Genomic DNA, 113746 nt, shown 5'->3' on the forward strand with positions numbered 1-113746 from the left:
GTCTCGAGACCCCGCACCAGACGCGAAAAATACCTGAATTCGACCACCGTGGCATCCGATGCTGGTTTGTCGTCTCGACTCGGGCGCAAAACCTATTTGTTCAGCGCTTCCCTAGGAGGGGACGAGTTCGTAATAGTATTGGAAGACCTCGCTGATGACCTAGATACGGCGGCGAGACGGGCCGACCGAATCGCTCGTACTGTGCTCGATTCGGTTAATGGATCATTCAACCTTGGAGGATACGAACGGCACATCTCACTTAGCATAGGTATTACATTGTTCGGAGGCGGGAGCGACAGCATTACCGAGATTTTGAAACGGGCCGACATGGCGATGTACCAGGCAAAGGCAGTCGGGCGCAATACTATCCGCTTTTTCGATCCAAAGATCCAAGCCGTGGCGCTGGCCCGTGCCGCGCTAGAGACGGAAATGCGCCACGGAGTCCAGCAAAACCAATTTTTGCTCCATTATCAGCCCCAGGTCAACGCCGATGGCAGGGTCTTCGGGATGGAGGCGCTAGTGCGTTGGCAGCATCCGGTCCGCGGCATGGTATCGCCCGCCGAATTTATCCCGATTGCCGAGGAAACCGGCCTGATCCTCCCTCTCGGGCGGTGGGTGCTGGAAACGGCCTGCGCGAAGTTGGCCCTACTAGGCGCCCAACCAGCGACGGCTCCGATCTTAATGGCGGTCAACGTAAGCGCACTGCAATTTCGCCAGCCAGATTTCGTTGCCGAGGTTCTGGCTGCGCTTGAGAAGACAGGAGCACGTCCAGATAGGCTGAAAATCGAGCTAACCGAGTCGCTCCTGTTGGATGGTATCGATGAGGCGATTGAAAAAATCGGTCACCTCAAGGCGCACGGGGTGAGGCTTTCGCTCGATGATTTCGGCACCGGTTATTCCTCGCTCTCGTACCTGAAACGCTTGCCGCTCGACCAGTTGAAGATCGACCAGGCATTCGTGCGTAACGTTGTGCATGACCCGCGCGATGCGGCCATTGTCAGCACGATCATTACGCTTGGCGAGACGATGGGGATTTCCGTCATCGCAGAAGGCGTCGAGACGGCAGCGCAGCGAGATTTCTTGGCCGAACGCGGATGCTTGTCTTACCAGGGCTATTTCTTCAGCCGTCCGTTGCCTTGGGAGCAGATGAACGCTTTTCTTTCGGGTGAGACAGGGGCGGCAGATAGATAATGCCAAAAGTTACTTGTTGGCGTCGACATAGAAGCGTAAGTGGTCAGTTGACCCTGCTTAATTCGTTACCCTGACAGGCACATTGACTGGCCAAGTTGATGCGGGCGTGCGCGTCGGGGACTGCATGACCAATGACATGGTCCCACGAGTCTAGACAATTGCTTGCTAGTAGTCGCGGCGTGATGACGACTTTCGGCAGCCCGAGCAGCGAGGTGCTGAGCGAAGGCATCCACTTCCGCATACCGCTGGCGCAGAAGCTCAACCTGGTCAATGTCTCGATCCAGAAGGGCGAAGGCGATGGCGACGCCGCCTCGCGCGACCTGCAGACCGTGCACACCCGCGTGGCACTGAACTACCACGTCAGGCCGGAGGCGGCGGTGACGGTATTCCGCGACCTGGGCAACGAACCGGGCACGCGCATCATCATCCCGTCCGTGCAGGAAGCCGTGAAGGCCGTCACCGCACGCTTCACCGCCGAGGAGCTGATCGCCAAGCGCACCGACGTGCGCGACCAGATCGTCGCCCAGTTGCGCGAACGCCTGGCGCGCCACGGCATCGTGGTCGACGAGTTCTCGATCGTGAACTTCAATTTCTCGCGCTCGTCCAATGACGCGATCGAAGCCAAGACCACGGCCGAGCAGCTGAAGCTAAAGGCGGAACGCGACCTGCAGCGTATCGAGGTCGAAGCCAGGCGGCGCGATCCCGTTCATCAGCGTGAACAACGCAAAATAACTCACCAACGCAGGAGACCAGCATGATCAAGGGATTACGCACCGTGAAATACCCCGTCGCCGACCTGGGCCAGGCCAAGGCATGGTTCGGCGAGGTGTTCGGCAGCGCGCCGTATTTCGACCAGCCGTTCTACGTCGGCTTCGCCATCGGTGGCTTCGAGCTCGGCCTGGTGCCGGACGGGACGCCGGGCACGGCGGGCTCGGTGGTGTACTGGGGGGTGGACGATATCGAGGCCGAATTCGCGCGCATCGTCGGGCTCGGCGCGACCGCGCACGAGGCGATCCAGGACGTGGGGGAGGGGATCAGGGTGGCGGAGCTGAAGGACCCGTTCGGGAATGTGCTGGGGCTGATCGAGAATCCGCTGTTCGATGTGGCTGCGGTGCGCTAACAGGAGGGTGGGGCATTGAGGCCGGGGCCTCAATGCGGTGCCCACGCGGGTCCCTGATTACGTCCGCTCGCGCTCGACCCGGTTCACGCCCGCCACGCGCCGCAGGTTGCGGATCAGGTGGGCCAGGTGCACGCGGTCCTTCACCTGGATCGTGAAGCGCAGCTGGGTCATCATGTGTTCGTCGTCCTCGTCCATGCCGACGTAGGTAATGTTGGCGTCGGACTCGCCGATCTCGGCGGCGACCCGGGCGAGGATGCCCTTTTCGTTGTTGATCAGCAGGCGGATGCGGCAGTCGAAGCGGCGGTTCAGCTCGCTGCCCCACTGGACCGCGATCCAGCGGTCCGGCTCCTTGTTGCGCAGGCGCATGGCTTGCGAGCAGTCGCGGGTGTGCACCACCAGGCCCTGGTCGCGGCGCAGCTGGCCGATGATCTGGTCGCCCGGGATCGGCAGGCAGCAGGGCGCCAGCTGCACCGACACGCCTTCGCTGCCGTAGATCTTCACCGGATCCAGCTCGCTCGAGCTGCTCGGCTGGGTCGGCACGGCGTCGACCGGATTGTCCATCAGGCCGAAGATGTGGCGCGCCACCAGCGCCGGCATGCGCTTGCCGATGCCGATGTCGGCGTACAGCTCGTCCATCGACCTCGCCGAGGATTCGGCCAGCAGCTTCTCGATGGTGCCTTGCGCCAGCTCGTTGTGGATGCCCAGTTGACCGAGCGCCTGCGACAGCAACTCCTGGCCCAGTTCCACCGATTCGTTCAGGTTGATCGTGCGCAGGTAGTGGCGGATCGCCGAGCGCGCCTTGCCGGTGCGGACGAAAGACAGCCAGGTCGGGCTGGGCCTGGAGTTCGGGTCGGTCTCGATTTCCACGATGTCGCCGTTGTGCAGCTCGGTGCGCAACTGGGCCGGCTCGTGGTTGATCTTGACGGACACGGTATGGTCGCCGATGCCGGTGTGGATCGAGTAGGCGAAGTCGAGCGGGGTGGCGCCGCGCGGCAGGGCGATGATCTTCGACTTCGGCGTGAACACGTACACCGAATCCGGGAACAGGTCGACCTTGACGTGCTCGAGGAATTCGGCCGAGTCGCCGGTCTGCTGCTGGATGTCGAGCAGCGACTGCAGCCAGGCGTGGGTACGCTGCTGCAAATCCGACATGTTCTGGTCGCCGGTCTTGTACAGCCAGTGCGCCGCCACGCCGCTTTCCGCGGTGCGGTGCATGTCCTGGGTGCGGATCTGGAATTCGACCGGGGTCCCGTAGGGGCCGATCAGGGTCGTATGCAGCGACTGGTAGCCGTTGATCTTGCGGATCGCGATGTAGTCCTTGAACTTGCCGGGCATCGGCTTGTACAGGGCGTGCAGGGTGCCGAGGGCCACGTAACAGTTCGGCACGGTGTCGACCACGACGCGGAAGCCGTAGACGTCCAGCACCTGCGAGAACGACAGGTGTTTATTCCGCATCTTCTTGTAGATGCCGAACAGGGTCTTCTCGCGGCCGTAGACTTCGGCCTGGATGCCGGCCGCGCCCAGCGTGTTCTTGACGGCGTCGAGGATCTTGCGGACCACTTCGCGACGGTTGCCGCGCGCGGCCTTGATCGCCTTCGCCAGCGTGCGGTAGCGCAGCGGGTACAAGTGCGAGAACGACAGGTCCTGCAGCTCGCGGTAGATGTCGTTCAGGCCGAGCCGATGCGCGATCGGCACATAGACTTCCATGGTCTCGCCGGCGATGCGGCGCTTCTTGGCGGGCGCCATCACGCCCAGCGTGCGCATGTTGTGCAGGCGGTCGGCCAGCTTGATCAGGATGACGCGCACATCGGACGCCATCGCCAGCAGCATCTTGCGGAAGTTCTCGGCCTGGGCCTCGACCACGCTCTGGAATTCGATCTTCTCCAGCTTGGACAGGCCGTCGACCAGGTTCGCGACCTGGGAACCGAAGCGCTCGATCAGCTCTTCCTTCTTGACGTCCTGGTCCTCGATCACGTCGTGCAGCAGCGCGGCCATGATGGCCTGGGCGTCGAGCTTCCAGTCGGCGCAGATCTCGGCGACGGCGATCGGGTGGGAGATATAGGGTTCGCCCGACTTGCGCACCTGGCCGAGGTGCATCTCGTCGGAGAAGCGGTAGGCTTCCTTGACCTTCTTGAGTTCGGCGGGCGTGAGGTATTCGGCCAGCTTGCCGGCGAGGTGGGAAATCGACGCAACGCTAGGCGCGGGCGGCGGTTCGGCTTCCTGCGGCTTGTTGGCAGGCCGGTTGGGCCTGCCCTTGGTGGTGCCTGATTGGATGGAATCCGGTGGAGACAAGGTCATACTCGAAGAGGATCAGCCGCTGTGTGGAGACAGCATATCAGAATACGTCGGGGTCAGAGCCCGGTTCATGCGGTTGGGCTCTGACCCCGACTTGTTCTGACCCCGACTTATTCCTGCCTCACTGATTCCGGCCCCAAAGTAATCAGTTGGGGTCAGGGCCCGATCGCGAAAACCGGGATCTGACCCCAAAATCAGTTGGGGTCAGAGCCCAATCGCGAAAACCGGGATCTGACCCCAAAGAATTACATTGGGACCTTTTTCAGCATTTCGATGCCGACCTTACCGGCAGCGATTTCGCGCAGGGCGACGACGGTCGGCTTGTCCTTGGCTTCGACCTTCGGGGTGTGGCCCTGCAGCAGCTGGCGCGCGCGGTAGGTGGCGGCCAGGGTCAGCTGGAAACGGTTCGGGATGTTTTTCAGGCAATCTTCGATGGTGATGCGGGCCATGGTTTACTCCTAGAGATATTTAAGGCCGGCTTCGGTCCGGCCAACTAAATGTGTGCTGTTGCCTTGATCGGTCGGGGTCAGAACCCACCCTTGATCAGTCGGGGTCAGAGCCCATCCGTGAAAACCGGGTTTGCCCCCCTTGATCAGTCGGGGTCAGAGCCCACCCGTGAAAACCGGGCTCTGACCCCCTTGATCAGTCGGGGTCAGAGCCCACCCGTGAAAACCGGGCTCTGACCCCGATGATGAAGAGTAGGGGTCAGGATTGCGGTTGCTGCGCGTGGATTCCCAACTGGGCAAAGAGCGAGGCGTTGCGGGCTGCCTGTTGGGCGAAGCGCGAACGTGTCGCTTTGACAATCGCCTGCAGCTCGGACAGGGCGACGTTGAACTCTTCGTTGATGATAACATACTCGAAGTCGGGAGCGTGAGCGATCTCGCCGCCCGCAGCCAGCAAACGTCGCGTAATGATGTGCGGTTCGTCGGTGCCGCGCTTGTGCAGGCGTTCCTCCAGCGCCGCGATCGACGGCGGCAGGATGAAGATGCCGGCCGCGGCCGGGAACTGCTTCTTGACCTGGCGCGCACCCTGCCAGTCGATCTCCAGCAGGATGTCGACGCCGGTCTTCATCTCCTGTTCCACGCTCAGGCGGCTGGTGCCGTAGTAATTGCCGTGCACCTCAGCCCATTCCAGGAACTCGCCACGGTCGGCGCGGGCGACGAAATCCTCGGCGGTGGTGAAGTGGTATTCGCGGCCGTCCTGTTCGCCCGGGCGCGGCGGACGCGTCGTGGTCGAGATCGACAGCTTGATGCCCGGCTCCTGCGCCAGCAGCGCATTGACCAGGGTCGACTTGCCGGCGCCGGACGGGGCGGCGACGACGAACAGGCTGCCGGAAAAGGCGTTGGTGTGCATGGTTGTTCCTTTGCTACGTTTGCGATGTTCTTAAATCCGCGTGGGCACCCCGTGCCCACGCGTGCCGAGAATCAGTCGGGTCATAATCGGTCGGGGTCAGAGCCCATCCGCGAAAACCGGGCTTTGACCCGCGATTAGTCAGTCGGGGTCAGAGCCCATCCGCGAAAACCGGGCTTTGACCCGCGATTGTTTTGATACTCGATTATTCGAGGTTCTGCACCTGCTCGCGCATCTGCTCGATGAGCAGCTTGAGCTCCATCGAGGCGTCCGCTAGTTCCTTGACCGAAGCCTTGGCGCCCAGCGTGTTCGCTTCGCGGTTCAGTTCCTGCATCATGAAGTCGAGGCGCTTGCCGACCTGGCCGCCCTTCTTCAGGATATGCCGCGTCTCATTCAGATGCGCAGTCAGGCGCGACAGCTCTTCGGAGACGTCGATGCGGATGCCATACAAAGTGACTTCCTGGCGAATCCGCTCGAAGACTTCCTGTCGCGTCAGCACCTGCGGGTTGCCATGGCCGGCCAGGCCCAGCGCATCCTGCATGCGTTCGACCGCTTTCTGCTGGAACTGCGCGATCACCTGGGGGATCAGCGGCGTGATGCGCTTGACGATGGCTTCCATCGACTCGATGCGCGCCAGCAGCATCGCTTCCAGTGCCGCGCCTTCGCGCTTGCGGCTGTCCACGAAAGCGGCCACCACCTGCGAGGTGAGGGCGGCGACATCGGCCTGCAGCGATTCCTGGCCCACCTGCGCCTCCTCGATCACGCCCGGCCAGCGCAGCAGCTCGGCCACCGTCATCAAGGGCGCCGACACGAAGTGGCGCGTGACCTCGGCCTGCAGCCGCGCCAGGTCGCCCAGCAGCGCGTGGTTCAGCACCTGGGAGCCGCTCGCCGCCTTGCGGCCGAAGGAGAGGCGGACTTCTACCTTGCCGCGCGTGATCGCAGCCATGATCGCCGAGCGCAGGTCCGGTTCGAGCGCACGCAGCTCGTCGTTGATGCGGAACTGCAGGTCGAGGAAGCGCGAATTGACGCTCTTGATCTCGATCGTGAGGGTACCCGCAGCGCCTTCGCTGGTGGCGACCGCATAACCTGTCATGCTAGAAATGCTCAATTGAGTCCCCGGATAATCGCGGGGCATGAATAGCCCCCTTTATTCTTTACAAAGCGCTGATTTATCCACACAATCGCCGTGTTACGCAAGGAATACTTTCCCAAATGGCTGCACAAAATAACGCTCCCCTGCCCGAAGGGCTGGAAATTGGCGGATATCGCATTGTAAAGAAAATTGCGTCCGGCGGGTTCAGTATTGTTTATCTTGCATATGACGGCGACGGCAATGCGGTCGCGATCAAGGAATACCTGCCCAGCGCCCTGGCGCTGCGCCAGCCCGGCGAGCTGGTGCCGGTCATCTCGAAGGCCAACCTGCCGGTATTCCGCATCGGCCTGAAGTGCTTCTTCGAAGAGGGCAGGGCGCTGGCGAGGATCGTCCACCCGAACGTGGTGCGGGTCCTGAACTTCTTCCGCGCCAACGAGACGGTCTACATGGTGATGGCCTACGAGTCGGGCCACTCGCTGCAGGAACAGATCTCGCGTTTGCTGGCCAAGGGACAGCGCGCCGGCGAGGGCTTCATCCGCCAGGGCTTCAACGGGGTCTGCGGCGGCCTGCGCGAGGTCCACGCCAACAAGCTGCTGCACCTCGACCTGAAGCCGGCCAACATCTACCTGCGCCTCGACGGCACCCCGCTGCTGCTGGACTTCGGTGCCGCGCGCCAGACCATCAACACCGATTCGCCGACCCTGGCGCCGATGTACACGCCGGGCTTCGCCGCTCCCGAGCTGTATGCGAAAGGCGCCACGCTCGGACCCTGGACCGACATCTACAGCATTGGCGCCGCGATCTACGCCTGCATGGCCGGGGCGCCGCCGCAGCCGGCCGACCAGCGCAAGAACCGGGACGAGATGGCGGCCCGCTTCACCAGCATCGACGGGGTATATTCGCCGGAGCTGGTCGCCATGGTGAAGTCCTGCCTGGCGCTCGATCCGCTGGCGCGCCCGCAGAGCGTGTTCGCGGTGCAGAAGGTGCTGCAGGCGGGGTGGTCCGGCACGCCGCTTGCCGCGGCTCCGGCCGCTGCGCCGGCGGCGGAAGCGGAAGCGCCGCTGTCCGGCTGGCGCAGCCTGGTGAATCGCATCAGCCCATTCGGCCCGCCCCGGCGCAGCGGCGGCGGCCAGTCTTAAAAGGAATTCCATGCAGTTCAGCGTCTACCAGCAAAGCCACATCGGCGGCCGCAAGGTCAACCAGGACCGGATGGGCTACAGCTACACGCGGGAGGCCCTGCTGCTGGTGCTGGCCGACGGCATGGGCGGCCACCAGCGCGGCGAGGTCGCCGCCTCGATCGCCCTGCAGACCATGTCGGCCCTGTTCCGCAGCCAGGCCGTCCCGTACGTGAAGAAGCCGGAGCGCTTCCTCGAAGAGGCCTTCCTGCAGGCCCACCACGAGATCCAGCGCTACGCCGGCGAGCACGGCTTGCCCGATAACCCGCGCACCACCATCGTCGCCTGCCTGGTCCAGCATAACTGCGCCGTGTGGGCGCACTGCGGCGACTCGCGCCTGTACTGGCTGCGGCGCGGCCAGATCCTGGCGCGCACGCGCGACCATTCGCACATCGAGCACCTGATCACCAAGGGCCTGGCCGACCCCAGCGAGCGCAACTCGCACCCGGACCGCAACAAGCTGTACAGCTGCCTGGGCGCCTCGACTCCGCCGAAGGTCGAGCTGTCGCGCCAGGCCAGCCTGGAGCCCGGCGACGTGCTGCTGCTTTGCTCGGACGGCCTGTGGGGCATCCTGCCCGACACCGAAATCGTGCACCAGCTCTCGACCCACACCATCGTGCAGGCGGTGCCGGACATGATCGGCATGGCCACCGCGATCGCCGGCAGCCGCGGCGACAACACCACGGCCCTCGCGATCCAGTGGCAGGGCGCCGGCGACGCCGCGGCTCCCGGCGACGACAGCATGGTCTCGACCATGCTGCTGCCGGAAGGCGAGGTCACGACCCGCCTGGCCGAGGAGCCTGCCGCCGCACCGCATGGCGCCGATCCTGCGGCCGACGACTTCGGCGACGAGGACATCGAAAAGGCGATCGCCGAGATCCGCGACGCGATCGAGAAATCTTCCCAGCTACTCAAATAACAAGGACCTCCAATGACCATGAACGAGCAAATGCGCGCCCGCCCCAGCAACCGCGCCGTCGACCAGCTGCGCGCCATCCGCCTGACGCGCCAGTACACCAAGCACGCCGAGGGGTCGGTGCTGATCGAATGCGGCGACACCAAGGTGATCTGCACCGCCAGCATCGAAGAGAAGGTGCCGGGCTTCCTGAAGGGGAAAGGGCAGGGCTGGCTGACCGCCGAATACGGCATGCTGCCGCGCTCGACGCACACGCGCATGGACCGCGAGGCGGCGCGCGGCAAGCAGTCCGGCCGCACCCAGGAGATCCAACGCCTGATCGGCCGCTCGCTGCGCGCCGCGTTCGACCTGGAAGCCTTCGGCGAGCGTACCCTGCACCTCGACTGCGACGTGATCCAGGCCGACGGCGGCACCCGCACGGCGTCCATCACGGGCGCGATGGTGGCGGCCTACGACGCCTTCAACGTCCTGGTCGGCCGCGGCCTGATCGCCTCGGTGCCGGTCAAGCAGTTCGTGGCCGCGGTCTCGGTCGGCGTCTACCAGGGCATGCCGGTGCTCGACCTCGACTACATCGAAGACTCGAACTGCGACACCGACATGAACGTGGTGATGACCGACCTCGGCCACTTCGTCGAAGTGCAGGGCACGGCCGAAGGCGCGGCCTTCTCGCGCGCGGGCATGAACCGCCTGCTGGACCTGGCCGAGCACGGGATCCGCGAGCTGGTGACGGTGCAGAAGCGGGCGCTGGGGCTGGTGGGCTGATCACGCACCTTCAAGAGTGAGTACTGGATCTATCGATCTAGTCCGACGACCTCTTAAAGCCGGACCGGTCGCCCTCGTTCATGGCCGAACAGGGCAGCTTCGCGCCCAGTTGCCACTCATCTGGGAGCATTACCTCAAGCAGACTTTCCTTGAGCACAAGGGTAAGTATTCAAGAGTAATGAGCAACGCGGCATCAGCGTGATCGTTGGCGACCGCGAAGAGGATCATTCAAGACGCGCTCGGGCGTCCACTGATGAGCTTCCGCAGCGCGCTGGTGACCTGACATCGAGCTTGGTATGCCGGGTCACCAGCGACAGCGGAGAGCCGTTATGGCTTTGGCTGTGGATATACCGTCAACACGACGTTCTTCTGTTGCCCGTCCCTGCTAATCACAGTAATCATTGCCGTGCCAGTAAGTTCGCCAGTAACTGCGCTGCCGGTCGACAGTGCGGTGGCGATGAACGAGTTGCCAGGAAGATCTCCTGTGGGGGTGCTGATGTACGCTTGAGAAGTGTTGAACGGCAAAAAGTTTTTCGATTCAACTTTATAAGGCGGCGTACCACCCGTGATCTGGAAGCTGATCTGTTCCGTCTCCTTGGCGACAGTCGAACCAGCCACCACTTCCAGAATAGGGTTGCTGGGGCAGGTTCTTACTGAAGAACCTGGGACCAATACCTCTACCGTCGCCGTCTTTGACTGGCTGTCGACGACCGTCAGGGTAGTTCTGAACGGATCCGGAACCAAAGCGCTGAACGGCAAGACCCGGACGCTGGCCGTAAAGTACCAATTAGTGCCAAACGGCAGAGCGGCACTTACAGGGACATGCGAATTGTCGCCGCTGTAGACGGTAAATGGAGGTGTGCCTCCAAAAAACACGAACGGTATATTCGTCGTGCAGTCACTAACTGTGATCGAGGCAGGAAGTATTGCAGGGATCGATCCGCTTTGCCCTCTACCAAGGACGGTCACATTCGTTTGTACACGACGTCCTTTTGCATCGACGACCGTGACGGTAGCCGGAGTCGATGGGGAAGACTGCTGCCACTGCGGGGTGACATTCAGGCTCGTACCGCTTACGCTCGCCGTCACAACCGTGGGACTGCTGCTGCTTGCCGTATAAGGTGGTACCCCGCCGGCAATAAGATATGAGGCCGCTCCAGCGTACGGCAAGGTAATGTCAGTAGGGGCGGTAATAAAGAGGGGATCATCGAAAGCGACAATAATTGGTACGAATTTTCCAGCAGAGTCCGTCACTGTAATAGTGGCTGTCCCGGCCTTGATACTGTCAATTGTCATGGACGTCCCGCTTATCTTTACTTTGGCCACATTAGTGTCGCTACTCGTTGCCGAGTAGGGGACGCTGCCGCCACCAATCGCGTACACAGCACTGGTACCAGGAGTGATCGAGACTTGTGTCGGTGCGGTCGTGAACAAGGCTTCACTACTGCTGGTTTTTACTGTGATCGGCACTTGATGTCCGGCTGTATCGGTAACGATGATCGTCGCCGCCCCGGCCGCAATGGCCTGGACCGTCAGGGACGTGCCACTCACGCTTGCTGTGGCCACGCTGGTATTGCTGCTCGTCGCCGAATAGGGACCGTTGCCGCCACCGATCGCATACACGGTACTGTTGCCCGGAACGATCGAGACCTGACCCGCTGCAGTCGTGAACAAAGCCTGGCTATTCATCGTGGTCACCGCGATCGTGACCTTCCCGCCGGCAGCGTCAGTGATAGTGACATTGGCTGTTCCGGGTGCGATGCCAACCACTGTCAACGAGTTACCGTTTACGCTCGCCGTAACTACATTCGTGTTACTGCTGGCCGCTGTGTAGGTCCCGCTGCCACCACCAATTGCATACACGGAACTGGTGCCTGGAGTAATCGAGACTTGTGCTGGCGCGGTCGAGAACAAAGCTTGGCTATTGGTGGTGGTCACCGCAATCGTAACCTTACCGCCTACGGCGTCAGTGATAGCGACATTGGCGGTCCCCGGCGCGACGCCAACCACTGTCAACGAATTACCGCTGACGCTTGTGGTGATCACGTTCGGATTACTGCTGATGGCTGTGTAGGCCCCGCTGCCACCACCGATCGTATAGACGGAACTGGTGCCTGGAGTGATCGAGACTTGTGCTGGCGCGGTCGAGAACAAAGCTTGGCTATTGGTGGTGGTCACCGCAATCGTAACCTTAGCGCCCGCGGCGTCAGTGATAGCGACATTGGCCGTCCCGGGTGCGACGCCAACCACTGTCAACGAATTACCGCTGACGCTTGTGGTGATCACGTTCGGATTACTGCTGATGGCTGTGTAGGCCCCGCTACCGCCACCGATCGTATAGACGGAACTGGTGCCTGGAGTGATCGAGACTTGTGCTGGCGCGGTCGAGAACAAAGCTTGGCTATTGGTGGTGGTCATTGCAACTGTGACCTTGGCGCCTGCCGAGTCAGTGATCGCGACATTGACTGTCCCCGGTGCGATGCCAACCACTGTCAACTTGTTGCCGCTGACGCTTGCTGTGATCACGTTTGTATCGCTGCTGGTAGCCGTGTAGGTACCACTGCCGCCGCCGATCGTATAGGCGGCACTGGTGCCCGGGGTGACGGAGACTTGTGCCGGTGCGGTCGTGTACAGACTAGCGCTCGTCGTAGTTCCCGCGCCTCCGCTGCTAACGCCTAGCGAACTGCACAGGCCAGGAATACCGCTGACGCAGCTGTCAGCACCATTTCCGCTACTTCCGCCACCGCATGCACTTAGAAACACACTCGCGCCTATCAGACACACCCCGGATCTCATCTTCATCTTTGCCCCTTTTAGCGTTCTATTAATGCTCGCTCATCAAGGGTAGACGCTTTCTCATTCTCTTCACAATCAGACAATTGTTCTAATTATTGTAGACATTTGTACTTGTTAAAATAATAATCTCAATTACCTGAGTTGCGTCTGTAAGATCTTAGTTATTAGGTTTAGGTCGGAGTTGAAACGAGCGCTTGCCGCACAATTATGCGTTTGATGTGAACAGCGCCTTGTTTTTGGCTTTCGTGATGCTGCGTCGCACCCGCCAGCCAATACCCGGCGGGTGCGATGACTCCACTCAATGATGCAACTGCGTCCCCGCCGACGCCTGGGCCGCCTGTTCAGGCTGGAAAGCCCGCAGCGCCGCCGCCGTGTCGCTGTGCGCTTCGAAGCGGGCGAACTTGCCGTCGCGTAGGGTGAACACGTGGACCCATGGCGAGTCGAGCTCGCGCCCGGTCGATTTCACATGCCAGGTGGCATGTCCGAGTACCACGACCTTGTCGCCTTCCGCAATGAATTCGCGGGGCTCGAAGCGGATGGCCTGGGTGCTGGTGTCGAGCTTGGAGAAGAACTCGGCAACGCCCTGCTTGCCGTGGAAACTGCCGGCGAAGGGAACATACTCCGATTCCGGACTGGTCCATTCGGCGTCATCGGTGCAGCGGTCGAGGATGCCGCGGATGTCTCCGCTCTGGAACATCCTGTAGCCTTCCTGTACCAATTGCTTGTTTTGCTGTGCGTTCATGGCGTCTCCTTCAGTGTGGCGGCCGGTATGGCCGCTGAACCAGCCTAGTACCGCCCATGGAGAAGTCAAGGATTCCCGGACGAGGACGCCGCAGCTTCGCGCCCGTACTCAGCATTAAGGCGTATAATCCGCAATTGTTAAATTTTGTAAGAGAAAATAGACGATGTCGCTTGTAAAAAATCGCAACAACGTTCATGTCTCTGGCAAAGGTGCGGCGACCATGGTATTCGCTCACGGGTTCGGGTGCGACCACACCATGTGGCGCTTTCTTGCTCCAGCCTACGAGAAACGTTTCCGTACGATCGCATTCGATCTGGTCGGCAGCGGCCGCTCGGACGTGTCGGCGTACAGCCGCGAAAAATATGGCACCCTGCACGGCTACGCCGACGACCTGCTGGAAGTCATCGACGAGTTCGCAACCGGTCCGGTGATCTTCGTCGGCCACTCGGTCAGCACGATGATCGGCATGCTGGCCACGGTCAAGGCGCCGCAGAAGTTCCGCGCCCAGGTCATGGTTGGTCCATCGCCGTGCTACATCAACGACGGCGACTATGTCGGCGGTTTCAGTCGTGAAGATATCGACGAGCTGCTGGAAACGATGGAAGCGAACTACCTCGGCTGGTCGAGCAGCCTGGCGCCGGCAATCATGGGCGTGCCCGATCGCCCCGAACTGCGCGAGGAACTGACGAATAGCTTCTGCCGTAACGACCCCGACATCGCCAAGCATTTTGCCCGCGTTACTTTCTTGTCCGACCATCGTGCCGACGTGGCAAGGTCGACCGTGCCTGCGCTGATCCTGCAGTGCAGCGAGGACATCGTGGCGCCGCGCTCGGTCGGCGCATTCCTGCACCAGAACCTGCCGGTCAGCACCCTGCACATCATCGACAACGTCGGCCACTGCCCGCACATGAGCGCACCCACCGCGAGCTCGCATGCGATCGATGACTTTCTTGCGCATACCTTGCGCTGACATATCGTGATAGAGGAATCGCCTGCCGGTGAGATCTTGTTCGATCACGCAGCATGTGCCTTGCTGGTCACCGCAAGCGATGGGCTGATACTCAGGGCAAACAGTACGGCCTGTAACTGGCTCGGCTACGACGAGGACGACCTGGTCGGGAAAATCCGCGTGCAGGAATTGCTGCCGATCGGCGCGCGCCTGTTTTTCAATACGCATTGCCAGCCGATCCTTCAGGTACAAGGCTCGGTGGGCGAGCTCCAGGTCGAGCTGCGCAATCGCCGCCAGGAACGTTTGCCCATGCTGATCAATATCATGCGGCGCCAGGACGGCGGCCGCAGCGTCGATCATTGGGCACTATTCAAGGCTTCCGACCGGCGCGCCTACGAGCGCGAATTGTTAGCCGCACGTAAAGCCGCGGAAGCAGCCGAAGCCGAACTGAAGAAGCTGAACGCGCAGCTGTCGGCCACGGATCGCCGCAAGGACGAATTCCTGGCGACGCTCTCGCATGAGCTGCGCAATCCGCTGGCGCCCATGCGCAGCGCACTCGACGTGTTCAAGCTCAGGTTCGGCCAGTCGAGCGAAGACCGCCTGTTGCAGGTCTTCGACCGGCAGCTGCGCCATCTCACGCGGCTTGTCGACGACCTGATGGAAGTCTCGCGCATCACGCAAGGGCGCATGCAGCTGCGCCGTGCGCCGGTCGAGCTGTCCGCAATCGTGCGCAGCGCGGCGCAAGACCTGGCCGAGACGATGAAGACGGCCCGGCATACCCTGCGCCTGTCTATCTGCGAGGCGCCGGTGATGGTCGATGGCGACGCGACCAGGCTCGCCCAGGTGGTGATCAATTTGCTGACCAATGCCGCCAAATACACGCCGGACGGCGGCCGGATCGAGTTGCACCTGAGCTGCGAACCGGAGTGGGCGGAGATACGGGTCTGCGACAGCGGCATCGGCATTCCCGCGCCGGCGCTCGCCACCGTCTTCGACATGTTCTCGCAGCTCGAGCCGGCACTGGAACGGTCCAAGGGCGGCCTCGGCATCGGCCTTGCCCTGGTGCGCGGGATCGTCGAACTGCACGGGGGCAGTATCGAGGCAGGGAGCGAAGGGCAAGGCAAAGGCAGTACGTTTACCGTTCGCCTGCCGCTTGCGGTGGGCGCTTCATGCCCGGCCGAGGCAGCGCCTGCCGTTGCCGCCACTGCCCGGGCCCGTATTATGGTGGTCGACGATAACCAGGATGCGGCCGAGACGCTGGCAATGGTGCTGGAGCTGTCCGGCTGCAAGGTCGTGGTCGCGCATTCCGGGGCGCAAGCGCTGGAGGCGATCGCCATGGCCGACCCCGAGGTCGTCCTGCTCGATATCGGCCTGCCCGACATGAATGGCTACGAACTGGCACGCCGCCTGCGCCAATTGCCCGGCGGGCCTGCCAGGACAATGATCGCCACCACCGGCTGGGGGCAGCAAAAAGACCGTGAGCGTGCTTTCGATGCCGGTTTCGATCATCACCTGACAAAGCCGATCGACTTCGAGTTGCTCAAGCCTTTACTGCGCGGGGACGCCGGCGCCGCACGGCGTTAAAATAGCGCCTTCCCCGCGCTTCCCCAAAACACCATGACCCAACGCCTCATCCTTGCCTCCAATAATGCGGGCAAGCTCAAGGAATTTGCCCAGCTGCTGGCGCCGATCGGCTTCGAACTGCATCCGCAGGGCGAGTTCAACGTTCCCGAAGCCGAGGAACCGTTCGGCACCTTCGTCGAGAACGCGCTGCAGAAGGCGCGCCACGCGTCGCGCCTGACCGGCTTGCCGGCGCTGGCCGACGATTCCGGCGTGTGCGTGAACGCGCTCGGCGGCGCGCCTGGCGTGGTCTCGGCGCGCTTTGCCGGCGAGCCGAAATCGGACGCCCGCAACAACGAGAAGCTGGTGCGCGAGCTGGCGGCGCATGCCGACAAATCGGCCTATTACTATTGCGTGCTGGTCTACGTGCGCCACGCCGACGACCCGCAGCCGGTCATCGCCGACGGCATCTGGCGCGGCGTGATCGTGGAGTCTCCGCGCGGCGCCAACGGCTTCGGCTACGACCCGTATTTCCTGATCCCGGAACTGGGCAAGACCACCGCCGAACTGGAACCGTCCGAAAAGAATGCCATCTCCCACCGTGGCCAGGCGATCCGCGCGCTGGTCGAGAAGCTGACACTCAAATGATCCCGATTAAACCCGTCGGCAATGGCATCGCAGCGAACACGGAACCGCGTTCGCCGGCCACCGCCGCCCTGCAATACCTGCAGCCCGGTTCGCTGAACCTGGCGGCGCTGCCGCCGCTGTCGCTGTATATCCACTGGCCCTGGTGCGTGCGCAAGTGCCCGTACTGCGACTTCAACTCGCACGAGTCGACCGGGCCGATCCCGGAACAGGCCTACCTGGACGCGCTGCGCGCCGACCTCGAACAGTCGCTGCCGCTGATCTGGGGCCGCAAGATCCACACCGTCTTCATCGGCGGCGGCACGCCCAGCCTGATGTCGGCCGCCGGCCTCGACCGCCTGCTGTCCGACCTGCGCACGCTCCTCCCGCTGGAGATCAATGCCGAGATCACGATGGAGGCCAATCCCGGCACCTTCGAGGCCGAGAAGTTCAAGGCCTACCGCGCCAGCGGCATCAACCGCCTGTCGATCGGCATCCAGAGCTTCAACGGCAGGCACCTGCAGGCGCTGGGCCGCATCCACGACGAGAACGAGGCGCGAAAAGCCATCGAGATCGCGCAGGCCAACTTCGACAACTTCAACCTCGACCTGATGTACGCGCTGCCCGGGCAGACGCTCGAGGAGGCACAGCGCGACATCGACACCGCGCTGTCGTATGCGCCGCCGCACCTGTCGCTGTACCACCTGACGATGGAGCCGAACACGGTGTTCGCGAAGTATCCGCCGCAGCTGCCCAGCGACGACGAGAGCGCCGACATCCAGGACATGATCCTCGAGAAGATGGCGGGGGCAGGGTACGAGCACTACGAGGTGTCGGCGTATGCGAAGCCGGGCCGCCGGGCGCGCCACAATCTGAATTACTGGCAGTTCGGCGACTACCTCGGCATCGGCGCAGGCGCCCATTCCAAGCTGTCGTTCCCGCACCGCGTGCTGCGCCAGGCGCGCTACAAGCAGCCGGCGTCCTTCATCGAGGCCGCACGGAAGGGCAACGCGGTGCATGAAGAGCACGAGATCGCGCGCGGCGAGATGGGCTTCGAGTTCATGCTCAACCTGCTGCGCCTGACCGAAGGTTTCGACCCGAACCTGTTCGGCGAGCGCACCGGCCTGTCCATTACCATGATCGAGAAGGCGCTGAACGAGGCCGAAGCCAAGGGCCTGATCTACCGCGACTTCAAGCTGATCAAGCCGACCGAGCTGGGGCAACGCTTCCTGAACGACTTGCAGGAGATGTTCCTGGCGGAGTAGGGCCCGTCCCCGGACATCAGTAATGGATGTGCAGGCGCAGCGAGCCGACGTCGACCGGCCCGCGCGCCCGGTTGTAGCCGGGATTGGCGATGTGCTGGAAGTCCAGCGTCAGCTCGGCGCCCGCGGCGAGGGGAATGCGGTAATAGGCCTCGGCGATCGACTCCGGCCGGTAGTCCAGGCGGCCGTCGCCGATGAAGGCGCCGACGCCGCCGGCGGCCAGGTAGTCACGGTGCGCGCCCGACAGGCCGTTGCGTACCAGGGCCAGGCCCAGCGTATCGCCGGCACGCCCCCAGGCGGCGCCCTTCAGCGTGACGCCGGCCGACAGCGAGCGCTCGATCTCGGCGAAGGCGTAGGTTTCCGATTTCCCGTCGTTCCAGCTGGCGCGCGCGAACAGGCCGGCGTCCTCGCCGAGCGCCTGTTCGGCACCGATCCCGACCCCGACCTTGCTGCGTTCGCGGCGCACCTGCGCCACGTCCGGGACGCCGCCGTTCGCCGCGGCCAGCGCGTCGCGAAAGCCCCCCATGCGCGCGCGGTCGCGGAACACCAGCAGGCGCAACTTGCCGGGCTGGCCCAGCAGGGACGTGCTGCGTTCGAGTTCGAGCTGGTCGCCATAGTGGCGGAAGATACGCTTGTCGAGCGCCAGGCCGTTCGATTCGGCCGGCACCAGGAAGCGTCCGCCGCGCACGGCCCAGGGGCCGTCGATGTATTCGAGCGCCGCGCCCCAGCTGTAGCCGCGCGCATCGGCCGCGAAATCCCATGCGCCGTGCGCCAGCAGGGCCCAGTTCAGGAACTGGCTGCGGGCATCGTGGGCGTAGGCGTTGTTGTCGAAGATGTCGCTGACCGCTAGGTTGCCGACCGTGAGCACGACGCGGCGGCTGGCGACCGTGCCGCCCAGCTGGTTCATGTCCGGCTCCACCGCCTCGCGTTCTCCACCCAGGTCCCAGGTCTGGCGCAGGAACAGGCGCGCGCGGTACAGCGTCGGGTTCGGTCCGCTGGTCTTCTGCTGCTCGCCGTTGGTCATGCCGCCCAGGCCGTGCAGGCCGGAAAACGCCTTGCCCTGTACCACCTCCGGATCGAAGTACAGTTCGGTGCCGGCCCACGGGCGCAGGCCGAAGGCGCCGGTGGCACTGAACGAATAGCCGGTCTCGCGCTGCGGCAGCAGGCTGGCCGGCCCGCTGTAGGGCGCCTGAAAGGACGGCTTGGCCTGCCAGACATAGGTGGCCTGGGCGTGGGCATTCCAGGTTTCTTCCGGTGGCAGTTCGCCGGCGCGCACGCCGGCGGTGGAGGCCAGCGTGGCCAGCAGCAGCCACGATGCGGCGCGCTTTGGATCATCAAAAAACATCGGTTTCTCCGTCGAGTGAACGGGATATTGCCATGCAAGCTCGCACGGCGGCGGCGGATTGCGGCACCAGGACCGCGAAGAGGGGAGGGCCGGCGAGCGGGGCGACGGCCGGCGGGCATGATAGTCCGGCCCGGGTAATCACGCCATTACGGTTCGGTAATTGAACCGTCCCTACAACAGTTGGGGCCGAGTATTGCCTCGCTGCTATCGACATTACCGAACCGTAATTTTTTCACCGCCCCGGCGCACCTATACTGCGCTCGATTCGCGCATTCCGGCCACCGGCCGATCCGTGCAGCGGCCGCCGCGCCGCCGCCTCGCCGCGCATCTTCCCATTCCACCTCCAACCAAGACCGCACCACGACCATCATGCACGACCTGAGCGATATTGCCGACTGGCTGCAGAGCCACGCCATCCATCACGAATCGGCGGTGCACGACACGCTGCCGGACCCGGTGTTCCGGGTCAACGGCGAGGCGGCCGTCTCCTTCAGCACCAACAATTATCTGGCGCTGGCCAATCACCCGCGCCTGGTGAGCGCCGCCAAGGCCGGCCTTGATCGCTATGGCGTCGGCAACTGCGAGTCGCGCCTGCTGGGCGGCGACCTGCCGGTGTACCGCGAACTGGAGCGCCGCCTGGGCGCCCTCAAGCACAAGACCGATGCGGTGCTGTTCGTCACCGGCTACATGACGAATATCGGCGTGCTGTCGACGCTGACCAAGGCCGGCATACTGGCGCGCCTGCACGGCTTCCGTCCGAAGAAGCGGCGCAAGTACGCCTACTTCACGGACGAGTACAACCACATCAGCATCCGCGAAGGCATCCTGATGTCGGGCGCCGAGCGCCATACCTACCGCCATGCCGACATGGACCACCTGGAATCGCTGCTCAAGGCCGCCGACGGGATCAGCCCGATCATCGTCAGCGACGGTGTGTTCAGCATGGAGGGGACGATCGCGCCGCTGCCGGAACTGACCCAGCTGGCCGAGCGCTACGGCGCGATCCTGTACATCGACGACGCCCACGCGACCGGCGTGCTGGGTGCGAACGGCGGCGGCACCTCCGAGCACTTCGGCTGCTACAGCCCCACCATCATGCAGATGGGCACGCTGAGCAAGGCACTCGGCGCGATCGGCGGCTTCGTCGCCCTCGACAGCGAAATGGCCGACGTGCTGCGCCTGACCAGTTCGGCCTACGGCTTCACCTGCCCGCCGCCGCCCGACCAGGCCAACGCCCTGCTGGCCGCACTCGACCTCCTGGAAGAAGAGCCGCAGCGCCGTGCGCGCCTGTGGGACAACCAGCGCTACTTCGTCCAGCGCATGCGCCCGCTCGGCTACGAGCTGACCTCGACCGCCACGCCGATCGTACCGGTCCTGATCGGCGACGCCGCGCGCTGCCAGCACTTCGCGCGCGAATTGCGGGCCGAGGGCGTGCACGTCGACGCGATCCAGTTCCCGGCGGTGCCGGTGGGCCAGGCGCGCCTGCGCTTCATGCTGAACGCAGGCCACACCCGGGCCCAGATCGATCACGTGGTCGACGTGATGGCGCGTTTGAGCGCCTGATCTTTCTGCCGGCCGGAGCCCCGGCCGGCAAAATACGGATAGGCCAGCGGCAGCAGCAGCAGGGTGAACAGCGTCGCCGAGACGATGCCGCCGACGATCACGACAGCGAACGGGCGCTGGGTTTCCGAGCCGATCCCGTGCGACAGGGCCGCCGGCAGCAGGCCCAGGCCCGCCATCAGGGCCGTCATCAGGATCGGGCGCAGGCGCCCGACCGCTCCTTCCACCGCGCTCGGCCAGGGCGCCGTTCCCGCGCGCGTCACCTCGACGATCTGCTCGACCAGGATCACGCCGTTCTGCACCGAGATGCCGGCCACGGCGATCAGTCCGACCGCCGCCGAAATCGAGAAATGCAGCCCGGCCAGCGCCAGTCCGGCCACCGCGCCGATCAGCGTGAACGGCACGATCGCCAGCACCAGCAGCGCCTTGGGCACCGAACGGAAGGCGCCGAACAGCAGCGCGAAGATCAGGAAGGCGGTCAGCGGCACGATGATGCGCAGGCGCTGCAGGGCGCGCTGCTGGTTCTCGAACTGGCCGCCCCAGGCGATCCGGTAGCCCGGCGGCAGCTTGAGCTGCTCGGCCACCTTCTGCTGCGCTTCGGCCACGAAGCTGCCCTGGTCGCGTCCGAGCAGGTTGGCCTTGACCGAGGCGTTGCGCTCGCCGCCTTCGCGGCTGATGCGGGCGGCGCCCTGGCGCGTTCCGATGCGGGCGACGTCGGCCAGCCGCACGCTGCCGGCCGCACCGGGCAGGCTGACCTGCAGCGCGCCGATGCCTTCCAGCGAATCGCGGTTCTTCTCGTCCAGGCGCAAGCTCAGGTCGAAGCGGCGGTCGCCTTCATAGAACTGGCCGACCGCGATGCCGCCCAGCGCGGCCTGGATCGCGGCGTTGACGTCCGATACGTTGAGCCCAAGGCGCGCGATGCGCTCGCGGTCGATGACGATATCCAGCTCGCTCTGGCCGCCGATACGCACCGCCTCGACATCGGCGGCGCCGGGAATCGCCCGCAGGATCGCCGCCACCTGTTCCGCCTTGCGGCCCAGTACCGCGAGGTCCGGTCCGTACAGCTTGACCGCGATCTCGCCCTTCACGCCGGACAGGGCTTCTTCGACATTGTCCTCGATGACCTGGGAAAAATTCGTCGGCACGCCAGGCAAGGCGTGGATGCGCCGCGAGATGTCCGCGACCAGCGCTTCCTTGTCGGCGAAGCGCCAGTCCTGGTGCGGCTGCAGGTCGGCCAGGATCTCCATGTTGTTCGGTCCTTTCGGATCGGTGCCGTCGTCGGGCCGGCCGACGTGCGACACGATGTTGCCGACCTCGGGATAGGACTGCAGGATGGCGCGCACCCGGCGTTCGATGTCGCGCGTGGTCTCGAGCGCGCTGGAGGTCGGCAGCTCGATGGTCAGCCACAGGTTGCCTTCGTCCAGCTTGGGCAGGAACTCGCTGCCCAGCAGGGGCGCCAGCGCCAGCGTCAGGCCCAGCAACGCGGCGGAGGCGCCGAACACCGCAAACCGGCGCCGATGGGCGCGCAGCAGGAATGCGCGATAGGCCTCCTGCAGCCGCGGAAGCCAGGCATTCGGCCGCTCGCGCAGCGGGCTGGCGCGGTGGGCCCAGGCCAGCAGCACCGGCAGCAGGGTCATGGTCAGCAGCAGGGCGCCCAGCATCGCAAAGCTCAGCGTGAAGGCGACCGGGGCGAAGATCTTGCCTTCGACACGCTGGAAGGTATAGATCGGGATGAAGGCGACGATGATCACGGCCTTGGCGAACAGGATCGGCTGGCCCAGTCCGGCCACCGTGTCCCGGACCGCCGCGTCGGCGGCTGGCGGGTGCGCTGCGCGCGCCTGCAGGTGCAGCCGCACCAGCAGTGCCTCGACCAGCACCACGGCGCTGTCGATGATGATGCCGAAGTCGACCGCGCCGAGCGAGATCAGGTTGGCCGGGATGCCGCGCGCGTCGAGCACGATAAAGGCGCACAGCAGCGACAGTGGGATCACGGCGGCCACGATCAGCGCGGCGCGCCAGTTGCCGAGGAAGATCACCAGGATCGCGATCACCAGCAGCGCGCCGACCACCAGGTTGTCGGCCACGGTATGCACGGTATGCCCGATCAGGTCGCTGCGATCGTAGATGGTGCGGATGCGCACGCCCGGCGGCAGGCGCGTGCCGAGACGCTCCACCGCCTGCTTGACCTGGGCCACGACCTTGGCGGCGTTCGCGCCTTTGCTCATCTGGACGATGCCTTCGACCACGCTGTCCTGGCGGTTGAAGGCGACGATGCCGGAGCGCGGGCTGTGGCCGATGGAGACCCGGCCCAGGTCCGACACCAGCACCGTGCGGCCATTGCTGGCGCTGACCACGGCGCGACCGATGTCCTCGATCCCTGCGAAGATGCCGATGCCGCGCACCACCAGGGCCTCGTCGCCGCGGCGTACCAGGCCGCCGCCGACGTTGGCGCTGGCGTTGGCCAGGGCTTGGCGTACCTGTTCCAGGGTGAGGCCGTAGCGGTTCAGTGCCAGCGGATCGACCAGCACCTGGTACTCCTTGACCGTGCCGCCGAAGCTCACCACGTCCGCCACGCCGGGCACCGAGCGCAGCGCCGGGCGCAACACCCAGTCCTGCAGCGCCCTGGCGTCGTTCTCGGGCATGTCGGCCGGGACCTGCAGCACATAGCGGAACACTTCGCCGACCGCGGTGCTGAGCGGTGCCAGGGCCGGCTGCACGCCGGCCGGCAAGGTCACGTTCTGCAGCCTTTCCAGCACCTGCTGGCGCGCGAAATAATCGTCGGTGCCGTCGGCGAAGGTGAGCGTAACCACCGACAGGCCGCCGATGCTCACCGAACGCAGCTGGGTCTGGCGCGGCACGCCGCTCAGTTCGCGCTCGATCGGCAGGGTCAGGACCCGCTCCACTTCTTCAGCCGCCTGCCCGGGCAACTGGGTCACCACCTGCACCTGTACGTCCTGGACGTCGGGGAAGGCTTCGATCGGCAGGTCGTCCAGCGCATGCCAGCCGTACGCGGCCAGGCAGGCGGTCAGGAACAGCACCGCCACCCGCTGGCGCAGCACCAGGTCGATGAACTTAGCCAGCATGGTTCGACGCCTCCGCGTTGAGCAGCAGCGCGCCCTCGGTCACGACCAGCTCGTTTGAATGGAGGCCGGCGTCGACATAGCTGCGTGCGGCGCCGCCGAGCGCGACGCGCACGCGCCGCTTCTCGAAGCTGCCGTGCCCGCGCTCCACGAACACGTAGGTGTACAGGCCTTCGGTCACCAGCGCGGTGTTCGGGACCGGCACTGCCTCGGCCTTGCCGTCCGCGGCCACGAAGGCGATGCGGGCGAACATGTCGGGCCTCAGGCGCCCGTCCGGGTTGTCCAGCTCGCAGCGTACCTGCACGCGCCGCGTGACCGGATCGAGCGCGACCCCGATGCGGCCGATGCGGCCGCGGAAAGTCCGTCCCGGGAAGGCCTCGGTTTCCACCAGCACCGGCTGGCCGGGGCGCAGGCCGGCGGCCACGCCCTCGGGCACGTCGGCGATCGCCCACACGTGGCGCAAGTCGCTGATCACCAGCAGCGGATTGGCCTGGTCCGGCCGCACTTCCTGGCCGATGTTGAGCTGCCGGTCGGCCACCACGCCGGCGATCGGCGCGCGCAGCCCGAAGCGGCCGTCGACCTTGCCGTGCGCGTGCAGGTTGCCGATGCGCTGGCGCGCGCGGCGCGCCTCGGCGTCGGCCTGGCGGTAATCGGCCTGTGCGTTCTCGAAGTCCTTGCGGGCCAGGACGTCGGCATCGACCAGCATGCGGGTACGCGCCAGTGCCAGGCGCTTGCGCTCCTCGTCGGCGGCGGCCTTGCGCTCGTCGGCCTGGGCGCCGGCCAGGTCGGGCGAATCGAGTTCGGCCAGCAGCTGCCCGGCGCGCACGCTGTCGCCGACTTCGACCCGCTGGGCCGTCACCCGGCCCTGTACCGGCGAAGCGATACGGCTGGTGAGGTTCTCGTCGTAGGCGATGCGGCCGGCCACCGGCTCGGCCACCGGCAGGGCCTGCGCGCCGACCTGGACGATGCGGAGGAAGGATAGCTGGGTCGAGGCGTCGGGCAGGCTGAACAGCTGGTCCTGGCCGGCGCGCGGCGCCGCCTGGGTCCGTGCCGGCGGCACCGCTTTCGCAGCGGGGCGCATCGCGTACCAGCCGAGGCCGGCGGCGAGCAGGGCGAGCGCCAGCGGCGCGAGGAGTGTCCGGGTCTTCATCATGGGTGCTCTCGTGACAGGGCGGCGTCGAGCGCCGCCAGGGATTTGGCGAAATCGGCATGCGCCGCAAGCGCATCGAGCTGGGCCGCGCGATAGGCGCGGCGCACGTCCAGCACGTCCATCACGCCGGCGGCGCCGTGCGCGAAGGCGAATTCGGCCGCCTCGGCGGCCTTGCGCGCGGCCGGCAGGATCTCGCCGTCGTAGCGCTCGACGCGCCGGGCTCCGGCCTCGGCCTGGGCGCGGGCCTTGCCGATGTCGGCGCGGGCGTTCTGCCGCACCTTGGCCAGGTTCTCGCTAGCGGCATCGAGCGCGGCGGCGGCGCTGCGGATCTCGCCCTGCATGGCGTAGCGCACGAACAGCGGCACCTGGACCGACACGCCGATGCTGTTGCCGCTGCCCTGCGGATTGGCGGCGCTGGCCGGATAGTGGTCGAGCTGGACGCCGACCGTCACGTCGCGCGTGCGTCCCGCCAGCGCCAGCTCGTGCGACGCCTGGGCGGCCCGTACCCGCGCCCGCGCGGCGGCGACATCGGCGCGTGCTTCGAGCGCGGCATCGAGCGCGGCGGCGGCGGACGCCGGCAGGGCGGCGGGCCAGGCATCGGCCGCGCTCAGGCCGCCCGCGTCGTCCAGGCCGAGCAGCAGGGCCAGCGCGCGCCGGGCCTGGTCGAGGTCGGCTGCGGCATCGTCGGCATCGTTGTGCACGCGCAGGGTGTCGGTGCGCAGGCGCGCGGTGTCGCCACCGGCGAGGTCGCCGGCGCGGCGGCGCGTCTCGGCCGCCTGCATCGCGTGGTCGGCCAGGGCCGCGGCCTCGAGGGTGAGCGTGGCCCGCTGCTGCGCCGCCAGCAAGTCGTAATAGGCGCCGGCGACTTCGCGCCGCAGCAGGCGCCGGCTATCCGCCAGGTCGGCCCGTGCCGCATGCTCCAGCTGCTCGGCGGCGGCGGTGCGCAGGCGCCGCTTGCCGCCGCGTTCGATCAGCTGGTCGATGCGCACCGCGCTGTCGACCGTCTTGGCGCGCAGCGGGCCGGAGCCGATGCCGGCTGCCGGGTTGATGTTCATGGTCTGCAGCGTCAGCGTGGGATTGGGCGCGGCGGCGGCGCTGGTCACGGACGCGGCTGCGCTGTCGACCGCGATCGCGGCCGCTTTCAGGTCGTGGTTGCGCTGGCCGGCCAGCGCCAGCGCCTCGTCGAGATGCAGGCTCTGGGCACTGGCGGCGCCGGCCGCCAGGCAGCAGGCCAAGGCCAGCATGATGGTGTGCGGGACGCCTTGCATGGCCGGCCTCATCGGTCCTGTGCCGGCGCGGACAGCCGCCGTTCGACGCGTGCCAGCCGGTGCTCGCCGCAGTTCTCCGGCCACAGCTCGACCTCGTCGCCCGGCTGCAGCGCCAGGCCTTCGGGCAGCGTGGCGACCGTGTTACGGTGCAGGCGAACGACGCGGTAGCGCACGCGGGCATAGGCGTGGCCGGCCTGCCAGTTCCAGCCGGCGGGAGCGCAGTCGCGCGCTTCGGCTTCGGCCGCCTGCGGGCTCAGGACCTCGAGTACCCTGGCGCGGCGCGCGCCGTGGTCCCAGTCGATCTCGCCGTGTCCCAGGGGCTGGGTGCACGATGCCAGGAAACTGCAGGCAAGGATGCCGATGAAGGTGTGGCCGATACGCATGCTATCCTCGATGAAAGAAGGCGCGCGGAAGGATCGCGCTGGAAAGCTGTGCATGATAGGCGGGCGAAAGCGGATGAAAATTACGATCGCGTAATCATTACGAAGGCGTAATTTGGGCGGCCGCGTCCGTTGGGGAGACCCCCACCTTACCGAACCGTAATCCCGGCAGGCCCGGACTCCCTTATACTGCAGTGTGCTGGAGCCTGCCGCCCCGGCATCATCACTTTCCTATTCCCATGCCACATTGCCTCGTTATCGAAGATGACGCCGAAACCCGCGACTACCTGCGCGCCGGTCTCGAGTCCGCCGGCTATGCCGTGCTTGCACTCGACAACGGCAGCGACGGCATCATCCAGTTGCGCGAACGGCGCTGGGACATCGTGATCCTGGACCGGATGCTGCCGGGCCAGGTCGACGGCATCGGCATCCTCGAGCAGATGCGTGCGCGCGGCGACATGACGCCGGTGCTGATCCTGAGTGCCCTGAACAGCGTGGACGAGCGCGTGCGCGGCCTGCGCGCCGGCAGCGACGACTACCTGGCCAAGCCCTTCGTCATGTCCGAACTGCTGGCGCGGGTCGCCAACCTGACGCGCCGGGCGACCTGGTCGCGCGAGGTGAGCCAGCTGCAGGTGGCCGACCTGCAGCTCGACCTGCGCACCAGCCGGGCCACCCGCCGGGGTGTCGCCATCAACCTGCAGCCGCGCGAGTTCCGCCTGCTCGAATACCTGATGCGCCACGAGGGGCAGATCGTGACCCGCACCATGCTGCTCGAAGGCGTCTGGGACTATCATTTCGACCCGCAGACCAACGTGATCGACGTCCAGATCAGCCGCCTGCGCAGCAAGATCGACAAGGATTTCGACCCGCCGCTGATCCACACCGTGCGTGGCGCCGGCTACGTGCTGAGCGCCTCCGGCTATGGTCCGGCTGCGCCTTAGCCTGCGCGGTTCGATCGTCGCCCGGCTGGCGGTCGGTTACGGCTTGCTGGTTGCGCTGTCGGTGGCGGCCCTGTCGACCATTTTCTACGTCGGCACGGTGGGCGTGTTCGAGCACTCGATGGACAACAAGATCCAGGCCATTGCGCAGCGCCTGGCCGGGACCTGGCAGGCGGAAGGCGATGCCGGCCTGGAACGCCAGATCGACCTGCAACTGCATGACCGGATCGACAGCGACACCGAACTCGTCGGCCTGGTCGACGGAGCAGGGCGGATTCTGGCGGGCAACCTGCCGGCATGGCACCAAACGCCGCCGGGCCAGCTGGTTTTCGAAGAGATGCGCCGAAGCAAAGGCGTCGTCTCGGTGCGCCTGCTGGCCGTTCCGCTCGGAGGCGGCAGGCGGCTGGTGGTCGGCCGCGACCTGAGCGAACTGGACGCGATTCGCGAGGTGATCGAGCGTGCGCTCCTGATCAGCTCGACGGTATCCCTGTTGCTGGCTTTTGCGGGTGCCCAGCTGTTCCGGCGCCTGATCGAGGCCCGTATCGGGCGCATCCGGCGCACCGCCGCGCGCATCGCCGCCGGCGAACTGTCGAGCCGGATCGCGGTGCAGGGCAACGATGAGTTTGCGCGCCTCGGCACCGACATCAACCAGATGCTCGATCGCATCGAGTCGCTGATGGAAGGGGTGCGCCATGTGTCGAACTCGATCGCGCACGACTTGCGCACGCCCCTGGGCCGGGTCCGCAGCAGGCTGGAACGGGCGCTCGACGCCGCTGCCGAGCCGCAGGCGCTGGTCGGCGACGCCCGCCTGGCGATCGAGGAGATCGACAGCCTGATCGGCCTGTTCGACAAGCTGCTGCAGATCGCGGCCGCCGAAAGCGGCGTGCGCACCCGTTCGTTCGGGCTGCTGGACATCGCCGCCATCGCACGCGACATGGTCGAGCTGTACGAAGCCGCCGCCGAGGAGCAGGGGATGGTGCTGCGCTACACCGGCGTGGAGGCGCTGAGCGTGCGCGGCGACCGCGACCTGCTGGCGACCGCGCTGGCCAGCCTGATCGACAATGCCATCAAGTACGCACGGTCCGGCACCCATGTCGACATCGCGGTGCACGGCGGCCAGGTCGACACCGTGGTGTCGGTGCGCGACTACGGCCCGGGCGTGCCGGAAGCCGATATCGCCCGGGTATGCGAACGCTTCTACCGGGTCGACCAGAGCCGCCACCTGCCGGGCAACGGCCTTGGACTGTCGATCGTGACCGCCATCGCGCAACTGCACGGCGCCAGCCTGAGGCTGCGCAACGCCGGGCCGGGCCTGGAGGTCAGCGTGGTATTCCCGCCCGCTAGCTGAACCTTTCAAAACCGTAATCCTGTGCCGGTTCGTGCGCGCACGCAAAGCGGGCATACTCTTGCGATGCGAAAAAACCTCGAACGCCACATGCGCGAGTTCTGGATCGCACGCGGGGCGATCCTGGTCACGGCCGCGCTCAACGCGGTGCTGATCAATCATCTGACCATGTTCCCGTGGTGGCTGGCCTCCGTGGTCGAGGTAGCGCTGCTGGCACCGCTGTCGGTCGCCACCGCCTGGAACCATAGCCAAATGCGCCATGCCACCAGCGAGCATCACTGGCTCCGCATCCATCATCACCGGCGAATGATCCGCCGCGCCGCGATCGTGCTGACCGCCATCATCACGCTCATCAACTTCCAGTCGCTGTACGTCGTGCTCCACGCGCTTTTATATGGGGCAAAAGGGACGACCGGGCAAAGCCTGCTGATCGACGCACTGAACATCTGGTTCACCAACGTCGTCGTGTTCGCGCTATGGTTCTGGAACATCGACCGCGGCGGGCCGGCGGTGCGCACCTTCGTGAAACAGCCGGTGGCGGACTTCCTGTTTCCGCAGATGGGTTCAGACTTACCGGGAAGCGAGGAGTGGACGCCCGGATTTTTCGATTATGTGTTCGTGTCGTTCACCAACGCGACCGCATTTTCACCGACCGACACGCTGCCGCTGACGGGCCGCGTCAAGGTCCTTTTCATGGTGGAGGCGAGCGCGTCGCTGCTGACCGTCGGCCTGGTGGCGGCACGCGCCGTGAACATACTGGCATAAACATGGACGACGACTACGACATCCCCACGCCCCACGAACATGCGGTCGAGGAGGCCGCCGAACGGGACAACGACCGCCTGGCGCAGAAAGTCGCGCTGATGACGGCGATCCTGTCGACGGTCGGGGCGCTCATCAATTACCAGAGCGGGAACGCGCAGACCGAAGCGATGTTCCTGAAAAACGAAAGCATCCTGAAGCAGACCCAGGCCAGCGACCAGTGGGCCTACTACCAGGCCAGGTCGACCAAGGCGCACATTGCCGACGCCGCGGCGGCACTGGCCACCGTGCCGGCGGTCAGTGAGCGCTTCATCGCCGAACGCGACAAGGAAAACCGCGAACGGGCCGAGGTGCAGCGCACAGCGGCGAGGCTGGAGGCGGAGTCGCGCAAGCTGGCGGCCGAATCCGACGCCAAGCTGCGGCCGCACGAGCGGCTTGCCCTGGCGCTCAGTTGTGTCCAGATCGCCGTCGCACTGGCGGCCATTACCGTGCTGACGCGCCGCCGCTGGCTGCTATGGGGTGTGGGGCTGGCTGCGCTGGTGGGACTCGGCGCGGCGGTCTCGGCTTTTGTCGTATCTTGATTTTTTAAAGGAGAAGTGTAATGAAGAAAATGTCTCTCGCCGTCATCCTGGGCCTGCTGATGGCTGGTCCCGTGCTGGCGCAAACCACCGTCCCGAATCCGGTCGCGCCGGCGCCGACAGGCACGGCGGCCAAAGCGGGCACAACGGGCACAACGGGCATAACGACCAAGGCCGGCAAAGCGGCCCCTGCCGCGGCCACGCCTGCGCCTGGCGGCGGTGCCGGCAAGGTATGGGTCAACACCTCCAGCAAGGTGTACCACTGCGAGGGCGACAAATACTACGGCAAGACCAAGAAAGGCGAGTACATGCCGGAAGCCGACGCCAAGGCCAAGGGCTTCCATGGCCCGCACGGCAAGTCCTGCGCGGCATGAACTGACAAGCCTCAAAGATGACAGGACTGTAACCCTCGCGTGAATTGTGCGCGGCTAGAATCGCACCGTGTATGTACGGGCGATGTCGACGCCGCGCATGTTTTTTCGCGTCATGGGGACTGGATGGAAATCGAGCAATTAAAGAAGGACCGGCCTGTCGTCGCAGCATCCGATATGCCCGGGGTGCGGCAGGTTCCGCAGGCGCCCGGTTCCAGGCCGGAGAGCGGCCAGCGTTTCGTGCTTGCCGCCAGGACCTGGACCTTCGTCTGCTTCGTCCTCTTGTATGCGCTGCCTGGACTGATCGGCCACGAGCCGTGGAAACAGGACGAAACCTATATCGCGGAGATCGTGCGCAGCATGTCGGCCACGGGCGACTTGGTGGTGCCGACGATGGCGGGCGAAACCTTCATGGAAAAGCCGCCGCTGTATTACTGGGCGGCGGCCGCGATCGCCAAGTGCCTTGCGCCCATCCTTCCGCTGGCCGACGGCGCGCGCCTGGCGAGCGGCCTGTTCGTGCTGCTGGCGTGCGCCGCGGTCGCCCGTTGCGGGCGCCGCTGGCGGGGCCCGGAGTTCGGCCGCACCGCCGTGTTCGTCCTGCTGGCTTGCCTGGGACTCGAAGCCTATGCCCACCTGATGCTGACCGACCTGGCCCTGCTCGCCGGCGTGGCGATCGGCCTTGCGGGCCTGCCGCGCTGGCAGCAGCGGCCGGTGGCGAGCGGATGCGAAATCGGCACCGGGGTCGGCATCGGTTTTCTCGCGAAAGGCTTGTTGGCGCCCGGGATCTTTGCCCTGACCGCGCTCCTGCTGCCGCTCGTTTTCAGCCGCTGGCGCCGGCAGGCCTACCTGCGTACCGTGCTGGCGGCGCTGGCCGCCGCGCTGCCCTGGCTGCTGATCTGGCCCGCGGTCCTGTACGTCCGCTCGCCGGCGCTGTTCGCCGATTGGTTCTGGCTGAACAATATCGGGCGTTTCGTCGGCTTTTCCGTTCCCGAACTGGGCGCCCCCCACGACGACGGCTTCTGGCTGCGGAATCTCTGGTGGATCACCCTGCCGGCGGTGCCGCTGGCCCTGCTGTCCCTCTGGCGCGAACGGCAAGCCCTGCGCACCAAGGAACTGCTGCAGGCATGCGTACTCATGAGCATCGTGGTGCTGGTGGTGCTGGTCTTTTCCGCGTCCGCGCGCGGCGGCTATGCGCTGCCCTTGCTGATACCCCTGTCCCTGCTGGGCGCCGCCAGCGCCGTGTCGCTCGGGCCGCGCGCCGAGCGCGTCTGGCGCTGGTCCGGGCAGCTGGTCTTTGGCAGCATCGCCGCGCTGGTGTGGCTGGCGTGGGGATACATCATGTTTTCGAATAATCCGCTGCACCTGGACGCCGTCTACGCCCAGCTGGCGCCCAGTCCCGACCGGCGCCTCCATGCCGCCGCACTCGCAGGCTGCGCGGTCGCGACCGTGGCGGCACTGGCACTGATGTTCTGGCGCAAACCGCGGCAGGCCGCGCTCCAGACCTGGGCGGTCGGACTCGCACTCTGCTGGCTCCTGCTGGCGGGCCTGTTCGTTCCATGGGGCGACCAGGTCAAGTCGTACAGGCAGGTTTTCGCATCGATGCGCCCGGCCTTGCCATCCTCCGCCGGCTGCATTGCCAGCGAGGGACTGCAGGAAAGCGAACGCGCGATGCTGCGCTACTATGAAGGCGTGACCACGCAAAGGCTGGAGCTGCTGCCGCGCGCCGATTGCCGCCTGCTCCTGGTGGAGGATGCACGCGGCCAGACGCCGCACCGCGTCGACAGCCGCACCTGGGTCGTGATCTGGGAGGGCGCGCGGCCGGCCGACGACCAGGAACGGTTCCGGCTGTACCGGCGCCGTCCCTGAACGTCCGCCTGGCTCAAGCGACGGCGACGGCCGCCGACAGACGCGGCGCGGCGGAAGCTGCCTGGCGGGTGCCGGCCTGCGCCAGACGGAAGCCGCGCATCAGCTGATCGAGGCGTGCCGACTGTTCCTGCATGCTGGTCGCCGCCGCGGCGGCCTCTTCGACCAGCGCCGCGTTCTGCTGGGTCGTCTGGTCCATCTGCGTGATCGCCGCGTTGACCTGGTCGATGCCGGCACTCTGTTCGCGGCTGGCCGCGGTGATCTCGGCCATGATGTCGGTCACGCGCGCCACGCTGGCGACGACTTCCTCGATCGTGGCGCCGGCCTGCTGCACCAGCGCCGTGCCGGTATTCACCTGGGCGACCGAGTCGCCGATCAGGGCCTTGATCTCCCTGGCCGCGGTTGCCGAGCGCTGCGCCAGGTTGCGCACTTCGGAGGCCACGACGGCGAAGCCGCGGCCCTGTTCGCCGGCGCGCGCGGCCTCGACCGCCGCGTTCAGCGCCAGGATATTGGTCTGGAAGGCGATGCCGTCGATGACGCCGATGATGTCGACGATCTTGCGCGAGGCGCCGTCGATGGCACCCATCGTGGCGACCACCTGGCCGACGATCTCGCCGCCGCGCGTGGCGACCTGCGACGCCGCCTGGGCCATCTGGTTGGCCTGGTTGGCATTGTCCGCGTTGTGGCGCACGGTCGAGGTCAGTTCTTCCATCGACGCCGCGGTTTCTTCCAGCGCGCTGGCTTGCTGTTCGGTGCGCGCCGACAGGTCGAGGTTGCCGCTGGCGATTTCGGTGGAGCCGGCGGCGATCGTCCGCGTGCCTTCCTGCACCTCGTGCACCACCTTGGCCAGTCCGTCGTTCATCGACTGCATCGCGCGCAGCAGGTCGCCGATCTCGTCGCCGCGTCCATGGTCGAACGAGCCGGTGAGGTCGCCGGCGGCCACCGTCTCGGCCACCTGCACCGCGCGCGACAGGGGACGGATGATGCTGCGCGTGATCGTCACCGCGGCAAATGCGCCCAGCACGATCATCAGGCCGTTCAGCAGCAGCACGAGCCGCGCCCGTTCGTCATACATGGCACGGCTGGCGTGCGTCATCTGGTCGATGGTGCGGCGCTGGATCGCAAGCAGGTCCTGCAGCGCGGTCGAATAGGCCTGGGCGGCCGGGGCGAAGCCCTCGTCGTAGCGGCGCTCGGCGGTGACGCTGTCGCCGGCCTTCTTCGCATCCATGACTTCGACCTTGGCCGCCTGGTACCTGGCGCGCAGCGCCTGCACCTTCTTGAGCTGGTCTTTTTCTTCCGGCGAGTCGAGCAGGGGTTCGACCCGCTTGATGATCTCGGTGCTGCGGGTGACGCTGTCGGCGATGTCCTTGGCGAACACGGCGCTCAGGGTGTTGTCGGTGCTGCGCGCGATCAGCGAAGTACGGACGATGGCGGAATAGGTATTCACGTTCCAGTCCGATACCAGGCGTTCCTTGGTCAGCGGGACCGCCAGCATCTTTTCGGTCGCCTCGGCGTTGGCACGCGCGGCCAACAGGGCGGAAGCGGTGGCGATCGTGGCGAGCACCAGGATCAGCGTGAACGCGATGGTCAAGCGGCTGCCGATGCGCACCTGGCGTAAGAAGTACTTCATCATCTCCATATTCCTCTTGGTATAAACGAATAATTTTTTTGAATACCCAGGGTAAGTATGGAGTAAGAACTTGCAGTATGGAAAGAAGATTCCGCGCTGCCGATGGGGGGTGTCGTAAATCCGCACCGTTCAGGCGCAGCCGAGGATGTCCGCCAACTCGGCCAGCGATTCCGCCGCCACGTCCCAATCCTCGTCGGCGCGCAGGTCCGTGTCCTGGTCCGGTCCGTACTCATGCGGCCGGAGCACGAACACGGTGTGCATCCCCAGGGCGCGCGCCGCCCGCAGGTCGCCGTTGTGCGCGGCCACCATTGCCGCCTGTCCCGGTGCGAATCCGGCCGCTTCCAGCGATGCGAGGTAGGTCGCGGGCTGCGGCTTGTAGGTGTGCGAGATTTCCGCGCCCAGGATCGCATCCCAGGGCAGGCCGCCGAAGCGCGCCAGTTGCAGCATCCCGGCGATATGGCCGTTCGAGATCGGGGCGATGGCAAAGCGGCGCTTCAGGCGCGCCAGCCCCGCCACGGCGTCGGGCCACGGGTCCAGCCTGTCCCAGGCCCGCGTCAGGTCCGCCAGGTCCTGCTCGGGAATGTCGTCCACCGCCACGCCGTGCGAGGCGAGCAGCCGTTCGAGATTCTCGCGCTGCAGGATGTCGAGCCTGGCCCAGGGCCGCGCGCCCGAACGCACTTGTTCCATCGATGGCTGGTACAGCGCGCGCCAGGCGTTGGCGAAGGCGAAGGGATCGAGTTCGATGTCGTAGCGTTCCAGGAAGGGCGCGGCGGCGCGCGCCACGCCCGAGCGCCAGTCGACGACCGTGCCGAACACGTCGAAGCCGAGGAAGCCCACCTGCTGGAGTTTGCAGCTCATGCGCGCCTCGCCGTGATGGATGCCCCCGGCATCAATCACCCCTGCGCGCCGGCCGCCAGCGCCACGATCGTGCGCGCCAGGCCCTGCACCACGCGCGCCGTGCTGTCGTAGTCGAGCTTGTCCGGCGTGTCTTCCGCAGTGTGATAGTAGGGATAGCGCATGAAGGCAGTGTCCGTGATCATGATGGCGGGATAGCCGAAGCGGTTGTAGGAAGAGTGATCCGACAGTGTCACGCCCTGCACGTAGGCCGGCGCCGCCAGGCCGTGGGCGGGGAAGTCGGAGGCGGCGCGGAAGGCGGACAGGGCGTCCTGCACCAGGCGCGAGGATGCGATCGTGCCGACGAAGGCGATGAAATTGCCGGTATCCGGAAAGCGCTTCTGCATGCCGGGCGGCAACTGCTGGCTGTGGCGCTGCTGCGTGTACCAGCCGATGGTTTCCAGTACCAGCGCGCCCTCGACGTTCTGGCCCTCTTCATGCAATTGGCGGGCGTGCTGCAGGCTGCCCATCTCCTCGCCCTTGAACCAGGGCGGTTCCTCGTTGACGAAGAAGACGAACTTCACTTCGGTGCCCTGGCTGGGGCGCATGTCCTTGAGCAGGCGCGACAGCTCCAGCACGGCGGCGGTGCCGCTGCCGTTGTCGTTTGCGCCGGGCGCGCCCGGCGCGGAGTCGTAATGGGCGCCGACGATGAAGATACGCGCCGGCTTGGTATGCGGCGCGACGTTGGAGACGGATACCTCGATGTTGCGCACCATCTGCCCGCCGGCCCGGTATTCCTGGCGCCGGATCGGGTAGCCTTCCGCCTTCAGGACGTCCTCGATGTAGCGCGCCGCCTGATCGAGTTCGGCCGGCGTGGTAGTGTTGTGCTCGCTGGAAGCGATGGCCGTCACGTGGGCGCGCAGGCGCGCCGCCAGCGGCAGCTCGGGCGCCGCCGCGCCTGGGTCGACGCTCACCATTGCCAGCAGCACCAGAACGACGATGGCGGCAATGGATTTCCAGTGTTCACGTAGAAAGCTGCGCATGAGATGGAGACGGAGCAAAAAGAAACCGGGGCCGTCCTGCGATTCCATCATACCGAAATCACAGCACGGCCCCGGTTCAGGGCCCAATCGTGCGCGTACTTAGCGTGAAGCGGTCGCGCCGGCGTTGCCCGGCTCGCTCCAGCCGCCGCCCAGCACGCGGTACAGCGTTACCTGGTTCTGCAGGCGCGCCAGGTTCGCTTCGATCGCCTGCTGCTGGGCGGTGAACAGCGAACGCTGGGCGTCCAGCAGGTCGAGGTAGCTGGCGGTGCCGTTGCGGTAGCGCAGGTCCGACAGGTTGAAGCGGTCGGCTTCGGCCGCCGCCACCGCCTGCTGGGCGCGCAGCTGCTCGCTGAACGTGGCCTGGCCGGCGAGGGCGTCCGAGACTTCGCGGAACGCGGTCTGGATCGATTTCTCGTAGCGGGCCACCGCGATGTCGCGGCCGGCGCGGGCACTCTCGACGCCGGCGCGGCGGGCGCCGAAGTCGAACAGCGGCAGGATCGCCTGCGGCGCGAAGGTCCAGCCGAAGGAACCGCCCTTGAACAGGCCCGACAGCTGGGGGCTGGCGCTGCCCGCGCTGCCAGTTAGCGAGATGCGCGGGAAGTAGTTCGCGCGCGCCGCGCCAATGTCGGCATTGGCCGCGATCAGCTGCTGCTCGGCGGCGCGGATGTCCGGACGCGAGATCAGCAGGTCGGAGGGCAGGCCGGCCGGCAGGTCGGGCAGGTTCGTGCTTGCCAGGGTCCCGCCTGCCGGCAGGGTGTCCGGGATCGTCTGGCCGACCAGCAGGGTCAGCGCATTCGCATCCTGGGCGCGCAGGCGCTGCTGCTGGGCCAGCACGGTGCGGGCCTGTTCGACCAGCGACACGGCCTGCTGCAGGTCGAGCTTGGAGATCACGCCGTTCTCGAAGCGCAGCTGGCTCAGGCGCAGCGATTCCTCGCGCGTCTTGAGGGTCTGCTGGGTCAGGGCCAGCAGCTCGTCGTCGGCCAGCAGGGACAGGTAGGCGTTGGCCACCGTGGCGATCAGGCTGATCTGCGCCGTCTTGCGCGCTTCCTCGGTCGCCAGGTATTGGGCCAGCGCCGCATCGCTCAGGTTGCGCACGCGGCCAAACAGGTCCAGCTCGAAGGCCGTGACCGACAGGCCGGCCTGGTACACGCTGCTGACCGGGGCGTCGCCGCGGGTGGACTGGCGGCTGCCGGTGACGGCCGCATTCAGCGCCGGGAAGCGTGCCGCCTGCTGGATCTGGAAGGCCGCGCGCGCCTGCTCGATGTTGAGGATCGAGACGCGCAGGTCGCGGTTGTTCTCCAGTGCCAGCTGGATCAGCTGCTGCAGGCGGGCATCCGCGAAGAAGCGCTGCCAGGCGATGTTGGCCGGGGCGTCATTCGCCACCGGGTTGCCGCTGGAGACGGTGCCGGCCACCGTCGGGAAGCTGCCGGCCACCGGCGCGGCCGGGCGCTCGTACTTGGGCGCCAGGTTCACGCAGCCGGCCAGGACCAGGGACAAGCTCAGGGGAAGCAGGGTAGTGAGTCGTTTCATGTCGCTCATCAGATTTTTTCGTTGATGACAGTGGTGTCTTCTTCATGCGCGTACATCTTGCGCGAGCGCTCGCTGCCCTTGAAGAAACTGCGGATCACCACGAAGAACACCGGCACGAACAACACGCCCAGTGCCGTTGCCGTGATCATGCCGCCCATCACGCCGGTACCGATGGCGCGCTGCGAAGCCGCGCCGGCGCCGCTGGCGATCACCAGTGGCAGCACGCCAAGGATGAAGGCCAGCGAGGTCATGACGATCGGGCGGAAGCGCAGGTGGGCCGCCTGCAGCGCCGCCTCGAACGGCGATTTGCCCTGCGCCTGCAGGTCCTTCGCGAATTCCACGATCAGGATCGCGTTCTTCGCCGCCAGGCCGATCACGGTGATCAGGCCGACCTTGAAGTAGACGTCGTTCGGCATGCCGCGCATGGTCGCGGCCAGCAGCGAGCCGAGCACGCCCAGCGGCACCACCAGCAGCACCGAGACCGGGATCGACCAGCTTTCATACAGCGCGGCCAGGGCCAGGAACACGGCCAGCAGCGCGAAGCCGATCAGCACGAACACGGTCGAGCCGGACAGGATTTCCTCGCGCGACTGGCCGGTCCATTCGTAGGCGAAGCCGGCCGGCAGCTTGGCCGCCAGGGTCTGCATCTCCTGCAGCGCGTCGCCCGACGAATAGCCCGGCTTCGGCTCGCCAGTGATGCTCATTGCCGGATAGCCGTTGTAGCGGGTGGTCTGCTGCGGACCGTTGATCCACTTGGTGGACGCAAATGCCGACAGCGGCACCGGCTGGCCCTTGTTGTTCATCGCGTTCAGGCGCAACAGGTCTTCCGGCTGCATGCGGTCCTTGGCGTCGGCCTGCACCACCACGCGCTGGAGGCGGCCGGCGTTCGGGAAGTCGTTCACGTAGCTCGAACCCAGCGAAGTCGAGATCGCGGTGTTGATCGCATCGAAGCTCACGCCCAGGGCCTGCGCCTTGTCGCGGTCGATTTCGAGCTGCAGCTGCGGGGCGTCTTCCAGGCCTTCCGGACGGATGCCGGTCAGGACCGGGGATTTCATCGCCATGCCCAGCATCTGGTTACGCGCCTGCAGCAGGGCCGCATGGCCGAGGCCGCCGCGGTCCTGCAGACGGAACGAGAAGCCGGCGCCGCGGCCCAGTTCCGGGATCGGCGGCGGGCTCACCACGAAGATGAAGGCGTCGCGCAACGCGCCCAGGTGCATCGTGATGCGGCCGGCCAGGCTCTGTGCGTCCGAACCTTTCTCCTTGCGCTCGTCCCAGGACTTCAGCGGGATGAACGCCAGGCCCATGTTCTGGCCCTGGCCCGAGAACGAGAAGCCGGTCACGGACACCATGTCGGCCACTTCCGGCTGCTTCAGCACGTAGTCTTCCATCGCATGCAGCACGGCGTCGGTGCGCTGGGCGGTGGCGCCCGGCGGCAGCTGGATGTTGGCGATGATGTAGCCCTGGTCCTCGTTCGGCAGGAAGGAGTTCGGCATCTTCGAGAAGATCAGGCCGACCAGGCCGATCAGCAGCACGAACACGACCAGCGCGCGGCCGCTGCGGCGCAGGATCTTGCCCACGAAGCCTTCATAGCGCTTGGCGCCAGTGCTGAAGGTGCGGTTGAACCAGCCGAAGAAGCCGCGCTTCTCCATGTGGTGGCCGGCTTCCACCGGTTTCAGCAGGTGCGCGCACAGCGCCGGGGTCAGCGACAGCGCCAGGAAGGCCGAGAACGCGATCGAGGACACCATCACCGCCGAGAACTGGCGGTAGATGTTGCCGACCGAGCCGGCGAAGAAGGCCAGCGGCACGAACACCGAGATCAGCACCACGGTCACGCCGATGATCGCGCCCGAGATCTGGCCCATCGCCTTGCGGGTCGCCAGCAAGGGTGGCAAGCCTTCCTCGGACATGATGCGCTCGACGTTCTCCACCACCACGATGGCGTCGTCGACCACGATACCGATCACCAGCACCATGCCGAACATGGTCAGCACGTTGATCGAGAAGCCCAGCGCGAGCAGGGTGGCGAACGAGCCGAGCAGGGCGATCGGCACCACGATGGTCGGGATCACGGTGTAGCGGATGTTCTGCAGGAACACGTACATCACGATGAACACCAGGATCACTGCCTCGATCAGGGTTTCCACGACCTGCTTGATCGAAATCTGAATGAACTTGGTCGAGTCGTACGGGATCGCGTACTTCATGCCGTGCGGGAAGTACTTCTGCAGCTCGGCCATGCGGGCCTTGATCAGGTTCGCGGTTTCCAGCGCGTTACCGGTCGGCGACAGCTGCACGCCGATACCGCTGGACGGCTTGCCGTTCAGGCGGGCCGAGGTCGTGTAGGCCTGGCCGCCGATCTCGATGCGGGCCACGTCCTTCAGGCGGACGGTGGAGCCGTCCGGGTTCGCGCGCAGCACGATGTTGCCGAACTGCTCGACGTTCGACAGCTGGCCGGTCACCACCACGGTGGCGGTGATCTGCTGGCCGAGGTTCAGCGGCAGGTCGCCGATGGTGCCGGAGGCCACCTGGGCGTTCTGGGTGCGGATCGCGTTGTTGACGTCGGCGGCCGACAGCTTGAAGCCGACCAGCTTGGCCGGATCGATCCAGATGCGCATCGCCTTCTCGGTGCCGAACAGCTGGGCCTGGCCCACGCCCTTGATCCGCTGGATCTCGGGCAGCACGTTACGCGAGGCGTAGTCGCCCAGCGCGATCGGGTCCCAGTTCGGGTCGTCCGACGAGATAATGGTGAACAGCAGGAAGTTCGAGCGGGCCTTGTCGACGCGCACGCCCTGCTGGGTCACGGCCGCCGGCAGGCGCGGGGTCGCGCGTGACAGGCGGTTCTGGACGTCGACCTGGGCCAGGTCGGGATCGGTGCCGGTCTCGAACGAGATCGTGATGGAGCCGGTGCCGTTGGCCTGGCTGGTCGACTCCATGTAGACCATGCCGGGGGAACCGTTCATCTCGCGCTCGATCACGGAGATGACCGAGTCCTCGAGGGTCTGTGCCGAGGCGCCCGGGTAGGCGACGCTGACGACGATCGACGGCGGCGCCACGGTCGGGTATTGCGCGATCGGCAGCTGCTTGATGGCGACGCCGCCAAGCACCATGATGAATAGCGCGATCACCCAGGCGAAAATTGGGCGGTCAATAAAAAAACGAGCCATTGGGAATCCTGTTTCTAACGGTTGCTCTTGCTCGCCTTACTGGCGGGTATTTCCCGTGCCGGCGGCGGCGCCGGCGACCGGCGAACCGGCCTTCGGCGTGTCGGCGGTGCGGCTGGCGGCGGCGGCGTTGGCGCCGGCGGCGTTCGGTTGGGCTGCGGGCGCACCCGCGGCGGCCGGCGCGCTGGCGGCGTTTTGCGGAGTCCAGGCCACCGGCTGCACCGGGGTGCCCGGCGGCAGCATCTGCAGCTTCTGGAAACCGTCGACCATCACTTTCTCGCCTTCCTTCAGGCCACTGGTGACGACCCAGTTCTCGCCTTGCTGCGAAGCGATCTTGACGGTGCGCGGGACCGGCTTGTTGTCCGCGCCGACCACCATCACGGTGTCGCCGGTCTGGCCGCCGCGGGTCACGGCCTGCTGCGGCACCAGGATGCCGTTCGGCAGTTCGGACTGGGCTAGGCGCACGCGCACGTACTGGCCCGGCAGCAGGGCGCTGTCCGGGTTCGCGACCTGGGCGCGCAGGGTGATCTGGCCGCTGCTCGGGTCGACGGTTACGTCGGAGAACAGCAGCTTGCCCTTGCGGCCCAGTTCGCTACCATCGTCGAGGATCACCGACACCGGGATCGCCGAATCGATGCCGCGGCCGCCGGCGCTCTTGCGCAGGCGCTGCAGTTCGGCGGCCGACTGGGTGATGTTCAGGTAGACGTTGTCGGTCTGCTGGATCAGCGCCATCTGGGTCGCCTCGGTGGCGGACACCAGCGCGCCTTCGGTCACCAGGGCACGGCCGATGCGGCCCGAGATCGGGGCATAGACGTTGGCGTAGCCATAGTTGATCTGGGCGATGCGCAGCTGCGCCTTGGCGGCGTTGACGTCGGCCTCGCCCTGCTTGGCGGCGGCGACGGCATTGGTGAACTCCTGCTTGCTGACCGCGTTGGCTTCGACCAGCGGCTTGTAGCGCTCGACGGTGGCTGCCGCCGAGGCCTGGGTCGCCTGGGCGCGGCCGAGCGCGGCCTGGGCGCTGTTGACCTGTGCCTGGTACGGTTCCGGATCGATCTGGAACAGGGATTGGCCCTGCTTGACCATGCTACCCTCCGTGAACAGGCGCTTGAGGACGACGCCGTTGACGCGGGCGCGAACTTCGGCCACGCGGATGGCTTCGACGCGGGCCGGCAGCTCGGTCTCAAGGGCAACCTGCTGGAATTTGGTCGTGATCACGCCGACTTGCGGCGTCGGCATCTTGGCGCCGGCGCCGGGTCCGGCCTGGGCGGCATCCTTGGAGCCGCAGCCCGACAGCAGGGCCAGGGCGGTCAGGGTGCACGCGGCGATCCTGGTCAGATTCATGGTAGAGGGGTGGGCAGAGCGCATTAAGTGCTTCCTTCTGTTGGAAAAAAGGACAAAACCGCCCTGCGGCAGCTACGCTGGCACCGCACAACGATTCGTCACTGGCGTTTAGGTAAACAGGGATATACTATCACGAGTGTATGTTTAATGTTTTCCGACTACCGAAAAATGGAGAGGCGCCGATGGCCCGCAGAACCAAAGAAGAGGCCGCTGCCACGCGAGACAGCATCCTGGATGCTGCTGAGAAATTGTTTGTCGAACAGGGTGTCTCCCGGACGACCTTGCAGCATATCGCAACCGAGGCCGGCGTGACGCGCGGTGCGATCTACTGGCATTTCGATGACAAGGGCGCACTGTTCAACGCGATGATGGAGCGTGCCACGCTGCCGCTGGAGGCCGAGCTGCAGGTACTGGACCAGGCGGAGTCGGCCGATCCGCTGTCCGACCTGCGCGAGTACGTGCTGGCGGTGCTGCGCCGCACGGTCGAGGATCCGGCGGCGCGGCGCGTGTTCGAGATTGCCACGCTCAAAGTCGAATTCGTCGACGAGTTGGACGAGGTGCGCTGCCGCCGCCAGCATAACCTGAACCAGTGGATGGCGCGCGCCGAGCGGCGCATCAAGCTGGCCGCCGACCACGGGCTGATCGGCAAGGGGATCGATCCGGCCATGGTGGCGCTGGCGATGTGGACCATGGTCGACGGGCTGATCCGCAACTGGATGTTCGCGCCGCAGAGCTTCGACCTGCTCGCGGTGGGGAAGTGCGTGATCGATCCGTATATGGATGGCTTGCGGGCGGGGCGCTAGGCGCCGGCCGGCGCCGGATGCGCGTCCTGAACCCCAGGCGCTTCTTCGCCGGCTTCTTCCCGCAGCATCCCGATCAAGCCCGCCAGCGCCAGCGAGGCCCGCCCCCGCCACACCAAATGCGTGCGGTTCGCCGCGATCCGCTTCGGCAGCTTGTGCTCCCTGATCTTGTCGGCCGCCTGCAGCGCGCCCAGCACGCTCTTCGGCACCACGGCAAAGCCGGTGCCGGCCGCGACGCAGGCGATCATGCCCTGATAGGAGCCGAATTCCAGCACCCGTTCCGCGATCACGTTCTCGCTGCCGAGCCAGTCGTCGAGGCGCCGGCGGTAGGAGCAGCCGTTGGCGAAGGCGATCATGGTCAGGCGGCCGAGATCCTTCGCGCCATGGATCGCCTCGATGCCGCGCGGCGTGATCAGCACCAGCTCTTCGCGGAACACCGGCAGCGATTCCAGCTCCGGCGCCGTGAACGGCTCGGACACGAAGGCCGCCTCGATCTCGACATTCCGGACGCGGTGCAGCAGGGCGCTCGTGGTTCCGGTAACCAGTTCCACCACCACGCCCGGATGCGCGGCGTGGTAGCGCGAGAGGATGGGCGCGAGGCGGCTGCCGGCCGTGCTTTCCAGCGAGCCGAGCCGGAATACGCCCTGCGGCTTGCCGGTGCGCAGCTCGTTGACCGCTTCGTCGGCCAGGCGCAGCAGACGTGTGGCATAGTTCAGCAGCGTCGTGCCCTCGGCCGTCAGGCTGAGCGTGCGGCCGTCGCGCCGGAACAGGCGCACGCCAAGATACTCTTCCAGTTGCCGGATGCGGGTGGTGACGTTGGACGGCACGCGGTGCAGCTTTTCGGCGGCCCGGTTCACGCCGCCTTCGCTGACGACGGTGCGGAAGATCAGCAGGGCTTCCAGGTCGATCGTTCTCATGGCGAGAATGATAGTCCATTTTTATTCATTGGTCAGCGCGGCCAGGCTGCGTTCTAATAGAGGCATGAACAGCACGACAATTCCTCTTGCCGCCCGGCCGGGCCGCGCCGCGGCGGCGGTCTGCGTCGCCGCCGTGGCCGCGCTGGCGGTGGCCATGGGCATCGGCCGCTTCGCCTTCACGCCCCTGTTCCCGCTGATGGTCAGGGACGGGCTGATCGACAGCCATGCCGGCGCCATGCTGGCCGCCGCCAATTACCTGGGCTACCTGGCCGGCGCATTGGCATCGAGCCGCATGCGCGTCAAGCCGACGCTGCTGCTTGCGCTCGGCCTGCTCGGCACCGTGCTCATCACCGCGGCGGTCGGCTGGACCGCGTCGCTGTTCTGGTGGGCGGCGCTGCGTTTCCTGGCGGGCGTGATGAGCGCCTGGGTACTGGTCGCGACCAGCGCCTGGGGCCTCGGCTGGCTGGCCGCGCTCGGCCGTCCGGACCTGGCCGGGATCCAGTTTTCCGGGGTCGGCATCGGCATCGCCGCGGCCGGCCTGTTCTGCCTGCTGCTGGGGAGCACGCTGCCGTCGCCGCAGATGTGGATCGGCCTGGCGGCGCTGGGCGCGCTGGCGATCGTTCCGCCGCTGGTGCTGAGCCGCAGCCTGCCCATGCCCGTACCCGCGCCCGCGCCCGCGTCTGCGTCCGCCAGCCCCGCGCCCGCAGCCGGCCTCCCGTCCGCCGCGCCCCAGGCCACCTTCGGGCTGGTGGTCTGCTACACCCTGTTCGGCTTCGGCTACATCCTGCCCGCCACCTACCTGCCGGCGCTGGCGCGGCAGCTGGTGGACGACCCCGGCGTGTTCGGCCTGGCCTGGCCCGTGTTCGGCGCCGCCGCGGCACTCTCCACCATCATCGTCTCCTGGCGCCTGGCCGCGGCGAACCGCTTGGCGGTATGGGCGACGGCGCACGTGCTGATGGCGATCGGCGTCCTGCTGCCGGCGGTGTGGACCTCGCTGGCCAGCGTGACCCTGGCGGCGCTGCTGGTGGGCGGCACCTTCATGGTCATCACCATGACCGGCATGCAGGAAGCGCGGGCGCGCGCCGAAGGGCAGGCCACGCGCGTGCTGGGGCGCATGACGGCCGGCTTCGCGCTCGGCCAGCTGGCGGGTCCGCTGGCCAGCGCCGGCATCGCCCGTTTCACGGCCAACGAGGCGCAAGCCCTGCACCTGGCGCTGGCGCTGTCGGCGCTGGGACTGCTGGCGAGCGCCATCCATCTGTATCGTTATCGAAAGGGGAAACCATGAATTCGTCCGAGCAGTTCCTTGCACGGCTTGCCATCCGCTATCCGATCATCCAGGCGCCGATGGCCGGCGTGTCGACGCCGCGCCTGGCCGCAGCGGTGTCCGATGCGGGCGCCCTCGGCTCGCTGGGGCTGGGCTCCAGCACCGCGGCGCAGGCGCGCCGGATGCTCGAAGAGATGCGCGCCCTGACCGGCCGCCCCTACAACGCGAACGTGTTCTGCCATGTGCCGGCCGAGCGCGATGCCGCGCGCGAAGCGGCCTGGCTCGGCCACCTTGCGCCGCTGTTCGCCGACGCCGGCAGCGCGGCGCCGGCCTCGCTCGACGAAGTCTACAAGTCCTTCAACGACGACGAAGAGATGTTCCGGATGCTGCTCGAACTGCGTCCGGCCGTGGTCAGCTTTCATTTCGGCCTGCCGTCCAGCGAGCGCCTGGCCGCGTTCCACCAGGCCGGCGTGTTCACGATGGCCACCGCGACCAACCTGCGCGAAGCCCTGATCATCGAAAAGGCGGGCGTGAATGCGATCGTGGCGCAGGGCATCGAGGCCGGCGGCCACCGCGGCATGTTCGATCCGGATGAAAGCGACGAACGCCTGAGCACCTCGGTGCTGGTGCGCCTGCTAGTGAAAAAGACCGGCCTGCCGATCGTGGCCGCCGGCGGCATCATGGACGGCGCCGGCATCAGGGCGGCGCTGGACCTGGGCGCGGCGGCGGCGCAGCTGGGCACCGCCTTCATCCTGTGCCCGGAATCGTCGGCCAGCAGCGCGTACCGCGACAACTTGAAGAGCGAGCGGTCGGCGACCACGCGCTTGACCGCGGCGCTGTCGGGACGCCCGGCGCGCGGCATCGTCAACCGCCTGATCGCGCATGGCGAAGCACCGGGCAGCCCGCGTCCGGCAGCCTATCCGGTGGCGTACGACGCCGCCAAGCAGCTGCACGCGGCGGCCGCCAAGGCCGGCAACCACGAGTTCGCGGCGCACTGGGCGGGGCAGGGCGCGCCGCTGGCCCGCGAGATGTCGGCGGCGGAGATGGTGCGAACGCTGGTTGGCGAGCTGGAGAAATGAAAACGGCGGCCAGCGGCCGCCGTTAATGCACCGTCGTTCCCGCGGAGGCGGGAACCTAAGTTCTGCATGCGTTATGTTAGCGCCAGCAAACCTGGGTCCCCGCCTGCGCAGGGACGACGAGCGGGTATGCTTAGCGCAGTTCCTCGATCATCTTCTTCAGCTTCAGCGAATCCGCGCAGAACGCACGGATGCCCTCGGCCAGCTTCTCGGTCGCCATCGCGTCTTCATTCAGCATGAAGCGGAAGGTCTTCTCGTCGATCGCGATCTTTTCGATGTCCGCGGACTGGTCCGCCACCAGCTTGCGCTCGACGGCTTGTTCCGCGTCGGCCAGCTTCTGCAGCAGGTCCGGCGAAATGGTCAGCAGGTCGCAGCCGGCCAGTTCCAGGATCTGCGAGGTGTTGCGGAAGCTCGCGCCCATCACCTCGGTCTTGTAGCCGAACTTGCGGTAGTACTGGTAGATGCGCTTGACCGACTGCACGCCCGGATCGTCCGCGCCCTGGTAGTCGGTGCCGGTCGATTTCTTGTACCAGTCGTAGATGCGGCCGACGAACGGCGAGATCAGCTGCACGCCCGCGTCGGCGCAGGCGATGGCCTGGCACAGCGAGAACAGCAGGGTCAGGTTGCAGCGAATGCCGTCCTTTTCCAGGATCTCGGCGGCACGGATGCCTTCCCAGGTCGAGGCGATCTTGATCAGCACGCGCTCGCGCTTGATGCCGGCGGTTTCGTACAGGGCGATCAGTTCGCGGCCCTTGGCGACGGTTGCTTCGGTGTCGAACGACAGCGCGGCGTCGATCTCGGTCGAGACGCGGCCCGGCACGTATTTCAGGATCTCGACGCCGAAGGCGATCAGGAGGCGGTCGACGATCTCCTCGACCGAGGCGCCCTTCGATTCGGCGACGGCCTTTTCCAGCAGCGGACGGTATTCCGGCTTCTGGACAGCCTTCAGGATCAGCGATGGGTTGGTGGTCGCATCCTGCGGCGCGTAGGCCTTGATCGACTGGAAGTCGCCGGTGTCGGCCACCACGGTGGTGTACTGCTTGAGCTGTTCGAGTTGGTTCATGGTGCGTGAAGGATGGTTGGAGTCGAATTCCTGATTGTACCGGTTTGGACGGTTCTGACGGAAAATCAGCAGTCCGTCGCGTCCAGGAAAGCCGCAACCATCGCCTCCAGCCCGGCCTTGTCCTCGTCCGAGAAACGGTTCAGCGACGGGCTGTCGATATCGAACACACCGACCAGGCGACCGTCCTTGATCAGCGGGAGCACGATTTCCGACGCCGACGCCGAGTCGCAGGCGATGTGGCCCGGGAAGGCGTGCACGTCCGGCACCACGATGGTTTCGCGCTTGACCGCGGTGGTGCCGCAGACGCCGCGGCCGAAGGGGATACGGGCGCAGGCCGGCTTGCCCTGGAACGGGCCGACCAGCAGGTCCTGGCCTTCGCCGCGCTTGCTCGGCACGGTCAGGTAGAAGCCGGCCCAGTTCAGGTCGGCGAGGGTGTCGTAAACCAGGGCCGAGAACTGCGAGGCGTTGGCGGTGAGGTCGCGCTCGCCTTCGAGGACGCTGGCGACCTGGCGTACCAGCAGGTCGTAGTCGGGGCGGGTGCTGCGTTCGGGATTGATGTGCATGGCGATGGCGGTCAGGTTGACTGGTCGAAAAGCCGTATTTTACAAGCACCCTCGTCAGTCTTGCCTGAGCCGCTTGCACATCGCCGCTGCGTGCCGCGCCTGCTCAGGTGTCCGTGCCGGCGGCCCGCAGCATGCACTGGGAAAGCCGGTCGAAATGAAGGAGGGCGGCCTGGGTCAACTCGATCTGCTTGCGGCGCGTGTCTTCGGTGTCGGTCAGCATGATCCAGCCCTTCTCGCGCATGGATTTGAGCCGGCTGTGAACGGTCGCCGGCGCTGCCAGCTCATTCTTGGCCATCATGTCTCGCACCGACAAACGCTGCTGGTCCTGTTGGGCACGCGCTACGAGGGCGAGGATGCGTTCTTCCAGCGGATCGAGTTCCGGTAAGGACGGCAAGCCGCGCAAGGCCTCGGCAAGCTTTAAAAACCGCAGGTAAATATCGGCAGGACGAGTTTTCTTCATGGCTGAGTTTTTGCCCGAGAAAGCAGCGTTAGAGAGGATCCGGTTACTGTTGCGTCAAGCGCGTGCATTGTACTGCACCAATCCGATTGCTTCCTTAAGCTGCTGAAGCTGCGCGAGGCAAGTTTGCGCCAGACGGCGCAAGGCTTCCACGACAGGGTCTGCCGGTTCTGGCCATGCATGTAAAAGTACGCCGAGAAAAGTATCTTCAAACTGACGTAGCAGGTTCTCGCATCGGCTCCTGTTCGCGGCTTTATCAAACTTTATTTCTTTGACGCAGCACTCGAATGATGCACGACTGGCCTCGAGGTCCAGTTCAATTCCATGCATTCGGGCTGAAATCAGGTTGACGTCAATAATATGATAAAGAACAAGCATTGGTAAGTTCGAGTGATTTAACCGCTCTAATTGCTATAGCAGTTTATCCAGGAAAGTCATGGCCGGCAAGCATTTGTACTTAGGTTTCTTTCAATCTTGCAACTATTGTTGCGTGCTACTATGTGGTCTCGTTGTAAGCAGTAACAAAGAACATCGTAGAGCCAGAACATGAATCAGCCCGCATCACAATTCCGTCTTGACGGATACCTCATCGTGAGTACGATTTTCCTGCATGGCGGAATGATGGTGTTGAACGAGCTGTTTTTCCGCCAGGCAGAGTTCCTTCAAGGCATAGGCTGGATCTATCTGCCGGCCGGTACCCGGCTCCTGTGCACCTTGCTGTTCGGCCGTGCAGGATTGCTGGGCTTGCTCATCACGGGCTGGTTCGCCTGCTACTGGTATTACTTCCCGGGCGATGCCGTCCGTGCCACGACAGGGACGCTCGCGGGGGCGGTCGGCCCTTACCTGGTGTATCTCATCGCGCAGCGCACATTCGGATTGCAGTCCTCACTTGTGAACCTGACCCCGGGACGCCTGCTGATTTGCGCGGCCGGCTGTTCGATCGCCAGTCCCCTGCTGCATCACCTGTGGTTCTCGCTGCATGGCGACGATCACCTGCTGCCGGGTTTCCTTGTCATGTGCATCGGGGACCTGATCGGCACGCTGATCGTGCTCTACGCTGCCAAAGCGCTTCTTTCGCTGAAGCGCCCTGCCGGCGCAACATGAATCGGTCCCGAACCTGGCAGTGCGGGATTGCCGCGCGCTGCAATTTCTGAGCGCCGGTCAGGCGGCGGCCAGCTTCTTCAGGCTTGGGACGATCTCGTGCAGGCTCCCCACCTCGCAGGTGGGCACTGCCTCGGACGCGTTCGCCAGTTGGCCGGGGTTGAACCAGCAGCTGTCGATGCCGAAGCGGTTGGCGCCGAGGATGTCGGCATCGAGCCGGTCGCCGACGATCACGGTCTCATGTCTTGCAAAGGCGCGCGCCATCTTCGCGGCATAGTCGAAAAAGCGGCTGTCCGGCTTGGCGTAGCCGCAGGCTTCCGAGGTCGAGACGAAGGAGATGTGCTCGCGCAGGCCCGAGCTGGCGATGCGGCGCTGCTGGATGTGCTCGACGCCGTTCGTGATGATGCCGACCTCGCCGATGGCGCACAAGGCTTCGCAGACCTGCTTGGCGCCGTCGATCAGGACCACGGTGTCGGACAGCGATTCGAGGTACAGGTGGCTGGCCGCTTCCGGATCGAGCTCGAGGGCGTTCTGCGCAAAGCTGCGGCGGAAGCGCTCGACCTTCAGGAAGTCCTTCGACACGCTGCCCGCCTCGAACTCCTTCCACAGCGCCAGGTTGATGGCCTGGTATTGCGGAAACAGGTCGTCGATGCCCTCATGCAGGCCGAGTGCCTGCATGGTGCGTACGAAGGAAAGTTGTTCGGACGCCTTGAAGTCGAGCAGAGTGTCGTCGAGGTCGAACAGGAAAAGCGTGTGTTTCATGAAAGCGGATGTGATGGTTGGGCCGGCAAGGCCGCGTCGCGTTGCGGGCGCGCCAGCCAGCGGCGCATGCGGCCGCCAAGCTGGCGCTCGACCCCCGCATGAATGCACCAGCTGGTGGCGAGCAGCAGCGCCACCGTCAGCACCAGCGGGACGATCACCATGCCGGATGCACGATGCAGGCGTTCATACACCATGAAACCGAGGTTCTGGTGGATCAGGTATAGCGGATAGGTCAACGCCCCCGCATAATAAACGAAGGGCGAAGCCCTCATCCGGAACCGGCCAGTGGCGACCAGCCAGAACAGCGCGAAAATCACGGTCACCACGACGGCCCTGACCGCCAGCGTGCTCAGCGGTGCGGCGGCGGCGCCTTCGGGCGGGCGGTCCCACACCGTATAGTACTGCGCAAGGACGAACGCTGCGGCGAGCAGGGCGAGCCGAAACGGTGTGCTGCCATGCCTGCGCACCAGGTAGAACACGCTGCCGGCAACAAAGAAGGGCGCCCATTTTGCGTTCAACCAGAATTCCACCGGCCACATCGGCCGAACCGCGTTGACGGTGCTGACGAGCAGCCAGGCGGCCATCAGCTGTTCAAGCCGGGGCAGCAGGCCCAGGCGGATTACCAACCATACCAGGATATAGAACTGCACTTCACATCCGAGCGACCAGTAAGCGCCGTCGACGTAGGGCACGCCGAACCATTGCGGAATCATGGTGAGATTGACCAGGTAATCGTTCGACGACACCAGGAAGCGGCTGTCGCTAAGCAGCCATGCGGCCCCCGCAGTCAGGCTGGCAGCTGCCCACAGTCCGGGATACAGCCGCGATGCGCGTGAGGCAAGAAAGGCGCGCGGGGCCGCACCCTCGGCCGACATCATGATCACGAAGCCGCTGAGTACGAAAAACAGGTGCACGCCGAGGTAGCCATAACGGGCGAACGCTTCGACCAGAGGAAAGTGTACTCCCGGCATCAATTGGTGGCTCGGGCCGCGCGACAGAAAATGGAAGGCCAGCACGCTAATGCAAGCAATGCCGCGCAAGAAATCGAGTTCGTGGAAGCGGGGGCTGGAGGCGGTCATGTATGGGCCGGATGCCGCAAAGGCGGCAAAAATTCGCAGGATAGTTACTATTCTAAAGTATTTTCAAAATAGCAATCTATTTCAATCGTGCAGCCCGATTATGCAACTCAGCCGATAAAGGAATCGAACTGCATGTCGAACTCCTGCAGCGCCTTCTGCGCATTCTGCATCTTCTTGCGGAACTCCGGTCCGCGCTGCAGCGCCAGGCCGACCGCCAGCACGTCGATCACGACCAGGTAGGCAAGGCGCGCCGAGATCGGCGTGTAGGGGTCGATCGCGAACACCAGGTCGATCGGGATCAGGAGGCTGGCCATGTCCGACAGCGGGGTGCCGGACGGCGCCAGCACGATCACTTCGGCGCCGCCGCGGCGCGCCAGCTTCGCGGAGCGCACCAGCGAAGGGTTGTTGCCGCGCTGCGAGATCGCGACCACCACATCGCCCTCGTGCAGCAGGGCCGCGGCGATCGAGTGGATCGCCGGATCCGTGTAGGCGATGGTCGGCACGCCGGAGCGGAAGAACTTGTGCTGGGCGTCGGCGGCGACGAAGCCGGAGCTGCCCTGGCCGTAGAATTCGATCTTGTTGGCGCGCGACAGGATGTCCAGCGCCTTCTGGATCAGCTCCGGCTTGAGGTTGTTGCGCAGGTCGAGCAGGGTATTGATCGAGCGGCTGCAGATCTTGTTGACGAGGTCGGCGGCAAGGTCGTCCTGGGCCGGCTGTTCGCTGGCGCCGGGCAGGGCCAGCGCCAGGCCTTGCGCCAGCTTCAGCTTGAACTCGTGCCAGCCGTCGTAGCCGAGGGTGCGGCAGAAGCGCACCACGGTCGGCTCCGAGACCTGGGCGGCGCGCGCCAATGCCGTGATGTTCTGGTTGACCGTGGCGCTGGGCGACGCCAGCACGGCCAGCGCCACTTTGCGCTCGGACTTCGACAGCGAGTCGAGCTGGGTGCGGATGGAATCGAGCAGCACGGGTGGCAGGTCCTCAGTCTTCCGGCAGCGCTTCTTCGCGCCATTGCAGGCCGTCGCGGCCGATCAGGGCGCTGGACGCCGCCGGCCCCCATGTGCCCGAGGAATAAGGCACCGGCGAGGTGTCGTCCTGCTCCCAGTAGTCGAGGATGGGCTCGACCCAGTCCCAGGCCGCTTCCAGCTCGTCGCCGCGCATGAACAGGGTCAGCTGGCCGCGCAGGACGTCCAGCAGCAGCCGTTCGTAGGCTTCCATGCGCGGCGCCTTGAACTGCTCGCGGAAGTCGAGTTCGAGCTCGGCCTGCTTCAGGCGCATCGAATCGCCCGGGGTCTTGGCCATCAGGTTCAGCGACAGGCCTTCGTCCGGCTGCAGGCGGATCACCAGGCTGTTCGGCTGGAAGCTCGAGGTCGGCTGGTTGAAGATCGAGTGCGGAATCGGCTTGAAGCGCACGACGATCTCGGCCAGGCGGTCGGCCATGCGCTTGCCGGTGCGCAGGTAGAAGGGCACGCCGGCCCAGCGCCAGGTGTCGATCTCGGCCTTCATGGCGACGAAGGTCTCGGTCCTCGACTGCTTCGGCGCGCCCGGTTCGTCGCGGTAGCCCGGCACCGGTTGGCCGTCGACGTAGCCGGCGCGGTACTGGCCGCGCACGATGTTCTGCGACAGCGTGGTCGGGGTGAAGCGCTTCAGCGAGCGCAGCACCTGCAGCTTGGCGTCGCGCACCGCATCCGGCGCGATCGAGGTCGGCGGTTCCATGGCGACGATGCACAGCAGCTGCAGCAGGTGGTTCTGCAGCATGTCGCGCAGCGCGCCCGAGGTATCGTAGTAGCCGAGGCGGTTGCCGACGCCGATCTTCTCGGCGATGGTGATCTGCACGTCCGAGATCCATTCGCGGCGCCACAGCGGCTCGAACAGGATGTTACCGAAGCGCAGGGCCAGCAGGTTCTGTACGGTCTCCTTGCCCAGGTAGTGGTCGATCCGGTAGATCTGCGATTCGGCGAAGACCTTGCCGACGTCCAGGTTGATCTGCTTGGCCGACTCCAGGTCGCGTCCCAAGGGCTTTTCCAGCACCACGCGCGAATTCGCGGTCGCCAGGCCGCTGGCGGCCAGGTTGTCGCAGATCCTGGCGAACAGCGAGGGCGGCGTGGCCAGGTAGTAGACGCGGGTCAGCGAGTCATCCTTGCGAAGGGCTTCGGCGAGGCCGGCGTAGCTCTTCAGGTTGACGGCATCGACGGCCACCCAGGTGATGCGCTCCAGGAATTTCTTCCACGCGGCTTCGGCGACGCTTTCCTTGATGTGCGGCTTCGAGTTCGTCTCGACCATCTGCAGGAAGTCGGCCTGCGACATGTCTTCGCGGCCCACGCAGATGATGCGCGCGCTCGCAGGCAGGTCGTTGGCGACGTCACGGGCATACATCGCGGGCAGCAGTTTGCGCATCGCGAGGTCGCCGCTGCCGCCGAAGAAAACGAGATCGAAATCGGAAAGAGCCATGGAATATCTGATCGTAAGGAAGGGTGAGCTTGAATTGTAAATTTACTACACGATTATTGATTGCGCAAGTAAATCTACTACGTCAACGAGCGTTCCGGGAAAATATGGTGCCACATCGGTTTTATGCTTGGCGCGTAGGGTGGGCGGCCTCCGCCCACGCGTGACGCCGGCAAAATGCAAACGTCACGCGTGGGCACATGGTGCCCACCCTACGCACGATATTCGGGCATTTCGAGGCCAGCCACATCGACCCGGAACGCCAGCACCTTGCCGCTGTTCGGCAAGGCCGCCAGCTCTGCCGCCGGCCTGCCGCCGCAGGCGCTGGTCACGTACAGCGTGCGCAGGTCCGGTCCGCCGAAACAGACCGCGGTCGGGCACTTCACCGGCAGGTCGATCTGCTGCAGCAGTTCGCCGGTGGGCGACAGCTTCAGGATGCGGCCGCCTTCGTACATGGCGATCCAGTAGTTGCCTTCGCTGTCGATGGCGGCGCCGTCCGGACGGCCGCCATAGGTGCCGCTGGTCTTGTCGGCGTCGAAACTGACCAGGTTGCGGCGGTTCGTCTGCGTGCCGGTGGCCAGGTCGTAGTCGTAGACGTCGATGCGGTGGCTGGTGGTGTCGGCGTGGTACATGGTCTTCGCGTCCGGAGACCAGGCCAGGCCATTCGAATTGGTCATGCCGCCGCGCCAGGCCAGGCGCAGGTCGCCCTTGTCCAGGATATACATTTCGGCCTTGTCCTGGTCGCGCGGTTCGTAGATGGTGCCGACCCAGAAGCGCCCGGCCGGGTCGACGCGGCCGTCGTTGAAGCGCATCAGCTTCGTATCGTAGGGCGCCGGCGCGATGTCGTCGACTTCGCCGCTGCTCGTGTTCAGGTAGACGAAGCCGTTGCGGGTGGAAACGACCAGGTTGTTGTCGACGTCCGGCGCGATTGCCGACGGCTCGCTCGCCATCTTCCACGCCGAGTACTTGCCGCTGGCCGGGTGCAGGCGGTGCACGGTGAAGCCGGGGATGTCGACCCAGTACAACGCCGATTCGACCGCGTGCCAGACCGGGCATTCGCCGGTCTTCATCGCTTCGTCGTGCACGATCACGAATTGTTCGGTTTTCATGGACAGTCTCCCGTTCAGATGGCGGCCTTGGCGCGCGCGATCAGTCCGTTGGTCGAGCTGTCGTGCAGGGCCGGCTGCGCTTCGCCGTTGAGTTCCGCTTCGATCTTCTTGGCCAGCACCTTGCCCAGTTCGACGCCCCACTGGTCGTAGCTGTTGACGTCCCACAGCGCGCCCTGGACGAAGACCTTGTGCTCGTACAGCGCGATCAGGGCGCCCAGCGTGGCCGGGGTCAGGTACTCCATCAGGATCGTGTTGCTGGGGCGGTTGCCCGGGAAGGTCTTGTGCGGTACCAGGCGTTCGATCTCGTCAAGCGGCTGGCCGGCCAGGTCCTGGCGCACCTCGTCCGCGGTCTTGCCCTTCATGAAGGCTTCCGACTGGGCGAAGCAGTTGGCCAGCAGGGCCGCGTGGTGCTCGTGGAACTCGTGGGCCGGGCGCAGCGCGGCGATGAAGTCGATCGGGGTGATGTCGGTGCCCTGGTGCAGCAGCTGGAAGTAGGCGTGCTGGCCGTTGGTGCCGACGTCGCCCCAGATCACCGGGCCGGTTTCGTAGTCGGTGATGGTGTCGCCGGCGCGCGTGACGCGCTTGCCGTTGCTTTCCATGTCGAGCTGCTGCAGGTAGGCCGGGAAGCGGTTCAGGTCCTGGTGGTAGGGGGCGATCGAGACCGAGGTGCAATCCAGGAACTCGCGGTTCCAGAAGCCGACCAGGCCCAGGATCATCGGCAGGTTCTGCTCGATCGGGGCGCTGCGGAAGTGCTCGTCCATCGCATGCGCGCCGGCCAGGAGGTCGCCGAAGTAGCCGAAGCCCACGCTCAGCGCGACCGGCAGGCCGATCGCCGACCACACCGAGTAGCGGCCGCCGACCCAGTCCCAGAACGGGAACATGTTGGCCGGGTCGATGCCGAAGGTCTTGATCGCCTCGACGTTGGTCGACACGGCGACGAAGTGCTTGGCCAAGGCTTCTTCAGGCGCCTGCTGCAGGAACCAGGCGCGCGCGGTGTTCGCGTTCATCATGGTCTCGGCCGTGGTGAAGGTCTTGGAGGCGATGATGAACAGGGTGGTTTCCGGATTCACGCGCGACAGTGCGGCGTCCATGTCGTGGCCGTCGACGTTCGAGACGAAGTGCATGCTCAGGCGCGGATGGGCGAACTGGCGCAGCGCCAGGCAGACCATCTTCGGGCCGAGGTCGGAACCGCCGATGCCGATGTTGATGACGTCCGTGATTTCCTTGCCGGTATGGCCGCGCCAGGCGCCGTTGCGGACGCTGTCGCTGAAGGTCTTGATGCGGTCCAGCACGCCGTGCACGTCGGCGCTGATGTCCTGGCCGTCCAGCGTGAACGGGCGGTTAGCCGGGGCGCGCAGGGCGGTGTGCAGGACGGCGCGGTTTTCGGTCAGGTTGATCTTCTCGCCGGCAAACATGGCGTCGCGCAGGCGCTCGACGCCGCGCGCGCGCGCGAGCTGTGCCAGCAGTTCAAGCGTGCGCCCGTCCAGACGGTTTTTTGAATAGTCTAGAAACAGCCCGGCGGCTTCGACGGACAGGCGCTCGAAGCGCTGCGGATCCTGTGCGAACAGCTCGCGCATCTGCCATTCCCTGGCCTGGGCGGCATGGTTGCGGAGCGACTGGTAGCTGGGGACGGTAGTAAGAAGAGGTTGGCGCATGAGTAATGGACGGTATGATGTCATTTTGTGCAGATTATCGAATCATACAGGAAGCGGGCGTAAAATCACTACAAAATGTGGGTGCGGATGCGTGGGCACGGGGTGCCCACCCTACGGTAGGCGCGATTGATGCCCCCAGCATCAATCACCCCCGTGCCCACGATCGCCACCCGCAAATTCCCGAAGGGCTTCATATGAAAAGCGGGGCGCTGAGATGCGCCCCTTCATATTTCGTAGTAAAATTTCAGAAATCCAATTCATAAGGAACGATCATGGCGGTGCATCCCGTAGTAGACAAGGTGACCCAACGCATCATCCAGCGTAGCCGGCCGTCGCGCCAGGCTTACCTGGCGCATCTGGACGCCGCGCGCGTGCAAGGCGTGCAGCGCGGAACGCTGGCATGCACGAACCTGGCGCACGGCTTCGCGGCGTTCCCGGCCAACGACAAGCTCAAGCTGCGCGAACAGAAGCAGCCGTCGGTGGCCATCGTTTCTTCGTACAACGACATGCTGTCGGCGCACCAGCCGTTTGAGTATTTCCCGAAAGTGATCAAGGACGCGGTGCGCGAAGTCGGCGCCGTGGCCCAGTTCGCCGGCGGCGTGCCGGCCATGTGCGACGGCGTCACGCAAGGCCAGCCGGGCATGGAACTGTCACTGTTCTCGCGCGACACCATCGCCATGTCGACCGCGGTCGCGCTGTCGCACAATATGTTCGACGCCAGCCTGTACCTGGGCATCTGCGACAAGATCGTCCCGGGCCTGCTGATCGGCGCGCTGCACTTCGGCCATATCCCGGGCATCTTCGTGCCGGGCGGCCCGATGACCACCGGTATCTCGAACAAGGAAAAGGCCGCGGTGCGCCAGCGCTACGCCAAGGGCCTGGCCACGCGCGAGGAGCTGCTCGAGGGCGAGGCCCAGGCTTACCACGGCGCCGGCACCTGCACCTTCTACGGCACCGCCAACAGCAACCAGATGCTGATGGAGATGATGGGCCTGCACCTGCCGGGCGCGGCCTTCATCACGCCGGGCACCCCGCTGCGCGACGCGCTGACCCGCGCCGCCGCCCAGCGCGCGGTCAAGATCTCGCAGCAGGGCGGCGAATACATGCCGATCGGTCACATCGTCGACGAGAAGAGCATCGTCAACGCGATCGTCTCGCTGCACGCGACCGGCGGCTCGACCAACCACACGATGCACCTGATCGCGATCGCACGCGCGGCCGGCATCGTGGTCGACTGGAACGACTTCGACGAGCTGTCGAAAGTGGTGCCGCTGCTGGCGCGCGTCTACCCGAACGGCGACGCCGACGTGAACCATTTCCAGGCCGCCGGCGGTCCGACCTTCGTGATCCGCGAACTGCTGGATGCCGGCCTGGCCCACGAGGACGTCAACACCATCCTCGGCCGCGGCCTGCGCGCCCACTGCAAGGAGCCGTTCCTGGACGGCGAGCAGGTGGTCTGGAAGGACTTGCCTGAGCAGAGCGGCGACGAGAGCGTGCTGCGCAAGCACACCAATCCGTTCAGCGACAACGGCGGCCTGATCCTGGTGCAGGGCAACCTGGGCCGCGCGGTGATGAAAATCTCGGCGGTCAAGAAGGAACACCACATCGTCGAGGCGCCGGCCTTGACCTTCGATTCGCAGGAAGATTTCATGCATGCCTACAAAGCTGGCGGCCTGAACCGCGACTTCGTCGCCGTGATCCGCTTCCAGGGCCCGCGCGCGAACGGCATGCCGGAACTGCACGCGCTGACCCCGGCGCTGTCGAACCTGCAGGACGCCGGCTACCACGTGGCGATGGTCACCGACGGCCGCATGTCGGGCGCCTCCGGCAAGGTGCCGGCGGCGATCCACGTGTCGCCGGAAATCCTGGCCGGCGGTCCGCTGGGCCTGGTGCGCGACGGTGATATCATCCGTGTCGATGCGACCGAGGGCACGCTCGAGGCGCTGGTGCCGGCCGACGTGTGGGCCGCGCGCAAGATGGCCACGGCCGACCTGAGCAAGAGCCATATCGGGATGGGCCGCGAGCTGTTCGAGGTGTTCCGCAAATCCGTCACCGCGGCCGAGGAGGGCGCCGCCCACTTCCCGCTGCCGTCGCCGATCGACACCACGATTCCGTTGCACGAAGGCATTGATAGCGGTGAGATCATGCCGGGTTCCGATGAAGATTTCCTGTTTCGCAAATCCAAGTAAGTGAGCACAACGATGAGTACTGATATGAACCTGCTCGACATCATGCGTTCGGCCGTCGTGATCCCGGTGATCGCGATCGACGATCCGGACCACGCCGTCCCCCTCGCCAAGGCCTTGGTCGCCGGCGGCATCCGCGTGCTCGAAGTAACCTTGCGCACCAGGCACGGCCTGGAGGCGATCCGCGCGATGGCCCAGGTGGAAGGTGCGATCGTCGGCGTCGGCACCCTGACCCAGCCGGAGGAATTCGCCGCCTCGCGCGATGCCGGAGCAAGGTTCGGCGTGTCGCCGGGCCTGACCCCGGCCCTGATCGAGGCAGCGAAAAAGAGCGGCCTGCCGCTGCTGCCGGGCTGCATGACCCCGTCCGAAGTGATGGTGGCGCGCGAAGCCGGCTTCAAGCAGCTGAAGCTGTTCCCGGCCGTGCCGGCGGGCGGCGTCGGCATGCTGAAGGCGATTGCCGGCCCGCTGCCGGACGTGAGCTTCTGCCCGACCGGCGGCATCTCGATCGAGACCGCCCCGCAGTTCCTGGCCCTGAAGAACGTTGCTTGCGTCGGCGGCTCCTGGCTCACCCCGCTTGATGCCATCAAGGCCGGCGACTGGGGCCTGATCACCGACCTGGCCAAGGCCGCATCCAGCCTGCGCGCCGCCGCTTAAGGTCGGCCCGGGGCCGCATGGCGCGCGGGCTGACCGTGGGGGAGATCGCGATGGCGTCGCTGCTGTTCGGCGGCGCCATCGACTACACGCGCGTGCGGGTCCACGACCGCCGCTACCTGCCGCTGGTGCAGCCGAAGAACTGCGCCATGACCCCGAACGGCAGCATGTACTTCCACCGTTCCTGTTTCCTCCCCGACTACAGCCTGGGCAAGCCGACCGTCATCCACTGGTTCATGCACGAGATGGTACACGTCTGGCAGCACCAGCTCGGCTACCCGGTGCGGCTGCGCGGTGCCATCCGCATCAAGCTGTCCTACCACTACGCGCTGCGCGAAGACGCGACCCTGGCCGACTACAACATGGAAGCCCAAGGCGACCTGCTGGCCGACTACTTTGCGCTGAAGTTCATGCGTCATCCGCGCATCATGCGACAGCACCGCCACGCGCACGAGCTAGCCTTGTACGAGCAGGTGCTGGCGGGTTTTCTGGCCGATCCGGCGGACCGCGAGAATCTGCCGCGGGGCGGGGCGCGCAAACTGGCATTTCGTCGTCCCCGCATTTAATCACGTCGTTCCCACCCGGCGCCCTATGCGCGCTGGCGCTCACGCTGGTCCCGGCGGCTGACGCCCAAGCCCGTATCGGCGCTGCCGAGGTCCGCGAAGGACCGCGCGGCGGTCCGTGCTTTACCATCAGCCCGCGCGAAGAACGCGAGGGGACGCCCGATTTCCACGCCGTGACCTCTCGGACGGGCAGCGCATGCTGTGGAAGACGACCATGCCGCCCGAACGCACCTTCCCCTCAGCTTCTCGATGTGCGTGCCCTACGGCGGCTAAGTCGCGTCGCTGCCGCGCACCCGGGCGGCAGCGCCGGAAGCCGGCAAGGTCTACTACCTGCGCATCGACGCCCGGCCCGGCAAGACCTCCAGTACCGCCCAGCCCTACGAGGCGCGCTTCTGCCTGGCGAAGCAGAGCGACGGCAGCGCGGTCGTGCACCAGATCTGGGACGGCGAGCGGCCGGGCAAGCGGCTGTTCGGCTGCCTGCCGCCGGGGAGTGAATTACGCCTCGCTGCGGCCGCTGCCCTCGCGGTCGCCCGTCTCTCCGTCGATCGTCATGCGCACATCGCCGCACAGGCGGCCGCCGGTGAACTGGCTCATGGGCGTCTCCTTGAGTGCTTACTTGCCTGCTTACTTGCGCTCAGTCCTGTGCATGATGCCATTATCGGGGTCGACGTGGAACCATGGCAGCTTTTTCCGCTTGCTCATGCGTTCTCCGATGCGCTCAAGGAGCCAGGCCAGTCCGAGGAAAGGCAATGCCATCAAGGTCGATAGAAGAAGGACACTGAGAACAGGCGCGCGCAGCCAGACGATACAGCTCAGCGCATAGACGCCGCCGGCAAGGATGGTGATCAGGTACAGAAGACGTCCTGAGCACCGGAGCAGGGTGCCCGCCATGCTTCTAGGTATTGAACATGTCCCGATGGATGCGCCACTCGCCTGCGGTTTTGCGCCAGACGATCAGGTAGCGGCCCTGGGCCGCAAGGACCCGCTCACCACCCGGGAGCATTGCATCGAGCTCGAAATTGCCGATCTCGGTGGCTTGCGCATCATCGCCGTCCACCTCGTTCGTGGTAAAGCGTGCGCCGACGATGCCCTTGTCGAAGCTGCCGGCGAAGAATGCGGCGATCGCGTCGCTGCTGGCGCATGCAGGCCCGCCTTGCGGGATCAAGCGCGCATCCTCGGTGTACAGCGATGCGGCACCGCTGGCATCGCGCGCCGAGACGGCCTCGGCAAGGCGATCTTGCGCTGCCTGGATCTCATCTTTCAAAGCCATACCATGTCCTTTCAATAGCTAGCCTCAACCGCGCCGTGCGGCCTCGATCGCCGCCACGTCGATCTTCCCCATCGTCATCATCGCCTCGAAGGCACGCTTGGCCACCGCCGGATCGGGATCGGCGATCGCTTCGGACAGCACGCGCGGCGTGATCTGCCACGACAGGCCCCATTTATCCTTGCACCAGCCGCACACGCTTTCCTGGCCGCCGTTCTGCACGATCGCATTCCATAAACGGTCGGTTTCTTCCTGGTCCTCGGTTGCGATCTGGAAGGAAAACGCCTCGCTGTGCCTGGCGCCGGGGCCGCCATTCAGGCCCAGGCAAGGGATGCCGGCCACCGTAAACTCGACCGTCAGCACATCGCCTTGCTTGCCGGCGGGGTAATCGCCCGGTGCCTGGTGGACGGCCTTGACTGCGCTGTCCGGAAAGGTCGCGGCGTAGAACTTCGCCGCATCCAGTGCATCGCCGTTGAACCACAGGCAAATCGTGTTCTTGCTGACCATTTTCATCTCCTCAGAGTAGGAAAATGCCGGCAGGGTAGCCAGGCTCTTGTGTTATTGTCGTCAACACTTCATGGCACGCCAGTCTAGCAGCCTGGCGCCCGGTAAGGCACTGTAAGTTCTTGCAGGTTCGATGCTGCGCCTGATCTGAGGACCGGGCCGGCCGCAAAATGCCGAAGGGCGGCGCGCATCCGTTAAAATGGCGGCATTTTTCACCTTCACCAACATCATGACCCAGGACGAACTCAAGCAGGCCGTGGCCCGCGCCGCCATCGACTACGTGGTCGACGGCGAAATCATCGGCGTCGGCACCGGCTCGACCGCCAATTACTTCATCGACGAACTCGGCAAGATCAAGCACCGCATCAAGGGCGCGGTCGCGTCGTCGGAAACCACCGCCGCGCGCCTGCGCAGCCACGGCATCGAGGTGCGCGACCTGAACGAGGTCGAGTCGATCTCGGTCTACGTCGACGGCGCCGACGAGATCGACGCTTCCGGCGCGATGATCAAGGGTGGCGGTGCCGCCCTGACGCGCGAGAAGATCGTCGCTTCCGTGTCGAAGAGCTTCGTCTGCATCGCCGACGGCTCCAAGCTGGTGCAAACCCTGGGCAAGTTCCCGCTGCCGGTCGAAGTCGTGCCGATGGCGCGCGCGGCCGTGATGCGCAAGCTGGCCAGCCTGGGTGGGCAGCCGCGCCTGCGCACCAAGCCGGGCAGCGAGGAAGCCTTCGTCACCGACAACGGCGGCCACATCATCGACGTGGCCGGCCTGTCGATCACCGACCCGGTGGCGCTCGAAACGGAGATCAACCAGATCGTCGGCGTGATCGCCGTCGGCCTGTTTGCCCAGCGCGGCGCCAACGTCTGCCTGCTGGGCATGGCGGACGGCGTCAAGACCCTGAGCTTCTGAGGTCGGAGAGCGGCATGAAACGTGGTTTCGTCCTGATGCCGCTCGCCGTGCTGCTGGGCGGCTGTGCCTGGTTCCACAAGCCGGTGCCGCCCGCGACTGCCGCGGCGGCACCGGCCCCGGCCAGGCCCGCCGGCCTGGTGGACGCGGACGGCACGCCGATCCAGAAGCTGCCGTTCCGCCTCGGCGTCTCCTCCAATACCGTCGAGAAGTTGGCGAAGCAGCAGGCCTGCACAGGCAGGCAGGGTGCCGGCCTGGTCACCGAGCCGGGGCCGGTCGAGGTCTACCGTATCCAATGCGATAACGGCAAGGTGTTCATGGCGCGCTGCGAGATGCGCCAGTGCCGTCAGATGTAATCATTCAATCCGCGTTCGCGGGAGCGTTATCGCTCCCTCATCATCATTGTCTGCTTTGCGCCGCAGTGCGTGGGCAGATCCCTGTTTCAAGCGTGCGCCTGCAGACTTTTGCAGTGCACCATGCTATCGTTGTCTTGACATAACTTTACGCATTCTTACAGTTTATTTGCAATTTGAGCAGGTGTTTACCCCTAGAATTTTCGTATCGTCTTCCATGCAAGGTCGGAGCAATATGAAACAAGCGGGTAATCACTCCATCGGGCTCGATGCCTGGCGTAACCGTAGCGGCAACCCCGCATTCGTCATGCCCTTCAGCGTGCCGGAACCATCAACGCTCGATGCCATCCGCCGCGCGGCGCCGGCCGCGCAGGCGCCGCTGGTCGATCCCGCCTTGCTGCGGCGGGCCGACAAGATCCTCTTCATCGCCCACCTCGCCCTCGGAGATTTTACTTACCTGCAAAGCTGCTTCCAGGCCTTTGCGCGGGCGTGGCCGCACCTGAAGATCCACCTCTGGGTCGACGAACGCCGCCGCACCAGCCGTTCGTCGGAGTGGGAACATCTCAGGAAATATGCGCTGTACGACTGGCTGGCCGAGTGTCCGTACATCGACAAGGTCTACGACGAAACCTACAGCCCGCAACTGTACCGCGAGTCGCTGGAGGAAGCGCGCCAGGAAGATTATCCGGTCGTGGTCTCGCTCGCCGTGCTGGAGCGCCACAAGTACGCCAGCCTGGCGCGCAGCATCAGCCCGCACGGCTTCGTGGTCGGGCAGAAGAAGCATGTCCGGCCCTACGATATCGCCAAGCGCCTCGTCTACCGCAAGCTGGACGCCTTCATCCCGGCCTATACGCCGCATCCGGACCAGCACATCAGCGACATCTACGCCGGCTGGTTCACCCAGCTGTTCGGCATGGAGATCCCGTCGGCCGCACGCTTCCCCGTCCTCGATATCGCCGACAGGTGGATCGACTATGCGCGCACGCAGTTCGCCGACTGGGGCTTCGTGCGCGCCGACGGCAAGCCGTCCCGCGTCGTGTTCGTCAACGCATTTTCCAAGTCGGTCGAACGCAGCTGGCCGCTCGAACGGGTCATCGGGCTGATCCGGACCATGCGCTGCGAGCCGGACTGGCGCGAGGCCGGCTTCATCGTCAACGTCGTGCCCGAGGAACTGGCGCGTGCCCGCGAACTGTTCGCCGGCGCGGCGCTGGAGCGGACCCACCTGTTCAGCGCCGAAGACAATTTTTTCCAGCTGCCGGCCATCCTCAGCCTGTGCGAGCTCATCATTTCAGTGGAGACGGCGGTAATGCACCTGGCCAACGCGGTGCATGTGCCGGTGATTGCGCTGATGCGGCAAAATAACCCGGAATGGGCGCCGATCGACAGGACCAACAGCACCGTGATCACGACGCCGCGGCACGGGGATTGGGTCGATAAAATTGGCGTGCAGGATGTGATGGCCGCGCTGGCGCCGCCCAAGCGGCCCTGAGGCGCCTACGACGAGGCCGTCCGTGCCCGGTTGCGGCGGTCGACGAGCGTCCAGGCGCTAGGGTAGTCGAGCCGGTAGCTAGACTGCACGCCACGCATTCTTTCCCACAGCGTTCGCGGCTGCAGCAGCAGGGCCTGCGGCATCCGCTGGCCTTGCGTCAGGAACTGGCGCCGGCCTCCCGCCACGCTGGCGCCATATCCTCCATCCTGGCATTGCCACCAGCCGGTTGCGGGACAGATCTCGCCCGCCGATGCGGTGTCGCCCGGTTTGGAAGCCGGCGGCGGTGCGGGTTTTGCCGGCGGCGGCGCGCCTGTTGGGCGGACCCGGATGCTGGCCGATATCCTGTCCCACAACTGGACCAGGGCTTCTTCGCCGAGGAAGCTGATGACGGGCCGCGCGCCGGCATTGACGGGATGGCCGGTCGACATTTCGAGGTGCATGAAAGGAACGAAGACATTGTCGCTTGTTCCGTTCACTTCCCAATTGAAACCAAAGGTATGTACGAAATTGAGTTCAGTCCATTTTTCGGCTACTTCGTCGCCCTCGATCCCGTGAATGGTTCGCTTGCCTTTCCTTAATTTATTCATGAGCGCCCGCTGCCACGTGGGCATCGCCGCATCGACAGCGGTATCTCGTTCCAGCCGGCCTTCCGTGTCGGGTTTCGTCCCGGCGCGGGTGTTGAGCGCCATCGCGAGATCGGGATGATCCGGAAAGCCGGCGAACATCACTACGCCCTCTGTAAGATCGGCTGGTAAAGGGTCGACAAACATGCCAAGCCCGAAGCAGAACCCTGCTGCCGTGGGAATTTCTTCTGAAGGAAGCAAGCGGAGCTTGTCCATGAGCTTCCGCAGGTTTCCTGTCAGGGCCAGGTCGTAGCCGTCTGTCTTGAAGCTGAAGCTCCTGCCTTGGGAATGAACGTAGGCTTCCAGTTTCACATCGACCCACTCCATCGATTTACCGTGTTCTTGCCCCTTTGTTATCTGGCGGCCGAATACGAAAATCTTTCCTGTAAAGCCATTATTTTCATAATCTTCGATCTTCTCCAAATTCTTTTTGCCAAGCTCGTTTGGTTCGGCAGCAATTTCCGCTTGCCTCGCCAATACACGGGCTTCAAATGCCTGCCTCGTTTCTTCTTGTCCAGAAACCCAGAGTCCATCTACAAACACCTGGCCGTAGGAATTCTCCATGGATTCGGGCAAATCGATGAGGAACCTCCCGACACAAGCCGTTTTCATATGTTGTGTCAGCTGCGTGATTGTGTACTGATCCATCATCGAACTCCCTATTCCATACAACAGAAAGACCCCGTAGAGTGCCGCCAAGACACCAATCACTGGATTTGACTTTTTGCTTCCCTTATCCATGTTTATCCAGTTCCTGGACAACTTTGACGATGCAGTAGCAAGTCAACAGGATGGTGTCATGGTGTTTGTAGCTTTCCTGATGGCGATAGCCGCGCGTGGCGAACAACTGCTTCACTTTGCCGGCTGGCCCCGCACCGGAATGAAGCGATACTGTGTCGTCGCCGGCTGAATCTTGTGGCTCCACAGAAAAAATAAGATCGGCCTTGCCTTCAAGGCTGAGCTTTCGTGCGCCGTTCGGTTCATGGGCCAGATATCTGGCACCCTGTATGTTCGCAGGCGTTACCGGAGCCGCCGCGCCCTTGGTCGATTGATGTGCCACCCACCGAATTTGGCCATAGGCGGGATGCATCTTGTCGGCGCCGTAGTAAGCAAAAGTGGCAGGGTGATAATAATCCGCCAGCCAGGCGTGAAATGCCTCGGCGGCAGCGATGGCATTTCTTATTTTCTTTATCGCTCCTCCGGCTTTGTTGGCATACAGGTCGGCAGGGTCGGCCAAATCAGGATTGATCAGCCTGTACCAGGAGCTCATATCCCGGTACAGATCGTAAGGATTGGCTTGTGATTCGTTCGGCAGGTGCAGGCAATCGTTAACCGTTTCCTGCCGCTGACCTGCAGCCGGACTCGTAATGACCCTGACGTGCAGCCAGGGTTTCGGATGAAGCTGATTCGGCAGCAATTCCAGCGCGCCGGGCGCTACCGACAAGACGGGCGTCGTGTCTTCGGGGCGTCTCCCGGCGATGTCGGCGAACTTGCCAGCCTTGTAGTTGTCGACCCCATCGCTTCCCGGGTTCTCGCATTCCGTCCCGCATGCCAGGCGGCGGTAGGCCAGCGGCGCCCCCAACGCCGGCATGACGCCGTGAACGATGCCTGCGATCTTGTCGGGAATGCGCTTCGCACAAGCGCGGGCGACCAGGCCGCCCATGGAATGGGTGACGAGAATGACCTTGTCGCATTCATGCTTGCGAGTCCGCCACCACGTGAGGATCTCGTCGATACGCCGCTCCAATCGTGTGGCCGATTCGCTGCAGGATTGAAGCCAGTTATAGCCACAGGCGTAGATCGGGTATTGGTACTCGGCATATTTTTCCAGCTCGCTTTCCGTCAGCGGCGCCACCGAGCGCACACCCCAGCGCTGCAAGGGATCGCTCTGCATTGCCTGCATGACTTCTTTCCAGCGAGCGCGTATATGCCGCTTGTTGAGCATGTCGAATTGAAACGTCGTTTCCAGATGGCTCTGCAGTTCGAACAACAAACTGCCATAGGAGCCATTGAAGATTTCACCCCAGCCGCGCTCACGCATGACGCTGCGCTCGATATGGCAATTGGCAATATCCAACTCGCCCGAGCCGTCGACTTCCACAAAATCCGGGTGAAGGATGAGCTGGCGCTCTTTCGGACTGCGCTTTTTCCAATCAGCCGCATCCATCAGGGCAGCCGCATCGTTATTCGGCGGTCGCCAAGCCGGTTCGCCAGGCTTTAGTGGATAGCCCGGTGGCAACGGTACATCTCGCCTGATACGCAGATTCGTTCCCATAGTTCCCGGAATAAATATGACCGGAACAACTTTGTTAGAACCTTTGTACACCAGGCCCCGTGTCCTGAAACTGGTCGGCGTCAGCACAGTGCGCACATGAAGGCTGCCGTCCTCATTAATTACGGGATCTTTTAAACGTCGCAATGGATCTGCCATTCCTTGCCCTTCGCAGTATCAATCTGAGAAAGACAGACGCTCGGGCCTCCTGTTCGGTTCCGGGCAACATAAAGCGCACGATAGATCGTAGGCAAAGGATGACTTACGCGATGTGCAGTGCACAAATTTATTGCGTCGTGACCAGTTTTAGCCGAAATATTGCAAGAGAAACTAGGTGCGAATCTATTGGACGAACTGGGGCAAAGTAGTAAGCGCGTTAAAACAGCGTTGCCGCCTGGCGGCGGAACGGCGGAAATGGCGGAAAGGCAGGAGAGCGTCAGGCGGCGCAGGACACGCCGCCCGGAGGAAGGAAAAGCGGTCAGGCGGTCGGCGGCACGTAGCCGGCCGCTTCGTCGGCGCCTTCACCGAAGAAATGGCGCTCCATCTGGGTCGCCAGGTATTTGCGGGCGCGGGCGTCGGCCATGTTCAGGCGGTTTTCGTTGATCAGCATGGTCTGGTGCTTCAGCCAGCCCTGCCACGCTTCCTTCGACACGCTTTCGTAGATCCGCTTGCCCAGTTCGCCCGGGTAGGGGGGGAAGTCCAGGCCTTCGGCTTCCTTGTTCAATTTGATGCAATGGACGGTGCGCGCCATGTTGTTGCTCCTGAATGGTCTTCGAAAAGCGTCAATTATAAAGGGAGCGGGAACCTGCTGCGCTTCTCGCTTCCCTTACAAGGTCTTGATGAAAATCTGCGAGCGGCGCTGCCAGTTATACATGTGGGCGCGGTCCTTCGGCAGGTCGTCGACCGTGGCGGGCACGAAGCCGCGCTTCTTGAACCAGTGCGCGGTGCGGGTGGTCAGCACGAACAGCCTGGTCAGGCCGGCGGCCTTGGCGCGGTTTTCGATGTTCTTCAGGATGCGTTCGCCGTCGCCCTGAGTCTGCGCGTCCGGGCTCACGGTCAGGCAGGCCATCTCGCCCATCTTCTCGCCGGGGAAGGGGTACAAGGCCGCGCAGCCGAAGATCACGCCGTCGTGCTCGATCACGGAGAAGTGGTCGATCTCGCGTTCGATCAGTTCGCGCGGGCGCTTGACCAGGGTGCCGTCGGCTTCCAGCGGCTCGATGAGCTTGATAATTCCGCCGACGTCCTCAATTGTGGCCTGTCGCAGGCTTTCCAGGTTTTCGTGGCTGATCATGGTGCCCACGCCGTCGTGGGTGAACAGCTCGAGCAGGGCCGAGCCGTCCAGCTGGAAAGGCACGATGTGCGAGCGGTCGACGCCACTGTGGCAGGCCTTGATGGCATGCTGCAGGTAGAACGAGGCGTCGGCGGGCAGGAAGCCTGCCTGCAGCACGGCTTCGGCCTGGTGCGACGAGAGTTCGCGGATCTCGGCGCCGGCGGCATCCGTCATCATGGGAGTCTCCGTGATGAAGATGAGCTTTTCGGCATGCAGGGCGATCGCAGCGGCCGAGGCCACGTCTTCCATGGTCAGGTTGAACACTTCGCCGGTGGGCGAGAAGCCGAGCGGCGACAGCAGCACGATATTGTCTTCGGTCTGCAGGATCGGATGGATCTTCTCGGCCGCGATCTTGCGCGTGACGCCGGTCAGCTCGAAATCGATGCCGTCGATGACGCCGACCGGGCGCGCGGTCACGAAGTTGCCCGAGACGATGCTGATGTGGGCGTTCGACATCGGCGTGTTCGGCAAACCCTGGCTGAAAGCCGCTTCGATGTCCAGGCGCAGTTCGCCGGCTGCTTCCTTCGCGCATTCCAGGGCGGCGGTGTCGGTGATACGCACGCCGTTGTGGAAGCGTCCCTCGACGTTGCGCAGCCCGAGCTGCTCGGCGACCTGGGGCCGCGAGCCGTGTACCAGCACGATGCGAATGCCGAGGCCGACCAGCAGCGACAAGTCCTGGGCCAACACCGGCAGGGCGCCGGCGGCGACGAGTTCACCGGGGAAGGCGACGACGAAAGTCTTGCCACCGAATGCATGAATATACGGCGCGACCGAGCGCAGCCACTGGACGAATTGGGTAGGGTTTTCCATTTGCCGCATTATAATTGGCTGCGCGACTTGCGCACCAAATACCTTGTAAAAATCAATGTCAGAACAGAGTAACAAGCCTTCGCCGAGCTCGGCGCGCGCAGCTTCCCCCGATCGCAATTCGACCCCATCGCGCCAGGATGCGGGCCGCACCGACACGCGCGCTCCGTTGACGAAGACGCCGGAGCTGCAGGCGAAGCCGGAGCGCGTGCACCGCGAGGCCGGCGAACGCCGCGCCGGCGATGGACGCCAGGAAGGTGGACGCAATGGCGCACAGGGTGGCCAGGGCAAGCCGCGCGCGCCCGCGCGCGCTCAGGCGCCCGCGGACGCGCCGCAGGGCGGCGAACGCGGACAGCAACGCAAGGCCGGCGACGGCGAGCAGCCGCGCAAGGAGCAGCCGAACACCGGGCGCAAGCCGCCGATGCGCACGCCGCTCCCGCCGATCACCTTCCCCGAAGACCTGCCGGTTTCCGGCCGCCGCAAGGAGATCGCCGAAGCATTGAGCAAGCACCAGGTCATCATCGTCTCCGGCGAAACCGGCTCCGGCAAGACGACCCAGCTGCCGAAGATCTGCCTGGAACTGGGGCGCGGCGAGAAGGGCATGATCGGCCACACCCAGCCGCGCCGGATCGCGGCATCGTCCACCGCCAAGCGCATCGCCCACGAACTGGGCACGCCGCTGGGCGAGCACGTGGGCTACAAGGTGCGCTTCAACGACACCCTGCAGCCGGGTGCCTGGGTCAAGCTGATGACCGACGGTATCCTGCTGGCCGAGACTCAGACCGATCCGCTGCTCAAGGCCTACGACACGATCATCATCGACGAGGCGCACGAGCGCAGCCTGAACATCGACTTCCTGCTCGGCTACCTGAAGCAGATCCTGCCGCGCCGGCCCGACCTGAAGATCATCATCACCTCGGCGACCATCGATGCCGAGCGTTTCGCGCGCCACTTCGGCACACCGGAGAAGCCGGTGCCGGTGATCGAGGTCTCGGGGCGCCTGTACAAGGTCGAGGTGCGCTACCGCCCGGTCGACCGCGACCCCGTCACGGCCGGCGCGCCGGCGAGCGACGGCAAATCGGTCTCGAAGGCGCAGGCCGCGCGCGACAAGCGCGACCTGATCGATGCCGTGGTCGATGGGGTCGACGAGCTCTGTCGCCTGGGCCAGGGCGACGTGCTGGTGTTCCTGCCCGGCGAGCGCGAGATCCGCGACTGCGCCGAAGCCTTGCGCAAGCAGCATCCGCCGCACGTCGAGATCCTGCCGCTGTTCGCCCGCCTGTCGGTCGAGGAGCAGGACCGCGTGTTCAAGACCACCAACGCGCGCCGCATCGTGCTGGCGACGAACGTGGCCGAGACCTCGCTGACCGTACCCGGCATCCGCTACGTGGTCGATTCCGGCCTGGCGCGCGTAAAACGCTACAGCTACCGCAACAAGGTCGAGCAGCTGCAGGTCGAGGCGATCGCGCAGTCGGCGGCCAACCAGCGCGCCGGCCGCTGCGGCCGCGTGGCCGACGGCGTCTGCATCCGCCTGTACGAGGAAGAAGACTTCCTGCAGCGTCCGAAATTCACCGAGCCGGAGATCCTGCGTTCCTCGCTGGCGGCCGTCATCCTGCGCATGAAGTCGCTGCACCTGACGGATGTGGAGACCTTCCCCTTCGTCGAGTCGCCGCAGGGCCGCGCGATCGCCGACGGTTACCAGCTGCTGCAGGAACTCGGCGCGGTCGACGACGCCAACGCGCTGACGCCGATGGGGCGCAAGCTGGCCAAGCTGCCGCTCGACCCGCGCGTGGGCCGCATGATCCTGGCCGCCGTCGACAATACCTGCCTGACCGAGATGCTGATCATCGCCTCCGCGCTGTCGGTGCAGGACCCGCGCGACCGGCCGATGGAATACCAGCAGCAGGCCGACGAGAAGCACAAGAAATTCGCCGACGAGAAGAGCGAGTTCCTCAGCTACGTGAAGATCTGGCGCTGGTTCGAGCAGGCCATCGAGCACAAGAAAACCAACCGCCAGCTGCAGGAGAACTGCCGCGAGAACTTCCTCTCGCAGGTCCGCCTGCGCGAATGGCGCGACGTGCATTCGCAGCTCTTCACCATCGTCAAGGAGCAGGGCTGGCGCATGAACGAAACGCCGGCCACCTACGATCAGCTGCACATGGCGCTGCTGACCGGCCTGCTGGGGAATATCGGCTACAAGATGGAAGACGAGGGGGGATCACAAAGCGGCGGCGCCTACCTGGGCGCGCGCGGCATCAAGTTCCACATCTGGCCGGGTTCCTACCTCGGCAAGAAGGCCGGCAAGTGGGTGATGGCGGCGGAACTGGTCGAGACCACGCGCCTGTACGCGCGCACGCTGGCCCAGATCCAGCCCGAGTGGGTCGAGAAGATCGGCGGGCACCTGCTGAAAAAATCCTGGGGCGAGCCGCGCTGGGAAAAGCGCAGCGCCCAGGTGACGGCGAGCGAGCGCGCGACCCTGTACGGCATCGTGGTCTACAGCCAGCGCCGCATCAACTACGCCAACATCAACCCTCAGGAAGCGCGCGAGATCCTGATCCGCGACGCGCTGGTGGGGGGCGACTACGAGACGCGTGCGCCGTTCTTCGCCCACAACCACAAGCTGATCAAGGAAATCGAGAACCTCGAACACAAGTCGCGGCGCCTCGACGTGCTGGTTGACGACCAGCTGATCGCGGCCTTCTACGACAAGGAGATCCCGGCCGACATCGTGAACGGCGCCGGCTTCGAAAAGTGGTACAAGGACGCCTCGCGCGACAATCCGAAGCTGCTGTTCCTGAACCGCGAAGAGCTGATGCGCCACGAGGCGGCCGGCGTCACGACCGAGCTGTTCCCGAAGACGATGAACGTCACCGGCATCGAGATGGGCCTCTCCTATCACTTCGAGCCGGGCAGCCCGCGGGACGGCGTGACCTTGACGGTACCGCTGTTCGCGCTGAACCAGATCCCGCACGAGCGCCCGGGCTGGCTGGTGCCGGGCATGCTGAAGGAGAAGGTGCAGTTGCTGTTGAAATCGCTGCCGCAGAAGCTGCGCCGCCACTGCGTGCCGTTGCCGGACTACGCGGCTAGCTTCTTCGACCGCAACCAGGACCCGGTGCGCTTCGGCCGCGGCGACCTGATCGACGCGCTGATCGCGGACATCCACCAGCACACCAGCGCGCGCGTGCTGACCACCGACTTCAAGCTGGAGACCCTGCCGGCCCACCTGTTCATGAATTTCAAGGTGGTGGACGAGCACGGCCGCCAGCTCGACATGGGGCGCAACCTGGCCACGCTCCAGGCGGAGCTGGGCGGCCAGGCGCGCCAGAGCTTCCAGCGCATGGCGGAATCCACGCCGGCCCAGGTGGCCAGCGGCCAGGCCAGCGCGCAGGCGGCCTTCGGCAAGGCGGCCAAGCCCGCCGCGGCGGCTTCCGCATACGCTGCCGACAAGGGTAAGGGCGGTGCAGGATCGGCTGCAAGCGCAGCGCCGGCCAACACCCCTGCGCCGGCCGCCACCAACATCACCAGCTGGAGCTTCGGCGAGCTGCCCGAACTGCTGGAGATCACCCAGGGCAAGTTGACCCTGATCGGTTTTCCGGCCCTGGTCGACAAGGGCACGCACTGCGACCTGGAAGTGTTCGACGACCCCAACGTGGCCGCGCGCACCCACCGCATCGGCCTGCGCCGCCTGTTCGCGCTGCAGTTCAAGGACCAGCTCAAGTTCGCCGAGAAAAACATCCCCGGCCTGCAGCAGATGGGCATGCAGTTCATGTCGGTGGGCTCGCCCGAGGACCTGCGCGAGCAGATCGTCAACAAGGCGATCGACATCGCCTGCCTGCAGGACCCGCTGCCGGTCGATGCCGCCTCCTTCAATAAGCGCAAGGACGAGGGCAAGGGCCGCATCGGCCTCCTGATCAACGAGATCGCGCGCCTGGCCGGCCAGATCCTGGCCGAGTTCCACGGCATGCCCAAGCGCCTGCAGAACTTGCCCCAGGCGGTGGCCGCCGACATGCAGGCCCAGTTGCAGGGGCTGGTGCACAAGCGCTTCATCGCCGACACCGAGTACAGCCAGCTGGCGCACTTCCCGCGCTATCTGAAGGCGATGAACGTGCGCCTCGAAAAGCTGCGCACCAATACCGCGCGCGACGCCCAGCTGATGGCGGAGTGGCAGGGCGCGGCCAGCCAGTTCCAGCGCACCATCAAGAACCAGCCGATGAAGAACCTCGATCCGCGCATGACGGACTTCCGCTGGATGCTGGAAGAGCTGCGCGTCTCGCTGTTCGCGCAGGAACTGAGGACGCCGATGCCGGTGTCTTCCAAACGTCTGCAGAAAGTATGGGAGTCGATGCTGCGATGAAGATGTCCACCCTGTTGCTGCGCCTTGCCCTGGCCGCGCCGGCGGCCTGCCTGCCCTTGCCCGGCGGGGCCGCGCCCGCAGCCGCGCCTGCAGCCGATTCGGCGGCGCCGGCCGCATCCGCCGCCGCGCCGCTGGCGATCGGCGACACCTGGACCATCGCCTCCGCCGCGCTCGGCGAAACCCGGCGCATCAACGTCTACGTCCCGGCTGGCATCCCGGCCGGCACCCCGCTGCCGGTGCTGTACATGCCGGACGGCGGCATGCTGGAAGACTTCCTGCACGTGGCCGGCCTGCTGCAGGTCGGCGCCGGCAACGGCACCGTGCGGCCCTTCTTGTTGGTGGGAATAGAAAACACGCAGCGCCGGCGCGACCTCACCGGCCCTACCGCGGTCGCCAAGGACCGCAGCATCGCACCAACGGTCGGCGGCTCGCAGGCCTACCGCAACTTCATCCGCACCGAGCTGATGCCGGAAGTGGAAAAGCGCTACCGCGTCACGCAGGAACGGGCGATCGTCGGCGAGTCGCTGGCCGGGCTGTTCGTGGTCGAGACGCTGGCGCTGGAGCCGGACCTGTTCGACACCTATATCGCGATCGACCCCAGCCTGTGGTGGAACGGCGGCCGGCTGGCGAAGCACCTGATCGCGCATCCGCCGTCCGCCGCGGCAAGGAAAACCCTGGTCGTCGCGGCCAGCGCCGACGGGCGGCCCGACATCGACGTCGCCGCGCTGGCGGCCAGCCTCGGCAAGGCGGGGCTGGGTTTCAGCTACGACGAGTGGCCGGGCGAGACCCATGCCACCATCTATCACCCGGCCGCGTTGAAGGCCTTCCGGGCCGTGCTCAAGCCGCGCTGAGCAGGTCCCGGCCCGTCTGGCCGGTGTGCCGCATTGATGGATCCAGGAAGAAGCGCAGCATTTCCTTGCTGGCGTTGGGCCCGCGGCTGTCCGTGTAGCTGCCCCGCGAGGTGCCGCCCGACCAGGCATGGCCGGCGCCGTGCACGGTCCATTGTTCGGCCAGCACGACGCCGTTCTTCCCCGCGTGGATGTGACGGATAAACGTTCTCCCGCCGGCTTCTCCGGTCTCCTCGAGGATGCGCAGGTTCGCATGCGCATCCGGCGTATGTGCGGCATAGCTGTCGAGGGATTGCTGCACCACGCCCGCGCTGTTTTGCCGGTGCACCGTGGCGTCGGCATCGCCATGGAAGACGATGACCGGGACGCCGGCAGGCGGTGCGGTATGGGCCAGCTTGTCCGGGTCGACGCCGTCGCGCATGGCCAGCATGGCGCCGACGCTGTCGGTCGCGCTGCCGTGCGCCAGGCCGGAATGGCTGCCGACCGCACTGAACAGCTCGGGATAGGTGCGCCCCAGGATGACTGCCATGGCCGCCCCCGACGACAGGCCGGCAACGGCGATGCGCGTTCTGTCGACGGCATACTCGGTGGCGATCTGCTGCGTGAGCCCCGCAAGCAGCGCCGGTTCCCCCTCGCCGTGCCGATGGTGGGCGGGATCGTACCAGTGCCAGCATTTGTTCCAGTGCGCGTCGGCGGATTGCTCGGGATACAGGACCAGGACATCGAGCTGCTCGGCCAGTTCGTTCATGCCGGTACCGAGGGCAAAATCGCTGGCGTCTTGTCCACAGCCATGCAGCATCACGACCAGCGGCATCGCCTGGCCGTGGTAATTGCTGGGAATAAAGAGCTTGTAGGGCAAGGTCCGCTGATCGGTTTTGAAGCCGCCCCGGATGAACTCGCCGCCGTGCCGAGCGCTGGAGGATGGAGACGGCGCGAAGAATTGGGCGCTGTTCCAAGGAGGAAAGGCAAAAGACGACCAGGCATCCAACACGTTTATGAACATTTTCATGACTCCTTATTGGTAGAAGTCTCCGGTTTACTTGTTATACCCAAGTATTGCGTCATGCTGCGCTGCAGCATATCAGCGTGCGCCGGGCTTTGCCGTAGGACGTTGCGCCAGCGCGACGCAATCCGGCCGAATGCTTGCCGGGTCGTGACATGGATGAAAGCGTATGGGAACGGATGGAGAAAGGCTGCGATCGTTCGTTCATCGCAGCCTTGGAGGATGGCATTCGAAGGGAGGGCGGCCCGAGGTGCTGTCATGGCCGCACCCTTGAGCCGTTACGGATCAGCCCGGTTTGCCGGGGTTTTTGTTGCCTGCCTGAGGCGCAGACTGTGTCGAGGGCGCACCCTGCGCATTGCCCTGGAACGAAGCGCCGTCGGCGCTTTGCAGGCTACCCGGGGCCTACATGCTGGTCTTGCCGCCACGTGTGCCTTCTTCCTGCTTGAACGGGTCGCGGAAGTTCTTCAATGCTTCCTCCTGCCGCTGCATGTTGCGCGTGGTCTCTTCCGACGCGGCGCGGCCGACTTCGTCCGCGAGCGCACGCGCGGTGCGGGACGTCTCCTGCACATGCTGCTCCGTCACCCGCGCCAGCTCGACCTGGGCCGTTGCGGCAAGACGCGAGAGATGCTGGTGGTAAGCGCGCAGTTTGTCGCTTGCAGGCTGGGCGCGGGATGCCGCGGCCGCAAGGGCGTCGTTGGGGCGCTCGGCCGTCATCAGGCGTTGGCTGGCGATGGCGGTCTCTTCGAGCAAGGTCTGGCTCAGCTGGATGTTGAGCTGGCAGACCTCCTGGAAGGAGCGCGTCAGGGATTTGGACAGGTCGTTGAAAAATGCGATCTGGGCATCGAAGTGCGAGCGCACGGCAGGGTTCACGGACTGCGGGAATGGATACATGGGATTCCTTTTCGCGTTTGGGAATGGCGTCGAGCGGCCTGATGAAAGGCAGCAATGCTGCCAAAAGGGCACAGATCACCGAGGATCGTGCACGGGAGGGGGGTACTATGCACTCTTTTTTAACGCAAGAGTGACAAGTTCTTCAGTATATTTTTGACCCTTAAATTCCCGCAATATCGGCAACGCTGTGCCCCGCTCCCATGCAATGCATGGAAGATCGGGGCACAGCCTGGATTCAGCCGATATTGCTGCCACGGATGTGGCTCAGGTCGGAGTCGCCGCCCTGGTTGCCGGCGCGTGGATCGGTGCTGATGCCGCTGCCGGAACCGAGGTCCCCCCCGCCCGCGCCGCTGCTCATGCCGGAACCGGCGCCGGTGCCGGTGCCGCCCGCATGGCCGGCGCCCATCGAACCCGCACCCGCGCCCATGCCCGCGCCGCCGCCCATCCTGCGCATCGCCACGTCCGGACCCATGCTGGGCGCGCCGCTACGATTCGGATCGGTGCCGTAGAAGCTGTGGATCTGGTTGGCCCACTGGACGTCGGCCATGTCGGGCCAGGCGTCCTTGTCGAAGCCGGGAGCGTTTTTCAGGCGCTCCTTGTCGATGTCCAGCACGAAGCGCTTGTTGACGGTGTCCAGGTGCAGGGCCTGCCAGGGCACGGCGAACAGTTTCTCGCCCATGCCGAGGAAGCCGCCAAAGGACAGCACCGCATAGGCGACTTGGCCGGTGTTCATGTCGAGCATGATTTCCTTGATGTCGCCCAGGTCGTCGTTGCTGCCGTTGACGACGCTGTCGCCGAGCAGGGTGTCGGCCCCCATCAGGTGGGGGCCGGGGCCGGCGCTGCCGGTGTCCTTGTACATGCCGTATTTGTCGCGGTCTGCATAACTCATGGCATTCTCCTGGTGTGTTGGTTATGAAAACACCCGATCAGGGTAAGAGACAGCGTATTCCCCCATTTGAGGATGATCAATTGTGTTTTGCTCCGCTTCGTATGAGAGATGCCGCACAGAACTAGCCATGCGACATGGTTATTCTGATAAGAAATTGGAGACAATCAACATGCCCCTCACTCAACGCTGCAACTACGCCGGCCCGCTCGGCAAGCTCATCCCGACCCGTTCGATCGCGTTCGAACTCGCCCATGCCCTGGCGATGCACCTGCGCGCTGCGCTGCGCCTGAGCCGCTGAGCCCCCAGGGCTTGACCGCGCCGCCATGGCCGGCCAATCCTGAGCGGATACGAGACGCAAACCGGCCTGAAGCGCGTACGCTAGACAGCCGGAAACGAATCAGTCGAGGTCGGACGCATCGTGGCGCTCGGCCACCTGTTCCTCGGGCTTGCCGCGCATGCGGTTGACCTTGCGGCCGCGCATCACGGCCGGGCGCGCCCCGACTTCGTCGGCCCAGCGCCGGACCTGCTGGTAGTTGTGCACCGACAGGAACTCCGCGGCCTCGTACAGCTCGCCCATCACCAGGCCGCCATACCAGGGCCAGATCGCCATGTCCGCGATCGTGTACTCGTCGCCGATGATGAAGCGGCGCTCGGCCAGCAGGCGGTCGAGCACGTCGAGCTGGCGCTTGGCTTCCATCGCGTAGCGGTTGATCGGGTACTCCAGCTTTTCCGGCGCATAGGCATAGAAATGGCCGAAGCCGCCGCCCACGAAGGGCGCAGAGCCCATCTGCCACATCAGCCAGTTGAAGGTCTCGGTGCGCGCCGGGATCTGTTGCGGCAGGAAAGCGCCGAACTTTTCCGCCAGGTAGACCAGGATCGAGCCGGATTCGAACACGCGCACCGGTTTCTCACCGCTGCGGTCGACCAGGGCCGGGATCTTCGAGTTCGGATTGATCTCGACGAAGCCGCTGCCGAACTGGGCACCTTCGTTGATCTTGATGAGCCAGGCATCGTATTCGGCGCCCGTGTTTCCGGCGGCGAGCAGCTCTTCGAGCATGATGGTGACCTTCTGGCCGTTCGGCGTGCCCAGCGAATACAACTGCAGCGGGTGCTTGCCCACCGGCAGTTCCTGCTCGTGGGTGGCGCCGGCGATCGGGCGGTTGATGTTGGCGAACGCGCCGCCCGACTGCGTGGCGGGCGACCAGACCCGTGGCGGGACGTAGGTCGAGAAGGGGTTCGAGCTGCCGGTCATCTTCATTCTCCTTGTCTGGATGCTATCGAGGAGAGTGATGATGCCGCAAAATCGGCGCGCTTGCCGAAGGCCATCGTGGCGTGCGCTAGCTGCCCGCCACGCTGGTCTTGGCCGGCTTCTTCTTTGGCTTCGGCAGCGGCATCAGGGCCGCCGTTTCCTCGATCAGGCGACGCAGCAGGCCAGGGTCGTCGAGCAGCTCGTCGGCGATCGGATAGTCCTTCGCGCCGGGATAGGGCGGCCCTTGCGGCAGCTCCGGCGCAAGGCTGGCCACGGCCCGGGACGGTTTGATGAACAGGCTGTTGTCGCAGGCGAAGGCGACGACCTTCTCGTCCAGGTAGAGCGCGTACTCTCCGAACAGCTTCCTGTACGTCAGCCGGCCGCCCAGCCGCGCCGTCTCGAGGACGTAGTCGACGAAGCTCATGTCGGTTGCCATGTGTGTCCGTTGGATGAGCAGGGTCAGGCTGCCGCTTTCCGCGGCGGCAGCGGCGCATCCGCCGGCACCAGTCCATCGGCCCGCAGCGCTTCCCAGAACGCCGCCGGGATCTCGATGTGCATCAGGGTCGCGTTGCGGTGCAGGTGTTCGGGGCTGCTGGTGCCGGGAATGGTGGCCGCCGCCACCGGATGCGCCATGCCGAACTGCAGCGCGGCCGCGGCCAGGTCGACGTGGTGGCGGCTTGCCACCTGGCGCAGGCGCTCGCGATGCGCGCGCTGTTCCTGGCTGGCCGGCCGGTAGTCGTAGTGCTCGCCGCCGGCCAGGAAGCCGGAGTTGAACGGCCCGCCCAGCACCACGTGGGCGCCGCGCGCGGCGCACAGCGGGAACAGTTCCCGCAGCGGCGTGGTTTCCATCAGCGTGTAGCGCCCGGCCAGCAGGAAGATGTCGGGATCGGAGTCGCGCAGCGCGCGCAGGCAGGGTTCGACCGTGTTCACGCCCAGGCCCCAGCCCTTGATGATGCCTTCCTCCCTCAGCCGTACCATGCCCTCGAAGGCGCCGCCGGGACCGGCCGCGATCCGGTAGTAATGCTCGAATTCGTTGCCGAACATGTCGGGCGAGAGGTCGTGCACGTAGGCGATGTCGATGTGGCCGAGCGCGAGGCGCTGCAGGCTGTCCTCGACCGAGCGGCGCACGCCGTCGGCGGTGTAGTCGATCACCCGCCTGAAGGGCAGGGCGCCGACGAAGGGACTCTGGATTTCGCCGGGCGAGTGCGGTGCCAGCAGGCGGCCGACCTTGGTCGACAGCGTGTACGCGTGGCGCGGATGGCGGCGCAGGGCCTGGCCGAAGCGGTGCTCGGACAGCCCGGCGCCGTAGTGCGGCGCAGTGTCGAAGTAGCGGATGCCGGCTTCCCAGGCGGCATCGACGGTCGCGATGGCCGCGGCGTCGCTGGTGGTGTGGTACATGTCGCCCAGCCCGGTGCCACCGAGGCCCAGGCGCGTGATCGGTCGATAGCGCTGGTTCACGGTGGCTCCTTTCTGCTATTTGGCGCTGCTCACCCGCCAGATCACATTCCCCACGTCGTCGGCGATCAGCAGGGCGCCTTCCCCATCCTGCGCCAATCCGACCGGCGCCCCGTACAGTTGCTTTTCGTCGGCCGAATGGAACCCGGTCACGACAGGCTGGGCCGGACCCTTGGGCATGCCGTTTTCAAACGGCACGTACACGACCTGGTAACCACTCAGCGGAGAACGATCCCAGCTGCCGTGTTCGGCGACGAATGCACCGCCCTTGTATTGCGGCAGGCCGTTCCCGGTGTAGAACCACAGTCCCAGTGCCGCCACGTGCGAGCCCAGGGCGTAATCCGGCTTGATGGCTTTCTTGACCAGGTCGGGCCGCTGGGGCATGACCCGATGGTCGACGTGCTGGCCGTAATAGCTGTAAGGCCAGCCGTAAAAACCTTTTTCCTGGACGGAGGTCATGTAATCCGGGACCAGGTCCGCGCCGATCTCGTCGCGCTCGTTGACGATGGCCCAGAGCTTTCCGGATTGCGGCTCCCACTGCAAGCCGGTCGGATTGCGCAGGCCCGTTGCAAACACGCGGCTCGCACCGGTTGCGGCGTCGACCTCCAGCACGGCGGCGCGCCGGTATTCCACATCCAGGCCGTTCTCCGTGATATTGCTGTTCGAGCCGCTGCCCACATACAGCTTCTTGCCATCCGGGCTGGCCAGCAGCGCTTTGGTCCAATGGTGGTTGACCGTGCTGGGCAGGTCGCCGAGCTCGGTTCCCGGGTCGGACATCTTCGTCTCTCCGGGGACGTAGTGGTACTTCATGATATTGCCGGTATTCGCCACGTATAAAGTGTCGCCGACGAGCTGGATACCGAAGGGGGAGTGCAGGTTTTCGATGTAAACGTGCTGTTCCCATTCACCGCTGCCACCGGGTTTCCTGCGCAGCAGGGTAACGCGGTTCCCGCCCTTGCCGCCCTTGCCCGAGCGGCCTTTGACAATCCCGGCGATGACCTGCTTCGGCGTCGTGACGGCTTCCTCTCCCGGGCCGTTCGCTTCCACGACCAGCACGTCCTGGTTGGGCAGGACGAGCAGCTGGCGTGGATGCTTCAGTCCGGACGCGATTCTTTCGATCTGTAAGCCGGGAACGACCTTTGGCATGGCGTTCCCCTGCCAGCCGACGCCGTCGGGGACCTGCATCGGCGGGACCAGGAAATCCTTTGCTTGAGGCAGCACCGGATTGCTGCCGATTTGCTGGGCCGGATCTACCCTTTTATTGTCGCCGCAAGCGCTCAATACCAGCGAAAGGCCGGCTGCCGTGATCAGCGTACGGCGCCATCCTTGTTTATACCTGTCCATGGCTGTACCCCTTGAAAGTTACTGTTTCCCCAGCCAGGATGATCCTGCCGATTCCCATCGCGAGCACCGTCACGATGGAAAGCCAGACCGCAGCGGGAATCACCGCATAGGCGTCCCGGCTGTGCACGAAGGCATTGAAGAGCGCGGCGATGATAGCCACCACATTGAGCCAGAAATTGATGGTCATGCCCGTGGTACGGACCCGGTGTTTTCCAAACCACACACGGCCGAGATTAATGAGCTGGGGAATGATGGCGATCACCAGGCCGATGCTGACGAGCCAGGCCGCGCTTTTCACCCACATCACGTTGGCGGTCTTGGCGTAGATGATGTCGAAGATCAGCACGGCCACAAAAAAGCCGAAAGGTATCGGGTCGAGCAGATTGAATATCGCCGATGTGATACTGAATCGGGACGGATGATTTTCTGTGTTCATGATGCGCCCTCATTGGATTGAATGAGCTGTTTCCAGCTCACGTTGGTCCAGTTCAGCCTAACATGATGATCAATTGCACGTCGCCATATTGAACAGCGGCAGCGTCAGCGCAGCAGCTTCAGGCCCGGCGGCAAGGCATCGCCGAACATGCGCGTGGCGCTGGCCTGGTCCAGTTCGACCACCTCGCGCACCATCGCCGCCCAGTTGCCCGGCGCGCCGCTCGCGGCCAGCTTGTGCAGCACCTGCTGGCGCAGCGCCTCGCCGATGTCGCGCGAACGGTCGCCGGTCTTGCGGGCGATGTGGGCGGCGGCGAAGCCGGCCGGTTCGATGCGCTTCCAGTCCAGCTGCAGCAGGATTTCCAGCCAGCGTTCGGCGGCCTCGATGGTGGCGACTTCGTGGGCGCTGGAGTGCAGCGACTGGCGTGCGCCGACCCTGGCCAAGGCCGCCAGCAAGCGCGCATAGGTGGCGGCGGTCTTTGGGTCCGGCTTCGGCGTCGAGGGAATTGCCATAATCCTCCCCAGCATCCAGTCGCCGATCTCGACCTTGTAGGCGGAAGGGATGCGCTCGAGCGAGGCGCCCAGGCGCAGCATGTCGTCCTCGCTGCCGTCGACCAGGGTGACGGGGCGTTTGGCCCTGTCGGCGGGTTCGGCTTGCAGGTTGAAGGCGAAGTCGTCGAGCAGGCGCAATTGCGAAGGTGTGGAGAGTCCCCCGGCCACGCGGCGCCACAGGGTCCACCATTCGGCGCGTACCTGGCTGTCCTTGTGGTATTGGACGCCGGTCTCGAACAGCGCCCACAGCTGCTCGACGCGCCATGCGTCGAGCGGGTGCCCGAAGCCGGGGCGCAGGCACCAGCCGGCCAGGTTGAGCCAGACCCGTTCGTGTTCGGCCGAGCGGCGCCGTCCCTTGGCGCGCTCCATCAGGGCGTCGAACAGGCGGCGCAGCAGCGGCGTTTCCCAGCGTTCGCGGCCGCCCAGCAGGTGCTCCAGGCTGGCGCGCAGCTGGCGTACCTCCCGGCTTTCGACCTGCTGGTTGCGGGCGCCGAAGATGCGGTCGATGCGCCCGATCGCATCGATCAAGCGGGGCGGCAGGGCGGCGGTGTCGGCCTGCTCTTCCTGCAGGTCCGGTTCGGCGCCGCGCAGCTGGAATTCGAGCTGCCAGCGCTGGCCGCTGCCGTCCTCGGCCACGCAATGCACTTCCAGCGTGCCGACCTCGGACAGCGAGGCCGCCAGCTGCACCGGTATCTCGGTTTTCAATCCCGCGGTCTGCGCGCGCAGCACGGTGGCGATGGCCGGCAGGCGCACTACCTCGGCCGGGTCGAGCTCGAGCAGGTCGCCGGGCCGGGGTGGTGTGCCCTGCGGATCGGCGGTGGTCGACACCAGGTGGAAGCGCACCGGCCGCCCCAGCCGCAGGGCGAAGCCGCGTTCCGCCAGGCGCACTTCGACGCCGGGCTTTTCGCCGCGCGGCAGCAGGCACACGGCCTTCAGCGCGGCGCCGGCTTGCGTGCGGGCTTGCATATCCTCCAGCAGCAGGAAATAGCTGCGCGCCGAGCCGCTTTCGATGGCCGGGGCCAGGCCCTGGCGCGCCAGCGAGTAGGCGACCGCGCCGCGCGCCACGGCGACGTCGGGGTCGGCGTTGTGCAGCACGCGGATTGGCTGGCGGCGCCAGGCGGACAGGGTATCGGCAAGGCGTTGCGCCAGCGGCGCCGCGCGGAACACGCCGCCGTTCAGCAAGAGCGTGTCCGGCACCGGCAGGGCGCTGTCGTCGTCGATGCCGAGCGCCTCGCGCGCCGCCTGTACATGCTGGCGCAGGAAGTCGGCCAGGTGGCGCGTGATGGCCGGATCGCTAGCATAGGGCAGGCCGAATTCGACGATGCCGGCGCGCGCCCGCTGCGCGCCTTCGCGGCTGTCGTTGAGCGGGAAGAAGCCATCCAGCACGATGCGCTCGACGTCCTCGCGCGTGAGCTGGGCGCTGCGGCTGGCGCCGATCAGGCGCGAACCCGTGCCCAGCAGGGTCACATTGACCTGGGCCGGCGCGTCGGGTGCGAGCAGCTGTTCCTTGGCCGCGCGGCAGCGTTCGGTCAGCTGGGCCAGGCGGGCGGCGGACAGGCGCGTGGTTTGATTCTGCTGGCCGTCCTGTGCCCCGTGTTGGGCAGCGAGCCGGGATTCGACCAGGTGGGCCAGCGCCAGGTCCATGTTGTCGCCGCCCAGGATCAGGTGGTTGCCCACGCCGATGCGGGTCAGCTTGGGGGCGCCGTCCTCCAGCGCCACCTTGACCAGGCTGAAGTCGGTGGTGCCGCCGCCGACGTCGGCCACCAGCACCAGGCGGGTGCCGGCCAGTTCTTCCTTGAGGGTGTCGCGGTGGCGGTGTAGCCAGTCGTACAGCGCGGCCTGCGGTTCCTCCAGCAATCGCAGCGAGGGCAGGCCGGCCAGGCGCGCCGCCTCCAAGGTGAGCGCACGTGCGCCTTCGTCGAAGGAAGCGGGAACGGTCAGGACCAGGTCCTGGTTCGCCAGTGGATGGCCGGGATGGCGCGCATCCCAGGCCGCGCGCAGGTAGGCCAGGTAGCTGGCGCTGGCCGCCACCGGCGAGACCTTCGGCACGTCGTCGGGCGCCCCCCAGGGGAGGATGGGGGCAGTGCGGTCGACGCCGTGGTGCGACAGCCAGCTCTTGGAAGATGCAACTAACCGACCTGGAGTTTGAGCGCCGAGCAGGCGGGCAAGGCGGCCGACCACGGCATCCGGCACGCCGGCCAGGTCGTCCTGGGCCGGCTGCGTGCCGGCCGGGTTCCTGGCCGTCCAGGGCAGTTGCAGCGCGCCCTGGGCCAGTTCGCCCGCAGCCGGATGGTAGCGGGCGGAAGGCAGCAGGAGGCTTGGTGCGACTTCGCCGGGCGCCACCAGCTGCTCGATGGCGAAGGTCTCGACCTGTTGCGAGCCTGGTGCGGCCTCGGGTGCAGCATAAGCCAGCACCGTGTTGGTGGTGCCGAGGTCGATGCCGACCAGCCAGGCCGGCGCTGCCGATGTGCCCACGCGCGCTTACTGCTGCTCGGTGGCGCGCACGTCGAACTCGACCTTCCAGCGCTGGCCTTCGCGCGAGACGGCGATCAGTTCGAGCGTGCCCGCTTCAGTCGCCAGCGCGTGCAGCCTCACCTGGGCGACGTCGCCGGGGGTGCGGCCTTCGGCGGGCAGCGTGGCCTGGATCTCGTTCAGTTCCTGCAGCTCGTCCGGACCCCAGAACTCGAGCACTTCGCCGATGCGGTCCTGGCGCCGGGTGGTCGAACCGAAGAAGCGGAAGTGCACCGGCTCTCCGACCACCAGGCCGAATTCCTGGCCCGGCAGTTCGAGTTCGCTGCCTTCTTCCATGCCGAAGGGCGCCACGCACAGGGCCGTGATCGGCGGTTCCATGCCGGGGATGGCCGGCATCGACGATTCCACGCCGACGTAGTAGGAGCGCGCCGTGCCGCCGCGGATGCGCACGCCGCCGCCGCGCCGCGCATAGCCGTAGTAGGCGGCGCCGCGGGCCACCGCCAGGTCGAGGTCGGCGCCTTCCAGCATGCGCGCCGGTTCCGCGCCTTCCATGTACAGCCAGTCGTTGATGGTGTCCATCACGCGCCGCGACAGGATCTCGGACTTGAACACGCCGCCGTTGAACAGCACCGCGGTCGGGTGCAGGAAAGTGTGTTCCGGTTCTACCCGCCCATTGAAGCCTTCCAGCTCCGCCGTGGCGCCGGCCTGCCGGGCCAGGAAGGCGGCCAGGTGGCGGGTGACCGCGGCGTCCTGCGCATACGGCAGGCCGACTTGCGTCAGGCCGGCGCGCGTGCGGGTGGCCGGGCGCGCGCTGGCTTCGACGCGCGGGAAGAAACCGTCGGTGATGAAGGCGGTGACTTCGTCGCGCGTGAGTTCGGTGCGGATCGAGCCGCCGATCAGCTTCGAGCCGCGGCTCGGCACGACGATCGGCCAGGTGGTGGCGTTGGCGTCGGCCAGCAAATGTTCCTTGGCGCCGCGGCAGGCGTAGGTGAGGGCGCGCATCTGCCAGGCGTCGAGCTGGGTGCCGTTCGCCTGCAGTTTTCTCGCCACCAAATGCGCCAGCGCGAGGTCCATGTTGTCGCCGCCCAGCAGGATGTGGTCGCCGACGGCGACGCGGTGCGGTTCCAGGGTGCCGTCGCGTTCGAGGATGGCGATCAGCGAGAAGTCGCTGGTGCCGCCGCCGACATCGACCACCAGCACGATGTCGCCGGCCTTGACCTGCTTGCGCCAGCGGCCGCCGCTGCCCTCGATCCAGCTGTACAGGGCCGCCTGCGGCTCTTCCAGCAGGGTCGGGGCCTTGTAGCCGGCGTTGCGCGCCGCTTCTGCGGTCAGCTCGCGCGCGCCCGGGTCGAAGGACGCGGGAATCGTCACGGTGACGGCCTGCTGGTCGAACGGCGCTTCCGGATGCGCGGCGTTCCAGGCATTGCGGATGTGTTCGAGGTAGCGGGTCGATGCCGTCAATGGCGAGACGCGCTCGACTTCTTCCGGCGCGTCCGGCGGCAGGATCGCGGCGCGGCGGTCCACGCTCGGATGGCTCAGCCAGCTCTTGGCCGAGGACACCAGGCGGATCGGCGTGCCGGCGCCGCGGCTACGCGCCATTTCTCCAATGATCGCCAATGAAGCGGGCGCGGCCTGGCCATCGGTCCAGGGCAGGGCCAGCTCGCCAGCCGCCAGTTCGTCCGGGTGCGGCAGGTACATGAAGGAAGGCAGCAGCGGCAGCGCCTCGACGGTGCCGGGGCCGCTCAGCTGCGGGATCGGCAGCACGCCCTGGTCGGCCTTCTCGCCGTCGCTGGCTTGCAGGTCGACATACGAGAGGGCGCTGTGGGTGGTGCCGAGGTCGATGCCGATGGCGTAGCGTGCGGTTTCCATGTTTGCGCTCACAGTTCCACCTCCGCCGGGGCGATGATGCTGGCGTCGTGCTTGTCGGCCAGCTGCGGCAGGCTCACCTTGGCGGCGCGCCAGCCGCGGTGGCTCAGGGTGCCGGTGAACGGCGCCTTGCCGACCACGTTGCCGGTCAGGCGCACGCTGGCGGCGTCGAAGCCTTCCTGCAGGGTGACGCGCGCGCCTTCAAGTTCCTTGCGCACCGGTTCGATCGTGAAGTGCTCGCGCAGCACGCGGGCGCAGCCTTCGTGCACGACGCGGGCGGCGGCGCCGATGTCGGCGTCGCTATACACGGTGATGTTCTCGTTGGCAAAGTCGATCAGGCGCGCCTCGCGCTGCAGCAGGGACAGCAGCTGCAGCGCGGCATCGGGCGTCGCCACGCGCAGCGGGGCCGCGGCCGGCGCGGGTGCGGGGGCCGGAGCTGGCGCAGGCTTGGGGGCTGGTGCCGGTGCCGGTGCGGCGATCGGGCCGATCTGGTCGTCGCGCACGCGCGCGGCGAACTCGGCATTGCCTGCAGTCTTGAAAAAGGCGCCAAAGGCGAGGGAAAGCCGGCTCCAGAAGGAGGGCAGATTGGTCTGTTGGCTCATGTTCTTTGTGTTGTCCGGTCCATGAAAGCGCGCATGATACCAGTTAGCCTACAAATGGATGGCGCAGCGCAGCGGTTCAAATAGCGGGATCGCCCGCAGCGGAAGGCTCGGCGGGCTGCCCGGCGGCGGGCGGCGCCGGCGTCTCGGCGGCCCGTACCAGCAGGGCGCGCGCATAGGCGTCGACATCGTCGAGTCCGCGCTTGATGATGGTGACCAGGGCCGGCAGCGGCGCCGCCTGGTGGTCCCATTCGGCGCGGCAGAATTCGCCGGTGCGCTTCAGGTCCTCGCCCAGGGCGGGATCGATCCAGCCCTTGGTTTCCAGCAGCGAGATCACTTCGCGCTCGTCGTGCGCCGGCCCGAGACCGAGCTGGGCCAGCACGTAGTCGCCCATCTCCACCACCGCTTCCCAGGCGCGGATCACGTTCAGCGTGGCCGCGTCCTGGCGCGTGATGTCGCCGACGAAGGTGGTCGGGTCCTTCTCGTACTCGTCGCGGGCACGCTTGATGCACCGTTCGATGGTGCCCGTCTTGCTGACCAGCAGATCGTTATCCATCGCGTCTCCTATCCGTTCAGGACCTTACGTTACAGGAGGAACATCAAGGCCGCCGCACAGGTGGGGCCGAGCGCGCCCAGCAGCAGCCAGACCGCGCCGATCGACTCGTCGGCGAAGCCGTGGCGCAGCAGCGCCGCGCCGGCCGGATTCGGCGCGTTGGCGATCACCGTCAGGCCGCCGCCGCCCACCGCGCCGGCCATCAGCATGTATTTCTCGTGCTCGGACAGGCCGCTGATCAGCGAGCCGAGGTAGGTCAGGGCGGCATTGTCGGTGACGGCCGTCAGGCCCAAGGCGCCGAAGAACAGGGCGGTCGGGCCGAGGCTGGAGACGACCGGTTGCAGCCACCACTGCTGCATGCCGCCCAGCACCACCAGGCCGGCCAGGAAGAAGCCGACCAGCAAGCCTTCCTTCAGGATCAGCGGCGACTGGTAGCGCTCGTAGGCCTGGGTAAAGCCGAGGAACAGCAGGAACAGGCCGAGGAACAGCACCGGATGGTGGGCCAGCAGCACCACCGCGGCCAGGAAGGCCAGGTGGATCAGCGCCACCAGCGGCGGCACCGGCGCCGTTTCTCCGTCGACGGAAGCATCGAGCTGGCGCAGGTGGGAGCGCAACAGGAAGGTGATGACGGTGGCGTTGAACATCACCGCCACCAGGGAACGCCAGCCGAGGTGCGTCAGCATGTACATGCTGTCCCAGCCCCAGGTGCCGGCCACCATCAGCACCGGCGGCGCCGCGTACGAGGTCAGGGTGCCGCCGATCGAGACGTTCACGAACAGCACGCCCAGCGCGCCGTACTTGAGCCATTCCGGCACGCCCTGGCGGAACACGGTGGGGGCCAGCATCAGCGCGGCCAGCGTCATCGCGGCCGGTTCGGTGATCAGCGAACCGGCCAGCGGCACCAGCGCCAGCGCCAGCCAGGCCTGCGCCACCTCGGAGCGTACCGGCGCCAGCCGGGCGAGCATGCGCAGCAGGGCGCGGGCCGCTTCCAGCACCGGACGCGAAGCGGCCACCACCATCACGACGAACACGAACAAGGGCTCGGTGTAGTGGCGCGACTCGGCATAGTCGATCGCCGCGGTGCTGCCCTCGACCAGGGCCATGAACACCATCAGCACGAAGGCCCAGAAACCGAACACGACCTCGACTTCGCCCAGCAGGTGGAACAGGCCGGCATGGCGCGGGTGGCGGTGCGCCAGCACCTCGAACATATGGGTCGAGAAGGTGTGCAGCAGGGCCAGGACGAACAGGACCAGGCCGATGGTGTGCATGGTCGTGGTCATCGCGGGGCCCCGGCGGGAGGCGTGCTGGTGTTGGGCATTATGCAAAGCAATTGAACAGAATGCCGCCATTATTTCATTTTTTGCAGGTGGGTGCGGCGTGTGCCAGTTCGGCATTCCAAAAGATAAAACTTGCCAAAACCTGAAGAGAATAGTACTGTATAAACATACAGTATTTCTTCGCATCATTCATGCGCATTGCTCATGCGAATTACCTATGATTAATTGCTCAGATTCCAACTCGGCAGCGCCGGAATCCCTGCATCCGTCGCTCTGGCGCGCCTCGCAGCTAGCGCGTTCGCATACCCGCTGCGTGGACACCGGCCATGCGGCCCTGTCGGCGCAATTGCCCGGCGGCGGCTGGCCGACCGGCGCCCTGGTCGACCTGCTGCTACAGCAGCCCGGCATCGGCGAGATGCGCCTGCTGCGTCCCGCCCTGGCGGCGGTGGCGGCGCGCCGCATCGTGCTGCTGCAGCCGCCCCATCCGCCGCAGGCGCTGGCCCTGGCCGCGCTGGGCGTGCCGCCCTCTCAGCTGATCTGGCTGCGCGCCAGCCGCACGGCCGATGCGCTGTGGGCCGCCGAACAGGTCTTGCGCAGCGGCAGTTGCGGCGCGCTGCTCTTCTGGCCGGGCCACGACAGGCAGAACCAGGTGCGCAGCGACAGCCTGCGCCGCCTGCACCTGGCGGCGCAGGGCGGCGAAACCCTGTTCTTCATGATGCGTCCGCTGGAGGCAGGGCAGGATGCCTCGCCGGCCCCGCTGCGCCTGGCGCTGCGGCCCCAGGCCGGCGGCCTGGACATCGATTTCGTCAAGCGCCGGGGGCCGCAGCGCGATGCGCCGCTGTTCCTGCCGCTTTCCTCCCATCTCGTACCAACCCAAGCACAACGCCATGCGCCTATGGATCGGCCTGTCCCTGCCCCGGCTGCCGCTCGAGGTCTTCAGCCCCAGCTGGTGCACTGACGCCGGCAGCGTCGTGCTCGAGCAGGAGCGCGTGCTGGCGCTGTCCGGCATGGCGCGTGCCGCCGGCGTCCAGCCCGGCATGCGGCGCGGCGGCGTGCTGATGTTGATGCCCGAGGCCCAGCTGCACGAGCGCTCGGCGCAGCGCGAGGCCGAGGCCCTGGTCGCGGTGGCGATGGCGATGCTGCAGTACACGCCGCAGGTGACCGAAGCCGAGGAGGGCACCCTCTTGATGGACGTCGGCGCCAGCCTGCGTCTGTTCGGCGGCGTGCTGGCGCTGTGCCGGCGCGTGCGCGCGAACGTGCGCGCGCTGGGCTTCACCGCCTCGCTCGGCTGCGCCCCGACCGCGCGCGGCGCCTGGCTGCTGGCGCGCGCCGGCGGGCGTGCCGGTGCGCATGCGGGCGGCCGGCGCACGCTCAAGATGCCGTCGCTGGTGCGCCGCCTCGACCTGCTCGACCTGCTGCTGGCGCCGCCGGCGCGCCCGTTCGCGGCCTGGTTCGACGGCATCGGCTGCGCCACTTTCGGCGAGCTGCGGCGCCTGCCGCGCCCCGGCCTGCAGCGGCGCTGCGGCCGCGCGCTGCTCGACCTGGTCGATGCCGCCTACGGTCTGAGCCCCGAACTGCACGAGTGGATCGCCGCGCCCGAGACCTTCGCCGCGCGCCTCGAACTGTTCGACCGCATCGACGACGCCGAACTATTGCTGGCCGGCGCCCGGCGCCTGCTGCTGCAGCTGACCGGCTGGTTGTGCGCGCGCCAGCTCGCGGTCGAGCGCATCGTGCTCAGCCTCGAACACGAGCGGGGCAGGGTAGCGCGCGCGCCGACCTGCGTCGAAGTGGCGCTGGCCGAACCGGCCTGGCGCGACGAGCACCTGGTGCGCCTGCTGAAGGAACGCCTGGCCAAGCTGGTGCTGGAGGCGCCGGTGATCGGCCTGGGGCTGGAAGCGCAGCAGCTGCAGCCGATGGCGCCGCCCAACGAATCGCTGTTCCCGGAGCCGGGCGGCACCGAGGAAGACCGCATGCGCATGCTGGAGCTGCTGGTGGCGCGCCTGGGCGCCGACAACGTGCTGCAGGCGCTGCCGATGGCCGACTACCGCCCCGAGCAGGCGAACCTGTGGGTACCGGTGCAGCCGCATTTGCAACCGAGGGTCAGCGGCCAGGCGCGCAAACCGCAGATGCCGCCCGACGTGATGAGCCTGCCGCGCCCGACCTGGCTGCTGGCCAAGCCGATCGCGCTGTTGATGCGCGACCACCGGCCCTTCTACGGCTCGCCGCTGCGCATGGCCTCGAATCCGGAGCGGATCGAGGCCGGCTGGTGGAACGGGCCGCAGACGCGCGACTATTTCATCGCCGAGGGACGCGACCATGCGCTGTACTGGGTGTACCGCGAACGCATCGGGGCTGACGACACCGAGCCGCGCTGGTACTTGCACGGCTTGTTTGGCTAGGCGAAGAGGCCCCGCATCAGCCGTAGGCATGCAATTCGAGTGCGATCTTGCGGAGCGTCCGTATCCCGGACCGGTCTGCCCGGTCGCACCAGTCGACCAGGTAGGCAAGCAGCTCCTGCGGCGGCGCCAGCTTCCATTCCCACAGTTGTTTCAGCTCCTCGCGCATGCGCTGCACATGGGCCAGCCATTCATACTGGCTGACCAGGGCGGCCAGTGCATGCTTCTCGGCGTCGGAAAGATATTCCGGTTCGTGCCGCAGCAAGCACTCCGCCTGGCGACGCGAGCGCGGATCGAGGCCGCTGCCGGAGCTGGACCGGCATTCTTCCCGCAAGGCGCGCGCCGCCATGGCGCCAAAGCTGCGCATGATATGGTGGCGGTATTCGCCGATACCGGCGACGGTCTTTTCGGTCAGCGGCAGATCGCGTTTTCCCGAGGGCGACTGCGGCACCACCGCCCGGACATGCGCCAGGCCGAGCGCTTGGAGCAGGCGGATATAGCACCAGCCGATATCGAGTTCGAACCAGCGCGCGGACAACTTGGCCGAGGTCGGAAAGGTGTGGTGGTTATTGTGCAGCTCTTCGCCGCCGACGAGAATGCCAACCGGGATGATATTGGTGGCGGCATGGGGGCCGTCGAAGTTGCGGTAGCCCTTGTAATGGCCGAGGCCGTTGATGATGCCCGCGGCGCACACCGGGATCCACAGCATCTGTACACCCCAGACGCTTGCCCCGATCGCGCCAAACATCAGGATGTCCGCAACCAGCAGCAGACCAACTCCTTGCCATGTGTAACGCGAGTAGATGTGGCGCTCCGGCCAGTCGTCGGGGGTGCCGGCGCCGTAGCGTTGCAGGGTCGCCGCGACACGCGCTTCCCGCCGATACAGTTCCGCCCCCTGAAACAATACCTGGCCGATCCCGAACAGCCTCGGACTGTGCGGGTCGCCGTCCTTCTCGCAGTGTGCGTGATGCTTGCGATGGACCGCGACCCACTCGCGCGTGACCATGCCGGTCGATAGCCATAACCAGAAGCGGAATGCATGGGCCACCACGGGGTGCAAATCGAGCGCGCGATGGGCCTGGCATCGGTGCAGGTAGACAGTCACCGCGACAATCGTCAGGTGCGTGGTCAGCAAGGTGTAGCCGATGATCTGCCAGACATTCCACCGGAGCAGGCCGCCTTCGAGCAACTGGAAGACATTGTCCATGAACACTCCCGGGAAAGTTTGGAAAACCGGCGGACGGCGCCTGTCGCCACGAGTGTAAGTGGGATCGGCATGGCGGGTCGCTGCATTGATGTGCGGCACGCGTCCAAAAGTGCTAGGTGAAGCAAGGCGATGGGTGTACTGTCATCTCTCGGTGCGGGCCAACCGGCGAACAGCCGAACGATCTCGCGAGCCTGCGGCGCCGCGACTTTCCTGTGAGGGCATCATGGAAGAATCACCTGTTCTGCCACCTTCCGCGGCAGCTTTCGGCATATCCTTCGACGGACGGGCATATCACTATCGGGAATACAGCTACGATCGGCTGGCGGACGCGCTCGACTATGCAAGGCTGGACCGGACCAGGCCCGGTTTCCGCGAAGACGCCACGCCGCGCCGCTGGGCGCAATGGGCCGGACCAACGCCGGAAGAGCAGCTGGAAATGGCGTCGCACGGGATCGTTTATGAGCGCGGCCATTATTGTTATGGCCCGTATCGCTATGATCTGCTGTCTGCCGCCCTCGATTATGCGAAGCACGAACCGGGACTCTCACGGCCGGGAAGCCGGCAAGAAGGGTAGGGAGCGATGAAGAAGAATCAGGCAGAAGCGCGACTGCTCGCTCCCGGCCAGTTGTGCTTGCTATTGACGCTGTCGCGCGATCTGCTCCAGACCGACGAGGCGAGCGGTGCGCTCGACATGATCGGCCAGGCCCTGGTCGAGCTGGTCCGGCCCCAATCGGCCCTGCTGCTCCTGCGCGGCGATCGGCTGGATATCGTCGAGTTCGATCACTACGGCGCCGCCCATCCAGCGGGCACCGCCCATCCGCTGTATCAAACCGGCATGTCCTTGTTGTCCGGTCTCGGGGGCGCTACGGACGACAGGACTCATGAGGACCGGCAGCGCCGACAGCCCAGGTCGCGCACGCTTGCCTTGGCGGTGCCGGAGCAGGGCCCAGTTGCCGTCCTGGCTGTTGCATGGGACCATGACCTGGAAGCGGCCGAGTTCGATGAATGCAAGCGGACGCTATCGTACATCCTGCAACTGGCTGCAGCAGCGCTGGGCAAGATCGAGGCACACAGCGCCTTGGAGCGGCGCATGTGCGACCAGCGCGAAGAAATCGCGAACACGTCCGTGACGCATGCTGCGGAACTGGCGCGGCGGGACGAGGTGGCAGCCGCAATGCGGATGCTGTCGCTCACCGACGTCCTGACAGGCTTGTACAACCGGCGCGGTTTCCTACTGCAGGCAGAACAGATCTACAAGGTGGCGCGGCGCCAGCACACGAAAAGCGCGGTGATCTTCGCGGACATCGATGGCCTGAAGCGCATGAACGATGAACTGGGGCACGATGCCGGCGATCGCCTGATCCGGGACGCCGCGCTGGTTTTCCGCGAATCCTTTCGCCACGCCGATGTGGTGGCGCGTCTTGGCGGCGACGAGTTCGTCGCCTATACGCTGGACGACGAGCAGCCTGACGTCATCCTGCAGCGTATCCAGGCCAAGCTTCGCGCGTTCAACCTGATGCAGGAACGGCCATACGCCGTTTCGATCAGCGCCGGGGCCGTGCAGTGCGATGCGAATAGCGGACAAACGCTGTCGCATTACATCCTTCTGGCAGACGCACAGATGTATGCCCAGAAGCGTACTCGCATGCACCAAGCGGCGTGCCCGCAGGCCCGGTGAAACCGCAGTTTTTCCGTGCCGAGCGACTCTTCGCCTTCCGTGGTCCCGCCCGGCGGCCATGCTTTCGTTTCTCGCGCTCTCCAGCCTTATTTCCGGACTCCAATACCAAAAAATAGATTCGCAAATCTTCGGCATGTGCGTCAAAAAGAGCGCATAGTCCGATACTTGCATGCGATCTTCAGTGATCGTGATCCTTCCAGGCAGCCTTTGCTGCCCTGCCCATGAGCGCCAGGCGCATCGACGCATCCCATCTGGCGCGTCCTATTCCAAGCATGCCATTTTATTGAAGGTACCCCATGTATCCATTTCCGCAATCCGTCAATCCCGCACTCCGCTCGCACCTCGATGCCCAGGTCGCATTCTTCAACGAGCTGTCCCAGGTCATGTCACGCAGCTTCCAGCAGGTCGGTCAACTGAATATGCAGCTGAACCAGACACTGTTCGAGGAAGCCGCCAACATCGGCCAGCGCTTGCTGACGACCGAGCGCCCGACCGACGCGATGTCGGCCGCGGCCGCGCGTGCCCAGCCCGCCACCGAAAAACTGCGTACCTATCACCAGCATCTTTCCCAGATCGCTTCCGCCACCCAGGTCGACCTGGCGCAGGTCACCGAACGGCACGTGCAGGAAACTTCACGCACCGCCCGCGTGCTGGCGGACGACGTGACGCGCGTCGCCGCTGACGAAACCAACAAGACCATGCGCGAGCACGAGGAAACCGTGAAGAACTTCCGCGACCCGTTCGATCAGGAAGCCACGCGGGCCGAGAAGGCCGGCGCCCAATTCCGGGGCAACCTGCAAAGCGGCGGTGACGAGGCCGAGGCCCGAGGGAAGGCCGATGGGCCGGCCGGCAAGATCAGCGCACAGGGCAATATGCAGGGCAACCAGGTCCGTGAGCCTGGCAGCAAGAATCCTGGCCAGTCGCGTTGATCTTTCTGCCCGACCCAGAGCATCCGCGTCGGGCACCATGAGGGGGACGAGCATGTCCTCCATTGCTTGATTACTGTCCGATCGCCTTGCCTTCTCCTTGCACAGCCGGCACCGGCAGGATCGCTTTTGGCCCGCGGCCGCGCACGAACACCAGGGTGACGAGCACGGCGACGACCGAGATCCCGGCCAGTGCATACAGGCCGCCGGCGAAGCTTCCCGATGCGTCCTTGATCCAGCCGACAGCGGAGGGGCCGACGAAGCCGCCGAGGTTGCCGATCGCGTTGATGAAGGCAATCCCGCCCGCCATCGCCGGACCGCTCAGGTAGGCGGCCGGCATCGGCCAGAACGGTCCTTTCAGGCCCAGGATGCCGACCGCGGCGAGTGCCAGCGCCAGGATCGACCAGATCGAGCCGCCGAATGCGCCCGCGAGATACAGGCCGGCGGCGGCCATCAGCATGGTGGCGACCAGGAACAGGCGGCGCTCCTTGGTCCGGTCCGACCAGTAGCCGATGACCAGCATGCCGATGCAGCCGACGATATACGGCAGCGAGGTCAGGAATCCCACCTGCAGGTTCGAATAGCCGTGCTGCTTGATCATTTGCGGCAGGAAGGAGGACAGCCCGACGTTGGCGGCGGTGGCGCAGAAGTACACGAAGCTCAAGGCCAGGATGGCCGGGTTGGTGAATGCCGCGCGCAGCGACGAGGACTGCCTGGTCGTCCCCGCCAGCTCGCGGTCGGCCGCCAACTGCTCTTCCAGCCATCCTTTTTCCTGGCTGGACAGCCAGCTTGCCGCCTCGGGGCGCTCGGTCAGGTAACGCAGGACGGTCCAGGTCGCGAGCACGGCCGGCACCCCTTCGATGATGAACAGCCACTGCCATCCCTTCAGGCCGTAGATGCCGTCCATTTGCAGGATCCAGGTCGACAGCGGTGCGCCGACGGCGATCGACACCGGGATCGACAGCATGAAGGCGGCGATGATGCGCGCACGGTAGCGTGCCGGGAACCAGTAGGTCAGGTACAGCACGACGCCCGGGAAGAAGCCCGCCTCGGCGACGCCGAGCAGGAAGCGCATGACGACGAAGCTGGTCGGCCCCTGGACGAAAGCCATGCCGGTGGACAGCAGGCCCCAGGTGAACAGGATGCGGGCGATCCAGCGCCGCGCCCCGACCCGGGCCAGCATCAGGTTGCTCGGCACTTCGCATACGCAGTAGCCGAGGAAGAAAATGCCGGCGCCCCAGCCGAACACAGAGGCGCTCAGGCCCAGGTCCTTGTTCATCGTCAGCGCGGCAAAGCCGACATTGATGCGGTCGATATAGGACAGCACATACAAGGCCATGAGCAAGGGCACGAGGCGCCAGAAGATCTTGCTCATTACTTGTTTTTCATTGATGGTTTCCATCGTGTCTCCTGATCTTGGTATGTCGGCTCTGGCGGCCGATTCTTAGTCGCGGTACGAGGTGTCGCGGCGGTCGAGCAGGCGCAGCATGGCCGGCCATTCCATGACCCCGTACGGCCTGCGCACCTGGGGCTCGAACAGGTGCGCGGTCTTGTCGACCACATGCTGCGGCGGCAGGTGCAGGGCCGTGTTGCAGGCCAGGGCGTCGAGCTGGGTCTTGCAGGCGTTTTCCAGCCAGTACATGGTGTTGAAGGCCTCGGCCACGCTGGGGCCGCAGGTCAGCAGGCCGTGATTCCGCAGGATCATCACATCCGAGTCGCCGAGGTCGGCGACCAGGCGTTCACGCTCGTCCAGGTCGACCGCCACGCCTTCGTATTCGTGATAGGCGATCTTGCCAAAGCGCATATTGGTCTGGGCGATCGGCAGCAGGCCGCATTCCAGCGCCGATACCGCCATCCCGGCACGGGTATGGGTGTGGATCACGCAATCGACATCGTGGCGGGCGCCATGGATGGCGCTATGGATCACGTAGCCGGCAGGATTGATGCCATAGGTCGGGTTCGGATTGAACAGGATGTCGCCCGCCAGGTTGATCTTGACGAGGCAGGAGGCCGTGATCTCCTCGTACATCATGCCGTAGGGATTGATGAGGAATTCGTTTTCCGCATCCGGCACCTTGCAGGTGATGTGGTTGTAGATCAGGTCGGCCATGCCGAAATGGGCGATGAGCCGGTAGGCGGCAGCGAGCTTGACCCGCGCCTCCCATTCGGCTTCGGAGACCAGCTTGCGAACGCTTTGAATTGGATGATTCATGATACTTCCTTAACGAAACGAAAAGACAAGCGCACATTGTTGAATAAAATTTTCGATGGATACAGTGTCTATTCTCAGGTTTGAACGATAAGGAAATTATCTTCTGCTGCCCTCGTGCTAGACTTTCGGCATGGATACACGCTTCTTGCAGAGTTTCGTGGCGGTCGTGGAATGCGGATCGATCGCCGAAGCCGCGCGCCGGCTCGACCTGACGCCGGCCGCCGTGGCGGCCCGCATCCATACCCTCGAAGAGGACCTGGGCGTGACCCTGGTCAGCAGGTCCGGCCGGGCGGTAAAGCCGACCGAAGCCGGGCTGCAGATCCTCGACCAGTCGCGCGGGGTGGTGCGCCACGTGGCCGACCTGCGCGCCGCGGCGGTCGACCAGGTCGGCCTGGGACAGCTGCGCATCGGCAGCTTTTTTTCGGCAGCGATTTCGATCGTGTCGCCGGCCCTCGAGAAGCTGTACGCCGACCATCCCGAGCTGTCGGTGTTCGTCGACGTGGGGCACTCGGCGGAACTGTCGACCAAGGTGATGGCTGGGGAACTGGACGCCGCGATCGTGGTCGAGCACCAGTTCGCCATTCCCAAGGCATGCTCATGGAACGCCCTGGCCGAGGAGCCCCTGGTCCTGATTGCCCCCAGCAGGTTCGGCAGCGATGCGGACGCGCATGCCTTGCTGCGTTCGGAACCCTACATCAAGTACGACCGCCGCATCTGGGGCGGGCGCCTGGCGGATCGCTATCTTCGGGAGCGCGACATCCAGCCCCGGGTGCGGCTCGAAATCGACGGCCTGATGACGATTGCCAGCTTCGTCAGCCGCGGCCTGGGAATCTCCCTGGTACCGGACTGGGCGCCGATGTGGGGGCAGAATGTGTCCCTGACCCGTATTCGCCTGCCGGGCACGGTGCCGACCCGGAGTGTCGGCTTGCTGAGGACGGTGCGCGGCCCGCGCGACAGGCTGGTCGACGAACTGCTTCGGCATGCGCTCGCCGTCTGCCGGCCGGGATGACCCGGACCAGGCGCGGCTTGCACGCGCAGCCGATCGCGTGCACAGTGGCGCCATCTTCAGCTTTCCACCTTTAACCTTCATCCAGTACAAGCACCGAATGCTCACCGAACGCATGAATTTTCAGGGGCCGCAAGGCAAGATCTCGGCCAAGCTCGACGCGCCCGATGGCAGGCCGCGCGCCTACGGGCTGTTCGCCCACTGCTTCACCTGCAGCAAGGACGTGCTGGCGGCGACCCGCATCTCGCAAGGCCTGGCCGACCTCGGCGTGGCCGTGCTGCGCTTCGACTTCGCCGGCCTGGGCAATAGCCACGGCAAATTCGCCGACACCAATTTTTCGTCGAACGTCGAAGACCTGGTCGCCGCCGCCGACTTCCTGCGCGCACGCTTCGCCGCGCCGAAACTCCTGATCGGCCACAGCCTGGGCGGCACCGCGGTGCTGGCCGCCGCCCACCGCATTCCGGAATCGACCGCCGTGGTGACGATCGCGTCGCCGAGCGATCCGCACTACGTGGTCGACAAGCTGCTGTCCGAGCACCTCGACACCATCGAGCAGCTGGGCGAGGCGCGGGTGTGCCTGGCGGGGCGCGAGTTCGACATCCGCCAGCACTTCGTCGAGGATGCGACCAAGCACCGGCTGCACGAACGGATCGCCGGACTGGGCCGCGCGCTGATGGTGATGCATGCGCCGCAGGACGGCACCGTCGACGTCGACAACGCCGGCCGCATCTTCGGCATCGCCCAGCATCCGAAGAGTTTCGTGTCGCTGGACGGGATCGACCACCTCGTCACCGGCAGGGAAGACGCCGCCTATGTCGCCGGCGTGATCGCGGCGTGGAGCGCGCGCTATGTTTGAACGACGGCGCGACCGCTTCGAGTTTTTCGACCGCATGGAAAGCCCCGCGGTCAACCTGTGCTTCCGCATGGACCTGCCGGACTTCCGGCCCTGGTGCAAGGAGCACAAGCTGGCGCCTTTCCACGTGCTGCTGTGCGCCGTGCTGAGGTCCATCCTGAAGGTCGAGAATTTCCGCTACCGCGTGTACGAGGGGGAGGTGATCCGCATCGAGCGCCTGCATCCGTCCTTCACCGTGGTCAACCAGCACTTCGACCTGAATTTCGCCCAGTTCGACTGGTCGGACGACCTGCGTGCATTCGTCGCCAACGGCCAGGCGGCGCGCGAACAGGCGGGCAATATGACGGAGCTGAACCAGCGGTACCGCGCCATGTCGCCGCGCGATGCCAAGGACCAGGTATTCGTCACCTGCATGCCGTGGCTGGACTTTACCTCGATCCAGCATCCGATGGCGTCGCTGGCCACGCCGGACATTCCCTCGCTGGCATGGGGCAAATTCGGCGCCGGCCCGGACGGCGGCCTGCAGCTGCCGTTCTCGGTGCAGGCCCACCACGGTTTCGTCGACGGCTACCACATCCACCTGCTGGCGCAGCAGATCGCCGCCGAGCTGGCGGCCATCATGGACGCCGCCCGGGCCTGACTCAGCCGGCCCGGGACAATTCGGTCAGCGCGCAGAACTCCTCGGCGATATCCTCGGCTTCGACGACCCGCGCGGCGAAGCCGGCGAGGCTGTAGCGGACCTCGGTCTGGTTCGGGCTGCCCGGCAGGTGCGAGACATGGACGATCTGCTGCTGCATGTTCTGGAAGCCCCAGCTGCCGTGCGCGAAGTCGTTCCTCAGCTTGCGCAGGGCGTGCGCGGCCGCGAACCAGCGCTGCCAGCGCGCGCGCAGCGGCGCATCGTCCGCATGGCGCCGCAGCGCCAGGGTTTCGAACTCACGCAGCTTCTCGCCAAAAGGGAGCTGCTCGATCCTGAGGATCGCGCGCTCGGCGTCCTCCGCCGGCTGCGCCTGCACCAGCGCCTGCCCCAGGTCCAGTTCCATCCGGCCGAACACGAACAGCAGTCTTCCCAGGTGCAGGGCTGCCATCGCTTCGACCTCGGTTTCCGGCAAAATCGGCATCACGTCCATGTCGGCTCCTTTTACTTCAGCGCGGAATAGATCCCCTCGAGGCGATCCTTGGTGCCCGGGATGCGCTCCAGGCGCGGGTAGCGCAGGCCGCCGTGGTAGTCGAGCGCGATCGTGCGCAGCACGTTGCCCTTCTTGACCAGCAGCTGGATCGGCTCCTTGCCGTCCTTCGCCGCCTTGATCGCGTTCTTCAGCACGTCCGGCTTGTAGGCGCGGTTGTTGACGGCGACGATGGTGGTGTTGGCGGCCAGGCCGGCGCGGAAGCCCGGGCCGTCCCAGATCACGTTGCGGACGTTGCCGTCGGCGGTCGCGCTGAAGCCCACCGAGTAGCTGAGGTCGGCCGCCTTATTGCGCTCGTCGGCACTCTTGATGTAGTCGGTCGGGGTGTCGGTGTAGACCAGCTTCCAGCCGGCGCGCGCCAGGCCGTCCAGCGGGGCGCCGGGGCCGTGGCCTTCGACGCGGGTGCGCAGGAAACCAGCCCAGTCGTAGGGCACGACCTTCTGCAGCGCCGCGACCACGTCCTCGAAGGTGTAGAAGGCCGGCAGGAAGCTGCCGTCGTTGATGCCGTAGAAGGCCCGCGCGAAGTCGTCCAGCGATTTCCTGTCGCCCGACTTTTCGCGGATCAGCGTATCCACGTCCAGCCAGATCAGCTGGCCTTCCGAATAATAGTCTTCGCTGCGCTGCCAGTTGGCCCAGCCGAGCGGGCGGCGGGCGTTCAGGATCGGATCGTTGACCGTGTCCTGCATCGCGCGCCAGGCGCGGCCGGCGATGCTGTCGTAGCGCGCGGCGGTGGCGGCCAGCGCATCGCGCGCGCCGGCCATCGACACCAGGCCGGAACGGGCGCCCAGCACGCTGCCCCAGTACTGGGTCTGGCCTTCGTAGACCCACAGCAGGCTGTTTTGCAGCGGGGTGTTGAAGTTGGGGACGTCCTGGCCGGCCGGGCGGCGGAACTTGCCGTCCCACGAGTGGGTGTACTCGTGCGGCAGCAGGTCGCGCCCCGCCTCGCTCTTGGCCCACTCCGTGAAGTAGCCCGGCTTGACGCCGTTCTCGCTCGACTGGTGGTGTTCGCGGCCGATGCCGCCGAATTCGTCCGATAGCGCGAGCAGGAAATCGTAGTGATTGTAATGATGGGATCCGAACAGCTTGTAGGCCTGCTGGACCAGCTTGCGGTGCGGCTCGATCTGTTCCGGCTTGGCTTCCAGGCTTTCCGGGCTGTCCGCGAAGACGTTCAGGCGCACCGGCACCCTGGCGCCCGGGTCGAGGTCGAACTGCCTGTAGTAATGGCCGGCGAACAGCGGCGAATCGATCAGGGTTTCCAGGTCGTGCGTCTTGAAGTGCACCTCGTCGCCCTGGCGTTCCGAGGTCTCCAGCGCGGTGGCGTACTGCCAGCCGGCGGGCAGCTTCAGGTTCGGCTGCACCGTGATGCGGCGCGCCACGTAGCCGGCCGGGTACAGCGTCACCGACGGCCATTGCACGCCGAGGATCTCGTCGGTCATGGTGATACGGCCCTGCGAGGTGTCGAGCGGCGACAGGTACTGGTACTCGGCTTCCAGCACGCTCGCGCCTTCCGGCACGTCGACGTGGAAGGCGAATACCTGCACCGGATCGCGGGTCCATTCGAGCGGCTTGCCGTTGGCCGTGAACTTCAGGCCCGCCAGCTGGGTGATCGGGCCGTTCGGGCCGTGGTTGGCCGGCAGCCATTGCGGATACAGCAGGGTCAGCGGCCCCGGCTTGACCGGAATGCGCATGCGAATCTGGAAAATCTGCTGCGCCAGGTTGGTCGCATCGACGTTCAGGACAATGGTGCCGGGATAGGGCTGGTCGACGGGTGCCGGGACCTCGGCTTTCGCCGGGAAGGCGAGCGTGAGCGCGATGGCGAGCGCGGAAGCGGAACGGGCGGCCAGCGTCTTGAAACGGCGATGCGGGTGATATGCGGTCATGGCGGAAAGCGATCGATGTAGGAACAAAAATGCAACAAGTGGCCGAGTGTAGCACTGCTCGCCAAGCGATAATGCTCTGCTGCATCGATGCAAATATAATTCGAAAAACCTCAATAAAAACGATATTTCGTATGCCTTGAAAACCCATGAGGTGGGCATTAGATTGGTTCCAACGGATGCTCACGATGAGGTCCGGAAACTTATCGCTTAACATGAAAGGATAACGACCATGCGTACTTTTGACCTTACCCCCCTGTATCGTTCCGCCATCGGTTTCGACCGCCTGGTGAACATGCTCGAGCAGCGCGCCGAAGCCGCGCCGAGCTACCCGCCGTACAACGTCGAACTGGTCAGCGAGGACAAATACCGCATCGTGATGGCGCTCGCCGGCTTCAGCCGCGACGAGATCGAGATCGTCTCCGAACGCGATACCCTGCACGTGACCGGCCGCAAGCAGAAGGACGAGGTCCAGCGTCACTACCTGCACCGCGGTATCGCCCAGCGCGATTTCGAGCAGCGCTTCCAGCTGGCCAACCACGTGAAGGTTGTCAGCGCAGGCTTCGACAACGGCATCCTCACCATCGAACTGGTGCGCGAAGTGCCCGAGGCCCTGAAGCCGCGCAAGATCGCGATCGCCGATGCGAACGGCAACACCGATAACGTGCAAGTGCTGGAGCAGCCGCAACAGCAACAGCACGCCGCGTAATCGGGAGTAGGGTGGGGCAATTCAGGCCAGTGGCCTGAATTGCGGTGCCCACCATGCAAAGTAGAGGCGCCACGAGCGCCTCTTTTTACGTCCGCGTGGGCACGGGGTGCCCACCCTACTTAAGCTGGGCGTAAGCCGATTCAAGCTCGAGCTTAAGAGTGATTTAAGGCTGCTGCGAGAAACTAAACGCATCAAAACAGCAGTCTCCACAAACCACTTTTCCAATCTAGGAGCACGTAAATGCAAAACGAAGGTGCCGTCACTGCCATCACCGCAAAACGTCTCACCCTGGCCCTGTGCGCGGCCGGCGTCATTGGCGGAGCGGTGGGCGCGGTCGCAGTCAATCACAACAACGCCACCGCCGCCGCCCAAGCCGCCGCACTGGCGCAGGCTCCCGCCCAGGCCGCGGCGAGCGGCGCTCCGGTCGCTGCGACCCCGGCCCCGGTGGCAGGCAACTCGGCTGCCGTGGGCTTGCCCGACTTTACCAAGATCGTCGCACACAACGGCCCGGCCGTGGTGAACGTGCGCGTCGTCGGCACCACCAAGGTGGCCCAGCGCCAGCAGATGCCGCAGTTCGACGAGGACGATCCTTTCTATGAATTCTTCCGCCGCTTCCAGCCGCAGCAACCGCGCGGCAACGGAGGCGGACGGGAACTCGTTTACGGCGCTGGATCGGGCTTCATCGTGAGCCCGGACGGCGTCATCCTGACCAACGCGCACGTGGTGCGCGATGCCGACGAAGTCACGGTCAAGCTGCAGGACCGCCGCGAGTACCGCGCCAAGGTGCTGGGCTCGGACCCGAAGACCGACGTCGCCGTGCTGAAGATCGATGCCAAGAACCTGCCGGTGGTCCCGGTCGGTAACAGCCGCAACCTGCAGGTCGGCGAATGGGTGCTGGCGATCGGCTCGCCGTTCGGCCTGGAGAGCAGCGTGACGGCCGGCGTGGTGAGCGCGAAAGGCCGCTCGCTGCCGGGCGACCAGGTGCCCTTCATCCAGACCGACGTCGCGGTCAATCCCGGCAACTCGGGCGGCCCGCTGTTCAATACGCGCGGCGAAGTGGTCGGCATCAACTCGCAGATCTACAGCCAGACCGGCGGCTACCAGGGCCTGTCGTTCGCGATCCCGATCGACGTCGCGGTGCGCATCAAGGACCAGATCGTCTCCACCGGCAAGGTGCAGCATGCCAAGCTGGGCGTGACGGTGCAGGAAGTCGGCCAGGGCTTCGCCGACGCCTTCAAGCTCGAATCGCCGGAAGGCGCGCTGGTCTCGAACGTCGAGCGCGGCGGCGCCGCCGACAAGGCCGGCATCAAGTCGGGCGACGTGATCCGCCGCGTCAACGGCCAGCCGATCGTCGGTTCGGGCGACCTGCCGGCGATGCTGGCGGTGGCCAAGCCGGGCGACCGCGTCAGCATGGATGTCTGGCGTGAAGGCAAGACCATCCAGCTGAACGCGACCCTGGCCAACGCCAACGACAAGGGTGACCCGGTCAACCGCGACAGCCTGGCCAGCGCCGACAAGGGCGCCAAGCTCGGCCTGGCCCTGCGTCCGCTGGATCCGCAGGAGCGCCGCCAGGCGGGCCTCCCTGCCGGCCTGGTGATCGAGGATGCGGGCGGCCCGGCCCAGGCGGCCGGCGTGCAGCCGGGCGACGTGCTGCTGTCGATTAACGGCAAGGCGGTGAGCTCCGTCGAGCAGGTGCGCGACATGGTCGGCAAGTCCAGCAAGTCGGTCGCCTTGCTCATCCAGCGTGGAGATGACAAAATCTTCATTCCCGTGCGGATCGGTTAAGGAGTGCTTAAGGGTTGGCTTAATTTGCTTAAGGGGAGTTTAAGCTCCCCTCAGTAAACTGAAGGCTCGAAAGATTCATCTTCTATCCGCATGGTTTCAATGAATCGGGGGATTTGATGCGGCTGCTGCTGGTGGAAGACGATACAATGATCGGCGAAGTGGTGCTCGACCTGCTCAGGGCCGAGCACTACGCCGTCGACTGGGTCAAGGACGGCGAAATGGCCGACACGGCCCTGATGCAGAACCAGAACTACGACCTGGTGCTGCTTGACCTGGGCCTGCCGCGCAAGGACGGGCTCGAAGTCCTGAGGTCGATGCGCTCCCGCAAGGACCGCACCCCGGTACTGGTCGCCACCGCGCGCGACTCGGTCGCCCAGCGCATCGCCGGGCTCGATGCCGGCGCCGACGACTATGTCCTCAAACCCTACGATCTCGACGAACTGCTGGCGCGCATCCGGGCGCTGCTGCGGCGTGCCGCCGGGCGCGCCGAACCGGTGTTCGAGTACAAGAACATCTCCATCAATCCCGCCACCCGCGAGACCCTGGTCGACGGCCAGCCGGTCGTGCTGTCCGCGCGCGAGTGGGCCGTGCTGGAGGCGCTGGTCGCCCGTCCGGGCGCGGTGCTGTCGCGGGCCCAGCTGGAAGAAAAATTGTACAGCTGGCGCGATGAAGTCAGCAGCAATGCGGTGGAAGTCTATATCCACGGGCTGCGCAAGAAACTCGGCAGCGACCTGATCCAGAACGTGCGCGGCGTGGGCTACATGGTGCCGAAAGCATGAGCGTCACCGGTGCGAACGGCAAGGCGAAGGTGAACGGCAAGGCGAAGGTGAAGGTGACGCACTCGCTGCGCGGACGGCTGCTGTGGTACCTGCTGGCCGCCATCACCATCGCCGCCGTGGCCCAAGCTTCGATCGCCTACCGCACCGCGCTGGCCGACGCCGACCAGATCTTCGACTACCACATGCAGCAGATGGCGCTGTCGCTGCGCTCGCGCGTTCCGCTGTCGAACAGCGAGGAAGCCGGCAACGTCGATACGCCGCTGACCGGCAACGACGACCTGGTGGTGCAGGTCTGGTCGCCGGACGGCGTGCAGGTGTTCCGCAGCGCCTCGCATGCGCGCCTGCCGCAGCGCGCGGTGCTCGGCTTTTCCAACGTGCGCGCGAACGGCACGACCTACCGCATCTTCTCGATCCAGACGAATAACCAGACCGTGCAGGTGGCCCAGGACCTGGCCGTGCGGCGCAGCATGGCCAGCAACCTGGCCCTGCGCACGCTGGGGCCGATCGCGGTGATGATGCCGATCCTGATGCTGGTCGTATGGTGGGTGGTCAGCGGTTCGCTGGAGCCGGTCGCGCGCGTGCGCAAGCAGCTCGCCTCGCGCCAGGCGGACGACCTGTCGCCGGTGTCGGATGCCGGCTTGCCGGACGAGGTAAGGCCGCTGGTGCAGGAACTGAACCTGCTGTTCGGGCGCGTGCGCCAGGCCTTCGACACCCAGCAGACTTTTGTGGCCGACGCCGCCCACGAGCTGCGCACGCCGCTGGCCGCGCTCAAGCTGCAGGTGCAGAGCCTGGAGCGCTCCGAGAGCCGCGCCGACAGCCTCGAGGCGCGCAAGCTGGCGATCTCGCGCCTGTCGGCCGGCATCGAGCGCGCCACCCGCCTGGTCGAGCAGCTGCTGGTGCTGGCCCGCCAGGAAGCCAGCGCCGCCCCGCACCAGCCGGTCGAGCTGGCCGGCCTTGCCAAGCGCGCGGTGGCCGACCTGATCGGCGTGGCCCAGGCCAGGCGCATCGACCTCGGCCTGCAGCGCGCCGACCCCGGCCAGGTCGAAGGCCAGCCGGAAGCGCTGATGATCCTGCTGCGTAACCTGGTCGACAACGCGATCAAGTACACCCCGGGCGGCGGCACGGTCGATGTATCGGTGATGGCGGAGCAGGGCGCCTTGAGCGTCACGGTCGAGGACAGCGGCCCCGGCATCCCGCTCGAAGAACGCGAGCGCGTGTTCGACCGCTTCTACCGCGTCCCCGGCAGCGAGGCCGCCGGGTCGGGTCTGGGATTGGCCATCATCAAGGCGATCGCCGAACGGCATGGGGCCACGCTGGCGCTGGGCGAGTCGCAGCGGCTGGGCGGGCTCGCTGCGACGGTGCGGTTTCCGGCCTGAGTCAGAACTTGTAGTTCAGGCCGAGGTTGACGAAGCGGCCCACCGCCCCGGCCTGGTGCAGGGCCGGGTTGTAGAAGGTCGACGGCGAGCTGCCATAGGTCTGGAAGTCCAGTGGCGGCGGCTTGTTGAACAGGTTCAGGACCGAAGCGTGCAAGCTCAGCTGCTTCGACAGCCGGTATTCGCCGTAGACGTCGACCGATGTGAACGCACGGACCCGGCAGAACTGCGGATTGGGCGTCGCGAACACGAAGGAGATCGCCTCCGCGCAGGTCGCGGCGTTGGCCGACGAGGGGTCGTTCACGTCGAAGCTGCTGACCCAGTTGACGGTGGTGGACAAGGTCAGCGGACCCTTGTCCCAGCCGAACTTGAGCTGGGCCCGGTCGCGCGGGTTGCCGGTGTCGCCCGAGGTGGCCGACGGCCCGTGCGTGCCGGCCAGCTGGATCGCTTCGGCGCCGACGGTGCCCTGCTTGTACGAGATCATGTGGGTGGCGGTCAGCTGGGCGGTGAGCTTGCCGCCCGCCAGCGGCCAGTTCATGCGCGCATCGAGGTCGATGCCATTGGTCATGGTGTACAGCGCGTTCTCGAACGGGTAAGGCGCGAACAGCGCATTGCCGACCGGTGGCGTGACGGTCGAGAGCGTCCCGTTCGGGTTGACGAAGGGCTGGGGGATCGGCACGCCGCGCACCAGGAAGGGCGTCGGGTCATAGGCCGGATCGTTGATGGCGCTGATGATCTGGTTGTCGATGCGGATGTGGTAGTAGTCCAGCGAGACATTCACGTTGCGGACCGGTTCCAGGATCAGGCCGAAGGTATAGGACCGCGACTTTTCCGACTTCAGGTTCTTGCCCGGAGTCTGGACGCCGGCAATGGACACATTGCACTGCTGCGGGAAGTTGCCGGGTGTCGTGGTCGGATCGGCGCCCGCATTCGCGCACAGGGCCGGGTCGGGCTGCGTGTTGGCGAAGAAGTAATTGCCGGTATTCCCGATCTCGGCCGGGTTCGGCGCACGGAAGCCTTCGGTATAGGTGCCGCGCAAGGTGACCTGGCTGAGCGGCGACCACTTGAAGCCGGCCTTCGGCGTGACGGCCTTGTCGACGCCCATCACCTTGTCGTAGCGTACAGAGGCGTCGAGCTCCAGGTTCTTCAGCACCGGCGCCACGATCTCGCCATACCCGGCGGCGATGTTCTGGGTGCCGATGGCCCAGGCGTTGTTGCCGATCTGGGTGCCGTTGGCCACGCTGGGCGGGGCCTGGGCATCGAGCGCGCGATGGGTATATTCGAGCCCCAGATTCAGGGCCAGCGCGCCGCCCTGCAAGGGCATCAGCTCGCGGCCGGCGGACACCCGCATGAACTGCAGCTTGCTGGTGGCCTTGGAGTGCTCCAGCGGGGCGATGAAGTCGCGCTGCGCCTGCGTGTTGCCGCTGGCGGCCGCGCCGACCAGGTAGGGATGGACCGGGTCGTTGAAGGCCGCCTGCAGGTTGAGGATGTTGAACTGGTTGTTGATATCCTGCTTGACCCTGCTTTCGCTGGCGCCGATGGCGGCCGTCAGGTCCCAGCCGGCCCAGCTGCCGGCCAGGTCGGCCCCCAGGCGGTAGGTGTCGGACTTCACGCCGGCGCGGCTGCCGCCCAGTTCGGGGAAATTGTATTGCAGGACCTGGGGGCGCCCGGTCGTGTTGCCGGGATAGGTGGCGGGGACCGTGATCAGGATGGGCGCTCCCGGCGGCGTCGCCTGCGGAGGGATGCCCGGTCCGTAGGCCAGTGCCGACAGCCCGCCCAGGCCAAGCGTGCTCGCATAGCGGTTGACCTGCTCCGCCTCCGAACGGAAGTAGGAGCCCTTCAGGTTGAGCTGCCAGTCGTCGCCCAGCTTCTGGACATAGGAACCGAGCAGGTTGATGTTCTTGGTGCCCGGCTGCAACTGGAGGCCGCGGTCGCGGTAGGCGCACTGCCCGGCATTGAACTGGGCGCTGGTGCAACCCGGCAGATTGGTGACGGCGCCGGTGTCCGGATCGATCAGGTAGCCGGTGATGCTGGCCGGCAGGAATCCGTTGTTCGCGGTCGGCACGCCGCGGGTCAGGTTCTTGCCGCCGAGCGCCGTCCAGTCGGTATTCGTGAACCCCCTGTTGCGATTGCTCGCCAGGATTTCGTTCTGGTGGCGGTATTCGAGCGCGATGTAGGCGTTGTGCCCGTCACGATCCAGGTCGCCCCAGCCGTGGATGCCCGAGGCATGGGCGGTGATGCCGTCGCCACGCCAGGCCTGGCCGACTTCGGCGGTGAGCTCGTTGCCCGTATAGCGTTTTTTCAGGATGACGTTGACCACGCCGGCCACCGCGTCCGAACCGTAGATCGAGGAAGCGCCGTCCTTGAGCACTTCGATGCGGTCGATGGCCTCCATCGGGATCTGGCTGATGTCCACGAAGCTGCGCTGGCCGTCGTCCGACAGCGCATAGGGCGCCATGCGCTGGCCGTCGATCAGCACCAGGGTCGCGCCGACGGTCAGGCCGCGCAGCGAGATGCCGGATGCGCCGGCCGCGAAGGCGCCGCTGAAGGATTGCGACAGGGTGCCCTGGCCGTTGGCGGTGATGTTGCGCAGCACCTCGGACACGGACGTGTAGCCCGTTTCCCTGATCTCCTTGGCGCTGATGATCTGCACCGGGCTGGGGGTCTCGAGGTCGGTGCGGCGGATGCGCGAGCCGGTCACTTCCACGCGCTGGACCTGCTGGTTGGCAGCGGGACTCTTGGTCGTATCGGTCGTGGTCGAGGTGGTCGAGTCCTGGGCAAAGGCGGCCAGCGGTACGGCCGCCAGGGTGGCCAGGGCAAAACGAACCGCGAGCGTCAGCGGCTTTTGCAGAAAAGCCGAATGCGATGTAGCCATCGGAAGGTCTCCAAGATTGGGATTCGTCGAATGCCCGGCTGGCGTTCCGTGAATCCTCTCGCAGTCAGGCGTGTCCCATCAAAGCATTGGCCTTTTTTCGTGTCAATTGAATGTAACTAAGACGACACGGTAGTGTTGTATTTTCGGTTACCATCCCGCTGAGACCTGCGCTCAATCCACCTCGTACAGCGAGACATCGGCGCCATTCCCCTCCAGCTTGCGCACCAGCCGGCAGCAGGCATCCAGCTCCTTCTTCACCAGGCCGTCCGGATCGTAGAGGTCGGCGCGCCGCTCGATCAGCCACACCCGGTGGCGCCCCCAGAGCAGCGAACGCAGGCGCGCGGCATCCTCGGGCGCGATGTCGGGCGCCCCGGCATTGCCGGTGTAGCGGCGCGCCAGGCCCAGGGCCGGGAAGGGGCCGGGCAGGTAGCTCACCGCCGGACCGCGTTTCATGTAGTAGGAGACCGGCATCTGCACCTCGTTCGGGAAGGCCAGCACCAGATCGCCCGGCCGCGCCTCGCGCTGCAGTTGCGCCAGCATCTCGCGCCAGTTCTCGGTGTGCGAGCGGTAGAAGGCTTGCACCTCCCAGGCGGACAAGGCTAGCACCAGGGCCAGGACCGGCAGGCGCCAGGCCGGGCGCAGCGTGGCGATGCCGAGCGCGGCCAGCGCCATGGTCAGCGGCGCCAGCCATTCGAACAGGCGCGACAGGAATACCGGCTTGACCAGCAGGCTGTAGGCGCCCATCGCCAGGATCGGCAGCGCCATCGTGTAGGCCAGCAGCCAGAAGTGGGGCCGCGAGCGCTTCCACAGCCAGGCGAAGGCCAGCAGCACCAGCGCCAGCATCGGGTAGTGCAGGAGCTGGCCGCCGGACATCACGGTCCAGGCGCCGGTGATCTTGCCGGGGCTGAAGCGGATCCAGTACGACAGCTTGGCCATCGCGGCGCTCTGGCGCAGCAGCATCGGCAGGAAGGGCGACCACAGCAGCAGGGCGCCGAGGCCGGCCAGGCCCACCGCCGTCGCCTGGCGCGCGCGCGCGCCGCTTGAGCCGAGCAGCAGGCCGGCCGTCATGCCGGTCCAGATGCCGAAGGCCGCGAACACGCCGGTGTTGTGCAGCCAAAGCGTGAGGCTGGCGCTGAGCGCCAGGCCGGCGGCCCAGGTGCCCAGGCGGGATCGGTGGCCCGGCGCGGACGGACGGGCCAGGTCCAGTACCAGCATGCAGGAGAAGAATACCGCCAGCATGCCGGCCAGGGCGTGGATGGCGTAGGGGCGGGCCTGCTGGGCGAACAGGATGCTGTTCGCGTTCACCGCCAGCAGCAGCGCGGCTAGCAGGCCGATGCGCTCGGCGCGCGCGCCCAGCCGCGCCCAGCGCGCGCACACGGGAATCAGCACCACGGTCAGCACGCTGGCCAGCACGCACAGGCTGCGCAGCGCGGCTTCGCTCCTGCCGAACAGGGCGCTCCAGGCTTTCAGCAGCGTGTAATAGAAGGGCGGATGGGTTTCGTAGAGCGGCACCTGGGTCCACAGCGCCCGCAGCGGCACCGCGGAAAACCAGGCACTGTAGGTCTCGTCCAGCCACAGCGAACGGCTCGACAGGGTCGGCAGGCGCAGCAGCAGGGCGAGCAGGCCGATCGCGCCGCACAGCAGCATGAAGCGGGAGCGCGCCAGCGGCAGCCCGCCGTCCAGCCAGCCTGCGATGCCGGCGCGGCGCGCCCGGGAGCCGTGGGCCGGGTTCAGTGCGCCTTCCTTGCCCGGTAGGTCCATGCCGAATTGATTCCGAAGGTGGCGCACAGCAGGACCGCCGTGACCAGCAGCTGGGCCAGGCGGTAGTCGAGGTCGAAGGTGGCCAGCAGGGCCGACATCAGCACACCATTGGCGGCCACCGCCAGCGCCGCCGTGGCGAAGAAGCGCGCCGCCGTGCCGAGCGAGAGCCGGCCGCGGAAGGTGACGAGGGTGTTCAGCACGAAGTTGATGACGGCGCCGACCACGGCGCCGAGGATCGAGGCCGGCACCGGCGCCAGCATGCCGGCCGAGACGGCCGTGATCAGGAAGGCGTAGTGCCCGGCGGTGCCGGCCGCGCCGACCATGGCATAGACGAGGAAGCGGCCGAGCATGATGCGGGTGGCGCGGCCGGACATGGCGCGGCCCGAGAGGGTTCCGTCAGGCATGCGGAGCCGTCCCTTCGAAGCGCTGGCGCACCAGGTAGATCGGGCGGCCCTTCGATTCCAGGTAGATGCGCCCGATGTATTCGCCCAGCACGCCGATGCCGATCAGCTGGATGCCGCCCAGCAGCAGGATCGCCGTGGCCAGCGAGGCATAGCCCGGCACGTCGACGCCATAGATCAGGGTGCGGGCCGCCAGGTAGAAGGCGCGGCTCATCGCCAGCAGGGCCACCGACAGCCCGAGGTAGGTCCAGATGCGCAGCGGCAGGGTGCTGAAGCTGGTGATGCCTTCGAGCGCGAAATTCCACAGCTTCCAGCCGGAAAACTTGGTCTTGCCGGCGGCCCGTGCTTCGCGCACGTATTCGACCACGGCGGTGCGGTAGCCGACCCAGGCGAACAGGCCCTTCATGAAGCGGCAGGATTCCGGCAGGGCCTTCAGCGCATCGCAGACCGAGCGGGTGAACAGGCGGAAGTCGCCGACGTTTTCGGGAATCTTGACGTCCGCCACGTCGTTGTGGAAATGGTAGAAGGACACTGCGGTCCATTTCTTGAGCAGGGAATCGGATTCGCGGTCGACGCGCTTGGCCAGCACGACGTCGTAGCCTTCGCGCCATTTGTCGACCAGCTTGCCGATCACGTGGGGCGGATCCTGCAGGTCGGCATCGAACGGCACGATGAGGTCGCCGCGCGCCTCGTTGATGGCGGCGGTAAGGGCGGCTTCCTTGCCGAAATTGCGGGTCAGGTCGATCACGCGAACCCGTCCGTCCCGGCGCGAAGTGATGATCAATTGTTCGAGCGTACGATCGCGGCTGCCGTCGTTGACGCACACGATTTCGAAGCGGATGCCCGGGATGCCCTCGAGTTCGGGAATGACGCGGTCAAAGAATTGCCCGATCATTTCCTCTTCGTTGTAGAACGGTACGACCAGGGACAATAACGGTAAAGGGTCCATGCTGTGCATTGCCGTTATGAATGACTTCCACATGATCGGGGCATTCAGCCGCGTCATCGGTCTCCAACATAACACAACTCACGTAAGGACGAGTTTCGGTAGGACCGTCGTTCCCGCCTGCGCGGGAACGACGGGGTGATGCGGGAGCGACGCTTTTAGAACTTATGCGCCAGGCGCGCGAAGTAGGCCGCGCCGTTCAGGCCGAACTGCACGCTTTCGTACTTGAAGCCGTTGTCGGTCTCGTCCGGGTTCTGCGCGGTCGGGTGCACGTTGAAGATGTTGGTGCCGCCCACGGTCAGCTTGGTCTTCTCGGTGAAGGCCCAGGTGAAGGACAAGTCGGCCGACGTCTTCGACTTGTAGTACTGGTTCGGCACCGGCGGACCCGAGAAGGTGCCCAGGGTCTGCGGACCGTAGTGCACGATGCGGAAGTCGGTTTCCAGCTGGCCCTGGGTGTAGTCGAAGTCCAGCGTGGCCTTGCGGCGCGGGCCGCCCTGCTCGATGAACAGGCGCTCGCGCTCGGACAGCAGCACGTCCTCGAAGCCCGCCAGCGCGGCCGGGGCGTGCACGCCGGTCACTTCGGTGCGGCTGAAGTTCATCGCCAGGTAGGTGACCAGCTTGCCGGCGCCGACGTTGGCGCGGTGCGAGGCGGTCAGGTCCAGGCCCTGGGTGCGGGTGTCGATCGAGTTCACGAAGAACTGCGCCTGGCCCACGCCCAGCGATTGCAGCGTCGCGCCCAGCGC

The 113746-nt window shown here is 65.7% G+C and carries 100 protein-coding genes (1 of these 100 cut by a window edge); 42 read left to right on the forward strand and 58 right to left on the reverse strand.

The genetic code is table 11. The features are described from left to right. The 3 genes from ACI48D_RS00005 to ACI48D_RS00015 form a co-directional block, all read left to right on the forward strand. The coding region (locus tag ACI48D_RS00005) for a putative bifunctional diguanylate cyclase/phosphodiesterase (protein WP_435569148.1) at positions 1 to 1191 on the forward strand (1191 nt) is incomplete at its 5' end. 182 nt (positions 1192 to 1373) lie between these two features. Beyond that, entirely contained in the window at positions 1374 to 1949 is a 576-nt protein-coding gene (locus tag ACI48D_RS00010; RefSeq protein WP_435569342.1) for a prohibitin family protein, read from the forward strand. Further along, entirely contained in the window at positions 1946 to 2311 is a 366-nt protein-coding gene (locus tag ACI48D_RS00015; RefSeq protein ID WP_435569149.1) for a VOC family protein, read from the forward strand. Before ACI48D_RS00010 ends, ACI48D_RS00015 begins: the two co-directional genes overlap by 4 nt. A gap of 57 nt (positions 2312 to 2368) precedes the next feature. Here the strand turns inward: ACI48D_RS00015 and ACI48D_RS00020 are convergent, their stop codons facing one another. The 4 genes from ACI48D_RS00020 to ACI48D_RS00035 form a co-directional block, all read right to left on the reverse strand. Then, on the reverse strand, positions 2369 to 4609 hold the full coding sequence (locus tag ACI48D_RS00020; protein WP_435569150.1) for a RelA/SpoT family protein: 2241 nt from the start codon (positions 4607 to 4609) through the stop codon (positions 2369 to 2371). A 242-nt stretch (positions 4610 to 4851) separates the two neighbouring features. Then, complete coding sequence (rpoZ, locus tag ACI48D_RS00025; RefSeq protein ID WP_019922806.1) at positions 4852 to 5055, reverse strand: DNA-directed RNA polymerase subunit omega; 204 nt, start codon at positions 5053 to 5055, stop codon at positions 4852 to 4854. Between the two features lie 256 nt (positions 5056 to 5311). Further along, complete coding sequence (gene gmk, locus ACI48D_RS00030) at positions 5312 to 5959, reverse strand: guanylate kinase (protein ID WP_435569151.1); 648 nt, start codon at positions 5957 to 5959, stop codon at positions 5312 to 5314. A gap of 202 nt (positions 5960 to 6161) precedes the next feature. Beyond that, positions 6162 to 7049, reverse strand: coding sequence for a YicC/YloC family endoribonuclease (locus tag ACI48D_RS00035; RefSeq protein WP_435569152.1), 888 nt, complete (start codon positions 7047 to 7049; stop codon positions 6162 to 6164). Between the two features lie 119 nt (positions 7050 to 7168). On the opposite strand from ACI48D_RS00035, the gene ACI48D_RS00040 reads away from it, so the two are divergent. Genes ACI48D_RS00040 through rph form a run of 3 tightly spaced genes read left to right on the forward strand, consistent with a single transcriptional unit; the run spans position 7169 to position 9902 of the window. Then, on the forward strand, positions 7169 to 8188 hold the full coding sequence (locus tag ACI48D_RS00040) for a serine/threonine protein kinase (RefSeq protein ID WP_435569153.1): 1020 nt from the start codon (positions 7169 to 7171) through the stop codon (positions 8186 to 8188). A gap of 10 nt (positions 8189 to 8198) precedes the next feature. After that, complete coding sequence (locus ACI48D_RS00045) at positions 8199 to 9143, forward strand: PP2C family protein-serine/threonine phosphatase (RefSeq protein ID WP_435569154.1); 945 nt, start codon at positions 8199 to 8201, stop codon at positions 9141 to 9143. Positions 9144 to 9161: 18 nt separating this feature from the next. Next, a complete protein-coding gene (gene rph, locus ACI48D_RS00050; protein ID WP_435569155.1) occupies positions 9162 to 9902 on the forward strand; it encodes a ribonuclease PH in 741 nt (246 codons plus the stop codon). A gap of 327 nt (positions 9903 to 10229) precedes the next feature. Here the strand turns inward: rph and ACI48D_RS00055 are convergent, their stop codons facing one another. Then, positions 10230 to 12428, reverse strand: a complete 2199-nt coding sequence (locus ACI48D_RS00055; protein ID WP_435569156.1) for a beta strand repeat-containing protein — start codon at positions 12426 to 12428, stop codon at positions 10230 to 10232. Between the two features lie 568 nt (positions 12429 to 12996). Beyond that, positions 12997 to 13440, reverse strand: a complete 444-nt coding sequence (locus ACI48D_RS00060) for a nuclear transport factor 2 family protein (RefSeq protein WP_435569157.1) — start codon at positions 13438 to 13440, stop codon at positions 12997 to 12999. Between the two features lie 220 nt (positions 13441 to 13660). Here ACI48D_RS00060 and ACI48D_RS00065 point away from each other — a divergent pair, with 220 nt between their 5' ends. The 4 genes from ACI48D_RS00065 to hemW are packed head-to-tail and all read left to right on the forward strand — an operon-like array spanning position 13661 to position 17838. Continuing rightward, positions 13661 to 14410, forward strand: coding sequence for an alpha/beta fold hydrolase (locus ACI48D_RS00065; protein WP_435569158.1), 750 nt, complete (start codon positions 13661 to 13663; stop codon positions 14408 to 14410). A gap of 60 nt (positions 14411 to 14470) precedes the next feature. Further along, complete coding sequence (locus ACI48D_RS00070) at positions 14471 to 15973, forward strand: hybrid sensor histidine kinase/response regulator (RefSeq protein ID WP_435569159.1); 1503 nt, start codon at positions 14471 to 14473, stop codon at positions 15971 to 15973. A 33-nt stretch (positions 15974 to 16006) separates the two neighbouring features. Continuing rightward, positions 16007 to 16597 (forward strand): RdgB/HAM1 family non-canonical purine NTP pyrophosphatase, encoded by a 591-nt coding sequence (rdgB, locus tag ACI48D_RS00075; RefSeq protein ID WP_435569160.1) that lies wholly within the window; start codon positions 16007 to 16009, stop codon positions 16595 to 16597. Continuing rightward, the gene (hemW, locus tag ACI48D_RS00080) at positions 16594 to 17838 is read left to right on the forward strand and encodes a radical SAM family heme chaperone HemW (RefSeq protein WP_435569161.1); all 1245 of its coding nucleotides are present in this window, start codon (positions 16594 to 16596) and stop codon (positions 17836 to 17838) included. The genes rdgB and hemW overlap by 4 nt, the downstream gene beginning before the upstream one ends. A 16-nt stretch (positions 17839 to 17854) precedes the next feature. Here hemW and ACI48D_RS00085 read toward each other — a convergent pair whose 3' ends face one another. Beyond that, positions 17855 to 19180, reverse strand: a complete 1326-nt coding sequence (locus ACI48D_RS00085) for a carbohydrate porin (protein WP_435569162.1) — start codon at positions 19178 to 19180, stop codon at positions 17855 to 17857. Positions 19181 to 19549: 369 nt separating this feature from the next. Between ACI48D_RS00085 and ACI48D_RS00090 the strand changes: the two genes are divergently transcribed. Further along, positions 19550 to 20743, forward strand: coding sequence for an aminotransferase class I/II-fold pyridoxal phosphate-dependent enzyme (locus tag ACI48D_RS00090; RefSeq protein ID WP_435569163.1), 1194 nt, complete (start codon positions 19550 to 19552; stop codon positions 20741 to 20743). Here the strand turns inward: ACI48D_RS00090 and ACI48D_RS00095 are convergent. Genes ACI48D_RS00095 through ACI48D_RS00110 form a run of 4 tightly spaced genes read right to left on the reverse strand, consistent with a single transcriptional unit; the run spans position 20707 to position 26621 of the window. Beyond that, positions 20707 to 23823 (reverse strand): efflux RND transporter permease subunit, encoded by a 3117-nt coding sequence (locus ACI48D_RS00095; protein WP_435569164.1) that lies wholly within the window; start codon positions 23821 to 23823, stop codon positions 20707 to 20709. The genes ACI48D_RS00090 and ACI48D_RS00095 overlap by 37 nt on opposite strands. Continuing rightward, positions 23813 to 24973, reverse strand: coding sequence for an efflux RND transporter periplasmic adaptor subunit (locus ACI48D_RS00100; RefSeq protein ID WP_435569165.1), 1161 nt, complete (start codon positions 24971 to 24973; stop codon positions 23813 to 23815). The genes ACI48D_RS00095 and ACI48D_RS00100 overlap by 11 nt, the downstream gene beginning before the upstream one ends. Further along, a complete protein-coding gene (locus ACI48D_RS00105; protein ID WP_435569166.1) occupies positions 24970 to 26238 on the reverse strand; it encodes a TolC family protein in 1269 nt (422 codons plus the stop codon). Before ACI48D_RS00105 ends, ACI48D_RS00100 begins: the two co-directional genes overlap by 4 nt. A gap of 8 nt (positions 26239 to 26246) precedes the next feature. After that, positions 26247 to 26621, reverse strand: coding sequence for a hypothetical protein (locus ACI48D_RS00110; protein WP_435569167.1), 375 nt, complete (start codon positions 26619 to 26621; stop codon positions 26247 to 26249). Positions 26622 to 26857: 236 nt separating this feature from the next. Here ACI48D_RS00110 and ACI48D_RS00115 point away from each other — a divergent pair, with 236 nt between their 5' ends. The 6 genes from ACI48D_RS00115 to ACI48D_RS00140 all read left to right on the forward strand — a co-directional run bounded on the left by ACI48D_RS00115 (position 26858) and on the right by ACI48D_RS00140 (position 32478). Then, positions 26858 to 27559 (forward strand): winged helix-turn-helix domain-containing protein, encoded by a 702-nt coding sequence (locus ACI48D_RS00115; RefSeq protein ID WP_435569168.1) that lies wholly within the window; start codon positions 26858 to 26860, stop codon positions 27557 to 27559. Next, on the forward strand, positions 27540 to 28904 hold the full coding sequence (locus ACI48D_RS00120; RefSeq protein WP_435569169.1) for an ATP-binding protein: 1365 nt from the start codon (positions 27540 to 27542) through the stop codon (positions 28902 to 28904). Before ACI48D_RS00115 ends, ACI48D_RS00120 begins: the two co-directional genes overlap by 20 nt. Before the next feature lie 87 nt (positions 28905 to 28991). Beyond that, positions 28992 to 29666, forward strand: coding sequence for a hypothetical protein (locus tag ACI48D_RS00125; RefSeq protein WP_435569170.1), 675 nt, complete (start codon positions 28992 to 28994; stop codon positions 29664 to 29666). 2 nt (positions 29667 to 29668) lie between these two features. Next, positions 29669 to 30244 carry a DUF4337 domain-containing protein gene (locus ACI48D_RS00130; RefSeq protein WP_435569171.1) on the forward strand — a complete coding sequence of 192 codons (576 nt, stop codon included), beginning with the start codon at positions 29669 to 29671 and terminating at the stop codon, positions 30242 to 30244. Between the two features lie 20 nt (positions 30245 to 30264). Next, on the forward strand, positions 30265 to 30615 hold the full coding sequence (locus ACI48D_RS00135; protein WP_435569172.1) for a hypothetical protein: 351 nt from the start codon (positions 30265 to 30267) through the stop codon (positions 30613 to 30615). A 183-nt stretch (positions 30616 to 30798) separates the two neighbouring features. Beyond that, positions 30799 to 32478, forward strand: a complete 1680-nt coding sequence (locus ACI48D_RS00140) for an ArnT family glycosyltransferase (protein ID WP_435569173.1) — start codon at positions 30799 to 30801, stop codon at positions 32476 to 32478. A gap of 13 nt (positions 32479 to 32491) precedes the next feature. Here the strand turns inward: ACI48D_RS00140 and ACI48D_RS00145 are convergent, their stop codons facing one another. The 6 genes from ACI48D_RS00145 to ACI48D_RS00170 all read right to left on the reverse strand — a co-directional run bounded on the left by ACI48D_RS00145 (position 32492) and on the right by ACI48D_RS00170 (position 42014). Further along, entirely contained in the window at positions 32492 to 34108 is a 1617-nt protein-coding gene (locus ACI48D_RS00145) for a methyl-accepting chemotaxis protein (protein WP_435569174.1), read from the reverse strand. Between the two features lie 126 nt (positions 34109 to 34234). Then, the gene (locus ACI48D_RS00150) at positions 34235 to 34963 is read right to left on the reverse strand and encodes a haloacid dehalogenase type II (protein ID WP_435569175.1); all 729 of its coding nucleotides are present in this window, start codon (positions 34961 to 34963) and stop codon (positions 34235 to 34237) included. Between the two features lie 35 nt (positions 34964 to 34998). Continuing rightward, positions 34999 to 35982: a M28 family peptidase gene (locus ACI48D_RS00155; RefSeq protein ID WP_435569176.1), complete on the reverse strand. Its 984-nt coding sequence runs from the start codon at positions 35980 to 35982 to the stop codon at positions 34999 to 35001. Positions 35983 to 36081: 99 nt separating this feature from the next. Next, positions 36082 to 37512 carry an efflux transporter outer membrane subunit gene (locus tag ACI48D_RS00160; protein WP_435569177.1) on the reverse strand — a complete coding sequence of 477 codons (1431 nt, stop codon included), beginning with the start codon at positions 37510 to 37512 and terminating at the stop codon, positions 36082 to 36084. 8 nt (positions 37513 to 37520) lie between these two features. Beyond that, positions 37521 to 40676 carry an efflux RND transporter permease subunit gene (locus tag ACI48D_RS00165; RefSeq protein ID WP_435569178.1) on the reverse strand — a complete coding sequence of 1052 codons (3156 nt, stop codon included), beginning with the start codon at positions 40674 to 40676 and terminating at the stop codon, positions 37521 to 37523. Between the two features lie 36 nt (positions 40677 to 40712). Beyond that, positions 40713 to 42014 carry an efflux RND transporter periplasmic adaptor subunit gene (locus ACI48D_RS00170; protein WP_435569179.1) on the reverse strand — a complete coding sequence of 434 codons (1302 nt, stop codon included), beginning with the start codon at positions 42012 to 42014 and terminating at the stop codon, positions 40713 to 40715. 182 nt (positions 42015 to 42196) lie between these two features. On the opposite strand from ACI48D_RS00170, the gene ACI48D_RS00175 reads away from it, so the two are divergent. Beyond that, a complete protein-coding gene (locus ACI48D_RS00175) occupies positions 42197 to 42817 on the forward strand; it encodes a TetR family transcriptional regulator (RefSeq protein WP_435569180.1) in 621 nt (206 codons plus the stop codon). Here the strand turns inward: ACI48D_RS00175 and ACI48D_RS00180 are convergent. After that, positions 42814 to 43731, reverse strand: coding sequence for a LysR substrate-binding domain-containing protein (locus tag ACI48D_RS00180; RefSeq protein ID WP_435569181.1), 918 nt, complete (start codon positions 43729 to 43731; stop codon positions 42814 to 42816). The genes ACI48D_RS00175 and ACI48D_RS00180 overlap by 4 nt on opposite strands. Positions 43732 to 43795: 64 nt before the next feature. On the opposite strand from ACI48D_RS00180, the gene ACI48D_RS00185 reads away from it, so the two are divergent. Beyond that, entirely contained in the window at positions 43796 to 45016 is a 1221-nt protein-coding gene (locus tag ACI48D_RS00185; RefSeq protein ID WP_435569182.1) for a YbfB/YjiJ family MFS transporter, read from the forward strand. Beyond that, on the forward strand, positions 45013 to 46074 hold the full coding sequence (locus tag ACI48D_RS00190) for an NAD(P)H-dependent flavin oxidoreductase (protein ID WP_435569183.1): 1062 nt from the start codon (positions 45013 to 45015) through the stop codon (positions 46072 to 46074). The genes ACI48D_RS00185 and ACI48D_RS00190 overlap by 4 nt, the downstream gene beginning before the upstream one ends. A gap of 130 nt (positions 46075 to 46204) precedes the next feature. Here ACI48D_RS00190 and tal read toward each other — a convergent pair whose 3' ends face one another. The 4 genes from tal to ACI48D_RS00210 all read right to left on the reverse strand — a co-directional run bounded on the left by tal (position 46205) and on the right by ACI48D_RS00210 (position 48532). Next, positions 46205 to 47134, reverse strand: a complete 930-nt coding sequence (tal, locus tag ACI48D_RS00195; RefSeq protein ID WP_435569184.1) for a transaldolase — start codon at positions 47132 to 47134, stop codon at positions 46205 to 46207. A gap of 65 nt (positions 47135 to 47199) precedes the next feature. Continuing rightward, positions 47200 to 47697, reverse strand: a complete 498-nt coding sequence (locus tag ACI48D_RS00200; RefSeq protein ID WP_435569185.1) for a GAF domain-containing protein — start codon at positions 47695 to 47697, stop codon at positions 47200 to 47202. Between the two features lie 103 nt (positions 47698 to 47800). Further along, positions 47801 to 48157 (reverse strand): winged helix-turn-helix domain-containing protein, encoded by a 357-nt coding sequence (locus tag ACI48D_RS00205; protein WP_435569186.1) that lies wholly within the window; start codon positions 48155 to 48157, stop codon positions 47801 to 47803. A 54-nt stretch (positions 48158 to 48211) separates the two neighbouring features. Then, positions 48212 to 48532 (reverse strand): hypothetical protein, encoded by a 321-nt coding sequence (locus ACI48D_RS00210; RefSeq protein ID WP_435569187.1) that lies wholly within the window; start codon positions 48530 to 48532, stop codon positions 48212 to 48214. A 168-nt stretch (positions 48533 to 48700) separates the two neighbouring features. Here ACI48D_RS00210 and ACI48D_RS00215 point away from each other — a divergent pair, with 168 nt between their 5' ends. Beyond that, positions 48701 to 49258, forward strand: a complete 558-nt coding sequence (locus tag ACI48D_RS00215; protein WP_435569188.1) for a hypothetical protein — start codon at positions 48701 to 48703, stop codon at positions 49256 to 49258. Positions 49259 to 49315: 57 nt separating this feature from the next. Here the strand turns inward: ACI48D_RS00215 and ACI48D_RS00220 are convergent, their stop codons facing one another. The 6 genes from ACI48D_RS00220 to pgi all read right to left on the reverse strand — a co-directional run bounded on the left by ACI48D_RS00220 (position 49316) and on the right by pgi (position 56302). Beyond that, positions 49316 to 50017, reverse strand: coding sequence for a YjjG family noncanonical pyrimidine nucleotidase (locus tag ACI48D_RS00220; protein ID WP_435569189.1), 702 nt, complete (start codon positions 50015 to 50017; stop codon positions 49316 to 49318). Continuing rightward, a complete protein-coding gene (locus ACI48D_RS00225) occupies positions 50014 to 51096 on the reverse strand; it encodes an acyltransferase family protein (protein WP_435569190.1) in 1083 nt (360 codons plus the stop codon). The genes ACI48D_RS00220 and ACI48D_RS00225 overlap by 4 nt, the downstream gene beginning before the upstream one ends. A 107-nt stretch (positions 51097 to 51203) precedes the next feature. Beyond that, complete coding sequence (locus ACI48D_RS00230) at positions 51204 to 52058, reverse strand: SIS domain-containing protein (RefSeq protein ID WP_435569191.1); 855 nt, start codon at positions 52056 to 52058, stop codon at positions 51204 to 51206. A 13-nt stretch (positions 52059 to 52071) separates the two neighbouring features. After that, positions 52072 to 53541, reverse strand: a complete 1470-nt coding sequence (gene zwf / locus ACI48D_RS00235; protein ID WP_435569192.1) for a glucose-6-phosphate dehydrogenase — start codon at positions 53539 to 53541, stop codon at positions 52072 to 52074. Between the two features lie 209 nt (positions 53542 to 53750). Then, positions 53751 to 54647, reverse strand: a complete 897-nt coding sequence (locus tag ACI48D_RS00240) for an SMP-30/gluconolactonase/LRE family protein (protein ID WP_435569193.1) — start codon at positions 54645 to 54647, stop codon at positions 53751 to 53753. Positions 54648 to 54661: 14 nt separating this feature from the next. After that, positions 54662 to 56302, reverse strand: a complete 1641-nt coding sequence (gene pgi / locus ACI48D_RS00245) for a glucose-6-phosphate isomerase (RefSeq protein ID WP_435569194.1) — start codon at positions 56300 to 56302, stop codon at positions 54662 to 54664. 272 nt (positions 56303 to 56574) lie between these two features. On the opposite strand from pgi, the gene edd reads away from it, so the two are divergent. The 3 genes from edd to ACI48D_RS00260 are packed head-to-tail and all read left to right on the forward strand — an operon-like array spanning position 56575 to position 59705. After that, a complete protein-coding gene (gene edd / locus ACI48D_RS00250; RefSeq protein ID WP_435569195.1) occupies positions 56575 to 58491 on the forward strand; it encodes a phosphogluconate dehydratase in 1917 nt (638 codons plus the stop codon). Between the two features lie 24 nt (positions 58492 to 58515). Next, positions 58516 to 59142 (forward strand): bifunctional 4-hydroxy-2-oxoglutarate aldolase/2-dehydro-3-deoxy-phosphogluconate aldolase, encoded by a 627-nt coding sequence (eda, locus tag ACI48D_RS00255; RefSeq protein WP_435569343.1) that lies wholly within the window; start codon positions 58516 to 58518, stop codon positions 59140 to 59142. Between the two features lie 17 nt (positions 59143 to 59159). Next, positions 59160 to 59705, forward strand: a complete 546-nt coding sequence (locus tag ACI48D_RS00260) for a Rhs element Vgr protein (protein ID WP_435569196.1) — start codon at positions 59160 to 59162, stop codon at positions 59703 to 59705. Between the two features lie 621 nt (positions 59706 to 60326). On the opposite strand, the gene ACI48D_RS00265 is transcribed toward ACI48D_RS00260, so the two are convergent. From ACI48D_RS00265 to ACI48D_RS00275, 3 genes are read right to left on the reverse strand one after another with little or no spacing between them, the layout of a single operon-like run. Further along, positions 60327 to 60593, reverse strand: a complete 267-nt coding sequence (locus ACI48D_RS00265) for a hypothetical protein (RefSeq protein WP_435569197.1) — start codon at positions 60591 to 60593, stop codon at positions 60327 to 60329. A gap of 4 nt (positions 60594 to 60597) precedes the next feature. Further along, a complete protein-coding gene (locus ACI48D_RS00270; RefSeq protein WP_435569198.1) occupies positions 60598 to 60972 on the reverse strand; it encodes a YybH family protein in 375 nt (124 codons plus the stop codon). A 24-nt stretch (positions 60973 to 60996) separates the two neighbouring features. Further along, entirely contained in the window at positions 60997 to 61476 is a 480-nt protein-coding gene (locus ACI48D_RS00275; RefSeq protein ID WP_435569199.1) for a VOC family protein, read from the reverse strand. Between the two features lie 226 nt (positions 61477 to 61702). Here ACI48D_RS00275 and rpiA point away from each other — a divergent pair, with 226 nt between their 5' ends. The 3 genes from rpiA to ACI48D_RS00290 all read left to right on the forward strand — a co-directional run bounded on the left by rpiA (position 61703) and on the right by ACI48D_RS00290 (position 64219). Further along, positions 61703 to 62380, forward strand: a complete 678-nt coding sequence (rpiA, locus tag ACI48D_RS00280) for a ribose-5-phosphate isomerase RpiA (protein WP_435569344.1) — start codon at positions 61703 to 61705, stop codon at positions 62378 to 62380. A 14-nt stretch (positions 62381 to 62394) separates the two neighbouring features. After that, the gene (locus ACI48D_RS00285; protein WP_435569200.1) at positions 62395 to 62733 is read left to right on the forward strand and encodes a hypothetical protein; all 339 of its coding nucleotides are present in this window, start codon (positions 62395 to 62397) and stop codon (positions 62731 to 62733) included. A gap of 232 nt (positions 62734 to 62965) precedes the next feature. Then, positions 62966 to 64219 (forward strand): glycosyltransferase family 9 protein, encoded by a 1254-nt coding sequence (locus ACI48D_RS00290; protein WP_435569201.1) that lies wholly within the window; start codon positions 62966 to 62968, stop codon positions 64217 to 64219. 5 nt (positions 64220 to 64224) lie between these two features. On the opposite strand, the gene ACI48D_RS00295 is transcribed toward ACI48D_RS00290, so the two are convergent. The 4 genes from ACI48D_RS00295 to argA form a co-directional block, all read right to left on the reverse strand. Then, entirely contained in the window at positions 64225 to 65583 is a 1359-nt protein-coding gene (locus ACI48D_RS00295) for a T6SS immunity protein Tli4 family protein (RefSeq protein WP_435569202.1), read from the reverse strand. Then, on the reverse strand, positions 65576 to 67273 hold the full coding sequence (locus ACI48D_RS00300; protein ID WP_435569203.1) for a lipase family alpha/beta hydrolase: 1698 nt from the start codon (positions 67271 to 67273) through the stop codon (positions 65576 to 65578). The genes ACI48D_RS00295 and ACI48D_RS00300 overlap by 8 nt, the downstream gene beginning before the upstream one ends. A 319-nt stretch (positions 67274 to 67592) precedes the next feature. After that, positions 67593 to 67865 carry an oxidative damage protection protein gene (locus tag ACI48D_RS00305; RefSeq protein ID WP_047823576.1) on the reverse strand — a complete coding sequence of 91 codons (273 nt, stop codon included), beginning with the start codon at positions 67863 to 67865 and terminating at the stop codon, positions 67593 to 67595. A gap of 75 nt (positions 67866 to 67940) precedes the next feature. After that, positions 67941 to 69263: an amino-acid N-acetyltransferase gene (argA, locus tag ACI48D_RS00310; protein ID WP_435569204.1), complete on the reverse strand. Its 1323-nt coding sequence runs from the start codon at positions 69261 to 69263 to the stop codon at positions 67941 to 67943. A 46-nt stretch (positions 69264 to 69309) separates the two neighbouring features. Between argA and hrpA the strand changes: the two genes are divergently transcribed. Both hrpA and ACI48D_RS00320 read left to right on the forward strand, forming a co-directional pair. Further along, on the forward strand, positions 69310 to 73602 hold the full coding sequence (gene hrpA / locus ACI48D_RS00315; RefSeq protein ID WP_435569205.1) for an ATP-dependent RNA helicase HrpA: 4293 nt from the start codon (positions 69310 to 69312) through the stop codon (positions 73600 to 73602). After that, positions 73599 to 74453 (forward strand): alpha/beta hydrolase, encoded by an 855-nt coding sequence (locus tag ACI48D_RS00320; protein ID WP_435569206.1) that lies wholly within the window; start codon positions 73599 to 73601, stop codon positions 74451 to 74453. Before hrpA ends, ACI48D_RS00320 begins: the two co-directional genes overlap by 4 nt. On the opposite strand, the gene ACI48D_RS00325 is transcribed toward ACI48D_RS00320, so the two are convergent. The 3 genes from ACI48D_RS00325 to ACI48D_RS00335 all read right to left on the reverse strand — a co-directional run bounded on the left by ACI48D_RS00325 (position 74440) and on the right by ACI48D_RS00335 (position 77233). Beyond that, positions 74440 to 75459 carry an extracellular catalytic domain type 1 short-chain-length polyhydroxyalkanoate depolymerase gene (locus ACI48D_RS00325; protein ID WP_435569207.1) on the reverse strand — a complete coding sequence of 340 codons (1020 nt, stop codon included), beginning with the start codon at positions 75457 to 75459 and terminating at the stop codon, positions 74440 to 74442. The two genes, ACI48D_RS00320 and ACI48D_RS00325, sit on opposite strands and share 14 nt — an antisense overlap. 396 nt (positions 75460 to 75855) lie before the next feature. After that, entirely contained in the window at positions 75856 to 76344 is a 489-nt protein-coding gene (locus ACI48D_RS00330; RefSeq protein WP_435569208.1) for a phasin family protein, read from the reverse strand. Positions 76345 to 76579: 235 nt separating this feature from the next. Further along, positions 76580 to 77233, reverse strand: a complete 654-nt coding sequence (locus ACI48D_RS00335) for a PRC-barrel domain-containing protein (protein WP_435569209.1) — start codon at positions 77231 to 77233, stop codon at positions 76580 to 76582. Positions 77234 to 77402: 169 nt separating this feature from the next. On the opposite strand from ACI48D_RS00335, the gene ACI48D_RS00340 reads away from it, so the two are divergent. After that, complete coding sequence (locus ACI48D_RS00340) at positions 77403 to 77531, forward strand: hypothetical protein (protein WP_435569210.1); 129 nt, start codon at positions 77403 to 77405, stop codon at positions 77529 to 77531. A gap of 99 nt (positions 77532 to 77630) precedes the next feature. Here ACI48D_RS00340 and yghU read toward each other — a convergent pair whose 3' ends face one another. From yghU to ACI48D_RS00390, 10 genes are all read right to left on the reverse strand, one after another. Then, the gene (gene yghU, locus ACI48D_RS00345; RefSeq protein ID WP_435569211.1) at positions 77631 to 78485 is read right to left on the reverse strand and encodes a glutathione-dependent disulfide-bond oxidoreductase; all 855 of its coding nucleotides are present in this window, start codon (positions 78483 to 78485) and stop codon (positions 77631 to 77633) included. Positions 78486 to 78570: 85 nt separating this feature from the next. Continuing rightward, complete coding sequence (locus tag ACI48D_RS00350) at positions 78571 to 78918, reverse strand: TfoX/Sxy family protein (RefSeq protein WP_435569212.1); 348 nt, start codon at positions 78916 to 78918, stop codon at positions 78571 to 78573. A 23-nt stretch (positions 78919 to 78941) separates the two neighbouring features. After that, positions 78942 to 79940, reverse strand: a complete 999-nt coding sequence (locus ACI48D_RS00355; RefSeq protein ID WP_435569213.1) for an aldo/keto reductase — start codon at positions 79938 to 79940, stop codon at positions 78942 to 78944. A gap of 15 nt (positions 79941 to 79955) precedes the next feature. Next, complete coding sequence (locus ACI48D_RS00360; protein ID WP_435569214.1) at positions 79956 to 81281, reverse strand: PQQ-dependent sugar dehydrogenase; 1326 nt, start codon at positions 81279 to 81281, stop codon at positions 79956 to 79958. Further along, positions 81268 to 81717, reverse strand: coding sequence for a DUF2231 domain-containing protein (locus ACI48D_RS00365; protein WP_435569215.1), 450 nt, complete (start codon positions 81715 to 81717; stop codon positions 81268 to 81270). The genes ACI48D_RS00360 and ACI48D_RS00365 overlap by 14 nt, the downstream gene beginning before the upstream one ends. Before the next feature lie 104 nt (positions 81718 to 81821). Then, entirely contained in the window at positions 81822 to 84740 is a 2919-nt protein-coding gene (locus ACI48D_RS00370) for an Hsp70 family protein (RefSeq protein ID WP_435569216.1), read from the reverse strand. Between the two features lie 6 nt (positions 84741 to 84746). After that, positions 84747 to 86606 (reverse strand): Hsp70 family protein, encoded by a 1860-nt coding sequence (locus ACI48D_RS00375; RefSeq protein ID WP_435569217.1) that lies wholly within the window; start codon positions 86604 to 86606, stop codon positions 84747 to 84749. A gap of 8 nt (positions 86607 to 86614) precedes the next feature. Further along, the gene (locus tag ACI48D_RS00380; protein WP_435569218.1) at positions 86615 to 87205 is read right to left on the reverse strand and encodes a DUF2760 domain-containing protein; all 591 of its coding nucleotides are present in this window, start codon (positions 87203 to 87205) and stop codon (positions 86615 to 86617) included. Between the two features lie 76 nt (positions 87206 to 87281). After that, positions 87282 to 87758, reverse strand: a complete 477-nt coding sequence (gene hepT, locus ACI48D_RS00385) for a type VII toxin-antitoxin system HepT family RNase toxin (protein ID WP_435569219.1) — start codon at positions 87756 to 87758, stop codon at positions 87282 to 87284. Positions 87759 to 87787: 29 nt separating this feature from the next. Further along, the gene (locus ACI48D_RS00390) at positions 87788 to 89038 is read right to left on the reverse strand and encodes a putative Na+/H+ antiporter (protein WP_435569220.1); all 1251 of its coding nucleotides are present in this window, start codon (positions 89036 to 89038) and stop codon (positions 87788 to 87790) included. Between the two features lie 214 nt (positions 89039 to 89252). Here ACI48D_RS00390 and imuA point away from each other — a divergent pair, with 214 nt between their 5' ends. Both imuA and ACI48D_RS00400 read left to right on the forward strand, forming a co-directional pair. Continuing rightward, a complete protein-coding gene (imuA, locus tag ACI48D_RS00395; protein WP_435569221.1) occupies positions 89253 to 89993 on the forward strand; it encodes a translesion DNA synthesis-associated protein ImuA in 741 nt (246 codons plus the stop codon). Next, entirely contained in the window at positions 89923 to 91434 is a 1512-nt protein-coding gene (locus ACI48D_RS00400; RefSeq protein ID WP_435569222.1) for a Y-family DNA polymerase, read from the forward strand. The genes imuA and ACI48D_RS00400 overlap by 71 nt, the downstream gene beginning before the upstream one ends. 16 nt (positions 91435 to 91450) lie before the next feature. On the opposite strand, the gene ACI48D_RS00405 is transcribed toward ACI48D_RS00400, so the two are convergent. Further along, positions 91451 to 92638 carry a DesA family fatty acid desaturase gene (locus ACI48D_RS00405; protein WP_435569223.1) on the reverse strand — a complete coding sequence of 396 codons (1188 nt, stop codon included), beginning with the start codon at positions 92636 to 92638 and terminating at the stop codon, positions 91451 to 91453. Positions 92639 to 92861: 223 nt separating this feature from the next. Here ACI48D_RS00405 and ACI48D_RS00410 point away from each other — a divergent pair, with 223 nt between their 5' ends. From ACI48D_RS00410 to ACI48D_RS00420, 3 genes are all read left to right on the forward strand, one after another. Continuing rightward, on the forward strand, positions 92862 to 93212 hold the full coding sequence (locus ACI48D_RS00410) for a hypothetical protein (RefSeq protein ID WP_435569224.1): 351 nt from the start codon (positions 92862 to 92864) through the stop codon (positions 93210 to 93212). A 6-nt stretch (positions 93213 to 93218) separates the two neighbouring features. Beyond that, a complete protein-coding gene (locus tag ACI48D_RS00415; RefSeq protein ID WP_435569225.1) occupies positions 93219 to 94316 on the forward strand; it encodes a diguanylate cyclase in 1098 nt (365 codons plus the stop codon). Between the two features lie 296 nt (positions 94317 to 94612). Beyond that, on the forward strand, positions 94613 to 95245 hold the full coding sequence (locus ACI48D_RS00420; protein ID WP_435569226.1) for a phasin family protein: 633 nt from the start codon (positions 94613 to 94615) through the stop codon (positions 95243 to 95245). 70 nt (positions 95246 to 95315) lie between these two features. On the opposite strand, the gene ACI48D_RS00425 is transcribed toward ACI48D_RS00420, so the two are convergent. Next, on the reverse strand, positions 95316 to 96644 hold the full coding sequence (locus ACI48D_RS00425; RefSeq protein ID WP_435569227.1) for an MFS transporter: 1329 nt from the start codon (positions 96642 to 96644) through the stop codon (positions 95316 to 95318). Between the two features lie 42 nt (positions 96645 to 96686). Next, positions 96687 to 97454: a class II aldolase/adducin family protein gene (locus ACI48D_RS00430; RefSeq protein ID WP_435569228.1), complete on the reverse strand. Its 768-nt coding sequence runs from the start codon at positions 97452 to 97454 to the stop codon at positions 96687 to 96689. Between the two features lie 130 nt (positions 97455 to 97584). Between ACI48D_RS00430 and ACI48D_RS00435 the strand changes: the two genes are divergently transcribed. From ACI48D_RS00435 to ACI48D_RS00445, 3 genes are all read left to right on the forward strand, one after another. Next, complete coding sequence (locus tag ACI48D_RS00435; protein WP_435569229.1) at positions 97585 to 98463, forward strand: LysR family transcriptional regulator; 879 nt, start codon at positions 97585 to 97587, stop codon at positions 98461 to 98463. Positions 98464 to 98560: 97 nt separating this feature from the next. Further along, positions 98561 to 99316, forward strand: coding sequence for an alpha/beta hydrolase family protein (locus ACI48D_RS00440; protein WP_435569230.1), 756 nt, complete (start codon positions 98561 to 98563; stop codon positions 99314 to 99316). After that, complete coding sequence (locus tag ACI48D_RS00445) at positions 99309 to 99953, forward strand: CatA-like O-acetyltransferase (RefSeq protein ID WP_435569231.1); 645 nt, start codon at positions 99309 to 99311, stop codon at positions 99951 to 99953. Before ACI48D_RS00440 ends, ACI48D_RS00445 begins: the two co-directional genes overlap by 8 nt. A gap of 1 nt (position 99954) precedes the next feature. On the opposite strand, the gene ACI48D_RS00450 is transcribed toward ACI48D_RS00445, so the two are convergent. Next, on the reverse strand, positions 99955 to 100440 hold the full coding sequence (locus ACI48D_RS00450; protein ID WP_435569232.1) for a hypothetical protein: 486 nt from the start codon (positions 100438 to 100440) through the stop codon (positions 99955 to 99957). A gap of 11 nt (positions 100441 to 100451) precedes the next feature. Next, entirely contained in the window at positions 100452 to 102377 is a 1926-nt protein-coding gene (locus tag ACI48D_RS00455) for a M61 family metallopeptidase (RefSeq protein WP_435569233.1), read from the reverse strand. 229 nt (positions 102378 to 102606) lie between these two features. Between ACI48D_RS00455 and ACI48D_RS00460 the strand changes: the two genes are divergently transcribed. From ACI48D_RS00460 to ACI48D_RS00475, 4 genes are all read left to right on the forward strand, one after another. After that, positions 102607 to 103083 carry an Hsp20 family protein gene (locus tag ACI48D_RS00460; RefSeq protein WP_047823691.1) on the forward strand — a complete coding sequence of 159 codons (477 nt, stop codon included), beginning with the start codon at positions 102607 to 102609 and terminating at the stop codon, positions 103081 to 103083. A 240-nt stretch (positions 103084 to 103323) separates the two neighbouring features. After that, positions 103324 to 104868: a DegQ family serine endoprotease gene (locus ACI48D_RS00465; RefSeq protein ID WP_435569234.1), complete on the forward strand. Its 1545-nt coding sequence runs from the start codon at positions 103324 to 103326 to the stop codon at positions 104866 to 104868. A gap of 116 nt (positions 104869 to 104984) precedes the next feature. Next, entirely contained in the window at positions 104985 to 105647 is a 663-nt protein-coding gene (locus ACI48D_RS00470) for a response regulator (RefSeq protein ID WP_435569235.1), read from the forward strand. Further along, complete coding sequence (locus ACI48D_RS00475; protein ID WP_435569236.1) at positions 105644 to 107023, forward strand: ATP-binding protein; 1380 nt, start codon at positions 105644 to 105646, stop codon at positions 107021 to 107023. The genes ACI48D_RS00470 and ACI48D_RS00475 overlap by 4 nt, the downstream gene beginning before the upstream one ends. A gap of 1 nt (position 107024) precedes the next feature. On the opposite strand, the gene ACI48D_RS00480 is transcribed toward ACI48D_RS00475, so the two are convergent. From ACI48D_RS00480 to ACI48D_RS00500, 5 genes are all read right to left on the reverse strand, one after another. Further along, positions 107025 to 109895, reverse strand: a complete 2871-nt coding sequence (locus ACI48D_RS00480) for a TonB-dependent receptor (RefSeq protein WP_435569237.1) — start codon at positions 109893 to 109895, stop codon at positions 107025 to 107027. Positions 109896 to 110066: 171 nt separating this feature from the next. Beyond that, complete coding sequence (locus ACI48D_RS00485) at positions 110067 to 111656, reverse strand: hypothetical protein (protein ID WP_435569238.1); 1590 nt, start codon at positions 111654 to 111656, stop codon at positions 110067 to 110069. Then, positions 111626 to 112060 (reverse strand): GtrA family protein, encoded by a 435-nt coding sequence (locus ACI48D_RS00490; protein WP_435569239.1) that lies wholly within the window; start codon positions 112058 to 112060, stop codon positions 111626 to 111628. Before ACI48D_RS00490 ends, ACI48D_RS00485 begins: the two co-directional genes overlap by 31 nt. Then, a complete protein-coding gene (locus tag ACI48D_RS00495) occupies positions 112053 to 113015 on the reverse strand; it encodes a glycosyltransferase family 2 protein (RefSeq protein WP_435569240.1) in 963 nt (320 codons plus the stop codon). Before ACI48D_RS00495 ends, ACI48D_RS00490 begins: the two co-directional genes overlap by 8 nt. A gap of 146 nt (positions 113016 to 113161) precedes the next feature. Next, on the reverse strand, positions 113162 to 113746 hold the final stretch of the coding sequence (locus ACI48D_RS00500) for a TonB-dependent receptor plug domain-containing protein (protein WP_435569241.1). It continues 1809 nt past the right edge of the window; the window shows 585 of its 2394 coding nt (coding positions 1810-2394); its start codon lies beyond the right edge, outside the window; its stop codon occupies positions 113162 to 113164.

This window comes from Massilia sp. LXY-6, assembly GCF_051233485.1.
Classification (GTDB): Bacteria; Pseudomonadota; Gammaproteobacteria; order Burkholderiales; family Burkholderiaceae_D; genus Telluria.

Excerpts from the sequence above, each read along its gene's own strand:
- ACI48D_RS00430 (WP_435569228.1), bottom strand. The coding sequence starts at position 97,454 with ATGAATCATCCAATTCAAAGCGTTCGCAAGCTGGTCTCCGAAGCCGAA.
- ACI48D_RS00100 (WP_435569165.1), bottom strand. The coding sequence starts at position 24,973 with ATGATGAAGACCCGGACACTCCTCGCGCCGCTGGCGCTCGCCCTGCTC.
- ACI48D_RS00420 (WP_435569226.1), top strand. The coding sequence starts at position 94,613 with ATGTATCCATTTCCGCAATCCGTCAATCCCGCACTCCGCTCGCACCTC.
- ACI48D_RS00060 (WP_435569157.1), bottom strand. The coding sequence starts at position 13,440 with ATGAACGCACAGCAAAACAAGCAATTGGTACAGGAAGGCTACAGGATG.
- ACI48D_RS00330 (WP_435569208.1), bottom strand. The coding sequence starts at position 76,344 with ATGTATCCATTCCCGCAGTCCGTGAACCCTGCCGTGCGCTCGCACTTC.
- rdgB (WP_435569160.1), top strand. The coding sequence starts at position 16,007 with ATGACCCAACGCCTCATCCTTGCCTCCAATAATGCGGGCAAGCTCAAG.
- tal (WP_435569184.1), bottom strand. The coding sequence starts at position 47,134 with ATGAACCAACTCGAACAGCTCAAGCAGTACACCACCGTGGTGGCCGAC.
- ACI48D_RS00410 (WP_435569224.1), top strand. The coding sequence starts at position 92,862 with ATGGAAGAATCACCTGTTCTGCCACCTTCCGCGGCAGCTTTCGGCATA.
- ACI48D_RS00495 (WP_435569240.1), bottom strand. The coding sequence starts at position 113,015 with ATGCACAGCATGGACCCTTTACCGTTATTGTCCCTGGTCGTACCGTTC.
- hrpA (WP_435569205.1), top strand. The coding sequence starts at position 69,310 with ATGTCAGAACAGAGTAACAAGCCTTCGCCGAGCTCGGCGCGCGCAGCT.
- ACI48D_RS00305 (WP_047823576.1), bottom strand. The coding sequence starts at position 67,865 with ATGGCGCGCACCGTCCATTGCATCAAATTGAACAAGGAAGCCGAAGGC.
- ACI48D_RS00190 (WP_435569183.1), top strand. The coding sequence starts at position 45,013 with ATGAATTCGTCCGAGCAGTTCCTTGCACGGCTTGCCATCCGCTATCCG.
- ACI48D_RS00135 (WP_435569172.1), top strand. The coding sequence starts at position 30,265 with ATGAAGAAAATGTCTCTCGCCGTCATCCTGGGCCTGCTGATGGCTGGT.
- ACI48D_RS00090 (WP_435569163.1), top strand. The coding sequence starts at position 19,550 with ATGCACGACCTGAGCGATATTGCCGACTGGCTGCAGAGCCACGCCATC.
- pgi (WP_435569194.1), bottom strand. The coding sequence starts at position 56,302 with ATGCGCCAACCTCTTCTTACTACCGTCCCCAGCTACCAGTCGCTCCGC.
- ACI48D_RS00475 (WP_435569236.1), top strand. The coding sequence starts at position 105,644 with ATGAGCGTCACCGGTGCGAACGGCAAGGCGAAGGTGAACGGCAAGGCG.
- ACI48D_RS00160 (WP_435569177.1), bottom strand. The coding sequence starts at position 37,512 with ATGAAACGACTCACTACCCTGCTTCCCCTGAGCTTGTCCCTGGTCCTG.
- ACI48D_RS00200 (WP_435569185.1), bottom strand. The coding sequence starts at position 47,697 with ATGCACATCAATCCCGAACGCAGCACCCGCCCCGACTACGACCTGCTG.
- ACI48D_RS00125 (WP_435569170.1), top strand. The coding sequence starts at position 28,992 with ATGCGCGAGTTCTGGATCGCACGCGGGGCGATCCTGGTCACGGCCGCG.
- rpoZ (WP_019922806.1), bottom strand. The coding sequence starts at position 5,055 with ATGGCCCGCATCACCATCGAAGATTGCCTGAAAAACATCCCGAACCGT.
- ACI48D_RS00390 (WP_435569220.1), bottom strand. The coding sequence starts at position 89,038 with ATGACCACGACCATGCACACCATCGGCCTGGTCCTGTTCGTCCTGGCC.
- ACI48D_RS00085 (WP_435569162.1), bottom strand. The coding sequence starts at position 19,180 with ATGTTTTTTGATGATCCAAAGCGCGCCGCATCGTGGCTGCTGCTGGCC.
- ACI48D_RS00325 (WP_435569207.1), bottom strand. The coding sequence starts at position 75,459 with ATGAAAATGTTCATAAACGTGTTGGATGCCTGGTCGTCTTTTGCCTTT.
- ACI48D_RS00145 (WP_435569174.1), bottom strand. The coding sequence starts at position 34,108 with ATGATGAAGTACTTCTTACGCCAGGTGCGCATCGGCAGCCGCTTGACC.
- ACI48D_RS00130 (WP_435569171.1), top strand. The coding sequence starts at position 29,669 with ATGGACGACGACTACGACATCCCCACGCCCCACGAACATGCGGTCGAG.
- rph (WP_435569155.1), top strand. The coding sequence starts at position 9,162 with ATGAACGAGCAAATGCGCGCCCGCCCCAGCAACCGCGCCGTCGACCAG.
- ACI48D_RS00225 (WP_435569190.1), bottom strand. The coding sequence starts at position 51,096 with ATGACCGCCTCCAGCCCCCGCTTCCACGAACTCGATTTCTTGCGCGGC.
- ACI48D_RS00115 (WP_435569168.1), top strand. The coding sequence starts at position 26,858 with ATGCCACATTGCCTCGTTATCGAAGATGACGCCGAAACCCGCGACTAC.
- argA (WP_435569204.1), bottom strand. The coding sequence starts at position 69,263 with ATGCGGCAAATGGAAAACCCTACCCAATTCGTCCAGTGGCTGCGCTCG.
- edd (WP_435569195.1), top strand. The coding sequence starts at position 56,575 with ATGGCGGTGCATCCCGTAGTAGACAAGGTGACCCAACGCATCATCCAG.
- ACI48D_RS00470 (WP_435569235.1), top strand. The coding sequence starts at position 104,985 with ATGCGGCTGCTGCTGGTGGAAGACGATACAATGATCGGCGAAGTGGTG.
- ACI48D_RS00480 (WP_435569237.1), bottom strand. The coding sequence starts at position 109,895 with ATGGCTACATCGCATTCGGCTTTTCTGCAAAAGCCGCTGACGCTCGCG.
- ACI48D_RS00320 (WP_435569206.1), top strand. The coding sequence starts at position 73,599 with ATGAAGATGTCCACCCTGTTGCTGCGCCTTGCCCTGGCCGCGCCGGCG.
- rpiA (WP_435569344.1), top strand. The coding sequence starts at position 61,703 with ATGACCCAGGACGAACTCAAGCAGGCCGTGGCCCGCGCCGCCATCGAC.
- ACI48D_RS00455 (WP_435569233.1), bottom strand. The coding sequence starts at position 102,377 with ATGACCGCATATCACCCGCATCGCCGTTTCAAGACGCTGGCCGCCCGT.
- ACI48D_RS00020 (WP_435569150.1), bottom strand. The coding sequence starts at position 4,609 with ATGACCTTGTCTCCACCGGATTCCATCCAATCAGGCACCACCAAGGGC.
- ACI48D_RS00205 (WP_435569186.1), bottom strand. The coding sequence starts at position 48,157 with ATGAAGAAAACTCGTCCTGCCGATATTTACCTGCGGTTTTTAAAGCTT.
- ACI48D_RS00170 (WP_435569179.1), bottom strand. The coding sequence starts at position 42,014 with ATGAATCTGACCAGGATCGCCGCGTGCACCCTGACCGCCCTGGCCCTG.
- ACI48D_RS00490 (WP_435569239.1), bottom strand. The coding sequence starts at position 112,060 with ATGCCTGACGGAACCCTCTCGGGCCGCGCCATGTCCGGCCGCGCCACC.
- ACI48D_RS00340 (WP_435569210.1), top strand. The coding sequence starts at position 77,403 with ATGCCCCTCACTCAACGCTGCAACTACGCCGGCCCGCTCGGCAAGCTC.
- ACI48D_RS00375 (WP_435569217.1), bottom strand. The coding sequence starts at position 86,606 with ATGGAAACCGCACGCTACGCCATCGGCATCGACCTCGGCACCACCCAC.
- ACI48D_RS00015 (WP_435569149.1), top strand. The coding sequence starts at position 1,946 with ATGATCAAGGGATTACGCACCGTGAAATACCCCGTCGCCGACCTGGGC.
- ACI48D_RS00155 (WP_435569176.1), bottom strand. The coding sequence starts at position 35,982 with ATGCGCAGCTTTCTACGTGAACACTGGAAATCCATTGCCGCCATCGTC.
- ACI48D_RS00265 (WP_435569197.1), bottom strand. The coding sequence starts at position 60,593 with ATGGCGGGCACCCTGCTCCGGTGCTCAGGACGTCTTCTGTACCTGATC.
- ACI48D_RS00150 (WP_435569175.1), bottom strand. The coding sequence starts at position 34,963 with ATGAGCTGCAAACTCCAGCAGGTGGGCTTCCTCGGCTTCGACGTGTTC.
- imuA (WP_435569221.1), top strand. The coding sequence starts at position 89,253 with ATGATTAATTGCTCAGATTCCAACTCGGCAGCGCCGGAATCCCTGCAT.
- ACI48D_RS00220 (WP_435569189.1), bottom strand. The coding sequence starts at position 50,017 with ATGAAACACACGCTTTTCCTGTTCGACCTCGACGACACTCTGCTCGAC.
- ACI48D_RS00175 (WP_435569180.1), top strand. The coding sequence starts at position 42,197 with ATGGCCCGCAGAACCAAAGAAGAGGCCGCTGCCACGCGAGACAGCATC.
- ACI48D_RS00365 (WP_435569215.1), bottom strand. The coding sequence starts at position 81,717 with ATGAACACAGAAAATCATCCGTCCCGATTCAGTATCACATCGGCGATA.
- ACI48D_RS00335 (WP_435569209.1), bottom strand. The coding sequence starts at position 77,233 with ATGAGTTATGCAGACCGCGACAAATACGGCATGTACAAGGACACCGGC.
- yghU (WP_435569211.1), bottom strand. The coding sequence starts at position 78,485 with ATGACCGGCAGCTCGAACCCCTTCTCGACCTACGTCCCGCCACGGGTC.
- ACI48D_RS00285 (WP_435569200.1), top strand. The coding sequence starts at position 62,395 with ATGAAACGTGGTTTCGTCCTGATGCCGCTCGCCGTGCTGCTGGGCGGC.
- ACI48D_RS00035 (WP_435569152.1), bottom strand. The coding sequence starts at position 7,049 with ATGACAGGTTATGCGGTCGCCACCAGCGAAGGCGCTGCGGGTACCCTC.
- ACI48D_RS00350 (WP_435569212.1), bottom strand. The coding sequence starts at position 78,918 with ATGGCAACCGACATGAGCTTCGTCGACTACGTCCTCGAGACGGCGCGG.
- ACI48D_RS00450 (WP_435569232.1), bottom strand. The coding sequence starts at position 100,440 with ATGGACGTGATGCCGATTTTGCCGGAAACCGAGGTCGAAGCGATGGCA.
- ACI48D_RS00435 (WP_435569229.1), top strand. The coding sequence starts at position 97,585 with ATGGATACACGCTTCTTGCAGAGTTTCGTGGCGGTCGTGGAATGCGGA.
- ACI48D_RS00440 (WP_435569230.1), top strand. The coding sequence starts at position 98,561 with ATGCTCACCGAACGCATGAATTTTCAGGGGCCGCAAGGCAAGATCTCG.
- ACI48D_RS00010 (WP_435569342.1), top strand. The coding sequence starts at position 1,374 with ATGACGACTTTCGGCAGCCCGAGCAGCGAGGTGCTGAGCGAAGGCATC.
- ACI48D_RS00460 (WP_047823691.1), top strand. The coding sequence starts at position 102,607 with ATGCGTACTTTTGACCTTACCCCCCTGTATCGTTCCGCCATCGGTTTC.
- ACI48D_RS00400 (WP_435569222.1), top strand. The coding sequence starts at position 89,923 with ATGCGCCTATGGATCGGCCTGTCCCTGCCCCGGCTGCCGCTCGAGGTC.
- ACI48D_RS00045 (WP_435569154.1), top strand. The coding sequence starts at position 8,199 with ATGCAGTTCAGCGTCTACCAGCAAAGCCACATCGGCGGCCGCAAGGTC.
- ACI48D_RS00415 (WP_435569225.1), top strand. The coding sequence starts at position 93,219 with ATGAAGAAGAATCAGGCAGAAGCGCGACTGCTCGCTCCCGGCCAGTTG.
- ACI48D_RS00425 (WP_435569227.1), bottom strand. The coding sequence starts at position 96,644 with ATGGAAACCATCAATGAAAAACAAGTAATGAGCAAGATCTTCTGGCGC.
- ACI48D_RS00065 (WP_435569158.1), top strand. The coding sequence starts at position 13,661 with ATGGTATTCGCTCACGGGTTCGGGTGCGACCACACCATGTGGCGCTTT.
- ACI48D_RS00240 (WP_435569193.1), bottom strand. The coding sequence starts at position 54,647 with ATGAAAACCGAACAATTCGTGATCGTGCACGACGAAGCGATGAAGACC.
- ACI48D_RS00105 (WP_435569166.1), bottom strand. The coding sequence starts at position 26,238 with ATGCAAGGCGTCCCGCACACCATCATGCTGGCCTTGGCCTGCTGCCTG.
- ACI48D_RS00485 (WP_435569238.1), bottom strand. The coding sequence starts at position 111,656 with ATGGACCTACCGGGCAAGGAAGGCGCACTGAACCCGGCCCACGGCTCC.
- ACI48D_RS00275 (WP_435569199.1), bottom strand. The coding sequence starts at position 61,476 with ATGGTCAGCAAGAACACGATTTGCCTGTGGTTCAACGGCGATGCACTG.
- ACI48D_RS00360 (WP_435569214.1), bottom strand. The coding sequence starts at position 81,281 with ATGGACAGGTATAAACAAGGATGGCGCCGTACGCTGATCACGGCAGCC.
- ACI48D_RS00185 (WP_435569182.1), top strand. The coding sequence starts at position 43,796 with ATGAACAGCACGACAATTCCTCTTGCCGCCCGGCCGGGCCGCGCCGCG.
- ACI48D_RS00040 (WP_435569153.1), top strand. The coding sequence starts at position 7,169 with ATGGCTGCACAAAATAACGCTCCCCTGCCCGAAGGGCTGGAAATTGGC.
- ACI48D_RS00260 (WP_435569196.1), top strand. The coding sequence starts at position 59,160 with ATGGCGCGCGGGCTGACCGTGGGGGAGATCGCGATGGCGTCGCTGCTG.
- ACI48D_RS00210 (WP_435569187.1), bottom strand. The coding sequence starts at position 48,532 with ATGCTTGTTCTTTATCATATTATTGACGTCAACCTGATTTCAGCCCGA.
- ACI48D_RS00270 (WP_435569198.1), bottom strand. The coding sequence starts at position 60,972 with ATGGCTTTGAAAGATGAGATCCAGGCAGCGCAAGATCGCCTTGCCGAG.
- ACI48D_RS00465 (WP_435569234.1), top strand. The coding sequence starts at position 103,324 with ATGCAAAACGAAGGTGCCGTCACTGCCATCACCGCAAAACGTCTCACC.
- ACI48D_RS00380 (WP_435569218.1), bottom strand. The coding sequence starts at position 87,205 with ATGAGCCAACAGACCAATCTGCCCTCCTTCTGGAGCCGGCTTTCCCTC.
- eda (WP_435569343.1), top strand. The coding sequence starts at position 58,516 with ATGAACCTGCTCGACATCATGCGTTCGGCCGTCGTGATCCCGGTGATC.
- ACI48D_RS00300 (WP_435569203.1), bottom strand. The coding sequence starts at position 67,273 with ATGGCAGATCCATTGCGACGTTTAAAAGATCCCGTAATTAATGAGGAC.
- zwf (WP_435569192.1), bottom strand. The coding sequence starts at position 53,541 with ATGGCTCTTTCCGATTTCGATCTCGTTTTCTTCGGCGGCAGCGGCGAC.
- ACI48D_RS00165 (WP_435569178.1), bottom strand. The coding sequence starts at position 40,676 with ATGGCTCGTTTTTTTATTGACCGCCCAATTTTCGCCTGGGTGATCGCG.
- ACI48D_RS00295 (WP_435569202.1), bottom strand. The coding sequence starts at position 65,583 with ATGGATAAGGGAAGCAAAAAGTCAAATCCAGTGATTGGTGTCTTGGCG.
- hepT (WP_435569219.1), bottom strand. The coding sequence starts at position 87,758 with ATGGATAACGATCTGCTGGTCAGCAAGACGGGCACCATCGAACGGTGC.
- ACI48D_RS00405 (WP_435569223.1), bottom strand. The coding sequence starts at position 92,638 with ATGGACAATGTCTTCCAGTTGCTCGAAGGCGGCCTGCTCCGGTGGAAT.
- ACI48D_RS00290 (WP_435569201.1), top strand. The coding sequence starts at position 62,966 with ATGAAACAAGCGGGTAATCACTCCATCGGGCTCGATGCCTGGCGTAAC.
- ACI48D_RS00445 (WP_435569231.1), top strand. The coding sequence starts at position 99,309 with ATGTTTGAACGACGGCGCGACCGCTTCGAGTTTTTCGACCGCATGGAA.
- ACI48D_RS00180 (WP_435569181.1), bottom strand. The coding sequence starts at position 43,731 with ATGAGAACGATCGACCTGGAAGCCCTGCTGATCTTCCGCACCGTCGTC.
- ACI48D_RS00120 (WP_435569169.1), top strand. The coding sequence starts at position 27,540 with ATGGTCCGGCTGCGCCTTAGCCTGCGCGGTTCGATCGTCGCCCGGCTG.
- hemW (WP_435569161.1), top strand. The coding sequence starts at position 16,594 with ATGATCCCGATTAAACCCGTCGGCAATGGCATCGCAGCGAACACGGAA.
- ACI48D_RS00110 (WP_435569167.1), bottom strand. The coding sequence starts at position 26,621 with ATGCGTATCGGCCACACCTTCATCGGCATCCTTGCCTGCAGTTTCCTG.
- gmk (WP_435569151.1), bottom strand. The coding sequence starts at position 5,959 with ATGCACACCAACGCCTTTTCCGGCAGCCTGTTCGTCGTCGCCGCCCCG.
- ACI48D_RS00095 (WP_435569164.1), bottom strand. The coding sequence starts at position 23,823 with ATGCTGGCTAAGTTCATCGACCTGGTGCTGCGCCAGCGGGTGGCGGTG.
- ACI48D_RS00215 (WP_435569188.1), top strand. The coding sequence starts at position 48,701 with ATGAATCAGCCCGCATCACAATTCCGTCTTGACGGATACCTCATCGTG.